This window comes from Pseudomonas brassicacearum, assembly GCF_000585995.1.
GTDB lineage: Bacteria > Pseudomonadota > Gammaproteobacteria > Pseudomonadales > Pseudomonadaceae > Aquipseudomonas > Aquipseudomonas brassicacearum_A.
Map to the genome: position 1 here is coordinate 6,209,267 of NZ_CP007410.1, position 113,266 is coordinate 6,322,532.

108 protein-coding genes and 2 pseudogenes (2 of these 110 cut by a window edge) are annotated in these 113,266 nt (G+C 61.9%); 49 read left to right on the plus strand and 61 right to left on the minus strand.

Going from position 1 to position 113,266, the window contains the following annotated elements:
* On the plus strand, positions 1–1,048 hold the 3' portion of the coding sequence (locus CD58_RS26740; RefSeq protein WP_025215939.1) for an adenosylmethionine--8-amino-7-oxononanoate transaminase. It extends 359 nt beyond the left edge of the window; 1,048 of the gene's 1,407 nt are visible here — the last part of the coding sequence; its start codon lies off the left edge, out of view; the stop codon is at positions 1,046–1,048.
* A gap of 206 nt (positions 1,049–1,254) precedes the next feature.
* Positions 1,255–1,974 (plus strand): 16S rRNA (uracil(1498)-N(3))-methyltransferase, encoded by a 720-nt coding sequence (locus CD58_RS26745; RefSeq protein ID WP_025215940.1) that lies wholly within the window; start codon positions 1,255–1,257, stop codon positions 1,972–1,974.
* A gap of 137 nt (positions 1,975–2,111) precedes the next feature.
* On the opposite strand, the gene CD58_RS26750 is transcribed toward CD58_RS26745, so the two are convergent.
* Both CD58_RS26750 and CD58_RS26755 read right to left on the minus strand, forming a co-directional pair.
* Positions 2,112–3,014 (minus strand): transporter substrate-binding domain-containing protein, encoded by a 903-nt coding sequence (locus tag CD58_RS26750; protein WP_025215941.1) that lies wholly within the window; start codon positions 3,012–3,014, stop codon positions 2,112–2,114.
* A 23-nt stretch (positions 3,015–3,037) separates the two neighbouring features.
* A complete protein-coding gene (locus CD58_RS26755) occupies positions 3,038–4,279 on the minus strand; it encodes a D-amino acid dehydrogenase (RefSeq protein ID WP_025215942.1) in 1,242 nt (413 codons plus the stop codon).
* Positions 4,280–4,384: 105 nt separating this feature from the next.
* Between CD58_RS26755 and CD58_RS26760 the strand changes: the two genes are divergently transcribed.
* A complete protein-coding gene (locus CD58_RS26760) occupies positions 4,385–5,305 on the plus strand; it encodes a LysR family transcriptional regulator (protein WP_025215943.1) in 921 nt (306 codons plus the stop codon).
* On the opposite strand, the gene trhA is transcribed toward CD58_RS26760, so the two are convergent.
* Positions 5,302–5,919: a PAQR family membrane homeostasis protein TrhA gene (gene trhA / locus CD58_RS26765; RefSeq protein ID WP_025215944.1), complete on the minus strand. Its 618-nt coding sequence runs from the start codon at positions 5,917–5,919 to the stop codon at positions 5,302–5,304. The two genes, CD58_RS26760 and trhA, sit on opposite strands and share 4 nt — an antisense overlap.
* A gap of 296 nt (positions 5,920–6,215) precedes the next feature.
* On the opposite strand from trhA, the gene CD58_RS26770 reads away from it, so the two are divergent.
* Positions 6,216–7,130, plus strand: a complete 915-nt coding sequence (locus CD58_RS26770; RefSeq protein ID WP_025215945.1) for a LysR substrate-binding domain-containing protein — start codon at positions 6,216–6,218, stop codon at positions 7,128–7,130.
* A 139-nt stretch (positions 7,131–7,269) separates the two neighbouring features.
* Here CD58_RS26770 and madM read toward each other — a convergent pair whose 3' ends face one another.
* The 18 genes and pseudogenes from madM to CD58_RS26855 form a co-directional block, all read right to left on the minus strand.
* Complete coding sequence (madM, locus tag CD58_RS26775; RefSeq protein WP_025215946.1) at positions 7,270–8,034, minus strand: malonate transporter subunit MadM; 765 nt, start codon at positions 8,032–8,034, stop codon at positions 7,270–7,272.
* Positions 8,035–8,039: 5 nt separating this feature from the next.
* Positions 8,040–8,432, minus strand: coding sequence for a malonate transporter subunit MadL (gene madL, locus CD58_RS26780; RefSeq protein ID WP_025215947.1), 393 nt, complete (start codon positions 8,430–8,432; stop codon positions 8,040–8,042).
* 67 nt (positions 8,433–8,499) lie between these two features.
* Positions 8,500–9,420 (minus strand): malonate decarboxylase subunit epsilon, encoded by a 921-nt coding sequence (mdcH, locus tag CD58_RS26785; RefSeq protein WP_025215948.1) that lies wholly within the window; start codon positions 9,418–9,420, stop codon positions 8,500–8,502.
* On the minus strand, positions 9,417–10,040 hold the full coding sequence (locus CD58_RS26790; protein ID WP_025215949.1) for a malonate decarboxylase holo-ACP synthase: 624 nt from the start codon (positions 10,038–10,040) through the stop codon (positions 9,417–9,419). The genes mdcH and CD58_RS26790 overlap by 4 nt, the downstream gene beginning before the upstream one ends.
* Positions 10,034–10,837, minus strand: a complete 804-nt coding sequence (gene mdcE, locus CD58_RS26795) for a biotin-independent malonate decarboxylase subunit gamma (protein WP_025215950.1) — start codon at positions 10,835–10,837, stop codon at positions 10,034–10,036. Before mdcE ends, CD58_RS26790 begins: the two co-directional genes overlap by 7 nt.
* Entirely contained in the window at positions 10,834–11,685 is an 852-nt protein-coding gene (locus CD58_RS26800) for a biotin-independent malonate decarboxylase subunit beta (protein WP_025215951.1), read from the minus strand. The genes mdcE and CD58_RS26800 overlap by 4 nt, the downstream gene beginning before the upstream one ends.
* Positions 11,678–11,977 (minus strand): malonate decarboxylase subunit delta, encoded by a 300-nt coding sequence (locus CD58_RS26805; protein ID WP_003177514.1) that lies wholly within the window; start codon positions 11,975–11,977, stop codon positions 11,678–11,680. Before CD58_RS26805 ends, CD58_RS26800 begins: the two co-directional genes overlap by 8 nt.
* Positions 11,977–12,852, minus strand: coding sequence for a triphosphoribosyl-dephospho-CoA synthase (locus tag CD58_RS26810; protein ID WP_025215952.1), 876 nt, complete (start codon positions 12,850–12,852; stop codon positions 11,977–11,979). Before CD58_RS26810 ends, CD58_RS26805 begins: the two co-directional genes overlap by 1 nt.
* Positions 12,853–14,523 carry a malonate decarboxylase subunit alpha gene (mdcA, locus tag CD58_RS26815; RefSeq protein ID WP_025215953.1) on the minus strand — a complete coding sequence of 557 codons (1,671 nt, stop codon included), beginning with the start codon at positions 14,521–14,523 and terminating at the stop codon, positions 12,853–12,855.
* 250 nt (positions 14,524–14,773) lie between these two features.
* Positions 14,774–15,198, minus strand: a pseudogene (locus tag CD58_RS26820) (hypothetical protein).
* Positions 15,161–15,790 carry a nucleotidyltransferase domain-containing protein gene (locus CD58_RS26825; protein WP_025215954.1) on the minus strand — a complete coding sequence of 210 codons (630 nt, stop codon included), beginning with the start codon at positions 15,788–15,790 and terminating at the stop codon, positions 15,161–15,163. Before CD58_RS26825 ends, CD58_RS26820 begins: the two are co-directional and overlap by 38 nt.
* Before the next feature lie 270 nt (positions 15,791–16,060).
* Positions 16,061–16,239, minus strand: a pseudogene (locus CD58_RS31570) (DUF6124 family protein); the annotation flags it as partial.
* 637 nt (positions 16,240–16,876) lie between these two features.
* Positions 16,877–17,347 (minus strand): chemotaxis protein CheW, encoded by a 471-nt coding sequence (locus CD58_RS26830; RefSeq protein WP_025215955.1) that lies wholly within the window; start codon positions 17,345–17,347, stop codon positions 16,877–16,879.
* Positions 17,340–23,270 (minus strand): Hpt domain-containing protein, encoded by a 5,931-nt coding sequence (locus CD58_RS26835; RefSeq protein WP_025215956.1) that lies wholly within the window; start codon positions 23,268–23,270, stop codon positions 17,340–17,342. Before CD58_RS26835 ends, CD58_RS26830 begins: the two co-directional genes overlap by 8 nt.
* Before the next feature lie 190 nt (positions 23,271–23,460).
* The gene (locus CD58_RS26840; protein ID WP_025215957.1) at positions 23,461–25,521 is read right to left on the minus strand and encodes a methyl-accepting chemotaxis protein; all 2,061 of its coding nucleotides are present in this window, start codon (positions 25,519–25,521) and stop codon (positions 23,461–23,463) included.
* Positions 25,522–25,730: 209 nt separating this feature from the next.
* Positions 25,731–26,270, minus strand: coding sequence for a chemotaxis protein CheW (locus CD58_RS26845; RefSeq protein WP_025215958.1), 540 nt, complete (start codon positions 26,268–26,270; stop codon positions 25,731–25,733).
* A gap of 10 nt (positions 26,271–26,280) precedes the next feature.
* Complete coding sequence (pilH, locus tag CD58_RS26850; RefSeq protein WP_025215959.1) at positions 26,281–26,646, minus strand: twitching motility response regulator PilH; 366 nt, start codon at positions 26,644–26,646, stop codon at positions 26,281–26,283.
* Between the two features lie 49 nt (positions 26,647–26,695).
* A complete protein-coding gene (locus tag CD58_RS26855) occupies positions 26,696–27,124 on the minus strand; it encodes a response regulator (protein ID WP_003206467.1) in 429 nt (142 codons plus the stop codon).
* Between the two features lie 224 nt (positions 27,125–27,348).
* On the opposite strand from CD58_RS26855, the gene gshB reads away from it, so the two are divergent.
* The 7 genes from gshB to CD58_RS26890 all read left to right on the plus strand — a co-directional run bounded on the left by gshB (position 27,349) and on the right by CD58_RS26890 (position 33,441).
* Entirely contained in the window at positions 27,349–28,320 is a 972-nt protein-coding gene (gene gshB / locus CD58_RS26860) for a glutathione synthase (RefSeq protein ID WP_025215960.1), read from the plus strand.
* A gap of 105 nt (positions 28,321–28,425) precedes the next feature.
* Entirely contained in the window at positions 28,426–29,322 is an 897-nt protein-coding gene (locus tag CD58_RS26865; RefSeq protein WP_025215961.1) for an energy transducer TonB, read from the plus strand.
* A gap of 225 nt (positions 29,323–29,547) precedes the next feature.
* Complete coding sequence (locus CD58_RS26870) at positions 29,548–30,117, plus strand: YqgE/AlgH family protein (protein WP_025215962.1); 570 nt, start codon at positions 29,548–29,550, stop codon at positions 30,115–30,117.
* Entirely contained in the window at positions 30,117–30,554 is a 438-nt protein-coding gene (gene ruvX, locus CD58_RS26875; RefSeq protein ID WP_024618831.1) for a Holliday junction resolvase RuvX, read from the plus strand. The genes CD58_RS26870 and ruvX overlap by 1 nt, the downstream gene beginning before the upstream one ends.
* Before the next feature lie 83 nt (positions 30,555–30,637).
* Positions 30,638–31,144 (plus strand): bifunctional pyr operon transcriptional regulator/uracil phosphoribosyltransferase PyrR, encoded by a 507-nt coding sequence (gene pyrR, locus CD58_RS26880; protein ID WP_025215963.1) that lies wholly within the window; start codon positions 30,638–30,640, stop codon positions 31,142–31,144.
* A gap of 24 nt (positions 31,145–31,168) precedes the next feature.
* The gene (locus CD58_RS26885; RefSeq protein ID WP_003177495.1) at positions 31,169–32,173 is read left to right on the plus strand and encodes an aspartate carbamoyltransferase catalytic subunit; all 1,005 of its coding nucleotides are present in this window, start codon (positions 31,169–31,171) and stop codon (positions 32,171–32,173) included.
* The gene (locus CD58_RS26890) at positions 32,170–33,441 is read left to right on the plus strand and encodes a dihydroorotase (protein WP_025215964.1); all 1,272 of its coding nucleotides are present in this window, start codon (positions 32,170–32,172) and stop codon (positions 33,439–33,441) included. Before CD58_RS26885 ends, CD58_RS26890 begins: the two co-directional genes overlap by 4 nt.
* A 132-nt stretch (positions 33,442–33,573) precedes the next feature.
* On the opposite strand, the gene CD58_RS26895 is transcribed toward CD58_RS26890, so the two are convergent.
* The gene (locus CD58_RS26895) at positions 33,574–34,002 is read right to left on the minus strand and encodes an NINE protein (protein ID WP_025215965.1); all 429 of its coding nucleotides are present in this window, start codon (positions 34,000–34,002) and stop codon (positions 33,574–33,576) included.
* Positions 34,003–34,251: 249 nt separating this feature from the next.
* Between CD58_RS26895 and CD58_RS26900 the strand changes: the two genes are divergently transcribed.
* A complete protein-coding gene (locus CD58_RS26900; RefSeq protein ID WP_025215966.1) occupies positions 34,252–34,863 on the plus strand; it encodes a C40 family peptidase in 612 nt (203 codons plus the stop codon).
* Positions 34,864–35,025: 162 nt separating this feature from the next.
* Here the strand turns inward: CD58_RS26900 and CD58_RS26905 are convergent, their stop codons facing one another.
* Positions 35,026–36,060, minus strand: coding sequence for a type IV pilus twitching motility protein PilT (locus CD58_RS26905; RefSeq protein WP_025215967.1), 1,035 nt, complete (start codon positions 36,058–36,060; stop codon positions 35,026–35,028).
* 53 nt (positions 36,061–36,113) lie between these two features.
* Here CD58_RS26905 and CD58_RS26910 point away from each other — a divergent pair, with 53 nt between their 5' ends.
* From CD58_RS26910 to CD58_RS26950, 9 genes are all read left to right on the plus strand, one after another.
* The gene (locus CD58_RS26910) at positions 36,114–36,800 is read left to right on the plus strand and encodes a YggS family pyridoxal phosphate-dependent enzyme (protein WP_025215968.1); all 687 of its coding nucleotides are present in this window, start codon (positions 36,114–36,116) and stop codon (positions 36,798–36,800) included.
* Between the two features lie 36 nt (positions 36,801–36,836).
* Positions 36,837–37,655 (plus strand): pyrroline-5-carboxylate reductase, encoded by an 819-nt coding sequence (proC, locus tag CD58_RS26915; RefSeq protein WP_025215969.1) that lies wholly within the window; start codon positions 36,837–36,839, stop codon positions 37,653–37,655.
* A gap of 10 nt (positions 37,656–37,665) precedes the next feature.
* Complete coding sequence (locus tag CD58_RS26920; protein WP_025215970.1) at positions 37,666–38,256, plus strand: YggT family protein; 591 nt, start codon at positions 37,666–37,668, stop codon at positions 38,254–38,256.
* 271 nt (positions 38,257–38,527) lie between these two features.
* The gene (gene metX / locus CD58_RS26925; RefSeq protein ID WP_025215971.1) at positions 38,528–39,667 is read left to right on the plus strand and encodes a homoserine O-succinyltransferase MetX; all 1,140 of its coding nucleotides are present in this window, start codon (positions 38,528–38,530) and stop codon (positions 39,665–39,667) included.
* A gap of 7 nt (positions 39,668–39,674) precedes the next feature.
* The gene (gene metW / locus CD58_RS26930) at positions 39,675–40,295 is read left to right on the plus strand and encodes a methionine biosynthesis protein MetW (protein ID WP_025215972.1); all 621 of its coding nucleotides are present in this window, start codon (positions 39,675–39,677) and stop codon (positions 40,293–40,295) included.
* A 26-nt stretch (positions 40,296–40,321) separates the two neighbouring features.
* A complete protein-coding gene (locus CD58_RS26935) occupies positions 40,322–40,756 on the plus strand; it encodes a DUF4426 domain-containing protein (RefSeq protein WP_025215973.1) in 435 nt (144 codons plus the stop codon).
* Complete coding sequence (rdgB, locus tag CD58_RS26940) at positions 40,753–41,349, plus strand: RdgB/HAM1 family non-canonical purine NTP pyrophosphatase (RefSeq protein WP_025215974.1); 597 nt, start codon at positions 40,753–40,755, stop codon at positions 41,347–41,349. Before CD58_RS26935 ends, rdgB begins: the two co-directional genes overlap by 4 nt.
* Before the next feature lie 62 nt (positions 41,350–41,411).
* Positions 41,412–42,545: a radical SAM family heme chaperone HemW gene (hemW, locus tag CD58_RS26945; RefSeq protein WP_235195336.1), complete on the plus strand. Its 1,134-nt coding sequence runs from the start codon at positions 41,412–41,414 to the stop codon at positions 42,543–42,545.
* Between the two features lie 21 nt (positions 42,546–42,566).
* The gene (locus CD58_RS26950; RefSeq protein WP_025215976.1) at positions 42,567–42,890 is read left to right on the plus strand and encodes a DUF3392 domain-containing protein; all 324 of its coding nucleotides are present in this window, start codon (positions 42,567–42,569) and stop codon (positions 42,888–42,890) included.
* 131 nt (positions 42,891–43,021) lie between these two features.
* Here CD58_RS26950 and trmB read toward each other — a convergent pair whose 3' ends face one another.
* The 4 genes from trmB to CD58_RS26970 form a co-directional block, all read right to left on the minus strand.
* Positions 43,022–43,747: a tRNA (guanosine(46)-N7)-methyltransferase TrmB gene (trmB, locus tag CD58_RS26955; RefSeq protein WP_025215977.1), complete on the minus strand. Its 726-nt coding sequence runs from the start codon at positions 43,745–43,747 to the stop codon at positions 43,022–43,024.
* Positions 43,748–43,756: 9 nt separating this feature from the next.
* Entirely contained in the window at positions 43,757–44,551 is a 795-nt protein-coding gene (locus CD58_RS26960) for a thiazole synthase (RefSeq protein WP_003177480.1), read from the minus strand.
* 56 nt (positions 44,552–44,607) lie between these two features.
* Complete coding sequence (gene thiS, locus CD58_RS26965; protein WP_162178158.1) at positions 44,608–44,808, minus strand: sulfur carrier protein ThiS; 201 nt, start codon at positions 44,806–44,808, stop codon at positions 44,608–44,610.
* Positions 44,809–44,899: 91 nt separating this feature from the next.
* Complete coding sequence (locus CD58_RS26970; RefSeq protein WP_025215979.1) at positions 44,900–45,280, minus strand: DUF423 domain-containing protein; 381 nt, start codon at positions 45,278–45,280, stop codon at positions 44,900–44,902.
* Between the two features lie 73 nt (positions 45,281–45,353).
* Between CD58_RS26970 and mtgA the strand changes: the two genes are divergently transcribed.
* Complete coding sequence (mtgA, locus tag CD58_RS26975) at positions 45,354–46,076, plus strand: monofunctional biosynthetic peptidoglycan transglycosylase (protein ID WP_025215980.1); 723 nt, start codon at positions 45,354–45,356, stop codon at positions 46,074–46,076.
* Between the two features lie 182 nt (positions 46,077–46,258).
* Here mtgA and rpoH read toward each other — a convergent pair whose 3' ends face one another.
* The 4 genes from rpoH to ftsY all read right to left on the minus strand — a co-directional run bounded on the left by rpoH (position 46,259) and on the right by ftsY (position 50,349).
* Entirely contained in the window at positions 46,259–47,113 is an 855-nt protein-coding gene (gene rpoH, locus CD58_RS26980) for an RNA polymerase sigma factor RpoH (RefSeq protein WP_003177476.1), read from the minus strand.
* A 112-nt stretch (positions 47,114–47,225) separates the two neighbouring features.
* The gene (gene ftsX, locus CD58_RS26985; protein WP_025215981.1) at positions 47,226–48,248 is read right to left on the minus strand and encodes a permease-like cell division protein FtsX; all 1,023 of its coding nucleotides are present in this window, start codon (positions 48,246–48,248) and stop codon (positions 47,226–47,228) included.
* Positions 48,245–48,916 carry a cell division ATP-binding protein FtsE gene (ftsE, locus tag CD58_RS26990; protein WP_025215982.1) on the minus strand — a complete coding sequence of 224 codons (672 nt, stop codon included), beginning with the start codon at positions 48,914–48,916 and terminating at the stop codon, positions 48,245–48,247. The genes ftsX and ftsE overlap by 4 nt, the downstream gene beginning before the upstream one ends.
* A complete protein-coding gene (ftsY, locus tag CD58_RS26995) occupies positions 48,913–50,349 on the minus strand; it encodes a signal recognition particle-docking protein FtsY (protein ID WP_025215983.1) in 1,437 nt (478 codons plus the stop codon). The genes ftsE and ftsY overlap by 4 nt, the downstream gene beginning before the upstream one ends.
* Before the next feature lie 343 nt (positions 50,350–50,692).
* On the opposite strand from ftsY, the gene CD58_RS27000 reads away from it, so the two are divergent.
* The 4 genes from CD58_RS27000 to CD58_RS27015 are packed head-to-tail and all read left to right on the plus strand — an operon-like array spanning position 50,693 to position 55,175.
* Complete coding sequence (locus tag CD58_RS27000) at positions 50,693–52,048, plus strand: M16 family metallopeptidase (protein ID WP_025215984.1); 1,356 nt, start codon at positions 50,693–50,695, stop codon at positions 52,046–52,048.
* Positions 52,041–53,531 carry a M16 family metallopeptidase gene (locus CD58_RS27005; protein WP_025215985.1) on the plus strand — a complete coding sequence of 497 codons (1,491 nt, stop codon included), beginning with the start codon at positions 52,041–52,043 and terminating at the stop codon, positions 53,529–53,531. The genes CD58_RS27000 and CD58_RS27005 overlap by 8 nt, the downstream gene beginning before the upstream one ends.
* Positions 53,531–54,142 (plus strand): 16S rRNA (guanine(966)-N(2))-methyltransferase RsmD, encoded by a 612-nt coding sequence (gene rsmD / locus CD58_RS27010; protein WP_025215986.1) that lies wholly within the window; start codon positions 53,531–53,533, stop codon positions 54,140–54,142. The genes CD58_RS27005 and rsmD overlap by 1 nt, the downstream gene beginning before the upstream one ends.
* A 34-nt stretch (positions 54,143–54,176) precedes the next feature.
* Positions 54,177–55,175: a hydrolase gene (locus CD58_RS27015; RefSeq protein ID WP_025215987.1), complete on the plus strand. Its 999-nt coding sequence runs from the start codon at positions 54,177–54,179 to the stop codon at positions 55,173–55,175.
* Between the two features lie 130 nt (positions 55,176–55,305).
* On the opposite strand, the gene CD58_RS27020 is transcribed toward CD58_RS27015, so the two are convergent.
* Positions 55,306–56,160, minus strand: coding sequence for a sulfurtransferase (locus CD58_RS27020; RefSeq protein WP_025215988.1), 855 nt, complete (start codon positions 56,158–56,160; stop codon positions 55,306–55,308).
* Positions 56,161–56,195: 35 nt separating this feature from the next.
* Positions 56,196–56,867, minus strand: coding sequence for a TetR/AcrR family transcriptional regulator (locus tag CD58_RS27025; protein WP_025215989.1), 672 nt, complete (start codon positions 56,865–56,867; stop codon positions 56,196–56,198).
* A 148-nt stretch (positions 56,868–57,015) separates the two neighbouring features.
* Between CD58_RS27025 and CD58_RS27030 the strand changes: the two genes are divergently transcribed.
* From CD58_RS27030 to CD58_RS27050, 5 genes are all read left to right on the plus strand, one after another.
* Positions 57,016–58,446, plus strand: coding sequence for a coniferyl aldehyde dehydrogenase (locus tag CD58_RS27030; RefSeq protein WP_025215990.1), 1,431 nt, complete (start codon positions 57,016–57,018; stop codon positions 58,444–58,446).
* Between the two features lie 27 nt (positions 58,447–58,473).
* Complete coding sequence (locus CD58_RS27035) at positions 58,474–59,019, plus strand: hypothetical protein (protein ID WP_025215991.1); 546 nt, start codon at positions 58,474–58,476, stop codon at positions 59,017–59,019.
* 143 nt (positions 59,020–59,162) lie between these two features.
* Entirely contained in the window at positions 59,163–60,758 is a 1,596-nt protein-coding gene (locus CD58_RS27040) for a GMC family oxidoreductase (protein ID WP_025215992.1), read from the plus strand.
* A 115-nt stretch (positions 60,759–60,873) separates the two neighbouring features.
* Positions 60,874–61,353 (plus strand): pantetheine-phosphate adenylyltransferase, encoded by a 480-nt coding sequence (gene coaD, locus CD58_RS27045; protein ID WP_025215993.1) that lies wholly within the window; start codon positions 60,874–60,876, stop codon positions 61,351–61,353.
* A gap of 136 nt (positions 61,354–61,489) precedes the next feature.
* A complete protein-coding gene (locus tag CD58_RS27050; protein ID WP_003206534.1) occupies positions 61,490–61,741 on the plus strand; it encodes a YfhL family 4Fe-4S dicluster ferredoxin in 252 nt (83 codons plus the stop codon).
* A 161-nt stretch (positions 61,742–61,902) separates the two neighbouring features.
* On the opposite strand, the gene CD58_RS27055 is transcribed toward CD58_RS27050, so the two are convergent.
* Genes CD58_RS27055 through CD58_RS27065 form a run of 3 tightly spaced genes read right to left on the minus strand, consistent with a single transcriptional unit; the run spans position 61,903 to position 63,943 of the window.
* Positions 61,903–62,223 (minus strand): hypothetical protein, encoded by a 321-nt coding sequence (locus tag CD58_RS27055; RefSeq protein WP_025215994.1) that lies wholly within the window; start codon positions 62,221–62,223, stop codon positions 61,903–61,905.
* A 47-nt stretch (positions 62,224–62,270) separates the two neighbouring features.
* Entirely contained in the window at positions 62,271–63,083 is an 813-nt protein-coding gene (gene mutM, locus CD58_RS27060; RefSeq protein ID WP_025215995.1) for a bifunctional DNA-formamidopyrimidine glycosylase/DNA-(apurinic or apyrimidinic site) lyase, read from the minus strand.
* A 44-nt stretch (positions 63,084–63,127) separates the two neighbouring features.
* Complete coding sequence (locus CD58_RS27065; protein ID WP_162178178.1) at positions 63,128–63,943, minus strand: HDOD domain-containing protein; 816 nt, start codon at positions 63,941–63,943, stop codon at positions 63,128–63,130.
* 191 nt (positions 63,944–64,134) lie between these two features.
* Here CD58_RS27065 and CD58_RS27070 point away from each other — a divergent pair, with 191 nt between their 5' ends.
* The 5 genes from CD58_RS27070 to ilvD all read left to right on the plus strand — a co-directional run bounded on the left by CD58_RS27070 (position 64,135) and on the right by ilvD (position 71,099).
* Positions 64,135–65,331, plus strand: a complete 1,197-nt coding sequence (locus tag CD58_RS27070; protein ID WP_025215997.1) for a class I SAM-dependent rRNA methyltransferase — start codon at positions 64,135–64,137, stop codon at positions 65,329–65,331.
* Positions 65,332–65,771: 440 nt separating this feature from the next.
* On the plus strand, positions 65,772–66,851 hold the full coding sequence (locus tag CD58_RS27075; RefSeq protein WP_025215998.1) for a SagB/ThcOx family dehydrogenase: 1,080 nt from the start codon (positions 65,772–65,774) through the stop codon (positions 66,849–66,851).
* Positions 66,848–67,801 (plus strand): diiron oxygenase, encoded by a 954-nt coding sequence (locus CD58_RS27080; protein ID WP_025215999.1) that lies wholly within the window; start codon positions 66,848–66,850, stop codon positions 67,799–67,801. The genes CD58_RS27075 and CD58_RS27080 overlap by 4 nt, the downstream gene beginning before the upstream one ends.
* Positions 67,794–68,999, plus strand: a complete 1,206-nt coding sequence (locus CD58_RS27085; RefSeq protein ID WP_025216000.1) for an MFS transporter — start codon at positions 67,794–67,796, stop codon at positions 68,997–68,999. Before CD58_RS27080 ends, CD58_RS27085 begins: the two co-directional genes overlap by 8 nt.
* 258 nt (positions 69,000–69,257) lie before the next feature.
* Complete coding sequence (gene ilvD / locus CD58_RS27090; RefSeq protein WP_025216001.1) at positions 69,258–71,099, plus strand: dihydroxy-acid dehydratase; 1,842 nt, start codon at positions 69,258–69,260, stop codon at positions 71,097–71,099.
* A gap of 244 nt (positions 71,100–71,343) precedes the next feature.
* Here ilvD and CD58_RS27095 read toward each other — a convergent pair whose 3' ends face one another.
* The gene (locus CD58_RS27095; RefSeq protein ID WP_025216002.1) at positions 71,344–72,399 is read right to left on the minus strand and encodes a phosphorylcholine phosphatase; all 1,056 of its coding nucleotides are present in this window, start codon (positions 72,397–72,399) and stop codon (positions 71,344–71,346) included.
* Between the two features lie 244 nt (positions 72,400–72,643).
* Between CD58_RS27095 and CD58_RS27100 the strand changes: the two genes are divergently transcribed.
* Entirely contained in the window at positions 72,644–74,035 is a 1,392-nt protein-coding gene (locus CD58_RS27100; RefSeq protein WP_025216003.1) for an L-cystine transporter, read from the plus strand.
* A 112-nt stretch (positions 74,036–74,147) separates the two neighbouring features.
* Here the strand turns inward: CD58_RS27100 and CD58_RS27105 are convergent, their stop codons facing one another.
* Positions 74,148–74,660 (minus strand): dihydrofolate reductase, encoded by a 513-nt coding sequence (locus CD58_RS27105; protein WP_025216004.1) that lies wholly within the window; start codon positions 74,658–74,660, stop codon positions 74,148–74,150.
* Between the two features lie 96 nt (positions 74,661–74,756).
* On the opposite strand from CD58_RS27105, the gene CD58_RS27110 reads away from it, so the two are divergent.
* Both CD58_RS27110 and CD58_RS27115 read left to right on the plus strand, forming a co-directional pair.
* A complete protein-coding gene (locus CD58_RS27110) occupies positions 74,757–76,124 on the plus strand; it encodes a DUF2868 domain-containing protein (RefSeq protein WP_025216005.1) in 1,368 nt (455 codons plus the stop codon).
* Positions 76,117–77,490 (plus strand): GTPase/DUF3482 domain-containing protein, encoded by a 1,374-nt coding sequence (locus CD58_RS27115; RefSeq protein ID WP_025216006.1) that lies wholly within the window; start codon positions 76,117–76,119, stop codon positions 77,488–77,490. Before CD58_RS27110 ends, CD58_RS27115 begins: the two co-directional genes overlap by 8 nt.
* 195 nt (positions 77,491–77,685) lie before the next feature.
* On the opposite strand, the gene CD58_RS27120 is transcribed toward CD58_RS27115, so the two are convergent.
* Both CD58_RS27120 and CD58_RS27125 read right to left on the minus strand, forming a co-directional pair.
* Positions 77,686–78,177: a DUF523 domain-containing protein gene (locus CD58_RS27120; protein ID WP_025216007.1), complete on the minus strand. Its 492-nt coding sequence runs from the start codon at positions 78,175–78,177 to the stop codon at positions 77,686–77,688.
* 2 nt (positions 78,178–78,179) lie between these two features.
* Complete coding sequence (locus CD58_RS27125) at positions 78,180–78,812, minus strand: 2OG-Fe(II) oxygenase (protein ID WP_025216008.1); 633 nt, start codon at positions 78,810–78,812, stop codon at positions 78,180–78,182.
* Positions 78,813–78,953: 141 nt separating this feature from the next.
* On the opposite strand from CD58_RS27125, the gene CD58_RS27130 reads away from it, so the two are divergent.
* Positions 78,954–79,697, plus strand: a complete 744-nt coding sequence (locus CD58_RS27130) for a DUF2059 domain-containing protein (protein WP_025216009.1) — start codon at positions 78,954–78,956, stop codon at positions 79,695–79,697.
* 128 nt (positions 79,698–79,825) lie between these two features.
* Here CD58_RS27130 and CD58_RS27135 read toward each other — a convergent pair whose 3' ends face one another.
* Positions 79,826–80,773 (minus strand): alpha/beta hydrolase, encoded by a 948-nt coding sequence (locus tag CD58_RS27135; RefSeq protein ID WP_025216010.1) that lies wholly within the window; start codon positions 80,771–80,773, stop codon positions 79,826–79,828.
* 108 nt (positions 80,774–80,881) lie between these two features.
* Here CD58_RS27135 and CD58_RS27140 point away from each other — a divergent pair, with 108 nt between their 5' ends.
* From CD58_RS27140 to CD58_RS27150, 3 genes are all read left to right on the plus strand, one after another.
* Positions 80,882–81,469, plus strand: a complete 588-nt coding sequence (locus CD58_RS27140; protein ID WP_025216011.1) for a DUF6436 domain-containing protein — start codon at positions 80,882–80,884, stop codon at positions 81,467–81,469.
* 101 nt (positions 81,470–81,570) lie between these two features.
* A complete protein-coding gene (locus CD58_RS27145; RefSeq protein ID WP_025216012.1) occupies positions 81,571–83,979 on the plus strand; it encodes a penicillin acylase family protein in 2,409 nt (802 codons plus the stop codon).
* Between the two features lie 102 nt (positions 83,980–84,081).
* The gene (locus CD58_RS27150) at positions 84,082–84,423 is read left to right on the plus strand and encodes a carboxymuconolactone decarboxylase family protein (protein WP_003206631.1); all 342 of its coding nucleotides are present in this window, start codon (positions 84,082–84,084) and stop codon (positions 84,421–84,423) included.
* A gap of 11 nt (positions 84,424–84,434) precedes the next feature.
* Here CD58_RS27150 and CD58_RS27155 read toward each other — a convergent pair whose 3' ends face one another.
* Positions 84,435–85,400, minus strand: a complete 966-nt coding sequence (locus CD58_RS27155) for a GlxA family transcriptional regulator (RefSeq protein ID WP_025216013.1) — start codon at positions 85,398–85,400, stop codon at positions 84,435–84,437.
* A gap of 188 nt (positions 85,401–85,588) precedes the next feature.
* Between CD58_RS27155 and CD58_RS27160 the strand changes: the two genes are divergently transcribed.
* A complete protein-coding gene (locus tag CD58_RS27160) occupies positions 85,589–86,227 on the plus strand; it encodes an HD domain-containing protein (RefSeq protein WP_025216014.1) in 639 nt (212 codons plus the stop codon).
* A gap of 744 nt (positions 86,228–86,971) precedes the next feature.
* Here CD58_RS27160 and CD58_RS27165 read toward each other — a convergent pair.
* The 8 genes from CD58_RS27165 to CD58_RS27200 all read right to left on the minus strand — a co-directional run bounded on the left by CD58_RS27165 (position 86,972) and on the right by CD58_RS27200 (position 96,145).
* Entirely contained in the window at positions 86,972–87,859 is an 888-nt protein-coding gene (locus tag CD58_RS27165; RefSeq protein ID WP_025216015.1) for an ABC transporter permease subunit, read from the minus strand.
* Positions 87,856–88,776, minus strand: a complete 921-nt coding sequence (locus CD58_RS27170) for an ABC transporter permease subunit (protein WP_025216016.1) — start codon at positions 88,774–88,776, stop codon at positions 87,856–87,858. The genes CD58_RS27165 and CD58_RS27170 overlap by 4 nt, the downstream gene beginning before the upstream one ends.
* Positions 88,773–89,915 carry an ABC transporter ATP-binding protein gene (locus CD58_RS27175; RefSeq protein WP_025216017.1) on the minus strand — a complete coding sequence of 381 codons (1,143 nt, stop codon included), beginning with the start codon at positions 89,913–89,915 and terminating at the stop codon, positions 88,773–88,775. Before CD58_RS27175 ends, CD58_RS27170 begins: the two co-directional genes overlap by 4 nt.
* A 69-nt stretch (positions 89,916–89,984) precedes the next feature.
* Positions 89,985–91,082: a polyamine ABC transporter substrate-binding protein gene (locus CD58_RS27180; RefSeq protein WP_025216018.1), complete on the minus strand. Its 1,098-nt coding sequence runs from the start codon at positions 91,080–91,082 to the stop codon at positions 89,985–89,987.
* 184 nt (positions 91,083–91,266) lie between these two features.
* Entirely contained in the window at positions 91,267–92,364 is a 1,098-nt protein-coding gene (locus CD58_RS27185) for a polyamine ABC transporter substrate-binding protein (protein WP_025216019.1), read from the minus strand.
* Positions 92,365–92,545: 181 nt separating this feature from the next.
* Positions 92,546–93,910, minus strand: a complete 1,365-nt coding sequence (locus CD58_RS27190) for an aspartate aminotransferase family protein (RefSeq protein WP_025216020.1) — start codon at positions 93,908–93,910, stop codon at positions 92,546–92,548.
* Positions 93,911–93,969: 59 nt separating this feature from the next.
* The gene (locus tag CD58_RS27195) at positions 93,970–95,328 is read right to left on the minus strand and encodes a glutamine synthetase family protein (protein ID WP_025216021.1); all 1,359 of its coding nucleotides are present in this window, start codon (positions 95,326–95,328) and stop codon (positions 93,970–93,972) included.
* 40 nt (positions 95,329–95,368) lie between these two features.
* A complete protein-coding gene (locus tag CD58_RS27200; RefSeq protein ID WP_025216022.1) occupies positions 95,369–96,145 on the minus strand; it encodes a gamma-glutamyl-gamma-aminobutyrate hydrolase family protein in 777 nt (258 codons plus the stop codon).
* A gap of 278 nt (positions 96,146–96,423) precedes the next feature.
* Here CD58_RS27200 and CD58_RS27205 point away from each other — a divergent pair, with 278 nt between their 5' ends.
* Together CD58_RS27205 and CD58_RS27210 are read left to right on the plus strand one after the other, a co-directional pair.
* A complete protein-coding gene (locus CD58_RS27205) occupies positions 96,424–97,800 on the plus strand; it encodes a glutamine synthetase family protein (RefSeq protein WP_025216023.1) in 1,377 nt (458 codons plus the stop codon).
* Between the two features lie 284 nt (positions 97,801–98,084).
* A complete protein-coding gene (locus CD58_RS27210; protein WP_025216024.1) occupies positions 98,085–98,720 on the plus strand; it encodes a TetR/AcrR family transcriptional regulator in 636 nt (211 codons plus the stop codon).
* 114 nt (positions 98,721–98,834) lie between these two features.
* Here the strand turns inward: CD58_RS27210 and CD58_RS27215 are convergent, their stop codons facing one another.
* The 10 genes from CD58_RS27215 to argE all read right to left on the minus strand — a co-directional run bounded on the left by CD58_RS27215 (position 98,835) and on the right by argE (position 109,117).
* Positions 98,835–99,050: a TOBE domain-containing protein gene (locus CD58_RS27215; RefSeq protein ID WP_003177394.1), complete on the minus strand. Its 216-nt coding sequence runs from the start codon at positions 99,048–99,050 to the stop codon at positions 98,835–98,837.
* A gap of 25 nt (positions 99,051–99,075) precedes the next feature.
* Entirely contained in the window at positions 99,076–99,882 is an 807-nt protein-coding gene (gene ssuB, locus CD58_RS27220) for an aliphatic sulfonates ABC transporter ATP-binding protein (protein ID WP_025216025.1), read from the minus strand.
* Positions 99,879–100,661 (minus strand): aliphatic sulfonate ABC transporter permease SsuC, encoded by a 783-nt coding sequence (gene ssuC, locus CD58_RS27225; protein WP_025216026.1) that lies wholly within the window; start codon positions 100,659–100,661, stop codon positions 99,879–99,881. The genes ssuB and ssuC overlap by 4 nt, the downstream gene beginning before the upstream one ends.
* 7 nt (positions 100,662–100,668) lie before the next feature.
* The gene (ssuD, locus tag CD58_RS27230; RefSeq protein WP_025216027.1) at positions 100,669–101,817 is read right to left on the minus strand and encodes an FMNH2-dependent alkanesulfonate monooxygenase; all 1,149 of its coding nucleotides are present in this window, start codon (positions 101,815–101,817) and stop codon (positions 100,669–100,671) included.
* Positions 101,818–101,842: 25 nt separating this feature from the next.
* Positions 101,843–102,808, minus strand: a complete 966-nt coding sequence (locus tag CD58_RS27235) for a sulfonate ABC transporter substrate-binding protein (RefSeq protein WP_025216028.1) — start codon at positions 102,806–102,808, stop codon at positions 101,843–101,845.
* Positions 102,809–102,898: 90 nt separating this feature from the next.
* On the minus strand, positions 102,899–103,492 hold the full coding sequence (gene ssuE / locus CD58_RS27240) for an NADPH-dependent FMN reductase (RefSeq protein WP_025216029.1): 594 nt from the start codon (positions 103,490–103,492) through the stop codon (positions 102,899–102,901).
* A gap of 312 nt (positions 103,493–103,804) precedes the next feature.
* Positions 103,805–104,443, minus strand: coding sequence for a peroxiredoxin (locus tag CD58_RS27245; protein ID WP_025216030.1), 639 nt, complete (start codon positions 104,441–104,443; stop codon positions 103,805–103,807).
* A gap of 284 nt (positions 104,444–104,727) precedes the next feature.
* A complete protein-coding gene (locus CD58_RS27250) occupies positions 104,728–106,053 on the minus strand; it encodes an OprD family outer membrane porin (protein ID WP_025216031.1) in 1,326 nt (441 codons plus the stop codon).
* A 474-nt stretch (positions 106,054–106,527) separates the two neighbouring features.
* A complete protein-coding gene (argA, locus tag CD58_RS27255; protein WP_025216032.1) occupies positions 106,528–107,826 on the minus strand; it encodes an amino-acid N-acetyltransferase in 1,299 nt (432 codons plus the stop codon).
* A 133-nt stretch (positions 107,827–107,959) separates the two neighbouring features.
* A complete protein-coding gene (gene argE / locus CD58_RS27260; protein ID WP_025216033.1) occupies positions 107,960–109,117 on the minus strand; it encodes an acetylornithine deacetylase in 1,158 nt (385 codons plus the stop codon).
* Positions 109,118–109,275: 158 nt separating this feature from the next.
* Between argE and CD58_RS27265 the strand changes: the two genes are divergently transcribed.
* Positions 109,276–110,643, plus strand: coding sequence for an inorganic triphosphatase (locus tag CD58_RS27265; protein WP_025216034.1), 1,368 nt, complete (start codon positions 109,276–109,278; stop codon positions 110,641–110,643).
* Positions 110,644–110,784: 141 nt separating this feature from the next.
* Here the strand turns inward: CD58_RS27265 and CD58_RS27270 are convergent, their stop codons facing one another.
* Positions 110,785–111,255, minus strand: coding sequence for an Lrp/AsnC family transcriptional regulator (locus CD58_RS27270; protein WP_025216035.1), 471 nt, complete (start codon positions 111,253–111,255; stop codon positions 110,785–110,787).
* Positions 111,256–111,380: 125 nt separating this feature from the next.
* Between CD58_RS27270 and CD58_RS27275 the strand changes: the two genes are divergently transcribed.
* Together CD58_RS27275 and CD58_RS27280 are read left to right on the plus strand one after the other, a co-directional pair.
* On the plus strand, positions 111,381–111,719 hold the full coding sequence (locus CD58_RS27275) for a hypothetical protein (protein ID WP_025216036.1): 339 nt from the start codon (positions 111,381–111,383) through the stop codon (positions 111,717–111,719).
* A 145-nt stretch (positions 111,720–111,864) separates the two neighbouring features.
* A protein-coding gene (locus CD58_RS27280) for a GspE/PulE family protein (protein WP_025216037.1) crosses the window boundary here: on the plus strand, positions 111,865–113,266 show its 5' portion. It continues 383 nt past the right edge of the window; only the first 1,402 of its 1,785 coding nucleotides appear in the window; the start codon lies at positions 111,865–111,867; its stop codon lies beyond the right edge, outside the window.

Here is a 113,266-nt window from a genome sequence, read left to right on the forward strand (position 1 = left end):
CGAAGTGGCGATGAAGATGAGCTTTCATTACTGGATCAATCGCGGCCAGCCGGATAAAAAGCGCTTCGTCACCCTGAGCAACAGCTACCACGGCGAAACCATCGCGGCGATGTCGGTGGGCGATGTGCCGTTGTTCACCGAGACCTACAAGGCGTTGTTGCTGGACACGATCAAGGTGCCGAGCCCCGACTGCTACCACCGCCCCGAAGGCATGGGCTGGGAAGAACACTCGCGCACCATGTTCGTCGCCATGGAACAGACCCTCGCCGAGCACCACGCCACGGTGGCGGCGGTGATCGTCGAGCCGCTGATCCAGGGCGCCGGCGGCATGCGCATGTATCACCCGGTGTACCTGAAACTGCTGCGCGAGGCCTGCGACCGCTACGGTGTGCATTTGATCCACGACGAAATTGCCGTCGGCTTCGGTCGCACCGGGACCATGTTCGCCTGCGAACAGGCCGGTATCACGCCGGACTTCCTCTGCCTGTCCAAGGCCCTGACCGGCGGTTACCTGCCGCTGGCGGCCTGCGTGACCACCGATGAGGTCTACAGCGCCTTCTACGACGACTACCCGACCCTGCGCGCCTTCCTGCATTCCCACAGCTACACGGGCAATCCACTGGCCTGCGCCGCGGCCCTGGCGACGCTGGATATCTTCGAAGAAGACAACGTCATCGAAAACAACAAGGCCCTGGCCCAGCGCATGGCCAGCGCCACCGCGCACCTGGCTGGCCATCCCAACGTGGCCGAAGTGCGCCAGACCGGCATGGTGCTGGCCATCGAGATGGTCAAGGACAAGGCCGGCAAGACCGCCTATCCGTGGCAGGAGCGACGTGGCCTGACGGTGTTCCAGCATGCCCTGGAACGCGGTGCGTTGCTGCGTCCGCTGGGTAGCGTGGTGTATTTTCTGCCGCCGTATGTCATTACCCCGGAGCAGATCGACTTCCTGGCAGAAGTCGCCAGCGAAGGCATCGACATCGCCACGCGGGACAAGGTCAGCGTGGCGGTGCCGAAGGACTTTCACCCGGGGTTCCGTGATCCGGGCTGACATCGCGATGCACTGTTGGAACACCATTGTGGCGAGGGGATTTATCCCCGTTGGGCTGCGCAGCAGCCCTAAAACCGGATACCCCGGTGCTTCAGGCAAATCGCGTTGGATGTATTTGGGGCTGCTTCGCAGCCCAACGGGGATAAATCCCCTCGCCACTGGTGTGGGGGGCCTCATAGCACCGTTAACTTTTTCAGAGATCCGACATGAGACTGTCCCGCTTCTTCATCGACGCGCCCCTGAGCCTCGGCGACCATGAACTGCCCGAAGCCCAGGCCCACTACATCGGCCGGGTGCTGCGCATGGCCGAGGGCGATGCGGTGCAGGTATTCGACGGTTCTGGCCAGGAGTTTCGCGGCACGTTGGCCGAAGTCGGCAAAAAGCGCGTACGGGTGCAGTTGGACGAACAATTCGCCGGGCAGGTTGAATCGCCGTTGCGCATCCACCTCGGCCAGGGCCTGTCCCGGGGCGAGCGCATGGATTGGGCGATCCAGAAAGCCACGGAACTGGGGGTCAGCGAGATCACGCCGATTTTCAGCGAACGCTGCGAAGTGCGCCTCAAGGACGAACGCGCCGACAAGCGCCTGCTGCATTGGCGCCAGGTGGCGATCAGCGCATGCGAGCAGTGCGGGCGCTCAACCGTGCCGGTGATCCATCCGCCGCTGCTGCTGGCCGATTGGCTGAAGCAGACCGAGGCCGAGCTGAAACTGGTGCTGCACCCGGTGGCCGAGCCGCTGGTCAGCCACGCCAAGCCGCAGGCACTGGCCTTCCTGATCGGCCCCGAGGGAGGGCTGTCGGACGCCGAAGTCGAACAGGCCAAGACCGCCGGCTACCACGCCGCCCGCCTCGGTCCCCGCGTGCTGCGCACCGAAACCGCACCGGTGGTGGCCCTGGCCGTGGCGCAGCAGTTGTGGGGGGATTTCTGAGCCGCCGCAGGCCCTTTTGGGAGCGAGCTTGCTCGCGATAGCGGCTTAACATTCAGTATGGATGCAAGCTGATCCACCGCAATCGCGAGCAAGCTCGCTCCCACAGTGGATCGCCGGCGTCACGGCTTCGGTGTCGCTTACTGCACCGGATCACTGGTCGGCTTGGCAATGATCGCCTTCAACTCACTGGTCATCGGGAATTCCAGGTTCAGGCCCTTGGGCGGGATCGGCTTCTGGAACCAACGGTCGTAGATGTCGTTGATCTCCCCCGACTGGTACAAATCGGCCAGGGTCGCGTTGACCAGCGCCAGGAATTGCGGGTCGTCCCGGCGCACCATGCAGCTGTAGATTTCCCGCGATTGCTCTTGCCCCACCACCACCCATTTGTGCGGGTCGCGCGCCTTGGCCCGTTCGCCGTAGAGCAGCGCATCGTCCATGTAGAACGCCACCGCCCGGCCTGTCTCGAGCATCTGGAAGGCTTCGCCGTGGTCCTTGGCGCTGATGACGAACATGTCGAGCTTGTTGTCCTGGTTGTAGCTTTTCAGGAAACGTTCGTTGGTGGTCCCGGCGGTGGTCACCACGTTCTTGCCGCGCAGATCGGCGAAACTATTGATGCCGCTGTCCCTGGCCGTCAGGAGCTGGCCTTTCACATAGATGAAGCCGTAGGAAAACGCCACTTGCTTCTGCCGTTCGGCGGTCACGCCCGTGGAGCCGCATTCCAGGTCCACGGTGCCGTTTTGCACCAACGGGATGCGGGTCTGGGAGGTGACCAGGTTGTACTTGACCGCCAACTGCGGCAGCGCCAGTTGTTTCTGGATGCGTGCGACGATCTTGCTCGCCAGGTCCACCGAGTAACCCATCGGCTTGCCGCTGTTGTCTGCGATATAGGAAAACGGCACCGAGGCATCGCGATAACCCAAGGTAATGCTGTGGGTGCTGGCGATTTTCTCCAGCGTGCCGCTCTGGGGCGCCTCATTGGCGTGGGCCTGGAGGGTCAACAGCAGACTCAGGGTGCAGCCGATCAACGTGATTCTTTGCATTGTTATTCTCCGTTGCGGGTGGGTCAGGCGGCGCGGGGCGTCAAGCCCTGCAAATCGATGGAAGGCCGGCGCTGGCGGATCAGCTCGCTGAGCACTCGCGCGCTGCCACAGGCCAGGGTAAAACCCAAGGCCCCGTGGCCAAGGTTGAGCCACAGGTTACGGTAGCCGGTGGCGCCGATCAGTGGCACGCCGCTGGGGGTGGCCGGGCGCATGCCGGCCCATTCGATGGCGTGCGCGTAATCCCCGCCCAGCGGGAAGGTTTCCAGGGCCTGGCGCTTGATCAGGGCCAGGCGCTTGGGGTCTGGCGTCGGGTCGAAACCGACGATGTCCACCATCGCCGCGACGCGCAGTTGTTCGCCGATGCGGGCGTAGACAACCTTACGGTCGTAGTCGGTGATGCTCAGCTCCGGTGCCCGATGCTGCGGGCCAATGGGCACGCTCAAGCTGTAGCCTTTGAGCGGATACAACGGCACGCGCACACCGGGCAACGCGAGCGCGGCACTGCGGTGGCCAGCGGCGATCACCAGGTGCTCCACCGGCATCCGTTGCCCATCCAGCTCGATGGCTTGCACTGTCGCATCGGCATGTTCGATGCCGGTCACCGGGTGGCCCAACAGGAATTCGCAGCGCCCCGAAGCCCGCAACCGGGCCGCCAATTGCTGGCAGAAGGCATGGCAATCAGCGACCTCTTCATCCGGCGTGTAGATCCCGCCCACGTAGGGCACGCCGGCCAGGGCCGGTTCCAGGTTCGCGCACTCGGCGGGGCCCAGCACGTGCTGATGGTCAACGTCCGCCAACCCCTGCCGCGCACGCTGGAAATGCCCTGCGTTGCGAAACGTCACCAGTTTGCCGTTGCGCCGCCAGTTGAAACCGTCGAGGCGGTCCTCTTCACGCCAATCTTGCAAAGTGGCCTGGCTCAACAGCGCCAAGCGCAGCAGGTGGCCGCCGTTGCGCCGGTTGACCGAGCTCCGGCACGCACCAATGAACGCGGCCATCCAGCGCCACTGCGCCGGGTCCAGGCGCGGTCGCAACTTGAGTGGCGAATCACCGCGCAGCATCCAGCCCAGTGCCTGCCAGGGCACCCCGGCGTCGGCCAGCGGGGCAACGTAACGATAGGACAACTGGCCACCGTTGGCGAAACTGGTCTCGCTGCCCAACCCTTCCCGGGCCTCCACCAGGGTCACTTCGGTGCCGTCGCGCACCAGCGCATAAGCCGTCGCCAGCCCGACCACACCGCCACCAATGATGCAAACCCGCTGAGCCATGTCTATCTCACGTCTGTTTTCGATGGCCTGAGGTTAGGGCCAGGTGACAGGCCTCGAACAATGAATAAAGATGGACCTCCTATAAACAAAGGTTATGGGCTCGCCATGCGCCTTCGCCACATTGAGATTTTCCAGGCCATCCGCCAGACCGGCTCCATCAGCGGCGCCGCCCAACTGCTGCATGTTTCGCAGCCAGCGGTGACCAAAGTGCTGCAGCATGCCGAGCAACAACTGGGTTTTGCGTTGTTTCTGCGGGTGCGCGGCAAGTTGCAGGCCACGCCTGAAGCGTTGGAGCTGGAGCGCGAAGTCGACAAGGTCAGCGAGAGCCTGCAAGGCGTGCGACGCCTCGCCCAGAGCCTGCGTCGCGAGCCGGGCCACAGCCTGCGGATCGGCGCGACACCGGCCCTGGCCCTGTCGCTGCTGCCGGCGGCAATTCACCAATGGACTCGACGCTACCCGGACAGCGCCTGCGAGTTGTCCAGCGCCCACAGCCGCGAGCTGGTGCAGAACCTGTTGATGCGCGAAATCGATGTCGCCCTGACCCTGCAACCGCCCGAACACCCCGGGCTCAAGGCCCAGGCCCTGGCCAGCGGCGTGCTGGTGGCCCTGGCGCCGAGCGGTTATTGGAAGGACGCGGCAGTGGGTCAGCCGATGCCCTTGCAGGAACTGGCCGGGGCGCCGTTGATCGGCCTGTCCAGTGCCGACCCGCTGTCGGCCAAGCTGGACGGTTATCTCAAGTCTGTGGAACCGCCGCCGCGCATCAGCATCGCCGTACAGACGTATTCATTGGCCAGGGCGATGGTCGAGTCGGGTGCCGGGCTGGCGGTGATCGACCCGTTCACGGCCCTGGGCGCTTCGAACAGCCGCACGGCGATCCGGCCGTTGTCACCACCGCTGCCCATTTCCCTGTATGCCGTGACCCGGGCCAACGAAGCCCCGGCGCACACCCTCGGCGCACTGCTGGAGATTTTCACCAGCCAGGCCCAGGCGCAACTGGATCGCCTGTTCGCCACGGCCGGTGCCTAGAGTACGTAGAACAGAATCGCCACGAAGTGCAGCAGGCTGCCGGCGATCACGAACAGGTGCCAGATGCCATGGGCGTGGCGCAGACGGTGATCCAGCGCAAAAAAGATAATGCCCACGGTGTACAACACGCCGCCCGAGGCCAGCCAGGCAAACCCGGTGCTGCCCAGGGCCGCCAACAACGGTTTGACCGCCACCAGCACGATCCAGCCCATCACGGCGTAGATCACAATCGACAGGATCCGCGCTTCGGAACGGGGCTTGATCTCTTGCAAGATCCCGATCACCGCCAGCCCCCAGACAATCCCGAACAGACTCCAGCCCCACGGTCCGCGCAAGGTCACCAGGCAGAACGGCGTATAACTGCCGGCGATCAGCAGGTAGATCGAAAAGTGATCGACCTTCTGCATGATTTCCTTTTTGCGCCCGCGCACGCTGTGGTAGACCGTCGAAGCGCTGTAGAGCACCAGCAAGGTGAACCCGTAGATGGCCACGCTGACGATCTTCCACGGATCACCGGCCATCCCGGCAATCACCAGCAGCCACACCGCCCCGATAAAAGCCGCGACCGCCCCGACCAGGTGCGTCCAGGCGTTGAGTCGTTCCCCGTGATACATCCACTCTCCCCTCACATTCCAAAACAGACGCCAAGGCTCAGGCTTGGCGCTGCAAAGTGCAATGGTTTGCTTGCAGCCTGCCAATACTCAAGTGCAGTGAGGTTCAGTGGCGAGGGAGCTTGCTCCCGCTGGGCTGCGAAGCGGCCCCAGAAAGAGCGGGCGCTGCGCACCCGAGCGGGAGCAAGCTCCCTCGCCACAGGTTAGTGTTCCGCCACTGGATATTCATCACAGCTAAATCCCCTCGCTACAAAGACCGATTGGGGCACAATCAAGCCAAACGAATAAGAGCCCGCCCCATGCTGATCGACGAAGAATTGACCCTGAAGAAACTCGAGGTGTTCCTGGCCTTCATGCGCACCGGCAATCTGACGCGGGCGGCGGCCGAGTTGCAGACCAGCAACGTCAGCGTGCACCGGGCCATTCACTCGTTGGAGAGCGCCTTGCGTTGTCCGCTGTTCAAGCACGAAGGCCGCAACCTCACGCCGCTGGAAAGCGCCTACGTGCTCGAAGAGCGGGCGCAGAAGCTGATCCAGGACGTGGTCGAAAGTGTGCGCCTGACCCGTGAAGCCGCCGGCTTCTCCGCCGAGCGCTTCAAGCTCGGTTCCCTGTATTCGTTGACGGTCAAGACCGTGCCACAGCTGATCATGGGCCTGAAGATCCGTCGCAGCGAACTCAACATCGACCTGATCCTGGGCTCGAACATCGACCTGCTGTACAAGCTCAAGAACATGGAGGTGGACGCGATCCTGATCTCCCTGGACGACAGCGTGAACGATGCGGACTGCGAGCATATCGAGCTGTTTTCCGACGACATCTTCCTCGCCACGCCAGCTGATTCTCCCTTTGCCCAACGCAGCGAAGTCGATCTGGCCGAGGTACGCGACGAGACGTTCATCACCTTGACCCAGGGCTTCGCCACGCATCAGGACGGGATTCGGGTGTTCAAGCAGGCGGGGTTCGAGCCGAAGGTGGCGATGCAGGTCAACGACATCTTTACCCTGCTGAGCATGGTCAGTTCCGGGGTGGGCTATGCGTTATTGCCAGGCAGGATTGCGGCGGTTTACGAGAATCGGGTCAAGTTGATTCCCTTGCAGACGCGGTATCGGTTGCAGCAGCACATTGGCGTGGTGTTTTTGAAGGCCAAGGAGCGTGATCCGAATCTGCTGGCGCTGTTGGCCGAGTGCCGGATGTATGCCAATCGCCAGGTTTGAAATCGCGTCGCCCCCATCGCGAGCAAGCTCGCTCCCACATCGATTTGTGTCGTCCCCAACATCTGAGTACGACACAAAACCTGTGTGGGAGCGAGCTTGCTCGCGATGAGGCCAGCCCTGTCAGCAAAAAGACTAAGCCCTATCCGATCAACCCCCGCATGATCAGGAATAACAACGAAGGCCCCAGCAGACACCCAAGCGCCGTATAGAACGCCGCCGTCAGGCAGCCATAGGGCACCAGCTTCGGATCAGTGGCCGCCAAACCACCGGCCACACCACTGGAGGTGCCCATCAAGCCGCCAAAAATTACCGCACTGCGTGGATTATTAAGGCCAATCAGCGGTGCCACGAACGGCGTCGCCACCATCACCAGGATTGCCTTGATCAAGCCCGCGGCAATGGACAGCGCCATGACCTCGGAACTGGCGCCAATCGCTGCGCCAGTGACGGGCCCAACGATGTAGGTCACCGCCCCGGCGCCGATGGTGGTCAGGCTCACTGCATCGGTGTAACCGAAGGCCATCGCCACGCCCACGCCAGCGATGAACGAAGTCCCCACCCCGACAAACAGCGCCAGTACCCCGACGAAACCGGCACGCTTGAGTTCCTCGACACTCACGCCGAACGCAGTGGCGACAATGGCAAAGTCCCGCAGCATGGCACCACCGAGCAAACCGATCCCGGACAGCAACGGAATGTCCACCACGCCCTTCTGTCCGCCGGTCATCGCACCGCCGATATACGACAGCACCAGCCCCAGCAGAATGGCGATGGCCGAGCCATGCAGGCGGCCTTTGGTGAACGTGTTGCTGATCCAGTAGGACACCCACATGGTGATGCCGACAATGGCGAAGCCGCTGATCAGGCCGTAGCCGGTGATGACTTTCATCATGGATTCGTACATGGCAATCACCCGACCGTCTTCACGGAAACGTTGGCTTCAGGCCCTTTGTTGCCGATGCGCACCAGCACCGGCACCAACGCAAAGGCAATCACCACCGCCAGGGTGCCGGCCAGGATCGCCATCGGCCCGCCCTTGAGCGCACCGTAGACGTTTTGCTGCGCCGCCATCGCCACCACGATGGGAATGTAGACCGCGCTCCAGAATTCCACGCCGGCCTCGGACTTACCCTTGAACAGGCCGCGCTTGCTCAGGTAACTGCCCAGGCCAATCAGCAGCAGCATTGCAATGCCGACGCCGCCGACATTGGCCGGTACGCCGATCAATTTGCCCAGCAGCTCGCCGATGAAAATACCCGTCAGGGTACAAAAGGCCAGAAACGCCACACCGTAAATAATCATTGTTGTAGTCCTCAAAGTGCATCGTCGAAGTTGTTGTTTTTGTGCTTCGCCAGCTTGAGTCGGTGGTCTAGGGTTGGCGGCTTCCCTCCTCACGCAGCAGCGCCTGCAGGGTATCGAGCCGGGCGCCGTCGAAAGCCATGACCGTGCCCTGTTCGAATACCCGGCGCGCCAGCCCGGTCAGCACCGCACCGGGCGGCAGTTCGATCTGTAGCCGCACGCCTCGTTCGTAGGCGCTTTGCACCGTGCCGCGCCAATCGACGACACGGCACATGTTGAACGCCAGGTCGTCGCGCAAGGCCTCGCTGTTAATCACAGGCCGGGCGCGGCTGCCGCTGAGATAACCCAAGGCAGGTACTTTCAACGACACATCGGCAAACGCTTGGGCCAATGCTTGCGCCGGTATCTCCAGCAACGGGCAATGGGACGGAACGCTCACCGCCAACCGGCAGGCCTTGGCGGCGCCTTGGCTGCGTGCCTGCTCGGCAACGAGCCTCATGGCCTCGTCACTGCCAGCGATGACCACCTGGTTATCGGCATTGATATTGGCCAGGTAGACCGGTGTCCTGTCGCTGTGCACCTGCGCCAGCAAGGCTTCCACTGCCGCCAGATCCAGGCCGATGATCGCGGTCATGCCATAGCCTTGCGGATACGCCTGCTGCATCAATTCGCCGCGCAGACTGACCAGCCGCAATGCATCCTCGAACCCCAGCGCACCGGCCATCACCGCGGCGGGATACGCCCCGATGGACAGGCCCGCCACGTAGTCTGGCGCGGGCGCCTGTTCCAGTAAGCGACGGGACGCCGCCACACCGGCGATCAACAGGCACAGCTGCACGGCGCGGGTCGATTGCAATGCCTCGGCACTGTCCAGTTGCAGCACGTCTTCACCGAGCACATCACTCGTTTCACCCAATATCTGTGGCGACAACCCATGGAGCATGCCGGCTCGTTGCGCACCTTGACCGGGGAACACCCACAGGCTGCTCATGCGACCTGCTCCCGCGACGGCTGCCAGGGATCACTCACCAGCCGTGCCTGAACGTCATCCTTGAGCAAGACCCGGCGCGCCGATCCCGCCCACTCGCGCAAGGCGATGGCGCCGAAAGGGGTCTGCAATTGCATGTCCACGGCGCATACCGAGCGATCCAGCTGCGCCAGCAGATCCCTGGCCTGGAGACGATCCAACGGCTGCGGCATGCGCAGGATCAGGTCCAGGTCGCTGCGCTCGTGCAGCGCCTCGATGCCGCTGGCGAGTTCGAACCCGGCGCTGCCACTGACGCCCCAGGTCCAGCCGCTGACGTCGAGTAACGGACGCAGTCGGGACAGTGCATGCAGGGCCGGCATGTCGCGACGGGATTCGACGTGACACAGGTCCTCGGGGCGCACCCGGCGCTTGATCGCCGCCACCGGCATCGAGGTGGCGTAGCGCTGCTCCCGGGATTGTCCGCGCACGCCCACCGCGACGTACCCCGCAACGGTCATCGCCCTTCGCACCACCACCGGTTGCCCAAGGCTCAAGGCTTCAACAGCCCAGACCGGCGCATCCGCAGGCAACCGCTCCGGGGTCAGCCCCCAGAGCAGGTCGTGGGCCATGAGGTTGTTCACCACTGCGCTCTCAACAACTGGCGAACCGTACTGGAGGCCGCCCGATGGGGCGCGCCCAGACGGCTGCTCAGGTCTGGAGGCGCACCGACAACATCATTGATCGCCTGTTGCAGGCAATCGCTCACCCGCGCCAGATCAGCCGCCGTCGGTTGTTCGATCTGCTCGACCGACAAGGTTTCCCACAACAACCCCAGGCTGGCAAAGCTGTCGATGTCATAGGCCATCGGCGGCACGCTGGCGGCCAGGGCTTCAAGCTCCTCGACGCTGCGCAGGGTCACCCGCGCCGCCGAGGCCTTGCCCATGGCGTGGACCATCACCCCCGGATCACGCAGTGCAATCAGTCGGTTGGCCTGGTAGCCGTGGGCGAGGAACGCCCCGGACATTGCCTTGCCCACCAACAACCCGATCACTGGATGCCCGGCCAACCGCGCACGGGCATAGCTGTCCGCCGCACCGGCCAAGGCCTGATGAATACCGAGGGCTTCTTCGCGCCGGCCATAGGCTTGGCTCGGCACATCGACAATGGCGATCAACGCACGCTTGTGGGAGGCATCACGGTCGGCGTCGATGGCATCGTCCACGGCTTTGGCCAGGCCCCAACCCTCGAGCAAACCGACTTCGCCATTGCGCGCACGGGGAAAACGACTGTCGGGATCCGCTACCACCGCCAGCAGGCGCACGTGCTGCCCGCCCAGCGCGACGTCAGCGACTTTCAACGAAGCAGGCAATCCTTCCAACGGTTTGACTTTGCCACTCAAGGCCTCGAACCAGCGCAAGCCTCTCAATGAATACGAGCTCATGGGCGTTCTCCCTGATACAACTGGCGAACCGTGGCCGGTTCGATTTGCACGCCGGTGTCCAACCGCGCCAGGCGTTGCAGGAACAGTTCAGCCTGGCCGCTACGGTGTTCGGCGGGAACGCCCAGGTGCAACAATTGGCTGACCTGTTGGCGGATCCGCGCCACATCATCGGCGACGTAACGGTCCACCAGCCCGGTAGCGAAACGCTGTTCGCCGCCGGTCAGGCTCCAGATGAACGGCCGGTCGCGGGAGTCGTACTCGTCGATGCCGGCCTCCTGCTCGATCACTTGCGGGCCGTTCAGACCGAGTCGGGCTTCCTGGGTCACCAGCAAATAACTGCACAGCCCAGCGGCGATGGACATGCCGCCGAAGCAGCCGACGCTGCCGGCCACCACGCCGACCACCGGCTGGTATTGGCGCAGGTCGACAATCGCCGAATGAATCTCGGCAATCGCCGCCAGCCCGAGGTTGGCTTCCTGCAAACGCACGCCACCGGTTTCCAGCAGCAGCACGGCCCGGGTTGGAATGCCTTTGCGGTTGTCCTCGGCAGCCAACTCCAGCGCGCCGGCAATCTTCGCCCCGCCGACTTCACCGAGACTGCCGCCCTGGAACGCGCCTTCGATGGCGGCGATCACCACCGGCAGGCCATCGATACTGCCTTTGGCAATCACCACACCGTCGTCGCTTTGCGGCACCACGCCCTGGCGCAGCAGCCAGGGCGACATGATCCGCTGGAAGGGATCGAGCAGTTCGCGAAACGTACCGTCATCGAGCAAGGCCTTGGCCCGTTGCCGGGCGCCGAGTTCGACGAAGCTGTGCTTGTTGAGCAACGCTGCACTGTCAGTCATGGCCGATCTCCTCGAAGCCTTGTTCCAGGCGCAGACGCACCACGCCGGGAGTGGCACCGAAATCGTGGATGTCGATCGCCAGGGCCGGCGGCGTCTGGCCGTCAAACATCCGCGCAAACAGATGCTCCCAGCGTTGTTGGCTACCATTGACCGAGGTCTGCACCTGGATGGTCAGCTTGCCCGCCAGGCCAGGTTCGATCAGCACTTCCAGGTCGCCCGAGCCGACGCAGCCCACCAGCGCCCGGCCCCGTGGCGGCTGCCCGGCGGGGAATTCAAAGGATAAGGTTTCCATCAGCACGCTCCAGGGAAGAGGCCAGCGCCGCGTTCGATACGATCAAGGAACAGGCAGGCGGCGAGCAGGTCGGCGGCGCCGCCCGGCGAGGCGTTCAAGGCAATCAGTTGTTGGTCCAGCGCGTGCAACTGGCGACGTCCGCCCAGGCTGGCACTGCCGCCGGCATCGAGCACCGCTTTGGCGCCCTGTTGCATGGCCTGCAAACCCGGTTCGCCGGCGCGGTAGAGCACGCAGGTGTCGGCCAGGGTGGTCATGATCGCCAGCAAGGCATCAAGCCGAGCGTTCTGCTCACCTACCCCTGCCGCGCGGCTGCGCTTGAGTTGCGGCAGGCCGAGGCCGGTCACCGCCGGGAATGCCAGTTGCGCCTCTTCCCGGGCACCGCGCACGCCGTAGCGTTGGGCGACCTGGGCGCCATGACTCAAGGGGTTGGGTGCGTAGCGGTCGTTGAGCAGGGCCAGGCGTGCGGCGCGTAAAGTGACCTCGCTTGCAACGCTGGATTCAGGTTCCAGTGCCGCAGCGGCCACGAGCAAGCCCAAGGCCCAGATCGCGCCACGGTGGGTGTTCACGCCGCCCGTGGTGACGAGCATCGCGGCTTCGCCCTCACGGCCGATCCGTCCGAGGGCTTCGCGCAATGGCAGGCCGATCTCGCCGCAATCGAGGGCAGCTTCGGCCATTTCCTTGAAAGCGGGCCACAGCGACAACGCCGAGGCGTGCATCAGGCCCAGGTGCAAATCGGTATGAGCGCCGTTGCCGCGACGGTCCACCAGAGCGGGTTTGGGCGACAGGTCGGCTTCATCGATCAGTGCGTCCACCGCTATATCAGCCAGGCATTCAGCCAAGGAGAGTTTTTTCGGTTGCAGGTTGGAAGCGTGCATTTACCAGCTCCTGAACTTGGCGGGCGGGTTGTAGAGGCCACCGGACCACTCCACCAGGTCGGCCACGCTCTTGGCCGCAAGCAGCTCGCGGGTGGCGTCGGTCCGGCGGATACCGAGGTCTTCGGGCAAGGCGATCAACCCTTCGCGGCGCATGCGCGCGGTGTCTTTCGGGTTGTGACGCAAACCGATGGCGGTGACCCCGGCCACGGCCGCGATCATCGCCTGGCGTTCTTCCAGGGAACGGGCCTTGTACAGGTAGGCGATGCCTTCTTCGGTGAGCAAATGGGTAACGTCGTCGCCGTAGATCATGATCGGCGCCAAGGGCATGCCGGCTTTTTTCGCCACGTCCACCGCGTCGAGGGTGTCGACGAAGGTCGGTTTGCCACCCTCCTGGAACGTCTCGACCATCTGCACCACCAGCTTCTTGCCACGCTCGAGCAGCGGCGCCTCGCCGTCGCCGTGGCGCATGTCGAGCCAGGCCGGCGTGCCGTGGCGGCGACCACGGGGATCGTGGCCCATGTTCGGCGCACCGCCGAAACCGGCCAATCGCCCACGGGTCACCGTAGAGGAATGGCCGTCGCCGTCCACTTGCAGGGTGGCGCCGATGAACAGGTCCACCGCGTACTGCCCCGCCAGTTGGCAGACCATGCGGTTGGAACGCAGAGAGCCATCGCGGCCGGTGAAGAACACATCCGGTCGCGCGGCGATGTAGTTTTCCATGCCCAGTTCGGTGCCGAAGCAATGCACGCTTTCGACCCAGCCGCTTTCAATGGCCGGGATCAGCGTCGGGTGGGGATTGAGGGTCCAGTTGCGGCAGATCTTGCCCTTCAAACCGAGGGATTCGCCGTAGGTCGGCAGGATCAGTTCGATGGCGGCGGTGTTGAAACCGATGCCGTGGTTGAGGGACTGGACGTTGTGCTTTTCGTAGATCCCGCGGATCGCCATCATCGCCATCAGCACATGCACAGGCTTGATATGACGCGGGTCGCGGGTGAACAGCGGCTCGATGTAGAACGGCTTGTCGGCCACCACCACGAAATCGACCCAGGACGCCGGGATATCGACTCGCGGCAGGTCGCTGACGTCGTCCACCAACTGGTTGACCTGGACAATGACAATCCCGTCGCTGAAGGCCGCCGGCTCGATCAGCGCCGGCGTGTCTTCGGTGCTGGGGCCGGTGTAGATATTGCCGGCACGGTCAGCCATGAAGCCGGCGGAAAGAACCACGTTAGGAATCAGGTCCACCACTAGCCGGGCATAGAGTTCGATGTAGGTGTGGATCGCGCCAACTTCCAGCAGGCCGTCTTCCAGCAATTGGCTGATGCGCAGGCTCTGGGTGCCGGCGAAGGAAAAATCCAGCTTGCGGGCAATGCCGCGCTCGAACAGGTCCAGATGCTCGGACCGGCCGACACTGGGCATGATCATGTGCAAATCGTGCAACTTCGAAGGGTCGACTTTCGCCAGCGAGCGCGAGAGAAAATCCGCCTGCTTCTGGTTATTGCCCTCCAGCACCACGCGGTCGCCGGGCAGAATCAACGCTTCCAGTGCTGCAACGATCTTGTCGGTGGGCAACACCACACCGTCGGCAAGCCCCTTCACCAGCCCGAGACGCCGCTGCTTTTCGCCGCGCCGCCGCGTCCAGCGCGAGTCGGGGGATATTGTTGTTGTCATGACCACTCCACGGGTTCGCTGTCGTGGGGGTTACCTTAGGAGGGTCGTGGCAGGTGCATCAATCAAGCTGAGCGGTGGATCGTTACGGTTGGAGTAATGGTGGGGAAAATGGACCCAGCCCCAATGTGGGAGCGAGCTTGCTCGCGATGGCGGTGTGTCAGGCAATATCAGTGCTGTCTGTTCTGCCGCTATCGCGAGCAAGCTCGCTCCCACAGGGGATGGATTGGAAGTTTGCGGCGACCACCATGGGTCAACTCATACTCATCAATTGCCGGACCCGTTCGAGCAGTTCTACCGCACTCTCAATCAGTTGAGTAAGAAGCGCATCATCTTCATCCATGTAGCCTTCGTACTCGGCAAGGTTGCGCCGCTCATGGCATAGGGCGAATAGCCGGACCTGCACTTTGGTGACATCCGCCGTATGAACCAGACATTGAAAGACCAGATAACGTTTGTCCGAACGATAGCCGCTCATTCGTAGCGCCGTAAGGGCGGCGGCATGGGCGGCGTTGTACGCCAGTCGAATCGACTGGCAAACGAAAGAGACACTGTTTGCGCATCTGTCAGGCGGTCCATTGCAGAGCGCATCAAGCCCTCGCATTCCTGGCGATCCGGCGGTTCTGCTTTGAGGCTGCCGCTACGTAACAGATTTTCCAGGCTTTCTTGCTTGCCCATCCTTGGACTCCAAAGGGTCTTCACCCAGCAAGTTGATCTTGTCCTGCCGCGCTACCCGCACCACGAAGCTGTTACCCGCCGCAAATTTTGCAGCCCAGTCCTGGGGCGTGTAGAGCGTAGGGTTAAGAGGACGGCCCAGTTGCTCCTCCAGGGGCATAAGCCGCTCCATCACTTCACTGTAGTGCAGGCCTTCGCCGATCAGCATGAGATCTATGTCACTGGATGCGTTCGCCTGACCTTTGGCGATGGAGCCGTAGACGAACGCCCAACTCAACTGCCTGGAAAACGGCTCCAAGGCTTGGCGCAACGGCTCGGCTATCCCCATGGTTTTTTGAACGATGCCCAACAGTTCCGCGTAGATCGGGCAATGCACATTGGCTTGGTAATGGGTTTGATTGCCCTGACGAGTCATCAGCAAAATCCCTGAGTTTTGCAAACGCTCCAGCTCCCGCATGAGACTGCCCTTGCCGACTTGAGCCCAGCGAGCAATTTCATTGGCATAGAAGCTTTGATCCGGTTTACCGAACAACAGGCCCAGGACCCGTTGCTGAGTGGCCGTGAACAACGCATCGCTTAGAGAGAGGTGATTCATGGTAAAGGCTATAAGTCCCAAAAAGGGAACGATAGGTCCCTTTTTGGGACTTATCAAGTTGGGATTGGCACTAAACGTAGCGCCCGGACTTTTTTTGGGAGCGACAGGGGGTATGTGGTTGGGTTCGAGTTCTGTAGCAAGGGGATTTATCCCCGCTGGGCTGCGCAGCAGCCGTAACCTGAGCAGTCTGACATTCCGAGAACTCAGGCTTGGGGGCCGCTGCGCGGCCCAACGGGGATAAATCCCCTCGCCACAAGAACGCGTTCAACTTTAGCGCAGGTCGACAATGTCCAGCGCCCGATTGGCCAGCAACTCGCTGAGTTCGATCATCTGCTGGATGCCAGGGCAAAATGCCGGGGCGAACCCTCAAGGTCGAAAGCCAGCTCGTTGAGCATGACATTGGCGCAGGCGAGGGTTTCGCTGAGGTTGGCCAGGAGGCATTCGCTGTCGCTCCCACACAGGTTTTTGGTCGTTTATAAGATCAGTGTCCACCGCCAATCTTGTGGGAGCGAGCTCGCTCGCGATGGCGGTGGCTCTGCTTGCATCAATGCAGAATGTGCCGCCGCCTTCGCGGGCAAGCCCGCTCCCACATTGGAATTGAGTACACCCGGGCGAAACAGGTCGGCTATAAGGCCGCCTCGCGAGCAAGCTTTGCTCCCACAGATCCAGCCCAAACAGGTCTGATTGGTAAACACCGCCCGCAAGAGCCAGGTCGGCTATTAGGCCGCCTCGCGCCGGACGTTGATCTCGGCGCCCCGTTAACCACGCTGGCCGAATGCAGGTATTGCGTAGTGGGCATCCCGGCATGGATGCCGGGATAGCCGCGCTGGGCCATGGATGGCCCTTCGCGGCGGGCCCACGGAGCAATGCCGGAGTGAGGGCATGCCGAGCCCTAGCGAGGCACCGAGTGGTGGGGCATAAAGCGTTTTGCTTACTTTTCGCCGGGCCGCGCAGGCTTCTCAAAAGTGAGCCGCCGTCAGGGCGGAACCCTAAGTGGCCGTTACCGCAGAAATGGATATGCACCCGGTCAACGGCTATCAGGCCGCCTCGCGAGCAAGCTCACCCTACATTGGAACTTCGTATGTCTCAGGATTTGTGCCGCTGAACCAACCCCGCGGCCACCACCAACTCCTCCAACGCCAACAAATCCGGCACTTTCGCCACATGTTCCCCCACCTGCACCGCCGCCTGTTCCAACCCACACAGCGGCACGTCGACGTAGCTCAGTTGGGTGTCGAGCTTGTAGGAGCGCGGGATGCCCTGCACCAACAGCGCAATGAACCTCAGCTCCGGCCGTCCGCCCAGGGCGTTGAGGACGACGATGCGCACTCGCTCGCCGATCACGGTTTTCTGACCGCAGGCCGATTCGAAGCTCAGCAGCGGGATTTGCCGTTCGCGCCAGCTCACCCAGCCGAGAAACCACGGTGGGGTGTCCATGTCGAAGGCGCTGCTCTGATAGTCGATCAGTTCGGCCACGGCCACGTTGGGCAGCACCAGGTGCCGGTCAGCCAGGGGCAGCAGCAACCCGGTGAGGTGGTGGGTGCGATGTTCATGCATGGGTCTTGCTCCAGTGGGCGATGCTGTCGAGCAGCACCGATTCCTGGTACGGCTTGCCCAGGTAATCATTGACGCCGATGGCCATGGCCCGGTCGCGGTGTTTCTGGCCGGTGCGGGAAGTGATCATGATGATCGGCAGGTGCGCCAGGCGCGGGTCGTTGCGCACTTGCGTGGCCACTTCGAAGCCGTCCATGCGCGGCATTTCGATGTCCAGCAGCATCAGGTCCGGGGCGTGTTCGGCCAGCAGCGCCATGGCATCCACGCCGTCCTTGGCGGTGAGGACGTGCATGCCATGGCGCTCCAACAGGCGGCTGGTGACTTTGCGCACTGTCACCGAATCGTCCACCACCAGCACCAGCAACGGCCGCTGGTGTTCACCCTCGCCTTCGGTCGTCGGGCGGCGCGGCGCGTGGCTGGGCATGGCGCGGATCGGCGCCAGCAGGTCGAGGATCAATACCACCCGGCCGTCCCCCAGGATGGTCGCCCCGGACAGGCCTTGCACCGCCGAGAACTGCGGGCCGAGGCTCTTGACCACGATTTCCCGGGTCCCGGCGGTGGCGTCCACCTGCACCGCGATATGCCGCTCGTTGCACTGCATCAGCAGCACCGGCAAGGGTTGGCTCTGGCCCAGCAGTTTCGGGCGGGCGCCGGTTTTCAGCAGCTCACCCAGGTAGCACAGTTCATAACGCTGCCCGGCGTAGGTATAGGTCGGCGGATCGATCTGGTAATAGCCGTCCAGCTCGGCCGGCAATACCCGGACGATGCTTTCGATGGTGTTCAGCGGAATCGCGTACTGGTCGTCGTGACACTGCACCATCAGTGCCCGGTTGACCGCCACGGTAAACGGCAGGCGGATGCGGAAATGCACACCCTTCCCCGGCGTGGAGTCGATGACCATGCTGCCGCCCAGTTGCCGCACTTCTTCATGGACCACGTCCATGCCGACACCACGCCCGGAGATCTGGGTGATTTTTTCGGCTGTGGAAAAACCCGGCTGCAGGATGAACTGCAGCACGTCGCGGTCATTCATGTCGCTGTCCGGTGCCAGCAAGCCACGCTTGATCGCCTTGCGCCGCACTGCGTCCAGCGGGACCCCGGCACCGTCGTCGCGGATGTCGAAAATGATGTCGCCACCTTCCCGGGACAGGTCGAGGCTGATGCGTCCCCGGGCCGGCTTGCCAGCGGCGATGCGCACGTCGGCCGGTTCCAGGCCGTGGTCGACGGCGTTGCGCAGCATGTGTTCCAGCGGCGCGGCCATGCGTTCGAGCACGTTGCGGTCCATCTCGCCTTCGGCATTGTCGACCACGAACTCCACGTCCTTGCCCAGTTCCTGCGCCACTTGCCGCACGATGCGCTTGAGGCGCGGCAACATGCGCTCGAACGGCACCATGCGCGTACGCATCAGGCCTTCCTGCAGTTCAGTATTGATGCGTCCCTGCTGTTGCAGCAGGTTCTCTGCATCGTGATTGCTGCGGTCGAGGGTTTCCTTGAGGTCGAGCAGGTCCGAGGCGGATTCGAACAGTGCCCGGGACAACTGCTGCAACTGGGAATGGCGATCCATTTCCAGCGGGTCGAATTCTTCATAGCCCAGGCGCTCGGCCTCCACCTGCTGGCGACTGAGAATCCGCCCCTGGGTTTCGGTATCCAGGCGGCGCAACTGGTCTCGCATCCGTTCGATGGTGGTTTCCATCTCGCCCAACGCCACCCGCGCATCGTTGACCTGCTGTTCGATGCGTCCGCGGAAGATCGACGTTTCCCCGGCCAGGTTCACCAGGTCATCAAGCAATTCGGCGGAAACCTTGACCATGTCCGCACCGTCGCTCGGTGCGGCGGGCTCGGTTTTGCCGGGCGCGGGCGTCGGGGCCGCAGGTGGAGCAGGCGCCGGTTCCGGGGCAGCGACAGCTGGGGGTGTCTCGCGCGCCTGCGGATGATTCACCGCCTGGATCTGCGCGATCAGCCGGTCCGCCAACGGGCACGGCTGGCCAGCGCGCACGGCGTCGAGCATCTGGGCGATTCGGTCATGGCTGCTTTGCAACAAACTGAACAGCGCCGGGGTCGGCTGAAGCAGGCCCGCCGCCAACCCCTCATAAAGGTTTTCCAGCTCATGGGCCAGGTCGCCGATGGGCACGATTTCCACCATCCGCGCGCCACCCTTGAGGGTGTGCAAATCCCGCAACAGGGTTTCCACGGCCTGGCGGTTCGACGGTTCTTCCTGCCAACGCAGCAGCGCCGCACCAGAGCTGTCGAGGATGTCGAAACCTTCTTCGAGGAAGATCTCCAGCAGTTCGGGATCATGCCCGGCCGCATCGGCCTGGGCCGTCCCGTTCGCCTCCGTTGTGTTCGTCTTGTCCTGACGGAACCGGCGAATGGCGTCGATCAATGCAACGGGATCGCCCAACGGCTGGCCTTGCTGCAACTGCCCGAGCAACAGGTCGAGGCGTTCATGGCTGCTGTTGAGCAGTTGCGCCAGTTCCTCGCTATGGCTGTAGCGGCGGTCCACCAGCCCTTCATAAAGGTTTTCCAGCTCCTGGGCCAGATCGCTCACCGGCCGCACGGCCGCCATCTTCGCGCCGCCCTTGAGGGTGTGCAGGTCACGTTGCAACGAGGACAGCGGCGCGCCATTTTCCGGGTCGGCCAGCCAGCGTTGCAGGGCCTGGGCGGCGCTTTCGAGGATGTCCTGGGCTTCTTCGAGAAAGATCGAGGCAATGTCGTCATCCACCGAGGTCTCGGCGGGGACGCTGCGTTCGAGTTCAGCCGTCGCATTGCCCAGTTCGCGGATGCTCAAGGTGCGGCTGCCGTCGCTGCGGATCAGGCCGGTGGCCGATGGGTCGAGACTGGTCTCGAGCAGGTTGCGCAGGGCCTGCACCCGTTCGGGTTGCGCCTGCACATGTTGCCCGGCCGCCAGCTCATCGAGCATGTCGATCAGGGCTTCATGGGCGCGCTGTGCTTCCTGGAAAAACCTGTCGCTGACCGTCAGGCTGCTTTCTTCCACCGCGCCGTAGAGGTCAAGCAGGGCTTCGCAGAGTTCGTCCACCGGGTGCAGGTCAGCCAGGTGTGCGCCTTCACCGAGGGTGGTCAGCTCATCCAGCAGCGCACTCAGTTCCTGGCCTTCGCCCGGGTGCTGCTGCCAACGCTGCAACAGGCTCTCGGCGTCCAGCAGGATGTCCATGCCCTGGGCCAGGAAGTTGTTGATCAGTTGGGGGTCGCGCTTGGTCCGCAGCCCTTTGTTGGGTGCGCTGAGGGCCGCTTGCAGACGTTCGGCCAACAGGGCCTGGGCGCGCTGGATCAGCTCCTCGGCGCCGGGGATTGGCGCCAGCGGCGCGCTGTGCAACTGACGCAGGCCCAGGCGTAGCAAGCCTCCGGCCTCCAACAGCAGTTCGACCTCATCCAGGTCGAGGGCGATCAGGTGTGCCTTGTATTCCCGGGCCAGCTCGTCCAGCGCACCGGCCAGCTCAGCGATCGGCAGCACACCGGCCATGGATGCGCTGCCCTTGAGGGTGTGCAAGGCCCGCTGCAGTTCGTCGCTGGCCTGTAACGGCAGGTGGTCGGCGGCCTGGTCGAGAAAGCGATTGAGGCTGGTGAGGTGGCCCTGGGCTTCGTTGTCGAAGATCTTCAGCAGCAGCGGATCGAGAGCCGCCACGTCCTGTACATCTTCGTCTTCTTCCTCGCGCCCCCTGGCAAGCGCATGGGCGCGAACGGCCAGGCGGTCGACATCGTCACGCTGGCGCTGGCGATGGGCGGCGAATTCGTTCACCAGGTCGGGTAGCAACTGCACCGTTTCGTCGATCAACTGCCGGACCGACGCATCGGGTTCGACGCTGCGTTCCAGCACCCGGTTGAGCAGGTTTTCCACGGCCCAGGCCAGCTCACCCAGCACCAGTGCCCGGACCATCCGGCCGCTGCCCTTGAGGGTATGGAAGGCCCGGCGCAGTTCACTCAAGGCCCCCTGGTCGTCAGGGTGAGCCGTCCAGCGCGGCAGGTACTCGCGCAAGACATCCAGCACTTCGCCGGTTTCCTCGAGGAAGACCTCGCGCAACTCATCGTCCACCGGATGCTCATCCACCGGCGGCGGCAGCAGGCTGCCTGGGGTGTTCCTGGCGGGTGGATTGACCGCCGAGACCGGACTGGCCAGCACTTGGGCCAGGGACTGCACGGTCTGAGGGTCATCCAGCTCCTGCAAGTCCTGCATCAGTTGGGCTTCGTTGGGGCTCAGCACATCGTCAAGCAAGGGCACACGGGCTTCGTCGGGGAAATAACCGAGCGCGGCCAGGCTCCGCTCCACCACATCCAGCAAGGGTTCGCCGGGGGTTTCCGGGTCTTCGCTCAAACGCTCCAGGTAGTATTCGAGGCCGGTGATCACGTCGGCCAGGTGGTCAAGTTCTTCCCAACCCGGCTGGGCGTGCTCCAGTAACAGATGCTCGCGGATGAAACCGTTGCAGGCCTCCACCAGGCTGGCGGCACGGCTCAGGGGGATCATCGCCAGCGCGCCACGGACCTGGGTCAGCAGCGCCGGCAAGGCCTGCAGTTGCTCGCTGTTCCAGTCGGCGTCGATGTAGTCGACGATCATGTCCTTGGCCTGTTGCAGGCAGGTGTGGGCCTCTTTGATGACGATCTGGTGGATCTGGGTCAGGTCGGTGGTGGGCAGGTGGGTGTCTTCGCGGCTCTCGGGCTCGACGGTGCCAACCATGCCGGCCAGGGTCGCCTCGACGTAGAGCAAGGCCCCGGCGACGTCCATGAGGGTCGCGTCATCCGGCTCGCACTGCCCCTGGGCGAGGCTCAGCACCACCGCCAGTTGATCGATGATGACCTTGCGCGGCTGGCCGAAACCGAGCACCGCCAGGGTGTCGGCGATCTGCCGCAGGGGCGCCAGCAGGCTGTCCAGCTCCGAAGCGTGCTGACGGTCGCTGCGCACGAACAGGTCGAGGCGCTCCTTGACCCGCACCAGCTCTTCGCAGAGCGCGGCGAGTACCGAGCGCATGGCATCGCGGTCGGGCCCGGCCAGGCGCGCCCGCTCTTCGTCGACCATGGCGCTGTCAGGCAGCGCGTCGTCCAGTGAGTAGCGTTCTTTCATGATCTGCATCTGCCCGCTGGGTTGTTCGGCCTTGGCAATATAGAACAACAAGCTCTTGAGCAGGTGTGGCGGTGCCGGTTGATTGATGCCGGGCATGCCTTGGTCCAGCAGGCGCTTGAGCTCCTTGTCGGCTTCCTTGAACAGGCTGCGCAACGCCGGGCTGTTGGCGATGCGCCCCTCGCGCATGCCCTCGACCAACGCCGAAGCCACCTGCCACAGGGCATTGAGCGGTGCCCCGGCGCACAAGCCCTCCAGGCGCAGGAAGACTTTGGCCAGGTAACCGAGGTGGGTGGTGTCATCCTGCTCACGCAGCAGGCCGACCAGGGCCACTTGCAGGGTCTGGCGCAACTTGCGCAAGGTGCTTGGCAGGTCCGCCGGCTCTAGGCGTTTCAAGGCCTCGTCGCTGAGCGGCGCGATATCCGGCAGCTCGGGGCTGAACAGGCTGGTCTCCGACAACAGGCTCTCGCCTCGGGCGCTGCGCAAATCGTTGATCAGCGGCAGCACCACCAGCGGCAGGTCGCGACGGGCGCTTTGGATACGGTCCAGGTAAATCGGCAACTGCCCCAAGGCCTGGCTCAACAGGCTGATGGCTTCGTCGCGATGAGCGATGCGGTTGTCCTGCAGGGCAGCGCACAGCTGCTCCATCTCCTCGGCCAGCAACGCCGCGCCGTAGAACTCGACCATCTGCAAGCCGCCGTGGACCTGGTGAATGCAAGCCAGGCATTGCCCGAGGGCATCCGACGCCTGCGGATCGTCCACCAGGCGGTTGAGGGCCAGATGGGCCTGCTTCAGCGTTTCGGCAATCTCGCCCTTGACCCATTCCAGGGCCACATAGTCGTGCCGATCACCCATAACCACTCCAAATCAAAAGTCGTATGCCAAGGGTAAAAGTCAAACCCTGTGGCGAGGGAGCTTGCTCCCGCTTGAGCGCGCAGCGCTCACAAAATCCCTGGGGGCCGCTGCGCAGCCCAGCGGGAGCAAGCTCCCTCGCCACAAAAGCTTCCTCGCCACATAACCCTTCTCACTATGCATATCCGCCCAGTCACACTTTGTCTTCATCCGCCACAGGCCCGGCCGGCAAGGTAAAACCCGACACCGAGCGGCGCAGCTGGCTGGCCATTTTCGCCAGGTTGCCAATGCTTTCGGCGGTAGCGGTAGAGCCGGATGAGGTCTGTGTGGTGATCTGCTGGATCACGTTCATGGTCAACGAAATCTGCCCCGCCGAGGTGGTCTGTTGCTGGGCCGCGTTGGAAATGCTCTGGATCAGCGCCGCCAGGGTCTTGGACACGCCTTCGATTTCTTCCAGGGCGACGCCGGCATCCTGGGCCAGTCGAGCACCGCGCACCACTTCGGAGGTGGTCTGCTCCATGGAAATCACCGCTTCGTTGGTGTCCGCCTGGATCGCCCGCACCAGGGTCTCGATTTGCCGGGTCGCCGCCGAAGAGCGCTCCGCCAACCGCTGCACTTCATCGGCCACCACCGCGAACCCGCGCCCGGCATCACCGGCCATGGACGCCTGGATGGCGGCGTTGAGGGCCAGAATGTTGGTCTGGTCGGCGATGTCGTCGATCAGGCTGACAATGTCGCCAATTTCCTGGGACGACTCGCCCAGGCGCTTGATGCGCTTGGCGGTGTCCTGGATCTGCTCGCGAATGTTGTCCATGCCATGAATGGTGTTGTGCACCACCTCGTTGCCCTTGTTGGCAATTTCCACCGAACGCTCGGCCACCGCCGAAGACTCGGCGGCATTGGCCGAAACCTGGTCGATGGACTGGGCCATTTCATTGATTGAAGTCGAAGCTTCGCTGATCTGCTGGGCCTGGTGCTCGGAAGCCTGGGCCAGGTGCATCGCCGTGGCCTGGGTTTCCTGCACGGCGGCGGCGACCTGGCCGGCGGTGAGGTTGATGGTGGCGACCAGATCGCGCAGTTGATCCACCGAGTAATTGATGGAATCGGCGATGGTGCCGGTGAAGTCTTCGGTCACCGAGGCGGTGACGGTCAAGTCGCCGTCGGCCAGGTCTTCGATTTCGTCCAGCAAACGCATGATCGCGTTCTGGTTACGCTCGTTCTTTTCCGCCGTTTCCCGCAGTTGGCGGTTGGTTTCGCGAACCATCACCAGCCCGATCAGGATGATCGACATCAGCGCCAGCAGGCCCAGCACATAGCCGCCGATGCTGTTGACGGCGCGCCCACCGGCCAGGTTCTCGAAGGCCGTGGCCAGGTGCGAGGCCTCGTCGAGCAGGGTTTGCGACAGGTTGAAGATGTTGCCGGCCGATTCGCGGACCTTGAACAGCTCCGGGGAGGTTTCGAGGATTTCGTCCACCGAACCCGAGACAAACTCGAACAGCTCGCTGATTTCGGCCAGGCGTGCCCGGGCGTCGCGGTCCTGGACCTGGGAGATCTTCAAGGCCGGGTCACCTTGCAGCATGCCATTGAGCACCTGGCCGAAACGCGCGGCGTCGCGGCCAAAGGTGTCGGCGGCCTGGCTGGCGTTCTCGTCCCCGGCCAGCACGGTGTTCACCGCGCCGAGAATCCGCTCGGCCAGCAGCGACTGACGCTGGGCCATGGCCACCTGGGCGGCGGGCGCGCCGCGCTGCAGCAAAATCTCGACGACTTTTTCGTATTCGACCTGCAACTGCGGCACGGTTTCAGCCAGGGTTGCCGCCACCTGATGCAGCGATAACACGGTCTGCTCGCTGGAGAGGATGGCGTCGGTGTTCTGCAGCAGGCGCTCCCAGTCCAACTGCACGGCGCGCATCTGCGGACGCAGGGTGGCGGGGGCCGGCGGCAGGCCGGTCACCGGGTCGCCCTGCTTCAGGTAGCCCCAGCGCTGGGCAAAGTCATTGCGCGCATCGCTCAGCAACTTGAACGCCGCAGCCTTGCCGGCGGCCGCTTCGGTGGCGTTCTTGGCGATACGCTGGGACAACACCCGCAGTTCACCGGCGTGGCCAATGTACTGCTTGTCGTAGGTGGACTGGGTGTTGAGGTAAGCGAAGTTGGCGAACAGCAGCATGATGAAGACAATCAACGCGACGAACAGCACGATGATCTGCGAACGACTGCGCGACGCTTCCAGTGGCTTGCCTGTTTTTGCTTTGATCATCGGTCCTCGCCTGTGCTGCCCAATCCAACTCACTGCTTTATTCAGTGGGGCCACTGCATTGCTAACCTGTCAGACCGAGTCGCCGCCTTCGCGAGCAAGCCCGCTCCCACATTGGATTACTGTGAACTCCAACCTTGTGAGCACCACAGATACAATGTGGGAGCGGGCTTGCTCGCGAAGAGGCCAGCCCGTTCACTCGAGCTTTTTCGTCAAACAGCCACATCCATGAACCCCGGTGATCGCGTCAACGCAAACGGGCTGAACACCTGCCACTGTCGCTCGCCGCGAAACCGCCCCTTGACGAACGCCGACTCCGGGCCGCCAAGGGCGTCCACCGGTGTAGGCTCCAGGCTGTCCTGGGCGAAATGTTGCAACCCGAGGACCTCGTCCACCAGCAACCCGGTGAACACCTCGTCGTGATCCACCACCAGTACCCGGCGCTGTTTGCGCACGGTCGACAGCTCGTGACCGAAGAAACCGCTCAGGTCCATCAACGGCAACAATCGCCCACGCAGGTTAGCCACGCCACGCACCCATGGCTTGACCCCGGGCAAATGCGTGTAACGCGGCTCATGCAGCACTTCGCTGACTTCCCCCATGGGCGCCACGTACCAGTGTTCGCCCAGGCGAAAACCGATGCCGCTCCAACCGGCGCGATGGGTCGGCTGGGATGGCAGGTCGGCCCCCAGCAACCGGCAGCGCCGATCGATCTGCAGCAGCAGCTCGAAGGCGGTCAGGGATGGGCTCATGGCCGCGCCATCAACCCGCCAGCACTTTGTTCAGGGTCGCGATCAGGGTTTCTTCGTCCACCGGTTTGGTCAGGTAGTCCTTCGCGCCTTGGCGCGTGCCCCAGACCTTGTCGGTTTCCTGGTCCTTGGTGGTGATGATGATCACCGGGATGTGGCCGGTGTCCGGGTCCTTGGTCAACTGGCGCGTGGCCTGGAAACCGTTGAGGCCGGGCATGACGATGTCCATCAACACGGCATCGGGTCGTTCCTGGCGGGCCAGGGCCACACCGTCGGCGCCGTTTTCAGCCTTCAGGACCTCGTGGCCGTGCTTTTCCAGCATGCCGGTCAGTTTGTACATTTCGGTCGGCGAATCATCGACGATCAGGATACGTGCCATGGTGTTCCCCATTTTTTTTGTTGACCCCAGGCCCGTTGGCCGAGCGTCATTAATGTGCCTGGTGCGGCTGGACAGCGGCAAAGCCCGGGACATGGGCCTGTATCGCACCCAGCAGTTCTTCCTTGCTGAACGGCTTGGTCAAAAACTGATCGGAGCCGACGATGCGCCCCTTGGCCTTGTCGAACAGCCCGTCCCGGGACGACAGCATGATCACCGGTGTCGCCTTGAACGCGCTGTTGTTCTTGATCAGGGCGCAGGTCTGGTAACCGTCCAGGCGCGGCATCATGATGTCGACAAAGATAATGCCCGGATGATGATCGGCAATCTTGGCCAGGGCATCGAAGCCGTCGACGGCCGTGATCACCTCGCACCCCACGTTGCGCAGCAAGGTTTCGGCGGTGCGGCGGATGGTCTTCGAATCGTCGATGACCATGACCTTCAAGGCGCTGGGTTGCTGCTGCGTAAGATGCTCTGCCATTGCCACTGCGGACCGGTTTTTAACGCTTAAGAGTGAACGACAGCGCAAACCCTTGATGTTCAAGGCCCGCACGTCACATGGCAGCCTTTTTAGCACAGTCTCCATCGCCGATCTATCGGCCACTCGGCGCGGTGGTTTTTCCTTGACCGCCAATCTTCCGGGCGCCACTCTGACGCCACTTTTTCACGCCATTTGTGCCCATCAAATTTTCGAGGAACCAAGCCATGAGCGTACGCGTCGGCATTGTCATGGACCCTATCGCCAGCATTTCCTATAAAAAGGATAGCTCGCTGGCCATGCTGCTGGCCGCTCAAAAGCGCGGCTGGGAACTGTTCTATATGGAGCAGCGCGACCTCTACCAGGCCGAAGGCCAGGCGCGGGCGCGGATGAAGCCCCTGAAAGTCTTCGCCAACCCCGAGAAATGGTTTGAGCTGGGCGATGAAAGCGATGCACTGCTGAGTGACCTGGACGTGATCCTGATGCGCAAGGATCCGCCGTTCGACATGGAGTTCGTGTACTCCACCTACCTGCTGGAGCAGGCGGAAAACGCTGGGGTACTGGTGGTCAACAAGCCCCAGAGCCTGCGCGACTGCAACGAAAAACTGTTCGCCACGCTGTTCCCGCAGTGCACGCCGCCGACCATCGTCAGCCGTCGCCCGGACGTGTTGCGCGAATTCGCCGACCATCACGGCGATGTGATCCTCAAGCCCCTGGACGGCATGGGCGGCTCCTCGATTTTCCGTCACACCGCTGGTCACCCGAACCTGTCCGTGATCCTGGAAACCCTGACCTTGCACGGCAAGCAGCAGATCATGATCCAGGGTTACCTGCCGGCCATCATCGATGGCGACAAGCGCATCCTGATGATCGACGGTGAACCGGTGGATTATTGCCTGGCGCGCATCCCGGCCGCCGGCGAAACCCGTGGCAACCTGGCGGCCGGCGGTCGTGGCGAAGCCCGTCCGTTGACCGAGAAGGACCGCTGGATCGCGGCCCAGGTCGGCCCGACCCTGCGCGAGAAAGGCCTGCTGTTCGTGGGCCTGGACGTGATCGGCGAGCACCTGACGGAAATCAACGTCACCAGCCCGACCTGCATCCGCGAGATCGACAACGCGTTTGGCACCGACATCGGCGGGATGCTGATGGAGGCGATAGAGAAGCAGCTGCAAGCGATAAGCTTCAAGCGGCAAGTTTGATACGGGCGACGTACAGCTTGTCGCTTGCAGCTTGAAGCTTGCAGCTAAAAACCAACATTGCGTTATCATGCCGGGCCTGAAAAACGCGATGTTGGTTTTGCTGCCATGACACTCCCGTCCGATCTGCCCCAAGAGCTCGCCCATCGTGGCGTGCGCCCGGCCGATCGCCTCGGTTTTACCCTGTTCCTGGCGGCGTTGATCCACCTGGCCTTGCTGCTGGGCGTCGGGTTTGCCACGGTCGAGCCGAAACAGATCAGCCAGACCCTGGAAATCACCCTGGCCACCTTCAAGAGCGAGACCAAGCCCAAGAAGGCCGATTTCCTGGCCCAGGACAACCAGCAAGGCAGTGGCACCCTGGAAAAGAAGGCGATTCCCAAGACCACCGAAATCGCACCGTTCCAGGACAATACGGTACAGAAAGTCACCCCGCCGCCGGCCGCCAAGCCCGAAGTGCAGGAAACGGCGCCCAAGGCAGCCGTGACCACCGTGGCGCCAAAACCGAAGAAAGCGCCGGTCAAGGAAGAGGTCAAGCCCGACCCCAAGCCCAAGGCCCCGGCGCCCACTTTCGACAGTTCCCAGCTGTCCAGCGACATCGCCAGCCTGGAAGCCGAACTGGCCCAGGAGCAACAGCTGTATGCCAAACGCCCGCGCATCCACCGTCTGAGCGCCGCCTCGACCATGCGCGACAAGGGCGCCTGGTACAAGGACGAGTGGCGCAAGAAGGTCGAGCGCATCGGCAACCTCAACTACCCCGACGAAGCCCGGCGCAAACAGATCTACGGCAACCTGCGGCTAATGGTCTCGATCAACCGCGACGGCTCGTTGTATGAAGTGCTGGTGCTGGAGTCCTCCGGCCAGCCACTGCTGGACCAGGCCGCCCAGCGGATCGTGCGCCTGGCTGCGCCGTTCGCGCCGTTTACCGGGGATTTGTCGGACATCGACCGGCTGGAAATCATCCGCACCTGGAAGTTTGCCCGTGGCGATAGGCTTTCGAGCAATTGATCACGGGTTTGTGCCGGACATAACCTCGGCGCCCGCCGCAGATCCCTTGTGGGAGCGGGCTTGCCCGCGAAGACGGCGGTCCTGCCGCAAGAGATTTATCGGTTGCACGGGCCCCTTCGCGAGCAAGCCCGCTCCCACACTTGATCGGTGTCGCCAGCCAGATCGGGGCATTTCCTGCACATCCCCAGCTTGTCAGTTCGCCCCTCGGCCGCCACACTAGCGCCTATGAAAAACGTCAGCCCCACCTACCTCAAGCATCACTTCCTGATCGCCATGCCGCACATGGCTGATCCGCACTTTGCCCATACCTTGACCTACATCGTCGAGCACACGGCCAATGGCGCCATGGGGCTGGTGATCAATCGCCCGCAGGAACTGAACCTGGCGGACATTCTTGAGCAGTTGCGTCCCGACATCGAACCGCCAATCCTGTGCCAGCGCGTGCCGATTTTCATCGGTGGCCCGGTGCAGACCGATCGCGGCTTCGTGCTCCATCCGTCGGGGCCGACCTACCAGGCCACCGTGGACCTGAATGGCGTGTCGCTGTCCACGTCCCAGGACGTGCTGTTCGCCATCGCCGACGGTGTAGGCCCGGAAAAAAGCCTGATCGCCCTCGGCTATGCCGGTTGGGAAGCCGGGCAACTGGAAGCTGAGCTGGCCGACAATGCCTGGCTGACCTGCCCGTTCGACGCTGACATCCTGTTCAACACCAGCAGCGAACTGCGCCTGGAAGCGGCGGCCAGTCGGCTGGGGGTCAACCTCAGCCTGCTCACCAGCCAGGCGGGACACGCCTGATGGCCCTGCGCTTGCTGCTGGGTTTCGACTACGGCACCAAACAGATCGGCGTCGCGGTGGGCCAGGTCATCACCGGCCAGGCCCGCGAGCTGTGTACATTGAAGGCGCAGAACGGCATTCCCGACTGGAATCAGGTCGAAGCGCTGATCAAGGAATGGAAACCCGACGCCGTGGTGGTCGGCCTGCCGCTGAACATGGACGGCACGCCCAGCGACATGTGCCTGCGCGCCGAAAAGTTCGCCCGCCGGCTCAATGGCCGCTACAACCTGCCCTTCTATACCCATGACGAGCGCCTGACCACCTTCGAGGCCAAGGGCGAGCGCCTGGTGCGCGGCGGGCAGAAAGGCAGTTACCGCGACAACCCGGTGGACGCCATCGCCGCCGCCCTGCTGTTGCAAGGCTGGCTCGATGCCAACGCCGCCTTGTTTGAAACCTGATTTTTGAAAGCGCCGCCAAGGCGCTTTCTTTTAGCGATAAGCCGCGCCACTCACCACCGGCCCGGGAACCTGAAGGAGCCAGCATGAGCCTGCCCAATCCTGCCGAACTGATCAGCCAGATGGCGATTCGTCTCACGGCACACCTGGAACAACGCGGCATCAGCGAACCGCGCTACATCGGTATTCGCACCGGCGGCGTCTGGGTCGCCCAGGCCTTGCTCGAACAACTGGGCAATCCATCGCCGCTGGGCACATTGGACGTGTCTTTCTACCGCGACGACTTCAGCCAGAACGGCCTGCACCCGCAAGTACGCCCCTCGGCCCTGCCATTCGAGATCGAGGGCCAGCACCTGGTCTTGATCGACGACGTGCTGATGAGCGGCCGGACCATCCGCGCCGCCATGAACGAACTGTTCGACTACGGCCGACCGGCCAGCGTGACGCTGGTGTGCCTGCTGGACCTGGACGCCGCCGAGCTGCCGATCCGCCCGAACGTGGTCGGCGCGACGCTGACGCTGGCCACCCATGAGCGAGTCAAGCTCTCCGGCCCGTCGCCGCTGCAACTCGAACTGCAAGACCTTGCCCTTTAACTGCCCTTGTAAGAGTCCATCGCGATGACGCCTCTCGAAACCAAGCGCCCGCTGCAGCTCAACGATCAGGGCCAGCTGCGGCACTTCCTGTCCCTCGACGGCCTGCGCCGCGAGCTGCTGACGGAAATCCTCGACACCGCCGACTCGTTCCTCGAGGTCGGCGCCCGGGCGGTGAAGAAAGTCCCGTTGCTGCGCGGCAAGACCGTGTGCAACGTGTTCTTCGAAAACTCCACCCGCACCCGCACCACCTTCGAACTGGCGGCCCAGCGGCTGTCGGCGGACGTGATCACTCTCAACGTGTCCACGTCCTCGGCGAGCAAGGGTGAAACCCTGCTCGACACTCTGCGCAACCTCGAAGCCATGGCCGCCGACATGTTTGTCGTGCGCCACGGTGATTCCGGCGCCGCGCACTTCATTGCCGAACATGTGTGCCCGCAGGTGGCGATCATCAACGGCGGCGACGGCCGTCACGCCCACCCGACCCAGGGCATGCTGGACATGCTGACCATCCGTCGGCACAAGGGCAGCTTCGAGAACCTGTCGGTGGCCATCGTCGGCGACATCCTGCACTCGCGCGTGGCCCGTTCGAACATGCTGGCCCTCAAGACCCTTGGTTGCCCGGACATCCGCGTGATCGCACCGAAGACCCTGCTGCCCATCGGCGTCGAGCAATACGGCGTGAAGGTTTACACCGACATGACCGAAGGCCTCAAGGATGTGGACGTGGTGATCATGCTGCGCCTGCAACGCGAGCGCATGACCGGCGGCCTGCTGCCCAGCGAAGGCGAGTTCTACCGCCTGTTCGGCCTGACCACCGCTCGCCTGGCCGGGGCCAAGCCGGACGCTATCGTCATGCACCCGGGGCCGATCAACCGCGGCGTGGAGATCGAATCGGCAGTGGCCGATGGCCCGCACTCGGTGATCCTCAACCAGGTGACCTACGGCATCGCCATCCGCATGGCCGTGCTGTCCATGGCCATGAGCGGGCAAACGGCCCAGCGCCAATTCGACCAGGAGAACGCCCAGTGAAGCTCAGCATTCTCGGCGCACGCGTGATCGATCCAGCCAGTGGCCTGGATCAAGTGACTGATATCCATATCGATGCCTGCAAGATCGTCGCCCTGGGCGCCGCGCCCACTGGTTTCGTGGCGGCTGAAATCCTCGACGCCCATGGCCTGGTGGCCGCCCCTGGCCTGGTGGACCTGAACGTCGCCCTGCGCGAACCCGGCTACAGCCGTAAAGGCAGCATCGTCAGCGAAACCCGGGCCGCCGCCGCTGGTGGCGTGACCAGCCTGTGCTGTCCGCCACAGACCAAACCGGTACTGGACACCTCGGCCGTGGCCGAACTGATCCTCGACCGCGCCCGCGAAGCCGGCAACACCAAGGTCTTCCCGATCGGTGCGTTGAGCAAGGGCCTCGACGGCGAGCAACTGGCCGAGCTCATCGCGTTGCGCGACGCCGGTTGCGTGGCGTTCGGCAACGGCCTGAACAGTTTCCGCAACACTCGCACCCTGTGCCGCGCCCTGGAATACGCGGCGACTTTCGGCTTGACGGTGATCTTCAACTCGCAGGATCACGACCTGGCCGAAGGCGGCCTGGCCCACGAAGGTCCGACCGCGAGTTTCCTCGGCCTGCCGGGCATTCCAGAGACCGCCGAGACCGTGGCCCTGGCCCGGGACCTGCTGTTGGTGGAGCAAAGCGGCGTACGCGCGCACTTCAGCCAACTGACCAGCGCTCGCGGCGCGGCGCTGATCGCCCAGGCGCAGGCCCGCGGCCTGCCGGTCACCGCCGATGTGGCGCTGTACCAGCTGATCCTGACCGATGAAGCGCTGATCGACTTCAACAGCGTTTATCACGTCCAGCCGCCGCTGCGCACCCGCGCCGACCGCGATGGCTTGCGCGAGGCGGTGAAATCCGGGGTGATCTCGGCCATTTCCAGCCATCACCAACCCCATGAGCGCGATGCCAAGCTGGCACCGTTCGGCGCCACCGAGCCGGGCATCAGCAGCGTCGAACTGCTGCTGCCGCTGGCCCTGACCCTGGTGGAAGACGGTTTGCTGGACCTGCCGACCCTGCTGGCACGCCTGAGCGCCGGCCCGGCCCAGGCACTGCAATTGCCGGCTGGGAAGCTGGCGGTGGGCGCAGCGGCGGACCTGGTGCTGTTCGACCCCACCGCCTCCACCGTGGCGGGGGAAACCTGGCGCTCCAAAGGCGACAACTGCCCGTTCCTGGGCCACAGCTTGCCGGGTGTGGTGCGTTATACCTTGATGGATGGGCGGATAACCCACCAGGCCTGACACCGAGTCGCCCTTTATCGCGAGCAAGCTCGCTCCCACATTGGGTTTGAGGTGTTCACAAATAATGTGCTCACTGAAAATCCCTGTGGGAGCGAGCTTGCTCGCGATAAAGGGCGACTCGGTCTAGCCGACTTAGTGAAAAGCCCCCCGCTTCTGCGCATTGCGAATCGAGACCTGGTCGTTCAACGTCCAGAAGTCATACAGCACCCCCAGGAAGAACACCCCGCCGGTCAGCAGGTAAATGATCCCGCTGAGCCATTTGCCCTGATACATGCGGTGTACGCCCAACACGCCGAGAAACGTCAGCAGGATCCACGCCACGGTGTATTCGATAGGCCCAGGGGTAAACCGCAGGTCCGCTTCGCGATCCATGGCCGGGATCAGGAACAGGTCGATCAGCCAGCCGATGCCCAACAGGCCAAAGGTGAAGAACCAGATCGTGCCGGTGACCGGTTTGCCGTAATAGAAGCGGTGGGCGCCAGTGAAGCCGAAAATCCACAGCAGATAGCCAATGACTTTGCTGTGGGTATCCCGGATAGCGTCCTGTTGATAGCTGTTCATGAATGGCCTCTTTGCCTCGATAGATAAATTTTTTCGGATTTTTTGTGACTTTTTTGTGTCTCGCCGACAAGCGGTCCGGAGTAACCCTGAACCAAGCAAACCCCCGTGGTGTCGGGGTTCTGTCGGACAATCGGGTCAATTTGCCGCAATTACACGGGGTTGGTAGCGACTTTCGAATCGACAAACGGCCTCAGGAACGCGAAAAAAGCTGTTATAAAGTTGCGCGCTAACCTTTAAGAGCCCTGCCTAATGCGTCCATTTTTCAAGACATGGCTGACCCTTTGCCTATTATTGCCACTGGCCGCCCACGCCACCAATCGTGAGCAACGTCTTCCCAACGTCAACGGCTACACCCCGAAATCCCATGTTTCTGCTTCCTTGAGCAAGAACAAGCAAAGCGCCCAGCGCGTGAGCAATGCCAACAGCAAACTGGTTCCGCCCATGGCGACCAAAACGAGCAGCAACGTATTGAGCCGCGCCGTGAATGTACTCGGCACTCCTTATCGTTGGGGCGGCAGCAGCCCAAGTAAAGGCTTCGATTGCAGCGGTTTGGTGAAATATGCCTTCAACGACGCCACGTTCGACCTGCCACGCACCTCCAATGCGATGGCCAGCGGTCATGGCGAGAAGGTCGATCGCAAGGATCTCAAGCCCGGCGACCTGATTTTCTTCAAGCTCAAGAGCCGCCGGGTCAATCACGTGGCCATTTACCTGGGCAACGACCGCTTCATCCATGCTCCACGCCGTGGCAAGTCGGTGAGCATCGACACCTTGAACAAGCCGTACTGGGATACCCATTACGTGGTGGCCAAGCGGGTCTTGCCGAAAGAACCGGGTGGGTTGCGGGTGGTTCAGCGCTGATCAAGCATTTGTGTCACAGCTGATGTCCCCATCGCGAGCAAGCTCGCTCCCACACTTGATTTTCAGTGTTCACAGAGATTGTGTCCGCCGCAAATCAAATGTGGGAGCGAGCTTGCTCGCGATGGTGCCTGCAGAAGCGCTGCAAATCCCCTGGCCGATCCCCTAGAAATTATCCGGCGTACGCGCCTTCTCCCGCGCATGCTCGCGGCTGATCACGCCTTTGCTCACCAAATCCTTCAAACACATGTCCAGCGTCTGCATCCCCAGCGAACCGCCGGTCTGGATCGACGAGTACATCTGCGCAATCTTGTCTTCGCGGATCAGGTTTCGAATGGCCGAGGTGCCCAGCATGATCTCGTGCGCGGCAATCCGGCCTCCACCGATCTTCTTGATCAACGTCTGGGAAATCACCGCCTGCAGTGACTCCGACAGCATCGAGCGAACCATGGACTTCTCGTCGCCCGGGAACACGTCGACCACCCGGTCGATGGTCTTGGCCGCCGACGTGGTGTGCAGGGTGCCGAACACCAGGTGTCCGGTTTCGGCGGCGGTCAGGGCCAGGCGGATGGTCTCCAGGTCACGCATCTCCCCCACCAGGATCACGTCCGGATCTTCCCGCAGCGCCGAGCGCAGGGCCGTGGAGAAGCTTTGGGTGTCGCGATGCACTTCGCGCTGGTTGATCAGGCATTTGCGCGGTTCGTGAACGAATTCGATGGGATCCTCGATGGTGAGGATGTGATGGTGCTTGTGGCTGTTGAGGTAATCGATCATCGCTGCCAGGGTGGTGGATTTGCCCGAGCCGGTCGGTCCGGTCACCAACACCAGCCCGCGCGGCGATTCGGTCACTTTGCGAAACACGTCGCCCATCCCCAGGTCTTCCATGGTCAGCACTTTCGACGGAATGGTGCGGAACACCGCCCCCGCGCCGCGATTCTGATTAAAGGCGTTGACCCGAAACCGGGCGACGCCTGGCACGTCGAAGGAAAAATCGGTTTCCAGAAACTTTTCGTAATCTACGCGTTGCCGGTCGTTCATGATGTCGTAGATCAGCTCATGAACCTGCTTGTGGTCCAGCGCTGGCAGGTTGATGCGTCGCACATCGCCATCGACGCGGATCATCGGCGGCAACCCAGCGGACAGGTGCAGGTCCGACGCGCCCTGTTTGGCGCTGAACGCCAGTAACTCAGTGATATCCATAGCGCTCCTCAATTCCAGTAGAATGCCGCGAACCTCACCGCTGGCGCTTCCTTATGTCCACGATAGCAGACAACATTGCCCAGGTTAGTTCGCGTATCCGCGCTGCGGAGCAAGCCGCCCACCGCACCGAACACAGCGTTCAACTGCTTGCCGTGAGCAAGACCAAGCCCGCCCAGGCCCTGCGCGAAGCCCATGCCGCCGGCCTGCGGGACTTCGGCGAGAACTATCTGCAAGAAGCACTGGGCAAACAGGCCGAACTGACCGACCTGCCCTTGATCTGGCACTTCATCGGCCCCATTCAATCGAACAAGACGCGCGCTATTGCCGAACACTTCGACTGGGTGCATTCCGTGGATCGTTTGAAAGTTGCACAACGCCTGTCCGAGCAGCGTCCCGCCGAGCTGCCGCCGCTGAACATCTGCATCCAGGTCAATGTCAGCGGTGAAGCCAGCAAGTCCGGTTGCACCCCCACCGACCTGCCCGCGCTGGCAAACGCCATCAGTGCCTTGCCACGCCTGAAGCTGCGTGGGTTGATGGCGATTCCGGAGCCGACCGATGATCGCGGCGCCCAGGACGCGGCCTTCGCCGCCGTGCAACGTTTGCAAGCCAGCCTGGATCTGCCACTGGACACCCTGTCCATGGGCATGAGCCATGACCTCGAGTCGGCCATCGCCCAGGGCGCAACTTGGGTGCGCGTCGGTACCGCGCTGTTTGGTGCCCGCGACTACGGTCAATCCTGAAGCATGACCCACTCATTTCTTTAATAAGGACCTGTCATGAGCAACACGCGTATTGCCTTCATCGGCGCCGGCAACATGGCGGCCAGCCTGATCGGTGGCCTGCGGGCCAAGGGCCTGGAGGCCTCGCAGATCCGCGCCAGCGATCCGGGTGAAGAAACCCGCACCCGCGTGAGCGCCGAGCATGGCATCAAAACCTTCGCCGACAACGCCCAGGCCATCGATGGCGTGGACGTCATCGTCCTGGCGGTCAAGCCGCAAGCCATGAAAACCGTGTGCGAAGCCCTGCGCCCCAGTCTCAAGCCCCATCAGCTGGTGGTGTCGATTGCCGCGGGTATCACCTGCGCCAGCATGAACAACTGGCTGGGTGCCCAACCGATCGTGCGCTGCATGCCCAACACCCCGGCGCTGTTGCGTCAGGGTGTCAGCGGGTTGTTCGCCACTGCACAAGTGACCACCGAACAACGCCATCAGGCCGAAGAACTGCTGTCGGCCGTCGGCCTGGCGCTGTGGCTGGACACCGAACAGCAACTGGACGCCGTCACCGCCGTCTCCGGCTCGGGCCCGGCGTACTTCTTCCTGCTGATCGAAGCCATGACCGCCGCCGGCGAGAAACTCGGCCTGCCGCGAGAAATCGCCGCCCAACTGACCTTGCAAACCGCCTTGGGCGCCGCGCACATGGCCGTCTCCAGCGATGTCGACGCGGCCGAGCTGCGTCGCCGTGTCACCTCTCCGGCCGGCACCACCGAAGCCGCCATCAAATCGTTCCAGGCCGGGGGCTTCGAAGCCCTGGTGGAAAAAGCACTCGGCGCCGCCGCGCACCGCTCGGCCGAAATGGCCGAACAACTGGGCCAATAAGGAGCCATTCATGATCGGATTGAACACTGCAGCGGTCTATGTACTGCAAACCCTCGGCAGCCTGTACCTGCTGATCGTGCTGCTGCGCTTCGTGCTGCAACTGGTACGCGCCAACTTCTACAACCCACTGTGCCAGTTCATCGTCAAGGCTACCCAGCCGCTGCTCAAGCCCCTGCGCCGGATCATCCCGAGCCTGTTCGGCCTGGACATGTCCTCGCTGGTGCTGGCGATCCTGGTGCAACTGGCGCTGATGGCCCTGACCCTGCTGCTGACCTACGGCACCACCGGTAACCCGCTGCAACTGCTGATCTGGTCGCTCATTGGCGTGACCGCGCTGTTCCTGAAGATTTTCTTCTTCGCCCTGATCATCAGCGTGATCCTCTCGTGGGTCGCCCCGAGCAGCCATAACCCAGGCGCCGAGCTGGTGAACCAAATCTGCGAACCGGCCCTGGCGCCGTTCCGTCGTATCGTGCCGAACCTCGGCGGCCTGGACATCTCGCCGATCCTGGCGTTCATGGTGCTCAAGCTGATCGACATGCTGGTGATCAACAACCTGGCGGCGATGACCATGATGCCGGAAATCCTGCGCCTGCTGATCTGACGCCCCCAGCCCTGCTCTCTGTGGCAAAAGAACTGTCTGTGGCGAGGGGATTTATCCCCGCTGGGCCGCGAAGCGGCCCCAAAGCAGACAACTCGGTCAGTCTGATACTCCGCATACTCAGGTTTCAGGGCTGCTTCGCAGCCCAGCGGGGATAAATCCCCTCGCCACAAATAAATCCCCTCGCAACCGTTGTATCCCCGGTTGCGCCTTTGCTTGCCGCTTGCCACAGCGGTCTTTAGACTTACGCCTCATTTCAACGCGAGCAGGGTCGATGCCAGCTGCCTTTCCCCCCGATTCCGTTGGTCTGGTGACGCCGCAAATGGCGCATTTCAGCGAGCCCCTGGCCCTGGCCTGCGGCCGTTCGTTGCCAGCCTATGACCTGATCTACGAAACCTACGGCACCCTCAATGCCACGGCGAGCAATGCCGTGCTGATTTGCCACGCCTTGTCGGGACATCACCATGCCGCCGGCTACCACAGCACCGACGACCGCAAGCCGGGTTGGTGGGACAGTTGTATCGGCCCGGGCAAGCCTATCGATACCAGCAAATTCTTCGTGGTCAGCCTGAACAACCTCGGGGGCTGCAACGGCTCCACCGGTCCCAGCAGCCTCAACCCGGACACCGGCAAGCCCTTCGGCGCCGACTTCCCGGTGCTCACCGTCGAAGACTGGGTCCACAGCCAGGCACGCCTGGCCGATCGCCTCGGCATCGCCCAGTGGGCGGCGGTCATCGGTGGCAGCCTGGGGGGCATGCAGGCCCTGCAATGGACCATCACCTACCCGGACCGCGTGCGCCACTGCCTGGCAATCGCCTCGGCCCCGAAGCTGTCGGCGCAGAACATCGCCTTCAACGAAGTGGCGCGCCAGGCGATCCTCACCGACCCCGAATTCCACGGTGGCTCGTTCCAGGAACACGGCGTGATCCCCAAGCGTGGCTTGATGCTGGCGCGGATGGTCGGGCACATCACCTACCTGTCCGATGATTCCATGGGCGAAAAATTCGGCCGTGGCCTCAAGAGCGAAAAGCTCAACTACGACTTCCACAGCGTCGAGTTCCAGGTGGAAAGCTACCTGCGCTATCAGGGCGAGGAGTTCTCCGGGCGCTTCGACGCCAACACCTACCTGTTGATGACCAAGGCACTGGACTACTTCGATCCAGCGGCGAATTTCGACGATGACCTGGCGAAAACCTTCGCCGGCGCCACGGCAAAGTTCTGCGTGATGTCGTTCACCACCGACTGGCGCTTCTCCCCGGCGCGCTCGCGGGAGCTGGTGGATGCGCTGATGGCCGCGCGCAAGGACGTCTGCTACCTGGAAATCGACGCGCCCCAGGGCCACGACGCCTTCTTGATCCCGATCCCGCGCTACCTGCAGGCGTTCGGCAACTACATGAACCGTATAACGCTGTGAGGACGCCATGAGAGCCGATCTGGACATCATCCAGGAATGGATCCCCGCCGGCAGCCGCGTGCTCGACCTGGGCTGCGGCAACGGCGAACTGCTGACCTGGCTGCGGGACAACAAGCAAGTGACCGGCTACGGCCTGGAAAACGACCCGGACAACATTGCCGAGTGCGTGGCCAAGGGCATCAACGTGATCGAGCAGGACCTGGACAAGGGTCTGGGCAACTTCGCCAGCAACAGTTTCGACATCGTGGTCATGACCCAGGCGCTGCAAGCGGTGCACTATCCGGACAAGATCCTCGACGAAATGCTGCGGGTCGGGCGCCAGTGCATCATCACCTTCCCCAACTTCGGGCATTGGCGTTGCCGCTGGTACCTGGCGAGCAAGGGCCGCATGCCAGTGTCGGATTTCCTGCCCTACACCTGGTACAACACGCCAAACATCCACTTCTGCACCTTCGAGGATTTCGAAGCGCTGTGCCGTGAACGTGAAGCCAAGGTCCTCGATCGCCTGGCCGTGGACCAGCAGCACCGCCACGGGTGGGCCAGCAAGCTATGGCCTAATCTATTAGGTGAAATAGGCATCTATCGGGTCAGCAGCCCAGGCCTTGCCGATCATCAGGTCGCGGTGTAAGCCCCGGCCGTACCCAGGAGCACGACATGAAACGTCTAGCGTTGTTTCTCATCACCGCTTGCCTGAGCGTTGGCGCCATGGCCGCCGATGTCATCAAGGGCGAGCGCAAGGAAGTGTTCGGTGACGTCACCGTGCACTACAACACGTTCAACTCCACCTTCCTGACGCCGGATATCGCCAAGGCTGCCGAGCTGATTCGCAGCAAGAACCAAGGCGTGATCAACGTTTCGGTACTCAGGGATGGCAAGCCATTGATGGCCCAGGTCAGCGGCTCGGTCAAGGACCTGACCAGCAAGACCATCCCCCTGACGTTCCGCCAGATCACCGAGCAGGGCGCGATTTACTACATCGCCCAATACCCGGTCGACCAACAGGAAACCCGCACCTTTGAAATCAAGGTGCAGACCGGCGACAAGATCAACACCCTCAACTTCAACCAGGAACTGTTCCCGGGCCAATGATGAACCTCACCCAACTCGTACTGGCCAGCCACAACGCCGGCAAGCTCAAGGAACTCCAGGCCATGCTTGGTGGATCGGTGCAATTGCGCTCGATTGGCGAGTTCAGCCAGGTGGAACCTGAAGAAACCGGCCTGTCGTTCGTCGAGAACGCTATCCTCAAGGCCCGCAATGCCGCACGCATCTCGGGCCTGCCGGCGTTGGCCGACGATTCCGGGTTGGCGGTGGACTTTCTCGGCGGCGCGCCGGGCATCTACTCGGCCCGTTACGCCGACGGCCAAGGTGACGCGGCGAACAATGCCAAGCTGCTGGAAGCGCTCAAGGACGTGCCGGAAGCCGAGCGTGGCGCGCAGTTCGTTTGCGTGCTGGCCCTGGTCCGGCATGCCGATGATCCGTTGCCGATCCTGTGCGAAGGCTTGTGGCACGGGCGCATTCTCACCGAGGCCAGTGGCGAGCACGGTTTCGGCTACGACCCGCTGTTCTGGGTGCCGGAGCGCAACTGCTCCAGCGCTGAACTGGGCCCGGTGGAAAAAAACCAACTGAGCCACCGCGCCCGCGCCATGGTCTTGCTGCGTCAACGCCTGGGCCTGCAATGACCGACGACGTCCCCGCACCCCTGATCCATGGTGGTGCACAAACCCCTCGGGCGCCGCTGCCGATGCTGCCGCCCCTGGCGTTGTACATCCACATCCCGTGGTGTGTACGCAAATGCCCTTATTGCGATTTCAACTCCCACACCGCCAGCCCGCAGCTGCCGGAAGAGGAATACGTCGACGCTTTGCTGGCCGATCTCGACCAGGACCTGCACGGGGTTCATGGCCGCGAATTGAGCTCGATCTTCTTCGGCGGCGGTACACCAAGCCTGTTCAGTGCCCAAGCTTTGGGCCGCCTGCTCAAGGGGGTCGAGGCGCGGATACCCTTCGCCCATGACATTGAAATCACCCTGGAAGCCAACCCCGGCACTTTCGAGCAAGAGAAGTTCGTCGCGTACCGGGCGCTGGGCATCAATCGCCTGTCCATCGGCATCCAGAGCTTCCAGCAGGCCAAGCTCGAGGCCCTGGGGCGGATCCACAACGGCGACGAGGCGGTACGCGCCGCCGGCATGGCCCGTCAGGCCGGGTTCGATAACTTCAACCTGGACCTGATGCATGGCCTGCCCGACCAGTCCCTCGACGATGCCCTGGGCGACCTGCGCCAGGCCATCGCCTTGAAGCCGACCCACCTGTCCTGGTACCAACTGACGCTGGAGCCGAACACGGTGTTCTGGAACCAGCCGCCGACCTTGCCAGAAGACGACACGCTGTGGGACATCCAGGAAGCCGGGCAAGCGCTGCTGGCCGAGCACGGCTACGCCCAATACGAAGTCTCGGCCTACGCCCAACCCGGCCGGGCGGCGCGGCATAACCTCAATTATTGGAGTTTCGGCGACTTCATCGGCATCGGCGCCGGCGCCCACGGCAAGCTCAGCCATCCGGACGGGCGCATCGTGCGCACCTGGAAGACCCGCCTGCCCAAGGACTACCTCAACCCGGCCAAACGCTTCCTCGCCGGCGAGAAAATCCTGACCAACGAAGAGTTGCCCTTCGAGTTCCTGATGAATGCCCTGCGCCTGACCGAAGGCGTTGATGCGCGGTTGTACCCGGAGCGCACCGGCCTGTCCCTGCAAAGCCTGGCCGAAGGCCGACGCGAGGCCGAACAAAGCGGGTTGTTGCAGGTCGAACCGACACGTCTGGCGGCCACCGAGCGTGGACAGCTGTTTCTCAATGACTTGCTACAGACATTTTTGAGCTAATCACCCAAACAAGGAAATCGAATGGATCTGGTACTCGACCTGCTCGCCACCGTGTCCCGCTGGAGCCGCAGCAACCTGTCGGAAATCTCCCTGGCCTTGGTGGGCTGCCTGCTGGTGCTGTTTGGTGCCGACATCAAGGGCTGGGTCGAGCAACGCCTGGGCAGCATCGCCGGCGCCTTGCGCGTCCCGTTGATCGCCCTGCTGTGCATGATCGGCAGCGGTGTGGCACTGATCTACGCCACACCGTGGGTCATCAGGGGGCTGAGCCAGTTCAACAACTACAGCCTGGCACCGGTGCTGTTGGTGGTGCTGGTGTTGATTGGCGTGGTGGCGGATCGTCGCTGATCCAGAGCACGCCAGAAAACAAATGTGGGAGCGGGCTTGCTCGCGATGGCGGTATAACAGTCAACATTGATGTTGGATGTCATGCCCTCATCGCGAGCAAGCTCGCTCCCACAGTTTTTACCGACTGATGTTTACGCCAACTTCTCGAACTTCAAATCCCAAACCCCATGCCCCAGCCGTTCGCCACGGCGTTCGAACTTGGTGATCGGCCGTTCGGTCGGGCGTGGCACGCACTTGCCGTCTTCGGCCAGGTTGCGATAACCGGGCGCCACGTTCATCACTTCCAGCATGTATTCGGCATAGGGTTCCCAGTCGGTGGCCATGTGCAGCACACCGCCGACCTTCAACTTGCTGCGCACCAGTTCAGCGAACGACGCCTGGACGATACGGCGCTTGTGGTGACGGCTTTTGTGCCACGGGTCCGGGAAGAACAGCATCAGCCGATCAAGGCTGTTGTCAGCCACGCAGCGGTTGAGCACTTCGATAGCGTCGCAATCGTAGACCCGCAGGTTGGTCAGCCCTTGGGTCAGCACGCCGTTGAGCAGCGCACCGACGCCAGGACGGTGCACTTCCACACCGATGAAATCCTGTTCCGGCGCTGCGGCGGCCATTTCCAGCAGCGAGTGGCCCATGCCGAAGCCGATTTCCAGCGAGCGCGGGGCCGAACGGCCGAACACTTGGTCAAAGTCCACCGGCGCATCGGCCAGGGGCAGGACAAACAGCGGTGAGCCCTGGTCCAGACCACGTTGCTGGCCTTCGGTCATGCGCCCGGCGCGCATCACGAAACTCTTGATGCGGCGGTGTTGGCGCTCTTCGCCCTCTTCCGGCAGGACAGGCGTGTCGTTCGATTCAGTCATCAATGGCTCTTACTTGATCAGACCATCCAGCGGCGAGGAGGCGCTGGCGTAGAGTTTTTTCGGCATGCGGCCGGCAAGGTACGCCAGGCGCCCGGCGACAATCGCGTGTTTCATCGCTTCGGCCATCAGGATCGGTTGCTGGGCGTGGGCGATGGCGGAGTTCATCAACACCGCTTCGCACCCCAGTTCCATGGCGATGGTCGCGTCGGAGGCGGTACCGACACCGGCATCCACCAGCACCGGGATCTTGGCTTCTTCCAGGATGATCTGCAGGTTGTACGGGTTGCAGATCCCCAGGCCCGTGCCGATCAAGCCGGCCAGCGGCATGACCGCGATGCAGCCGATTTCCGCCAACTGACGGGCGATGATCGGGTCATCGCTGGTGTACACCATCACGTCGAAACCTTCCTTGACCAGGGTTTCAGCGGCCTTGAGGGTTTCGATCACGTTGGGGAACAGGGTTTTCTGGTCCGCCAGCACTTCCAGCTTCACCAGGTTGTGGCCGTCGAGCAGTTCACGGGCCAGGCGGCAGGTGCGCACAGCCTCGATGGCGTCGAAGCAGCCGGCAGTGTTCGGCAGGATGGTGTAGCGATCCGGCGGCAGGATATCCAGCAGGTTCGGTTCCCCCGGGTTCTGGCCGATGTTGGTCCGGCGCACGGCGACGGTCACGATTTCGGCGCCCGAGGCCTCAATGGCCAGGCGGGTTTCTTCCATGTCGCGGTATTTGCCGGTGCCTACCAGCAAGCGCGACTGGTAGGTACGACCGGCCAGGACGAAGGGCTTGTCGCTACGAACGATGCTCATGGGAAATCCTCTGTTGGGGTGAGGTTCTTGCGAAATGCTGTGAAGCCGCTGGGTATTTAGCCGCCGCCGATGGCGTGGACCACTTCGACATTATCACCATCGTTCAGCGTGGTTTCGGCGTGCTGGCTGCGCGGGACGATATCCAGATTGAGTTCCACCGCCACACGGCGTCCGGTGAGTTCCAGACGGGTCAGCAGGGCCGCAACGGTTTCACCGTCGGGCAGGTCAAGGGGGTCGCCGTTCAACTGAATGCGCATGCCGGAAGCCGCCATCATTTTTAGGGGCTGGCATTCTAGCCCGATCAGTCAGGGTGACCCAAGTCCCTTGGTCAGCTATAAGCGGCGAGCTTCAAGCGGCAAGCTGCAAGCGCCACGCCGCGAGGCCCAGGCAGAGCCAGCCGATCAGGAACGCCACGCCGCCAAACGGTGTGATGATGCCCAGCTTGCTGATGCCCGTAAGGGTCAGCAGGTACAGGCTGCCGGAGAACAGCAGGATGCCGATGACAAACGAAATCCCGGCCCAGGTGACGATGCGACCGGGAATGTGCGTGGCCAGCAGCGCAACGCCGAATAACGCCAGGGCGTGCACCAGTTGATAGGTGACGCCGGTGTGGAAAATCGCCAGGTAATCGGCGCTCAAGCGATTTTTCAGGCCGTGGGCGGCAAACGCCCCCAGTGCCACGCCCGTAAAGCCGAAAAAAGCAGCCAGCATCAGAAAGCTACGCAGCATGAGAACTCCAATCAGACTCGGTGGACAGGGTCTGTATAATGGCCCGCTCGACGGGTTCGGCCAAGCCATCTCTATGCTGCGTTCATTGTTTCGACGATTCGTTAAAGCCCTGCTCTGGTTCGCCGTCGGCAGCGTTGTACTGGTGCTGCTGTTTCGCGTGGTGCCGCCGCCGTTCACGGCGCTGATGATCGAGCGCAAGGTCGAATCCTGGTTCGGCGGCGAACCGATCGACCTGCAACGCACCTGGCAGCCTTGGGACAAGATCTCCGACAGCCTCAAGGTCGCGGTGATCGCTGGCGAAGACCAGAAATTCCCCGAGCACTGGGGCTTCGACATCGGCGCGATCCAGGCCGCGTTTGCCCACAATGGGCGCGGCGGTTCGATTCGCGGCGCCAGTACCCTCAGCCAGCAAGTGTCCAAGAACCTGTTCCTGTGGTCGGGCCGCAGCTGGTTGCGCAAAGGGCTGGAGGCCTGGTTCACCGCCCTGATCGAAGTGCTCTGGCCCAAGCAGCGGATCCTCGAGGTGTACCTCAACAGCGTCGAGTGGGATGACGGTGTGTTCGGGGCTGAAGCCGCGGCACGCCATCACTTTCGCGTCAGCGCCGACGCCTTGTCCCGGCAGCAGGCAAGTGTGCTGGCGGCGGTATTGCCCAACCCACGGGTATGGAATGCCAGTCGGCCGAGCCCTTACGTGCTACGGCGGGCGAGTTGGATTCGCCAGCAGATGAGCCAGTTGGGGGGTGACAGCTACCTGCTGGAGCTCGATCGTTCGCGGCGAGCGCCCTGGGCGCAGTAGCCCAGGCACTTAGGACCCCTTGTGGGAGCGGGCTTGCTCGCGAAAGCGGTGCGTCAGACACATTGATATGGACTGACACACCGCATTCGCGAGCAAGCCCGCTCCCACAGAGGTTTTGCCCACACAAACAAAAACGCCCCGATCATCACTGATCGGGGCGTTTTTATTGCTGTTGCCGCAGGTCAAGCCGCAATCGACACCTTGAGCTTGTTCATCGCGCTCTTCTCAAGCTGGCGAATCCGCTCGGCCGACACGTTGTACTTCTGCGCCAGGTCATGCAGCGTGGCTTTTTCCTCAGCCAGCCAACGCTGGTAGAGGATGTCGCGGCTGCGTTCGTCCAGCACTTCCAGGGCTTCGTGCAGGTTGGTGTTGGAGTTGTCGCTCCAGTCGGCGTCTTCCAGTTGACGCGCCGGGTCGTACCGGTGGTCTTCCAGGTAGTTGGCCGGCGATTGGAAAGCGCTGTCGTCGTCCGCTTCCGCGGCCGGGTCGAAGGCCATGTCATGGCCGGTCAGGCGACTTTCCATCTCGCGCACTTCCCGAGGCTCTACGCCCAGGCTTTCAGCCACGCGATGAACTTCTTCGTTGTTCAGCCAGGCCAGGCGTTTCTTCTGGCTGCGCAGGTTGAAGAACAGCTTGCGCTGGGCCTTGGTGGTCGCGACTTTCACGATGCGCCAGTTGCGCAGGATGAACTCGTGGATTTCCGCCTTGATCCAGTGCACGGCAAACGACACCAGGCGTACACCCATTTCCGGGTTGAAACGCTTGACCGCCTTCATCAGGCCCACGTTGCCTTCCTGGATCAGGTCGGCCTGGGCCAGCCCGTAGCCGGAATAGCTGCGGGCGATATGTACGACAAAACGCAGGTGGGCGAGCACCATCTGCCGAGCCGCCTCAAGATCCTGCTCATAATAGAGACTCTCGGCCAGTTCACGCTCCTGCTCGGGCGTCAGCAATGGAATGCTGTTCACCGTGTGCACATAGGCCTCCAGGTTCGCACCCGGGACCAGAGCATAAGCAGGTTGCAAAGAAGTGGTCATACGAAAAAACCTCCGACTCACATAACTCGTGCAGTTCAGCACTGCGAAAATTGACCGGGAACCGCAGGACAAGTTCCCACAAAAAACGAAAGGTCAATACGCGCAAAAAACCCTATTTTGGCGCAAGCTCACGCAAGTGGCGTGCTACCGCAATCCAGGCACCGATATAACCCAACAGCACCGCACCAAGCAAGAGCGACAGACCGTCGGCGGCTGGCACGCCGGCCAGCGCAAAATCACTGCCGTACAAACCGGCCAGTCCCACGACCGCGTCGTTCAGCCAATCCAGGCCAAACGCCAACACACCCCAAGACAGAACCCCGGCACCGAAGCCATACAGCGCCCCCATATAAAGGAAGGGCCTGCGTACATAACTGTCCGTGCCGCCAACGAGTTTAATCACTTCTATCTCGGTGCGGCGGTTTTCAATATGAAGACGAATGGTATTGCCTATCACCAAAAGTAATGCAGACACCAGAAGCACCGTCAGGCCGAAGACAAACCGGTCACCGAGCTTGAGTATCGCTGCCAGACGCTCGACCCAGACTAGATCAAGTTGTGCCTGTTGTACCTTCGGCAATTCGGAAAGTCTTTGTCTTAATGCTTCAAGGGTCGGCTTGTCGACTTCATTCGGCGTCACCAGCACCACGCCTGGCAGCGGGTTTTCCGGCAGTTCCTTGAGGGCTTCGCCCAGGCCGGACTGCTGCTGGAACTCTTCCAGCGCCTGTTCGCGGCTGATGTATTCGGCATCGGCCACACCTGGCATGGCTTTGATCTGCTCGCTCAACGCCTGGCCTTCGCCCGGGGTCGCCTCCAATTGCAGGTACAGGGAAATCTGCGCCGCACGCTGCCAGGAGCCACCCAGACGCTCCACATTACTTAGCAATAATGACAGGCCCATGGGCAAACTCAGGGCCACCGCCATCACCATGCAGGTAAAGAAACTGCCGATGGGTTGTTTGCCCAGGCGCCGCAGGCTGTCCAACAGGCTGGCGCGATGGCTTTCGATCCAGGCGCGCAACAGCGTGGCGAAGTCCGGACCATCGTCATCGTCGCGCTTTTTCTTTTGCGGCTGTGGGTCGGAGGCTTTCGGGGCCACCCGTTCGGCCACTTTCGGGCTGCGAGTCGCACTCATACGCCGGCCTCCCCGTCACCAATCAATCGACCGCGCTGCAACGTGAGCATGCGGTGACGCATGCGCGCGATCAGCGCCAGGTCGTGACTGGCGATCAACACGCTGGTACCCAGGCGGTTGATGTCTTCGAACACGCCCATGATTTCCGCCGCCAGGCGCGGGTCGAGGTTACCGGTGGGTTCGTCCGCCAGCAGCAAGGCCGGGCGGTGGACGATGGCGCGGGCGATGCCGACGCGCTGTTGCTGGCCGGTGGACAGGTCGCCGGGGTACAGGTCGGTCTTGTCCGACAGGGCCACACGCTCCAGGGCCGAATCCACACGCTTGACGATCTCGGCCTTGGACAGGCCAAGGATCTGCAACGGCAACGCCACGTTGTTGAACACGGTGCGATCGAACAGCAACTGGTGATTCTGGAACACCACGCCGATCTGCCGCCGCAGGTAAGGGATCTGGGCATTGCTGATGGTGCTCAGGTCCTGGCCGGCCAGCAGCAGTTTGCCGGTGGAGGGCCGCTCCATCGCCAGCAGCAGGCGCAGCAAGGTACTTTTACCGGCGCCGGAATGGCCGGTGACAAACAGAAACTCGCCCCGACGGACCCGAAAGCTCAGCTCATGCAAGCCGACGTGACCGTTCGGATAGCGTTTACCGACCTGTTCGAAACGAATCATGAGTGCTCCCGCTCGGCAAACAGTGCCTGGACAAAGGGCTCGGCTTCAAAGGTGCGCAAATCGTCGATGCCTTCACCCACGCCGATGTAGCGAATGGGCAGGCCGAATTGCTTGGCCAGGGCGAAAATCACCCCGCCCTTGGCAGTGCCATCGAGCTTGGTCAGGGCCAGCCCGGTCAGTTCGACGGTCTGGTTGAACTGCTTGGCCTGGTTGATGGCGTTCTGGCCGGTACCGGCGTCCAGCACCAACAGCACTTCGTGGGGTGCGTCGGCATCGAGCTTGCCGATCACCCGACGAACCTTCTTCAGCTCTTCCATCAGGTTGTCTTTGGTGTGCAGGCGACCGGCCGTGTCAGCGATCAGCACGTCGATGCCACGGGCCTTGGCGGCCTGCACGGCGTCGAAGATCACCGACGCGGAGTCGGCGCCAGTGTGCTGGGCGATCACCGGAATCTTGTTGCGTTCGCCCCACACTTGCAGTTGTTCGACGGCAGCGGCGCGGAAGGTATCACCGGCGGCCAGCATGACTTTCTTGCCGTCAAGCTGCAGCTTCTTCGCCAGCTTGCCGATGGTGGTGGTCTTGCCAGCGCCGTTGACGCCCACCACCAGGATCACGAACGGCTTGTTCTGCGAGGTGATCACCAGTGGCTGTTCCACCGGCTTGAGCAGGCTTGTCAACTCGCCTTGCAGGGACTTGTACAGCGCGTCAGCATCGGTCAGCTGCTTGCGCGCGACCTTCTGGGTCAGGCTCCGGATGATCACCGAGGTGGCCTCGACGCCGACATCGGCGGTCAGCAGGCGGGTTTCGATGTCTTCGAGCAATTCGTCATCGATGACTTTCTTGCCCAGGAACAGGCTGGCCATGCCTTCGCCAATGCTGGCGCTGGTCTTGGACAGGCCTTGCTTGAGGCGGGCGAAGAAACCGACCTTGCTTTCCTCGGTGGTACGTACGGGCTCGGCGGGAGCAATCGTCTCCAGCAGCGCAGGTACTGGCTCGAGTGCCGTTTGCGCAATCACAGGCGCAACGGCAGCGACCGGCGGCTCAATGACCGGTTCGACGACTGGCGCCTCGACAACGTGTGTCGGAGCCGGAATGGGTGGCGTGACATGGGGTACCTGTGCGTCCTCGACCAGCGCGACCGGCTCTTCCGCCACCGGCAAGGTCAGCCAGGGCGTGTGCTCGGCGGGCGGGGTCAGCGGCTGCTCGACCGCTGGCTCGGCAGCGACTTCAGGCTCGACCGGTTGCAGCACCGGCTCGACCAGCGGCAGGACGATGGGCGGCGGTTCTTCGGCCACGGCCTCGGCGTCAGGCTCAGGCAGCACTTGTGGCTGTTCAACGACGGTTTCCTGCGGCTTCTTGCGCAGCCATCCGAACAGGCCTTTTTTCTCGCCAGCCGCAGCTGGGGTCTTCTTGTCGTCGTTGGAACCAAACATGGAGGACGGCTATCTCACGGTAGCGAAGCGCCACGAGGGCGCTTCGGTGATAAATATTCGATGCTGAACAGACTGCGTTTCATCCAGCTTGTTCACGCGCAACAGATTGTCGAAATGTCCCAAGGACACCTCATCGTCGATGTTTTCGAAGGACTGGCACGGCATCATCGGCGAAAACGCAGGGATCAACCAACAAACCCAGGGTTTCTCCGGGGAACCCAAACAGCCCGGGCCGATAAAAGGCCCGATAGGCGTGGCCGCCAGTAAAACGGACCGTTATCCTAGCACCCTCTCGCCCGCCGACGCTAAGACCTAGCGGGCAGCCCAACAGGTTTAAACACGAATGAATGCTCTTGCCCGCCGTGCTGCAGGCCTGCTGCTCAGCACAGTCTGCCTGCCCTTTTCAGTCCTGGCTGCCGATCCACAACCCACCCACGAATTTACCCTCGACAACGGCCTGAAGGTCGTGGTGCGCGAAGACCATCGTGCGCCAGTGGTGGTGTCCCAGGTCTGGTACAAGGTTGGTTCCAGTTATGAAACCCCCGGCCAGACCGGTTTGTCACACGCCCTGGAACACATGATGTTCAAGGGCAGCGAGAAAGTCGGCCCTGGCGAAGCGTCGCTGATCCTGCGGGACCTGGGCGCCGAAGAAAACGCCTTCACCAGCGATGACTTCACCGCTTATTACCAGGTGCTGGCCCGGGATCGCCTGGGCGTGGCCTTCGAACTGGAAGCCGACCGCATGGCCAGCCTGCGCCTGCCGCCGGAGGAATTCAGCCGCGAGATCGAGGTCATCAAGGAAGAGCGCCGCATGCGCACCGACGATAAGCCGATGTCCAAGGCCTTCGAGCGCTTCAAGGCCATGGCGTACCCCGCCAGCGGTTATCACACGCCAACCATCGGCTGGATGGCCGACCTGGACCGGATGACCGTCGAGGAACTGCGCCACTGGTACGAATCCTGGTACACCCCGAACAACGCAACCCTGGTGGTGGTCGGCGACGTGACGCCGGACGAGGTCAAGACCCTGGCCCAGCGTTACTTCGGCCCGATTGCCCGGCGCGACGTGCCGGTGGCGAAAATCCCCCTGGAGCTGGCCGAACCCGGCGAGCGCCAGATCACCCTGCATGTGCAGACCCAACTGCCAAGCCTGATGCTGGCCTTTAATGTGCCGAGCATCGCGACCGCCACGGACAAAACGTCGGTCAACGCCCTGCGGCTGATCTCGGCCCTGCTGGACGGTGGCTACAGCGGCCGGATCCCGACCCAGCTGGAGCGCGGCGAAGAGCTGGTGTCCGGCGGATCGTCGAGCTACGACGCCTACACCCGTGGCGATACACTGTTCACTTTGTCGGCAACGCCCAACACGCAGAAAAACAAAACCCTCGCCCAGGCCGAAGCCGGTCTGTGGCGGCTGCTCGATCAGTTGAAAACCACCGCCCCGACTGCTGAAGAACTGGAACGCGTGCGCGCCCAGGTCATTGCCGGCCTGGTGTACGAGCGCGATTCAATCACCAGCCAGGCCACCGCCATCGGCCAGTTGGAAACCGTCGGTTTGTCCTGGAAGCTGATGGACACCGAGCTCGCCGAACTGCAAAGCGTGACCCCGCAAGATATCCAGAAGGCAGCCCAGCTGTATTTCACCCGCTCGCGCCTGAGCGTTGCGCACGTCCTGCCCGAGGAGAAAGCTCATGAGTGAGCGCAAATCATCGCGCCTGGTGCTGATCGGCCTGGTGTCTATCGCCCTGATCGGCGCCCTGGCCTTCTATCTGTCCCCCACCACTGGCGTCACCGCGAGCCAGGCCCTGGATAACGCCAAGTCTGGCAACAAGCTGCAATCACTGGCGGAACTGGACGGTAAAGCTCCCAGCCACCGCCAGCTCGACGTGCAGACCTGGACAACCACTGATGGCGCCAAGGTGTTGTTCGTCGAAGCCCGGGAGCTGCCGATGTTCGACCTGCGCCTGACCTTTGCCGCTGGCAGCAGCCAGGACGGCGACGCTCCCGGCCTCGCCCTGCTGACCAATGCCATGCTCAACGAAGGTGTGGCCGGCAAAGACGTCGGCGCCATCGCCCAGGGTTTCGAAAGCCTCGGCGCGGACTTCGGCAACGGCGCCTACCGAGACATGGCCGTGGCATCGCTGCGCAGCCTCAGCGCGGTGGACAAGCGTGAGCCAGCACTGAAGTTGTTCGCCGAAGTTGTCGGTAAACCGACCTTCCCCGCCGACTCCTTCGCCCGCATCAAGAACCAGATGCTCGCCGGTTTCGAATACCAGAAACAAAATCCCGGCAAATTGGCGGGCCTGGAACTGATGAAACGCCTGTACGGCGATCACCCTTATGCCCACTCCAGTGACGGCACCGCAGAAAGCATTCCACCGATCACACTGGCTCAGGCCCAGGCTTTCCATGCCAAGGCCTATACCGCCAGCAACACGGTGATTGCCCTGGTGGGCGACTTGTCCCGCGCCGAGGCCGAAGCGATGGCCAACCAGGTGTCCGCCGCGCTGCCCAAGGGCCCGGCCCTGGCGAACACTCCACCGCCGGTGGAACCTAAGGCGAGCGTGACGCATATCGAGTTTCCGTCCAAGCAGACCAACCTGATGCTCGCGCAACTGGGCATCGACCGGGACGATCCGGACTATGCAGCAGTGTCCCTGGGCAACCAGATTCTCGGCGGCAGTGGTTTCGGCACGCGCCTTATGACCGAGGTGCGGGAAAAGCGCGGCCTGACCTATGGCGTGTATTCCGGCTTCACGCCGATGCAAGGCCGCGGCCCGTTCATGATCAACCTGCAAACCCGAGCCGAGATGAGCGAAGGCACGTTGAAATTGGTGCAGGAGGTGTTTGCCGACTACCTCAAGAACGGCCCCACCCAGAAAGAACTCGATGACGCCAAGCGCGAGCTGGCCGGCAGTTTCCCACTGTCCACCGCCAGCAACGCCGATATTGTCGGCCAACTCGGCGCGATGGGCTTCTATGACTTGCCGCTGAGCTACCTGGAAGACTTCATGCGCCAGTCCCAGGCACTGACGGTCGAACAGGTCAGGGTCGCGCTGAACAAACACCTGAGCACCGACAAAATGATCATCGTCACTGCCGGCCCGACCGTGCCACAAAAGCCACTACCGGCCCCTACTGAAAAACCTGCCGAGCAACCGCTCGGGGTTCCGGAGCACTAATGGCCCGCCCATCGAATTCCAGCAAAAAACCCGTTCACAACGGAGTGAATCAATTGCGCATCATCGGCGGCGAATGGCGCAGCCGCCGCCTGAGCTTCCCGGACGCCCCCGGCCTTCGACCGACCCCGGACCGGGTCCGCGAAACCCTGTTCAACTGGCTCGCGCCTTACGTAGCAGGCGCCCGGGTGCTCGACCCGTTCGCTGGCAGCGGTGCGCTGTTTCTCGAAGCGCTGTCCCGCGGCGCGGCGATGGGCCAGGCATTGGACGCCAGCAGCCTGGCGGTCTCCAGCCTGAAAGAACACCTGGGGACCCTGCGCTGCACCGTCGGCCAGGTGCAGACCGCCGACGCGCTGCGCTACCTGGATGGACAACCGGCGACCCCCTTCGACCTGGTGTTCCTGGACCCACCGTTCAACCAGAATCTGCTGCCTGCAGTCTGTGCCTTGCTCGAGGAACGGCATTGGCTGGCCGAGGATGCCTGGGTCTACACTGAAAGCGAGACCGCCCCGTCCACCCTGGGCTTGCCGGGCAATTGGCGCCTGCATCGCGAGCAGAGGTCTGGACGGGTGTATTACGCGTTGTGGCAACGTATGGCAGAGACCGTTAGTTGAACGGCTGGCCAGTGCATCGAGAATAATAATAATGATGTCCGCTGCATCTGAACGTTTCGTCCCCGCCCTGGGCCTTGGCAATCCGCACTTGCAAACCTTGTGGGGTCCACTATGGCGCAAGACCACCCACGTCGATCGCGAACGCGAGCGCCTCTGGCTCGATGACGGCGACTTCCTCGACCTCGACTGGCATGGGCCCCACAGCGCCAATGCGCCACTGGTGCTGGTGCTGCACGGGCTGACGGGCTCTTCCAACTCGCCTTACGTCGCCGGCCTGCAACAAGCCCTCGGCGGCCAGGGTTGGGCCAGTGTCGCGCTGAATTGGCGCGGCTGTTCGGGCGAGCCAAACCTGTTGCCCCGCAGCTATCACTCCGGCGTCAGCGAAGACCTGGCCGCCACGATCACCCATCTTCGCGCCCGACGGCCCTTGGCGCCGCTGTTTGCGGTGGGTTATTCACTGGGCGGCAATGTGCTGCTCAAGCACCTGGGGGAAACCGGCGGCGACAGCCAGCTGCAGGGCGCGGTGGCGGTCTCGGTACCGTTCCGCCTCGACCAGTGCGCTGATCGCATCGGCCAGGGATTTTCCAAGTTCTACCAGGCGCATTTCATGCGTCAACTGGTGGCCTACGTGCGCAACAAGCAACACCAGTTCCAGCACGACGGACGCCACGAAGGGCTGGCGACCCTGACGGCGCTAGGCCCACTGGAAAACATGCGCACCTTCTGGGACTTCGACGGCCGGATTACGGCGCCGTTGCACGGGTTCTCGGATGCGGCGGATTATTATCGCCGCGCCTCCAGTCGTTATTTCATGGGTGGGATCAAGACACCGACCCTGGTCATCCAGGCTGCCGATGATCCTTTTGTGTTCCCCCACAGCTTGCCCGAACCCGGCGAGCTGTCCGCCTCGACCCAACTCGAGCTGCACGCCCAGGGCGGGCATGTGGGTTTTGTCGACGGGACCTTGCGGCGCCCGGGGTATTACCTGGAGCGGCGGATACCTACATGGTTGGCCCATCTGCGCCGGGAATGAGCCTTGCTTGGTTTTTTGTGGCGAGGGAGCTTGCTCCCGCTGGGCTGCGAAGCAGCCCCTCCTCAGGTGAGTGCTGCGCACTCAAGCGGGAGCAAGCTCCCTCGCCACAAAAGCTCCCTTGCCAATCACATCATTCGCCCTTCGCCACGCCCCGCTGCGGATCGGTGATCCACTCACTCCATGAGCCCGCGTACAACCTTCCCAACGGATAGCCGGCCAGGCATAAGGCAAACAGGTTATGGCACGCCGTCACGCCAGAGCCGCAATAGGCCACCAGCTCAGTCGGCGAACGCCCCCGCAGTTTTTCGGCGAAACGTTGCTTGAGCTGATCCGCCGACAAGAAACGCCCGTCTGCGCCCAGGTTGTCGGTGAACGCTGCGCATTGGGCACCAGGAATATGTCCAGCCACGGGATCGATCGGTTCAACCTCGCCCTTGAAGCGCGGCAACGCCCGGGCATCCAGCAGAGTCATGTCCGGCTGGCCGAGCCGCTGTTGCAGCGCTTGTGCATTGAGTACCAAGGCCGCGTCCGGCGAACCACTGAAGGTGCCGCGACGGCCCAGCGGCGGATCGAGACTAAGCGGCAGGCCGGCGGCATGCCAGGCCTTGAGCCCGCCGTCGAGGATGAACACGCCATCGCGTTTCCCCAGCCAGGCCAGCAACCACCAGGCTCGGGCGGCATAGGCCCCGGGGCCGTCGTCATACAGCACGATGTCGCTGTCGTTGCTGATGCCCCAGGCTTGCAGGCGCTCTATCAATGCCTCGGGCTCCGGAAGCGGATGGCGTCCGGTCACGCCCTTGGTCACCGGCCCGCTCAAATCTCGTTCGAGGTCGGCGAACGACGCCCCGGCGATATGGCCCTCGGCGTAGCTGCGCTGACCGTAATCGGGGTCTTCCAGGGCAAAACGACAATCGAGGATCACCAGTCCGGGCCGTGACCTTTGCTGCTCGAGGGCTTGAGGGCTGATGAGTTGCGCGATGGGCATGCTGAGCTCCTGTGGTTAAGTCGAGGGTCCGATGCCTACAGCCCTTCTTCCAAGGTCCGGGCCAGGGGGACGTAATACTCTTTGAACAATGCATCCACCGCTTCGCGGGCCTGATCGGTCACGAAGCCGGCCTCCAGCACCAGCACCTGGTAGACGCCACGCTTGATGGCCTGTTCGCTCAGATGGCTGGAGTTTTCTCGCGTCGTGCACAGAAATCGCACCCAGGACGTGAGGATGATCCAGGCGTTGAGGGTCAGGGATTCGATCTGCACCCGGTCCATCTTCAGGATACCGGCCGCCACGAAGCCCTCGTAGATCGCCGTACCGTGGATCAGGCAGCGCTGGGAAAACCGACGATAGCGGGCCGCGAGGTCTGGGTCGCTGTCGAGCAGATGCTCCAGGTCCCGGTGCAAGAACCGGTAGCGCCACATCGCCGACAGCAGTTCCTGCAGGTAGAAACGCTTGTCGTCCACTGTGGATGCGCGACCCTGGGGCGGACGCAGGAAACTGTCCACCAGGTTTTCGTATTCGCTGAACAGCACGGCGATGATCGCCTGCTTGTTGGGAAAGTGGTAGTAGAGGTTGCCTGGGGACATGTCCATGTGGGCGGCAATGTGATTGGTGCTGACACTGCGCTCGCCCTGCTGATTGAACAGTTCGAGGCTGTTTTGCACGATGCGCTCGCTGGTTTTCATTCGTGGGACCATGGTTTGGGCTTTAATTCGACGAAGGCATTGAATGGCATCTTACGACCTATCGGTGATAGGAAAAACCCAAAGCCGTTGCGGATGCCATTGACTTTCTAGAGTACAAGCTCTAGAAAACATCCATTCTAATAATATCCGGTGCCCGACAATGCCTGCCGACGTTGCTTACCTGCACGAGTCTCAACAGCAACTGGGCGCACTGCGGTCGCTCTTCGACGCCCAGCGCCAAGCCTACGCCGCCCATCCGATGCCACCGGCAGAACAACGCCGGCAATGGCTCAAGGCATTGCAGGAGCTGTTGAGCAACGAGCGACAAGCGTTGATCGACGCCATCAGCCAGGATTTCAGTCACCGCAGCGCCGACGAAACACTGTTGGCCGAGTTGATGCCGAGCCTGCACGGCATCCATTACGCCAGCCGGCACCTCAAGGGCTGGATGAAACCCGCCCGACGCAAGGTGGGCATGGCGTTCCAGCCGGCATCGGCCAAAGTGATGTATCAGCCGCTGGGCGTGGTCGGGGTCATCGTGCCCTGGAACTACCCATTGTTTTTGGCCATTGGCCCGTTGGTGGGGGCGTTGTCGGCAGGTAACCGGGTGATGCTCAAGCTCAGCGAATCGACCCCTGCGACCGGCTTGCTGCTCAAGCAATTGCTGGCCCGGATCTTTCCCCAGGACCTGGTAGGCGTGGTACTCGGTGAGGCCGAGGTCGGCATGGCGTTTTCCAAACTCCCGTTCGATCACCTGTTGTTCACCGGTGCCACCAGCATTGGCAAGCACGTGATGCGTGCCGCCGCCGAAAACCTGACCCCGGTCACCCTCGAACTCGGTGGAAAATCCCCAGCCATCGTCTCTGTCGATGTGCCGCTCAAGGACGCCGCCGAGCGCATTGCCTTCGGCAAAACCATGAATGCCGGACAAACCTGTGTCGCACCGGACTACGTGCTGGTCCCGCAGAACCGTGTCGGTGAATTCGTTGAAGCGTATCGCCAGGCGGTTCGCGGGTTTTATCCGACCTTGGCTGATAACCCGGACTACACCGCAATCATCAACGAACGACAGCTGGCGCGGCTCAACGGCTACATCAGCGACGCCACCGCCAAGGGGGCGCTGCTGATTGAACTGTTCGACCAAGGCCAGGGGCGGCGCATGGCCCACAGCCTGTTGCTCAACGTCAGCGATGACATGACCGTCATGCAGGACGAAATCTTCGGCCCGCTGCTGCCCATCGTGCCTTATGAGAGCCTGGACCAGGCATTTGCCTACATCAGTCAGCGACCTCGTCCGCTGGCGCTGTACTACTTTGGCTACAACAAGGCCGAACAGAACCGTGTACTCAACGAAACCCATTCCGGCGGCGTCTGCCTGAACGACACGTTGTTGCACGTGGCCCAGGACGACTTACCGTTCGGCGGCATTGGTGCCTCGGGAATGGGGCACTACCACGGGCACGAAGGTTTCCTGACGTTCAGCAAAGCCAAAGGCGTGCTGACCAAACAGCGCTTCAATGCCGCAAGGCTGATTTATCCGCCTTACGGCAAACCTCTGCAGAAACTGATCCAGAAGCTGTTTGTCCGCTAACGCGCGTCTGTCCGGGTAATCACAATAATGAACCCAAGCCTCACCGCTACACCCGCCCTGTCACGGCGCGGCCTGCTGAAATTCAGCTTCGGCGCCAGCGTGTTCCTGGCCACCGTCGGGTTGGGAGCCAGCCTGAGCGGTTGCTCGCCGAGCCAGCCGGCCAGCGGTCTGGCGGCCCTGCGTGACGGCGATCTGCCGTTCTTGCGTGCCGTCATCCCGGTGCTGCTGGACGGCGCCGTGGCCATTGAACAGATTCCCGCCGCCACTGAAGCCACCCTGCAAAGCCTCGACAGCGGCCTGGCTCATCTGTCCCCGACCATGCTCAAGCTCACGCGCCAACTGTTCGACGTGCTCACGCTGGGTGTGACTCGCGGGCCGCTGACCGGGATCTGGGGCTCGTGGGAAAACGCCAGCGCCGATGACATCCGCCAGTTCCTCGATCGATGGGAAAACAGCTCGCTGAATTTGCTGCGACAAGGCCACAGCTCGTTGCTGCAAATGGTGATGATGGCGTGGTACAGCCGGGCCGAGGCCTGGGCGCATTGCGGGTATCCGGGACCGCCCAAGATTTGAAAACCAAGTGAAATCCTGTGGGAGCGAGCTTGCTCGCGATGGCGGTGTGTCAGTCAATGCAGTTGCGGCTGATGCGACGCCATCGCGAGCAAGCTCGCTCCCACAGGGGCCTCGCAAACTCTAAATAATAAGAGACCCCTAACATGCCCGTACCCGATCCCTTCCGCGAAGGCCTGGCCCGTGGCTGGACCACCTACAACGGCGCGCAACTGACCCAGGACCTGACGCTGGAAGCGGACGTGGCGATTATCGGCAGCGGCGCGGGTGGTGGCACCACGGCCGAAATCCTCAGTGCTGCCGGCTACAACGTGCTGTTGATCGAGGAAGGACCACTCAAGACCAGCCATGACTTCAAGTTGCTCGAGGACCAGGCCTACACCAGCCTCTACCAGGAAGGCCTCGGGCGCATGAGCAAGGACGGCGCCATCACCATTCTCCAGGGCCGGGCGGTCGGTGGCACGACGCTGATCAATTGGACCTCCAGCTTCCGTACGCCCGACCAGACCCTCGACCACTGGGCGGCCGAGCACAACGTCAAGGGCCACAGCCCCGCTGAAATGGCGCCTTGGTTTGAACAGATGGAACAACGCCTGGGGGTGGCGCCCTGGCTGATTCCACCCAATGCCAACAACGACGTGATCCGCAAAGGCTGTGAAAAACTGGGCTACAGCTGGCACGTGATCCCGCGCAATGTGCGCGGCTGCTGGAACCTGGGCTATTGCGGCATGGGCTGCCCGACCAACGCCAAGCAGTCGATGCTGGTCACCACCATCCCGGCCACCCTGGACAAGGGTGGGGCGCTGCTTTACCTGGCGCGGGCCGAGCGCCTGACCCTCAAGAACGATACGATTACCGGGCTTGAGTGCCTGGCCATGGATGAGCGCTGCGTAGCGCCGACCGGGCGTCGCATCACGGTCAAGGCGCGACACTACGTACTGGCCGGTGGTGGCATCAACAGCCCGGCCCTGCTGCTGCGCTCCGACGCGCCGGACCCGTATGAACGCCTGGGCAAGCGGACTTTCCTGCATCTGGTGAACATGTCCGCCGGGCAATTCGACGAGGTCATCAACCCGTTCTACGGCGCGCCGCAGTCGATTTATTCGGATCACTTTCAATGGCAGGACGGTACCGCTGGCCAGATGTCCTACAAGCTGGAGGTCCCGCCCTTGCATCCGGCCCTCGCCGCCACGCTATTAGGCGGGTTTGGCAGCGAGAACGCCCTGCACATGGCGCAACTGCCCCACACCCACGCCATGCTGGCGTTGTTGCGCGACGGTTTTCATCCGGACAGCCCCGGCGGCCGCGTCGAGTTGCGCAGCGACGGCACGCCCGTGCTCGACTACGCGGTATCGCCCTACGCCTGGAACGGTTTGCGCCGGGCATTCCACAGCATGGCCGAGATTCAGTTCGCCGGCGGCGCCCGGGCGGTCATGCCAATGCACAGCGATGCCCGCTACGTGAAGACCTTGGCCGAAGCGCGCTCGCTGATCGACGGCCTGGACCTCGCCTTGTACCGCACGCGCCTGGGCAGCGCCCACGTGATGGGTGGCTGTGCCATGGGAGAAGATCCGAAAACCGCCGTCACCGACAGCCTCGGCCGTCATCATCAACTGAACAATCTTTCGATCCATGACGGCTCGTTATTCCCCACCAGCATCGGCGCCAATCCACAATTATCGGTGTACGGGCTAACCGCTCAACTGGCGACTTCCCTGGCCGAACGCCTGAAAAAATCATGAATATGTGGATTATTCGCAGCGTCTATAGTGCTTTCTTACCCAACAGCCGACTTGGCCGACCGAGAAGGCTGCGATACCATCCGACTCCCCAACGGACACCCGCCAGGACGACGCGATGAACCGAGTGTTGTACCCAGGTACCTTCGACCCTATTACCAAGGGCCATGGCGATCTGGTCGAACGCGCCGCGCGCCTGTTCGACCATGTGATCATTGCCGTCGCCGCCAGCCCGAAGAAAAACCCGCTGTTCCCGCTGGAACAACGTGTGGATCTGGCTCGCGAGGTCACCAAACACCTGCCCAATGTGGAGGTGGTCGGCTTCTCGACGCTGTTGGCGCACTTCGCCAAGGAAAAGAACGCCAATGTGTTCCTGCGCGGCCTGCGGGCGGTCTCGGACTTCGAGTACGAGTTCCAGCTGGCCAACATGAACCGCCAGTTGGCACCGGACGTCGAGAGCCTTTTCCTGACGCCATCGGAGCGCTATTCCTTTATTTCTTCGACCCTGGTGCGGGAAATCGCGGCCCTGGGCGGTGATATCACCAAGTTCGTCCACCCGGCCGTGGCCGATGCGCTGACCCTGCGCTTCAAGAAATAACCCGCTGGCTGCGATCCGCTTCGCAGCCCGACACAACGCAGTCCATCGCGCCCGCGTGCACTGCGCTCGCCAATGCGGCACAATTGCGCCCATACGTTTTCAGATGCCCGGGCCCAATGCCCCGGCTGGAGCCTGCATGTCCCTGATCATCACCGACGACTGCATCAATTGCGACGTCTGCGAACCCGAGTGCCCGAACGAAGCCATTTCCCAAGGCGAAGAGATCTACGTCATCGACCCGAACCTGTGCACCCAATGCGTCGGCCACTACGACGAACCCCAGTGCCAGCAGGTCTGCCCGGTGGATTGCATCCCGCTCGACGAAGCTCATCCGGAAACGGAAGAGCAGTTGATGGCGAAATATCGCAAGATTACTGGCAAGGCTTGAGCCAGAAGACTCTGTAGCGCTTGTGCGGGCCTCTTCGCGAGCGAGCCCGCTCCCAAAGAGATCGGCTATGTCCACAGCATTTGTGTCTTAAGCAAATCCCTGGTGGGAGCGGGCTTGCTCGCGAAGGGGCCATCAGCAGCACCAAGATCCAACTGCCAACCTCACTCCTGCTGCTCAAACCCCTCCCCAATACACCCCAGGCACCGCACAAACGTGGCCTTCGCCGGGTCCACCACCAATGCCTTCCCCGCATCGCCAACCCCGCCGCCCAGCGCGGTAAAGGGCAACGACACCACAAACGCCCCGGCGCCGATCACCGTGGCGGCCAGTAACAGCGGGCGGGCGATCAGCAGATCGCCGATCATGGCGAAGGCGGGCGGATTCTGGATGGTGTAGCGCGGGTCGCCGCTGCCTTCGTTCGCCAAGGCAGGCAAACCGACACTCAGCAGCAGCGCAAGAACAACAGGTCGAAGCAGATTCATGGGGCGATCCTTCGGCTAAGCAGTAATGACTACTGACTATAGACGGATCAGCTCTGACAGCGCGGACACCAGACACTGGCGCGCTGGCCCAGGCGGATTTCCCGCAGCCCCGTGCCACAAACCTTACACAGCTCACCGCCCCGACCGTAGACGAACAATTCCTGCTGGAAGTAGCCGGGCTGGCCATCGCCACCGATGAAATCACGCAGCGTGGTACCGCCGCGCTCGATGGCGTGGGCGAGGATGCGTTTGATCTCGATCGCCAGCTTCAGGTAACGCGCCCGGGAAATACCTCCGGCCGCCCGACGCGGGTCGATGCCGGCGGCGAACAGCGCCTCGGTCGCATAAATGTTGCCCACGCCCACCACCACCGCGTTGTCCATGATGAAAGGCTTGACCGCCATGGAGCGGCCACGCGAGAGCTGGAACAGACGTTCGCCGTCGAACAGATCGGTCAACGGTTCCGGCCCGAGGCGGATCAGCAGTTCATGGTTGAGCGGGTCGAGGCTCCAGAGCATCGCCCCAAAGCGCCGCGGGTCGGTGTAGCGCAAGGCCAGGCCGGATTCCAGCTCGATGTCCACGTGCTCGTGCTTGGCGGCGGGCATGCCGACTTCCACCAACCGCAGGTTGCCGGACATGCCCAAATGGCTGATCAAGGTGCCAACTTCGGCATTGATCAGCAGGTACTTGGCCCGTCGCTCCACCAGCACAATGCGTTGCCCCGAAAGCCGCACATCGAGGTCTTCCGGAATCGGCCAGCGCAGGCGGCGGTCACGTACCACCACGCGACTGACCCGCTGGCCTTCAAGGTGGGGCGCGATTCCGCGGCGGGTGGTTTCGACTTCCGGCAGTTCTGGCATAGGGCTCTCGAGTCAGGCGAAGGCTCGGCGCTTATTTTCAGCGCTTAGCGAGTAGCAAGGTCGCGGATTTCCTGTTTCTGGGTCTGGAAGTCGTATTCCGACAAACCGATGTAATCGAGCACCAGCGCCCCGACGCAATCCCACTCATGGTCTTCGGCCTGATTGCCCAGCACCCGGTGGGACGCACAGATGTTCTCGGACATCTTCAGGATCGCCAGCAGGTTTTTCAGCTGGCTGTTGTTGCGTGAAGAGTCGTCGCTGAAAACCGCCAGGGCATTGTGGTGGTTGGCGATGGCCTGGCTGACGTGATCCGGCAGGCGCCAGGATTTTGAGGTGTAGTAACCGACCACCGCATGATTGGTGTTGAACACACGGTTCTCGGTGTCCACCACCCGGCACTCGGCGCTGGCATTGGCGTAGGCCTCCTCCAGCACGCTCATGTAGTTGGGGAACTGCTTGAGCATCAACGGCACGCCGCAATCGTGGAACAACCCCAATGCGTAGGCTTCGTCGCCATTCTCCAGGCCAACACGCTTGGCCAGGGTCAGGCAGGTCATCGCCACGTCCTGGGCGGTATCCCAGAAGCGGTTCAGGGTGACGATGGCGTCATCGTGCAGCTCGCCCTTGATCGACTGCGCATTGATCAGGTTGATGATCGAGCGGCTGCCCAGCAGGTTCACCGCACGCTGGATCGAAGTGATCTTGTTGCGCAGGCCGTAATACGGCGAGTTGACGATCTTGAGCAAGGCCCCCGAGAGGCCTGGGTCCTGGGAGATCAACTTGGCGATGGTCTCCAGGTCCGGGTCGGGCATGTACTGCTCCATCTGCAGATCCACCATGATCTGCGGCTGGGGCGGCACACTGATGCCTTGCAGGGACTGTTGGATCTGTTCGGCGGAAAGTTCTTTGGACATGAGTACACACTCTGGGTCAGGCGGGGATTCTAACCCTTAAAGATGGATCCGATACACCGCTGGGCCACCGATCGTCCTTCAACCACGCCAATCGCCGCAACACGGTATACTCCCGCTCTTTTTTCCGGAGCGACGTCATGTCCCTGCCTAGCCTGCGCCTCAAAGCCAACGCCGACCGTCGCCTGCGCGCCGGCCACCTGTGGGTCTACAGTAACGAAATCGACGTAGCCGCCACCCCGCTGCACGGTTTCAAGGCCGGCGACCAGGCCATCCTCGAGGCCGCCGGTGGCAAGCCGCTGGGCATCGTTGCGATGAGCCCCAACAACCTGATCTGCGCCCGCCTGCTGTCCCGTGACGTGAAGCTGCCGCTGGATAAATCCTTGCTGGTGCATCGCCTCAACGTGGCCTTGTCGTTGCGCGAACGGCTGTTCGACAAGCCGTTCTATCGCCTGGTCTACGGTGATTCCGACTTGCTGCCGGGCCTGGTGGTCGACCGTTTCGGCGACATTCTGGTGGTGCAGATCGCTTCCGCCACCATGGAAGCCCATAAAGAAGACGTGATCGCCGCCCTCACCCAAGTGCTCAAGCCCAGCGGTATTCTGTTCAAGAACGACTCCGCCGCCCGTGACGCCGAAGGCCTGAACCGCTACGTCGAAACCGTGTTCGGCCTCGTGCCGGAATGGGTCGCATTGGAAGAGAACGGCGTGAAATTCGAAGCGCCGGTCATGGAAGGTCAGAAAACCGGCTGGTTCTACGATCACCGCATGAACCGCGCACGCCTGGCGCCGTACGCCAAGGGCAAGCGCGTCCTGGACCTGTTCAGCTACATCGGCGGCTGGGGCGTGCAAGCGGCGGCGTTCGGTGCCAGTGAAGTATTCTGTGTCGACGCCTCGGCCTTCGCCCTCGACGGTGTCGAGCGCAATGCGGCGCTCAATGGCTTCGCCGAGAAACTGACCTGCATCGAAGGCGACGTGTTCGAAGCCCTGAAGGAACTCAAGGCCAGCGAAGAGCGTTTCGACGTGATCGTGGCCGACCCGCCGGCCTTCATCAAACGCAAGAAAGACCTGAAAAACGGTGAAGGCGCCTATCGCCGTCTCAATGAACAGGCCATGCGCCTGCTCAGCAAGGACGGCATCCTGGTCAGCGCTTCGTGCTCGATGCACCTGCCCGAAGACGACCTGCAAAACATCCTCCTGACCAGTGCCCGCCACCTGGACCGCAACATTCAGTTGCTCGAACGCGGCGGCCAAGGGCCGGACCATCCGGTGCACCCGGCCATTGCCGAAACCCGCTACATCAAGAGCATTACCTGCCGGTTGTTGCCCAACAGCTGAGTCTCGGGACGGGGCCGCAGCCATGGCTGCCGGGCCCCGCGCCGTATTATCCGCTCGATGCCTGATTCGCAGCCTTGGCTGCGAATTTTTTTGCGCGTATGAAAAGTTACCGAGCACCAAAGTAAATACCCGCACCTATACATCTTGTATGAACTCTCCCACATAATTACTGGAGCTTTCCTACTCAACAGCCACTTGCCAAGCACTCATCACAAACTATGATTGGACTGTCACTGCGCAAGTGACAACTATTAAAAAACACAACACTCATCTCAAACAAAGGAGCTGTACGATGAAAGCAATCAATCTGGAAGCTAATAAAATCGCAAACCTGGCAGGCCTGATTGTTCCAAAAAGCCGCTAAGTAAGTAAAAGATGGAGCCGGGGAGTGCCGGCGCCCCGCTCCATCGAGACTCTTCGTCCCAGCGGAATCAATTTTCATGCATATAAACCCGTGCCTTTTCATGCTTGCGCGACCGCCGCACCAAATTGTATGGAACTATGAGCGCCACACTCAATTCGAACTCGAACTTAATCATTCGATACGATTGGCGCAACTTATCAGCGACCCTTCACAATTCGACACCTGCAACCCCATAGATATTGAGTTCGTCAACGCCGACATACTGATTGCCGAGCCCAGGAATTCGATTAACTGGAGATGGGATGAACTGTCGAAAATATTTCATATCGGCACAAAGAACATTCCCTGCGAAAGTGTTCCCCAAGATGTGAATGAATGGGCGACGCTGTATCTGCAACATTGCAATGAAGTACTTGCGTCACCGACGCCCGCCGCCAGGACGAAGCCCTGCCCGATCGACCGGATTGCCCTTGCTTCGTGTCCGCTGGTGGATCTACAGCACGTTTCGCTGGCGCAGACGCTGGTCAATCGGAGCACATCTCGCTCATTCAGCGAACACGCCATTTCAATCGAGCAGGTCAGCACCCTCCTGTACCTGACCCTGGGTTACCTGAACGAACGCTCGTGCGTTCAGGCCAGCCCACCCGATACGCTGAACGCACGCCGCAGCAGCCCCTCGGGCGGCGGCCTGAATGCCTGCGAGGGCTATCTTTACGTGCGCAACGTCACAGGGCTGGCACCGGGGGTGTACACCTATCACCCGGACGAGCACGCCTTGAGCCTGATCCGACCCTTACCGGATGTCCCCCTGGGCCAATTGTTATGCGGTCAGCACTTCATTAATCCTCTGCCATTCGGGCTGTTCATCACTTCACGCTTCGACAAACTGTGGTGGAAGTACGAGCACTCCCGCGCCTACCGGATGGCATTTGTCGAAACGGGTCACGTGTCCCAGGTCTTCCTGATGGTTGCGACTGCACTGGGCCTCAATACCTGGTTGACCGGGGCGCTGGCCGACCGTCAGGTGGAACATCTGCTTGGCCTTGAGGGAGCCCCGGAGCAACCGTTGTTTTTTGTCGGCTGCGGGCATGGCGACGGACAGGTGCATTGCAACGAGCTGATGGCCCTGGTCAATGGCCAGGACACTGTCTCATGACCGGTTCTAGCTCTACCCAGGTGCCTCGTTACACCCTGGGCGACTGGAATAACAAGGCCACGGTACGGGTGGGGAAAAACGACTACCGGTTGCCCGATGACCTGGAGCAGCAACTGTCGATTCGGGACTGGTTCCCCCCCGCCTTCATTCCCTATATCGAACATCCGCTGATCGACAGGGCAGGACGTTCCATTGCCCAGCGCCTGGCGGCCAATCACCTGGTGTATTTCCTCGACTACACCACCTTGCTCGAACACCGGGTCGTCAATCGTGCCGTGGAAACCCTTGTTCATGGCGAACTCACCGTGTCGATCCCCGGGCAGATGAAAACCGCTGCCCTGCAGCTCTATACCGACGAGGGCTACCACGCACTGTTTTCCAATGAAGTGGCCGAACAGATCGTCGCCCTGTATGACATCCGCGATCGTCCGCCCCCCAGGCGTATCGACCGGCTATTGGCTGTCATCGACGTCACGAGCCCCACGGATCGGCCCCTGGCGTGGTTCCTGCTGGGGTTCGTCTCCGAAACGATCATCGCCAAAGAGCTGCTGGCCATCACCCGCGAAGGGTTGGTTTCCACGGTGTACAGGATGCTCAGGAGTCATCTCGAGGACGAGGCACGCCACAGTCGCTACTTCAGTGAGGTGTTCCAGTACCTGTGGTCCGCCCTGACCCCGACACAACGCGACCTGGCTGCAAGCATGCTGCTGGAGATCATCGGCCTTTATTTCGAACCTGACGCGCCCTGGCTGCTGGGCAGCCTCGCCAGCGTCGGCTTCAACGAGCCGTCATCCCAGCAGATCATCGCCGACCTCCTGCAACCAGGTGCCCATGCCCGACGGGTGCGCTCAGGGGCGACCTCGACCTTCGCGGCCATGAAAAAGGCGGGCTTTTTCGACAACGAACACAACCGGCAGCTTTTCTTTCAGGCGGGGTTTATCGATGGCTGACACCCAGGACCTTCCAGGCACCCGCAAACCCGCCACCGTCGGGCTGTTGCTGACCCTGACCTTGCTCGGCGTGTTCCCAATCGATGTGGTGCTGCCCTCGTTCCCAGCGTTGTCCGAGCACTTTCAGAGGCCGTCGTCTGACATCGCCCTGTCTGTCAGCCTGTTCGCAGTGGGCATCGCTCTTTCGCAGCTGCTGATCGGTCCACTCTCCGATGCCATGGGGCGAAAGAACCTGCTGCTGATCGGGATCAGCGTCTCAGCCGTTGGGGCAACAGGTTGCGTGCTCGCCGATGGTTACTGGTCCTTTTTGTTTTTCCGTGTCGTCCAGGCCTTGGGGTGCGGTTGTTTCGTACTGTCCCAGGCGTTGATCCAGGACCTGTTCACAGGCAGGGAGCAGCAGCGATTGCGTATTTTCCTGGTCACCTGCGGTGGCATTTTCATTTCCGTATCGCCCCTGGCCGGCACCGGGCTACAAAGCTGGATGGGCTGGCGTGGCAGTTTCCTGGTGTTCGTGGCCCTGGCGGTCGGCGTGTTTGTCGGCGCCAGCCTGTTACTCAAACCGTCCCCGGCGGGCCGCCCACGCAAGCGCCTGGACTTCATTGCGTCTTATCGAAAGGTCTGCGGTGACTTCAGCTTCATGGCCTATTGGTTGACGTCGGCACTGGCCTTTTCCTGCCATTTCTCGTTTATCGTCATTTCGCCGCTGGTGCTCATCGATCAGTTGCAGCTCTCGCCCGAGGCCTTTTCGTGGGCATTGTTGGGCTACGGACTGGCCTATATCGGCGGCGGAGCGGTAGCGACCGTGCTGAGCACTCGAATCGACCCTCAGACGCAAATCATCACAGGCCTGGGCCTGATCCTGGTAGCGGGCGTCTTGATGCTCGGGCTCTCCAGCCAACTGGGCTTGTCGGTCACTACCCTGCTGCTGCCCATGATCGTATGCACCGCCGGAACAACCATTGCCCGGGCAGCGGCCCATACCCTGGCAATGAATAGATTCCCGGGGCAAGCCGGTACGTCCGCCTCGGCCGGCAGCGTGCTGATCTTCATCGTCGGCGGGCTGACCAGTGCCGCGATCAGCCTTACCCCGCTGGATATGCAGATCACACTGGCGCTGAGCCTGATGTTGCTCAGCCTCCTCGGGCTGCTGCTCAATACCCTGGTCCGGCATCGTCACAGGGGGCTGTTGGCAGGCTGAGCGCTGCCAGTCGTCATCCCAAGCACGACATTGGCGTCCGATCAGCGCTTTGCGTCATTTCATCCTGGCGCCAGCGGTGTAGAATCGCGACATTCATCGCCATTCATCCCCGGCGGGTTTATGAGCTCATGCTGAGGCGCGCAGTGATCCTGCAAAGTCATCGGCCACTTCCGGACACTCGGCCAATCCCCGGTGTTCCAGAACGTCAACAGAAGCTCACTTCCCCTTTGATATCTGATTAGCCGCCCGGAGTGCTCCATGCCTGATTACCGCTCGAAAACTTCCACCCATGGCCGCAACATGGCCGGCGCCCGCGCATTGTGGCGCGCCACGGGGATGAAGGATGACGACTTCAAGAAGCCGATCATCGCCATTGCCAACTCCTTCACCCAGTTTGTACCCGGCCACGTGCACCTCAAGGACCTGGGTCAACTGGTTGCCCGGGAAATCGAACGCGCTGGCGGCGTTGCCAAAGAGTTCAACACCATCGCCGTGGACGACGGCATCGCCATGGGCCATGACGGCATGCTCTATTCGCTGCCGAGCCGCGAGATCATCGCCGACTCCGTCGAATACATGGTCAATGCCCACTGTGCCGACGCCATCGTGTGCATTTCCAACTGCGACAAGATCACCCCTGGCATGCTCATGGCCGCCCTGCGCCTGAACATCCCGGTGATCTTCGTTTCCGGCGGTCCAATGGAAGCGGGCAAGACCAAGCTTGCCAGCCACGGTCTCGACCTGGTGGATGCCATGGTGATTGCCGCCGACTCCAGCGCTTCTGACGAGAAAGTCGCCGAGTACGAGCGTAGCGCCTGCCCGACCTGCGGTTCGTGCTCCGGCATGTTCACCGCCAACTCGATGAACTGCCTCACCGAAGCCTTGGGCCTGGCCCTGCCAGGCAACGGTTCCACCCTGGCCACCCACAGCGACCGCGAACAGCTGTTCCTGCAGGCCGGCCGGACCATCGTCGAACTGTGCAAACGCTACTATGGCGAGAACGACGAGTCGGTGTTGCCGCGCAACATTGCCAACTTCAAGGCATTCGAAAACGCCATGACCCTGGACATCGCCATGGGCGGTTCCACCAACACCATCCTGCATTTGCTGGCCGCCGCCCAGGAAGCCGAAATCGATTTCGACCTGCGCGACATCGACCGCCTGTCCCGTCACGTGCCGCAACTGTGCAAGGTCGCGCCGAACATCCAGAAGTACCACATGGAAGATGTGCACCGCGCTGGCGGGATCTTCAGCATCCTCGGCTCCCTGGCCCGTGGTGGCTTGCTGCACACCGACCTGCCGACCGTGCACAGCAAGACCATGGCCGAGGGCATCGCCAAGTGGGACATCACCCAGACCACTGACGAAGCCGTGCATCACTTCTTCAAGGCCGGCCCGGCGGGCATTCCGACGCAAACCGCATTCAGCCAGTCGACCCGTTGGGAAACCCTGGACGACGATCGTGAAAACGGCTGTATCCGCAGTGTCGAGCACGCGTACTCTCAAGAAGGCGGCCTGGCCGTGCTCTACGGCAACATCGCCCTGGACGGCTGCGTGGTGAAAACCGCCGGCGTCGATGAGTCGATCCATGTGTTCGAAGGCAACGCCAAGATTTTCGAAAGCCAGGACAGCGCGGTGCGCGGGATCCTCGCCGACGAAGTGAAGGCCGGCGATATCGTGATCATCCGCTATGAAGGCCCGAAAGGCGGTCCGGGCATGCAGGAAATGCTCTACCCCACCTCCTACCTGAAGTCCAAGGGCCTGGGCAAAGCCTGCGCCTTGCTGACCGATGGTCGTTTCTCCGGCGGTACTTCGGGCCTGTCCATTGGCCACGCTTCGCCGGAGGCTGCTGCTGGCGGTGCCATCGGCCTGGTGCGGGACGGCGACAAGGTGCTGATCGACATTCCGAACCGCTCGATCAACCTGTTGGTCAGCGACGAAGAATTGGCCGGACGTCGCGCCGAACAGGATAAGAAAGGCTGGAAGCCAGTGGAAGTGCGTCCGCGCAAAGTCACCACGGCGCTCAAGGCCTACGCCCTGCTCGCCACCAGCGCCGACAAGGGCGCTGTGCGGAACAAGGCGATGCTGGACGGCCTGTAAGCGTCGTTAGTCGCAATAAAAAATGCCCCGCCAAGTGCGGGGCATTTTTTGGGCTCCAGTTTGGACTCTGGAGCCACATGATTCCCTGTGGCGAGGGAGCTTGCTCCCGCTGGGTCGCGAAGCGGCCCCAAATTTTCCCTATCATCCCCATGTCGTGAGCTTACGACGTTGGGGCCGCTTCGCAGCCCAGCGGGAGCAAGCTCCCTCGCCACCAAAGGCAATACCTTGCCTCTTTGATGCCGTGTTACTGGATATCCTCCGGCTTGACGATCACCCAGTTCTTGTCCGCCGTCACCGGCAGTCCTTCCTTGGCCTGGGCCGCGGCGTGCCTGGCCATCATGCCGTTGATCTGGGTCATGTACTTGTCCTTGCGGTTGACCCACAGGTGGATACCGCCCTTGGCCACGTCCACATCGTGAAACAGCATGTAGCCGTCACTGCTCGGCGTGTCGCCGCCCACCAGCACCGGTTTTTTCCATTCGTCGATGTACGTCAGGATAGCCGCGTGCTTACCGGCCATCCAGGTCGCCGGAGTCCACAGGTAAGGCGTGTATTCCAGGTCAAGATTGGCCTTCTCGTCATATTTACCTGCGGTGATCTGCTTGCGGGCAGTGGTCAGCTCGCCAGTCTTGCGATCCTTGAGCAACGTGGTCACGCCGATCACGTTCTGCGGCTTGAGGTTGTAGCCATACTTCGGATCGGAGGCGACCATGCGCACCAGCTCTTCCGACGCCGCGGTCATGACATAGACCTCGATGCCATTTTCCATCAGCTTGTTGTACAGCTCAGCCTGGCCGGTGAAGACTTTTGGCGGGTTGACGTTGTAGTTCACCACCTTGTCGCCGTCGTAATAGGTGGTTGGCACCGGCTTGCCGGAAGCCATCAGCTCATCGACGTAGCCCTTGAGTTCCTTGAGGGTAAAACCGGAGAACACCTGGGCGACCCACGGGTAGCAGACCATGTCGTCCACTTCACACAGACGGTAGTAATAACTGAACAAGCTTTCCTTGTGATCGGCCGTGTCCTTGAACGGCATCAGCTTCAAGGAAGGATCCAGGGTTTCACGGGTGATGAGGCCCTTGTTCTCCATGAACGGCAACAGCGACTCTTCAAGGTCGTAGCGGTAACTGGTGTTGTCCATGTCGAACACCGCGTAGTTACCCTTGTTGGCGTTGGCCGCGATCATCGCGTCCAGTGCCTTGGCCTGTTCGGCGGGCCAGTGCTTGAGATCAGTGGCAAATGCCTGACCGACGAGGCCCAGGCCCAAGGCAACAGCGAGAAGGTGAGGTGCGAGCTTCATCGGCATTTCTCCCAGGTTCAAAGAACCCGACGCTAACAAATGCTTGTGACAGTCCTCGCCTGTGGGCGACCGCTTACATCGTGATCACGCCAGCGGCGTATCCATAAACGCCATTGCCTTATTCCATAAACGACAATCTACATGCTTTTTTAGTATTAATTCATTAGTTATCAGGCTGTTAGGCTCCCCGGCTCGCAGTCGCGGCTTCAGGCGACTGGCACAAGTCTTATCGGAGCTTTTTTTGATGAATCTGCCGCTGATCCTCAATCTGCTGGTATTCCTCGCCTTGCTGTTTGGCCTGGCGAAAACCCGTCACGGTACCTGGAGCCTGGCCAAGAAAGTCCTGCTGGCACTGGTGCTGGGCGTGGTGTTCGGGATTACCCTGCACACGATTTATGGCGCTGGCCACCCGGTGCTCAAAGCCTCGATCGGTTGGTTCGACCTGGTGGGCAACGGTTACGTGCAGCTACTGCAAATGATCGTCATCCCGCTGGTCTTCGCCTCGATTCTCAGCGCCGTAGCCCGCCTGCACAACGCCTCGTCCTTGGGCAAGATCAGCTTCCTGACCATCGGCACGCTGCTATTCACCACCGCCATTGCCGCCCTGATCGGTATCGGCCTGACCAACCTGTTCGGCCTCACCGCCGAAGGCCTGGTGGCCGGCACCCAGGAATTGGCGCGCCTGCAGGTGATCCAGAGCGACTACGCCGGCAAGGTCGCCGACCTGAACATCCCGCAACTGCTGCTCTCGTTCATTCCACAGAATCCCTTTGCCGACCTGGCGCGGGCCAAGCCGACCTCGATCATCAGCGTGGTGATCTTCGCCGCGTTCCTCGGTGTCGCGGCGTTGCAGTTGCTCAAGGATGATGTAGAGAAAGGCCAGAAAGTGATCAACGCCATCGACACCCTGCAAAGCTGGGTGACGCGCCTGGTACGCCTGGTGATGAAACTGACCCCGTACGGCGTACTGGCACTGATGACCAAAGTGGTGGCCGGCTCCAACCTGCAGGACATCATCAAGCTCGGTAGTTTCGTCGTGGTGTCGTACCTCGGGCTGGGCTTGATGTTCGTGGTCCACGGCCTGTTGGTTTCCGCCGCCGGGATCAACCCGTTGCGCTTCTTCCGCAAGATCTGGCCGGTGCTGACCTTCGCCTTCACCAGCCGCTCCAGCGCGGCAACGATCCCGCTGAGTATCGAAGCCCAGACCAGCCGCCTGGGCATTGCGCGTTCCATTGCCAGCTTCAGCGCCTCGTTCGGCGCCACCATCGGCCAGAATGGCTGCGCCGGGCTCTATCCGGCCATGTTGGCAGTCATGGTTGCGCCGACGGTGGGCATCAACCCGTTGGATCCGGTATGGATCGCGACACTCGTGGCGATTGTGACCCTGAGCTCGGCGGGTGTGGCCGGGGTCGGTGGTGGCGCGACGTTTGCCGCGTTGATCGTACTTCCGGCAATGGGCTTGCCGGTCTCGCTGGTGGCGTTGCTGATTTCCGTCGAACCGCTGATCGACATGGGCCGCACGGCGTTGAACGTCAGCGGTTCGATCACCGCCGGGGCGATTACCAGTCAGGTGATGCAACAGACCGACAAGGCGTTGCTGGGTGCCGAGGAGCATGGGGAGCTGGTACAGGCTTGATGGGTGGCACCTGATCGATCGCTATCGCGAGCAATCTCCCACACTGGATCTTCAGTGAACACAGTATTTGTGATCACTGGCAATCAATGTGTGGAGCTTGCTCGCGATGTTTTTAAAGCTTTTCCCACACCTCAAAGCTGTAGGCCGGCTTGTCCCCTTCCGCCGGGTTCGGTTGGTTCGAAACCAACTTCCACTGGCTTGAATCAAACTCCGGAAACCACGCATCCCCCTTCGGGCTCAGCGCTACGCGAGTCAGGTACAGCCGATCCGCCTGCGCCAGCGCCTGGGCGTACAGTTGCGCACCGCCGATCAACATCAGCTCGTCGACACCCTGCGCCAACGCCCAGGCCTCGGCCCGTTCCACCGCTGCCTCGAGCGTAGAAAAGACCTCCGCACCTTCCAGCACCAGATCCAGCTGACGGCTGACCACGATGTTCAGGCGCCCTGGCAATGGCCGGCCGAGGGAATCCCAGGTCTTGCGACCCATGATGATCGGCTTGCCCAAGGTGGTGGCCTTGAAGTATTTGAAATCCCCCGGCAGGTGCCAGGGCATGCTGTTGTCGACGCCGATCACACGGTTTTCACCGAGGGCTGCGATCAGGCTTAGGGGCAGAGTTTTTTTCATGGCGGCGAGGATACCAGAGGCTTGGCGCCTGGCAACGTACCCCGACGGGCGCTACAGCGGTTATGCTCACCCCTCATTCGAGCGACGGGAGCGCCCGTGACTGAACTGCAGAACCTCTGGTTGACCGAGACGGTCCGCCTGCGTGAAGAACACGCCGGCCCGCTCGAAGACCAGGAAGCCAATCGCCTGGCCCGTGCGGCAGGCGGCGATTTATCCACCCGCATCCGCCACCGCGCCCGCTGGCTGGCCGAGCGCGATGGTCTCACCGACGCCCTGCGCCATTGGCTGCAAGGGGCGCGCCTGGCGCTGATCGTGCTGGCGGTGCTCGCCATCATCAGCGGCGCCGGCCTCGGGTTCGCCGCGCTCGGCGATGGGCAAACACCGGTCAATGTGTTCTGGGCCCTGGGCAGTCTTTTGGGGCTGAACCTGATCCTGCTCGTCGGTTGGGTCCTGGGACTGATATTCGCTGGCGAGCAAGGTGCCGCGCTGGGGCGCCTGTGGCTGTGGCTCAGCGAAAAACTCGCCCGCGATGCCAAGGCCGCCCAGCTGGCGCCGGTCCTGCTGCTGTTGCTGCAACGGCACAAGCTCAATCGCTGGGCCCTCGGTGCGCTGGTCAATGGTTTGTGGCTGCTGGCGATGTTCAGCGCGCTGGTCATCGTACTGATGCTGATGGCGACCCGGCGCTATGGCTTTGTCTGGGAAACGACAATCCTCGGTGGCGAGACCTTCGTCGCCATGACCCGAGGCCTCGGCGCGCTGCCTGCCCTGTTGGGCTTCAGCGTGCCGACCGTGGAGATGATCCGCGCCAGCGGCGACGGCGCCTTGGACATCGAGAGCGCCCGCCAGGCCTGGGCCGCCTGGCTGGTGGGCGTGGTGCTGGTCTATGGCGTGCTGCCGCGCCTGGGCCTGGCGCTGCTGTGCCTGTGGCGCTGGCGGCGCGGCCGGGCCCTGTTGCGCCTGGACCTGAACCTGCCGGGCTACGCCCAATTGCGCGAACGCCTGATGCCCAGCAGTGAGCGCCTGGGCGTCAACGACGCCGCGCCCGCGCAGTTGCACCAGATCGAAAATGCGGTCAGTGCGCAGGAAAGCGACGGAGCCTTGCTGGTGGCAATCGAACTGGACGAGCGGCCCTGGCCACCGAAACTGCCAGACACCGTGAAAGACGCCGGCATTCTCGACAGTCGCGAATCCCGCCACCGGCTCCTCGAACAACTGTCGCGATTTCCCCCGGCGCGACTGGCGATTGCCTGCGACCCGCGCCGCTCACCGGATCGCGGCAGCCTGGCGTTGATTGCCGAGCTGGCCCGCAGCGCCAGCGCCACCCGCGTCTGGTTGTTGCAAGCCCCACCGGGTGAAGCGTTGGACGCCGAGCGCCTGGGCGACTGGCACAACGCCCTGCAACAGTTGCAATTGCCCTTCGCCGATTGCGCGCCCTTGAACTGGCTGGAGACCGGCCATGACTGAATCCATGAAGCCACTGAAACTGGCCGTGGTCGGCCATACCAACGTCGGCAAGACCTCCCTGCTACGAACCCTGACCCGGGACGTCGGCTTCGGCGAGGTGTCCCACCGTCCGAGCACCACCCGGCACGTCGAGGGTGCACGCTTGTCGGTGGACGGCGAAGCGCTGCTGGAACTGTACGACACGCCGGGCCTGGAAGACGCCATCGCCCTGCTCGATTACCTCGAGCGCCTGGAGCGTCCCGGCGAACGCCTGGATGGCCCGGCGCGCCTGGCCCGGTTCCTCGAGGGCAGCGAGGCGCGGCAACGTTTCGAGCAGGAAGCCAAAGTGCTGCGGCAACTGCTCGCCAGCGACGCCGGGCTCTATGTGATCGATGCCCGGGAACCGGTCCTGGCCAAATACCGTGATGAGCTGGAAGTCCTCGCCAGTTGTGGCAAACCGCTGCTGCCGGTATTGAACTTCGTCAGCAGCGCCCATCATCGCGAGCCCGACTGGCGTGAAGCCCTGGCTCGACTGGGACTGCACGCCCTGGTGCGCTTTGACAGCGTCGCTCCACCCGAAGACGGCGAACGACGCCTGTATGAAAGCCTCGCGCTGTTGCTGGAAAGCGCCCGCGGGCAACTGGAACGACTGGTCGCCGATCAACAGGCCCAGCGCCTTGCCCGTCAGCGGAGCGCGGCGCGATTGATCGCCGAATTGCTGATCGACTGCGCCGCCTGCCGGCGCAGCGTGGCCAGCGATGCCGAACTGGAGCGCCAGGCCATCAGCGAGCTACGCGGCGCGGTGCGTCAACGCGAACAGCGCTGCGTCGAGGCCCTGCTCAAGCTCTACGCTTTCCGCCCCCAAGACGCTGCTGCCAGCGATCTGCCGTTGCTGGACGGGCGCTGGGGCGATGACCTGTTCAACCCCGAAACCCTCAAGCAACTGGGCGTACGCGTGGGCGGCGGGATCGCGGCGGGCGCAGCGGCCGGAGCCGGGGTGGACTTGCTGGTGGGCGGCCTGACCCTCGGTGCCGCCGCCCTGGCCGGGGCCATTGTCGGCGGCACCCTGCAAACCGCGCGCAGCTATGGCAGCCGGCTGATGGGCAAGCTCAAGGGCCAGCGGGAGCTGACGGTGGACGACAGCGTATTGCGCCTGCTGGCCCTGCGCCAACGACAACTGCTGCAAGCCCTCAATGAGCGCGGCCACGCGGCGATGGACAGCATCCGCATCGCCACGCCCCAGGACAAGACCTGGCGCGAAGGCAAGTTGCCCGAAGCCTTGAGCAAGGCCCGGACGTATCCGCAGTGGTCGTCGCTGAACCCTCAGGCACGGTTGAGCCAGGCGGAGCGGCAGGAGCGGATCGAGCAGTTGGCCGAGGAGCTCTAGACACCTCCTGCCTGAACCGAGGATAGGGTGGACACAGTTTGTGGCGAGGGGATTTATCCCCGCTGGGCTGCGCAGCAGCCCCAAAACCTGACACCTCGCTTTCTCAAGTCAATAGCGTTCAACCATTTTGGGGGCGCTTCGCACCCCAACGGGGATAAATCCCCTCACCACAAGAGCCGCGGCGCCCGCTTAGGGTCAATCGCCGATCAATGCCTTGAGCGCCAAAGCCGCTTCAGGCAATTCCAGTTCACTGAACACCTTCACGCCATGGCGCTTGAGCAAGGCTGCCGTCACGCCTTCGCCAGTGACTTTCACGCCACTGAACGTCCCGTCATAGGTCAGCAGATTACCGCACGACGGGCTATTGGCCTTGAGCACGGCGATCCGGATGCCGTGTTCGCGCACCAACGCCAGCGCTTGATCGGCACCTGACAAAAACTGCGCACTGACATCTTCACCGTCGGTAGTGATCACTGCTGCGTGGCCATCGAGTACTTGCCCACCCTGCCCGCCGGGAATCTCCGCCGCCGCCCGGGGCGTGGGCAGGCCACCGGCGACTTCCGGGCACAGCGCCACGACCCGGCCTTCGTCGAGCCAATGCCGGAGCTGATCGAACGGCCCGCTGGCACCACCGTCGTAGCGCACACGGTGGCCGAGCAGGCAGCGACTGACCAGGATCTTTTCCATACTCAGAACAACTCGTTGCCACGGCGCCGGAACCACCCCGTCAAGGACAGGCGATCCCGCGTGGCGGGCAGGACTTCATGGGGAATTTCCCCCGACAGGAACACCACCAGGCAGCCACCGGTGGGCACCACGTCATGTTCCGCGCCGTCGTCCAGGTACATGCGCAACTGGCCGCCATGTTCCGGCAACCAGGCGTCGTTGAGGTAAAGCACCGCCGACACCATCCGCCGGTCGTCATCGCGGAAGCGGTCGACATGCTTGAGGTAGAACGCACCGGGCGGGTACAGGGCGAAGTGGCTTTCGAAATCCTCCAGGCCCAGGAAAAGCCCGCGATTCATCGCCTCGCGCAGGCAGTCCATAAGCCCCAGGTAACGGTCGCAGGCTGGCGCCTGGCCGGGCTCGATCCATTGGATGCGATCACCCCGAATGCCTTCGCGAATCTCCGAGAACGGCCCGCGCCCGACCGCCGCCGGGGCCAATTCGCCTTCAGCGGCACGCTGGCGGCACTCGGTCGCCAGGGCGCGGGTCAACGCATCCGGCAGGAAGATGTTCTGCTGCGACCAGCCGCGCTCGGCCAGGTCGTCCACGATACGTAACAGCAGCGGGTGATCAGAAGATATTTGCATGGCGCGCATAGTATTCCTGTGCCTGCAAAACCGACAGCGAGGCACAGCAGGTTTTTTGCTGCCAGATAGCACCGCCGTACGAACTTGATACGAATTCTCGACAAGACCCCACACCCCACGGAGAATAGTCGGCTGCTGACAGGAGTCCCTATGCGCCGTTTGCTTTTCTCACTGTTGATGTTCTGCGTATTACCTGCCTGGGCAGACAGCTACGACCAGTTGTATAAGGTCGCCGGCTGGCCGGAACAGCGGGCGCATTTCAATGACGCCTTGAGCGCCACGCAACAGCGTTACCAGAACAGCCTGCCGCCAGCGGTGTTCCAGGCGTTGGTGAACAACAGCAATCAACGTTTCGCCCCCCAGGCCATGGACCAGCGGGCCGAGGCGCAAATGCGCAAGAACCTGCGTGACCCTCAGCCGTCCCTGGCGTTCTTCCAATCACCGTTGGGCCGCAAGGTCGTGACGGCCGAACTGCTGGCGACCCGTCGCGATCAATTGGCGAAAAACGCCAAGGGCCTGCCGAAGATGCAAGCCAGCGATAACCGCTTGTTGATCATCGGCCACCTGGCCCAGGCCCTGCCCGCCCGCGAAGCCGGCGCCGAGGTCAGCCTGGCGATCGCCGGCGTGGCGGCCGACAGCCTGAGTTCGATGATCCCCGGCCTGCTGGGTGGCGGCCAGGCCCAGGGCATGCTGAACGGCCAGCGCCAGCGGCTGATGGAGCAGATCGGCGCGGACCTGAACAACACGTTGCTGTACGTCTACCGCGACCTGTCGGATACCGAGCTGGAAGAATTCGCCACCTTCGCCGAATCGGCCGAGGGTCAGGCTTATTACCAGGCGGCTTTGGCGGCGATTCGGGCGGGGTTGGCGGTGGGGCAGACGCTCGGGCAGTAGAACTTCAGCGTCCAAGGCATCGCTATCGCGAGCAAGCTCGCTCCCACAGGGGGTTGAGTGAACTCAGGTTTCGCGAGCGTCAAAGGTCCAGTGTGGGAGCGAGCTTGCTCGCGATAGCGATCACAAAGTCACCGCCGAACCCGGCTCATCCGCTTGGTCAGAAACCCAAACATCTCCTGCCGCATTGCCAAGGCCTCGTTCGCCAGATGATGCCGGCCCTCGGGCAGCATCAACACCTGCGGCCGGTCGAACTTACTGCGCAGCACTTGCAGGTTGTGCACCCAATCCACCGTCATATCCGCCTGCCCTTGCACGATCAACGGCTGGCGCGGACTGCTCGGGGCGGCTTCGATGCGTTTGATCCATTGTCCCAACGCCCCCACCCACGCGGTGGGCAGGCGGAGCGGTTGCAGCGGGTCGGCTTGCAGGAATGGCAGGAACTGCGGGTCGGTGGAGTTCTCGCTGAAGCGCCGGGCGATGCCGGTCACAAAAGGTTTGAGCAGGTAGTAACTCAGGCGCGACCAACCCCAGGCCCGCGGCCGCACCAGCGGCGACAACAGGATCACCTGGCCCTGGGCCGGGCTAGTGGCGCCATGGTTGAGCACGTGATCCACCACGATAGCCCCGCCGGTGCTTTGCCCACACAGATGCCAGGGTTGCGGCAGGCCCAATGCTCCAGCCTCGGCCAACAGGCCCTGCAACGTGGCCTGGTACTCGGCGAAATCGCCAATGCTGGCCCGCTCGCCGCTGGACAGGCCATGGCCCGGCAGGTCACAGGCAATCACCGCGAATTTCTGCGCCAGGGCCCACTCGATCAAGTGTCGATACAGGCCCATGTGATCGTAGTAACCGTGGAACACAAACAACGTCGCCACGGCTTTTTCCGGCCACCAGACCTGGGCAACCACCTCATACCCGTCGATCTCGAAACGCCCCAGTCCCTTGCGCAACGGGTATTGGGGGAAATCCAGCCCATAGAAGCGCTGATAGGCCTGTGCTTGCTCCGAGAGCGGCTGCCACTCGGCCAGGGATTGCAGGCTGGCACGCAGGTGATCGGGGTCGAAAGTGGCAGGCATCAAGATTCCCAGGCAGAAGCGCATCGCGCGAAACAGACTTTATAAGCCTGCGATATTCATCTGTCGCGGCAGGCATGGCAAGCTAGCCGGCCTCAGAGGATCGACTTCATGCGCCCGTCCCACCGCACGACCTTGCTTGCCAGCCTGCTTGTCCTCGCGTGCGCCGCCGTGTTGTGGTTCGCCTACGACTGGTTCCAGGGGCGTTTTCTGCGCACATTCAGCCAACACACGGCGGTATTTTCCGGCGACCCACTGCGCCTGCCCGCTGACCTGGCCGGCCCTGGCGCGATCCGCCTGGTGCATTTCTGGGATCCGGCCTGCCCGTGCAACGTCGGCAACCAGCAACACCTGGCCGAGCTGGTCGATAAATACGGACCACAAGGCGTCGAGTTCTATGCGGTACAAAAGACCGGTAGCCAAGGCCGGTTACCGACCACGTTAAGCAGCCTCAAAGCCCTCCCGGCGCTCCCCGGTTCAAGCCAGATTCCCGCCAGCCCCGCCGTGGCGATTTGGGACCGCAGCGGCAAATTGGCGTATTTCGGCCCCTACAGCGAAGGCCTGACCTGCAATTCGAGCAACAGCTTCATCGAGCCGATTCTCGAAGCGTTGAGCGTTGGCCGGGCGGTGGATGCGACTCATACGCTGGCGGTGGGGTGTTATTGTCCGTGGGGCGAGGACACATCTGCCAAAGAATAAGCAATCCCTCCGAGGGGCGATGCGCAGTAAAGCAGTGGCATGCTAAACAGGGAGTCAACAGCGAGACCATGGGACCGCTGTCATCAGAATAAGGAATCACCATGAAACGCACCCTCATCGCCTTCCTGTCATTGGTCGTCACCGCCATCATCGTCGCGGGCGGCTACCTCTACAGCAAGCAGCCCACCCGCCAGGGCACGGTACAGCTGCAAGGGCTGCATGGCTCGGTGACCGTGCGCTACGACGAACGCGGTGTGCCGCATATCCGCGCCGAGAACGAAACCGACCTGTACCGCGCCCTCGGCTATGTCCATGCCCAGGACCGGCTGTTCCAGATGGAGATCATGCGTCGTCTCGCCCGTGGCGAACTGGCCGAGGTGCTGGGGCCGAAGCTGCTCGACACCGACAAACTGATGCGCAGCCTGCGCATCCGCGAGCGCGCCGCGACCTATGTGACGGAGCAAGACCCACAATCCCCGGCCTGGATCGCGATGCAGGCCTACCTGGACGGCATCAACGCCTACCAGGACAGCCACACCCGGCCGGTGGAGTTCGATGTGCTGGGCATTCCCAAGCGCCCTTTCACCGCCGAAGACACCGTGAGCATTACCGGCTACATGGCCTACAGCTTCGCCGCGGCCTTTCGTACCGAACCCCTGCTGACCTACGTGCGTGATCAACTGGGCGCCAACTACCTGGACATCTTCGACCTCGACTGGCAGCCGCAAGGCGTGCTGGCCGATGGTCGCAAGCGCAACCAGCCACTGGCCGCCGCCGACTGGAAAGACCTCAACGCCCTCGCCCGCCTGAGCGAACAGGCCCTGGCGGAAAACGGCCTGCCGCAGTTCGAGGGGAGCAACGCCTGGGCGGTCTCCGGCAACCGCACCCACAGCGGCAAGCCGTTGCTGGCGGGCGACCCGCATATCCGTTTTTCCACGCCATCGGTGTGGTACGAGGCGCACCTGTCCGCGCCGGGTTTCGAGCTCTACGGGCACTACCAGGCGCTGCTGCCCTTCGCAACGCTGGGCATGAACAAGGATTTCGGCTGGAGCATCACCATGTTCCAGAACGACGACCTGGACCTGATTGCAGAAAAGACCAACCCGGACAATCCCGAGCAGGTCTGGTATCGCGGCCAATGGGTGGACATGACCCGCAGCGAACAGCAGATCGCGGTCAAGGGCCAGGCGCCGGTGACGCTGGTGCTGCGCCAGTCGCCCCACGGCCCGATCGTCAACGATGCCCTCGGTGCGAACGCCGGCAAGACGCCGATCGCCATGTGGTGGGGGTTCCTGGAAAGCCGCAACCCGATCCTCGAGGCCTTCTACCAGCTCAACCGCGCCGACACCCTGGCCAAGGCCCGTGGCGCCTCGGCCAAGATCCACGCGCCGGGGCTGAATGTCGTATGGGCCAATGCCAAGGGCGATATCGGCTGGTGGGCCGCCGCGCAACTGCCCAAGCGGCCAACCGGCGTGAAACCGGGGTTCATCCTCGATGGCAGCAGCCCGGAAGCGGAAAAGGAAGGTTTCTACCCGTTCAGCGACAATCCCCAGGAAGAAAACCCGGGGCGGGGCTACATCGTCTCAGCCAACTTCCAGCCGGTGCCGGCCAGCGGCATCGAGATCCCGGGCTACTACAACCCCGCCGACCGCGGCCAGCAACTCAATCTCCAGCTCAGCGACAAGCAAGCGAAATGGGATCTCCAAACCACCCAGAAGCTGCAACTGGGCACGACCACCGCCTACGGCCCGCGCCTGCTCGCGCCTTTGTTGCCGGTGTTGCGCGAAGTGGTCAGCGATCCGCAGGAACGCAAATGGGTGGAGCAACTGGGCCAATGGCAGGGCGATTACCCGCTGGATTCCATCAGTGCCACGCTGTTCAATCAATTCCTGTTCAACCTGGCCGACGCCGCCCTGCACGATGAACTGGGCAATGGGTTCTTCGAGACCGCGCTGTCGACCCGGGTGATCGACGCGGCCCTGCCACGCCTGGCGGCCTCGAAGGATTCACCGTGGTGGGATGACCGCACGACGCTGGGCGTGGAAACCCGTGCCGACACGGTGAACATCGCCTGGAAGAAAAGCCTGGCGCACCTGCGGGCCACCCTGGGCGACGATGCCACGCAATGGCAATGGGGCAAGGCCCACACCCTGACCCATGGTCATCCGCTGGGCCAGCAAAAGCCGCTGGACCGGATCTTCAACGTCGGTCCGTTTGCGGCCCCCGGCACCCATGAAGTGCCCAACAACCTCTCGGCCAAAATCGGTCCGGCTCCTTGGCCGGTGACTTATGGTCCTTCCACCCGACGCATCATCGACTTCGCCGATCCGGCCCACAGCGTCACCATCAATCCGGTCGGCCAGAGCGGCGTGCCGTTCGACAAGCATTACGAGGATCAGGCCGAGGCGTATATCGAGGGGGTCTATCACCAGGCGCACCTGGCCGAGGAAGAAGTGGTGGCCAATACCCGCGCGACCCTGAAACTGTTACCGGCGAGGAGCTCGCCCTGATTCTGGCGGGGGTAATTTTTCATCACCAACAGGCTCAATCGTCATTGATGGTCAAGACTACAAGGGTTCAACCCCCCGTCCCCCCTCACAGGAGTCAATGCAATGTTCAATAACTGGTCCGAACTGCTGCCCACCATCAAAAGTGCCTTTGGCGCCCTGGGCAAGAGCAACCCGAAAATGGTCAAGGCCTACATGGCCCTGGATGAAGCCGCGGCTGAAAACGACGTGTTAGATGCCAAGACCCGTGAACTGATCTCCATCGCCGTGGCCATCACCACTCGTTGCGACGGCTGCATCGGCGTGCACACCGACGCGGCCATCAAGGCTGGCGCCACCCGTGAAGAAATTGCCGCCACCCTGGCCACGGCGGTGTCGCTGAATGCCGGCGCGGCGTACATCTACTCCCTGCGAGCCTTGGAGGCCCACGACGCGCTGAAGAAATGAGCGGCTGACACCTACACCAGCGCGCCGAAATTCAGCCTGAATTGCTGCGGCGTCACGCCCAGCCTGCGGCTGAATACGCTGCGCATGTGCTGGGCATCGCGAAAGCCGCACTGCCAAGCTACAGTCTTGAGCGGGGCGCGGGTGCTTTCCAGCATCACCCGCGCCGCGTCCACCCGGGCTTGCTCGACGAACTCTGCCGGCGTGATCTTCGCTTCCCGGGTGAACACCCGGGAGAAATTACGCTGGCTCATGTTCGCCGCATTGGCCAGGTCGGCGATGGTCAGGTCACCGTTCAGGTGCGCCAGTACATGCGCCTGGACCTGGGCCACGGTGGACGTCGGCTCAGCGTGGGGCACAAGAAAAGGGCTGAACTGCGATTGCCCGCCCGAGCGCTGGGTAAACACCACCAGCCGCTTGGCGACACTCAGCGCCACGTCCGGCCCATGGTCTTGGGCCAGCAGGAACAAGGACAGGTCGATCCCTGCGCTCACCCCGGCGGAGGTGTAGAGCTCACGATCCTGCACGTACAAACGATCCGCTTCAACCCGGGTCGAGGGGCACAGCTGCGCCAGCGCCGCGGCGTCGCCCCAATGGGTGGTGACGGTCCGCCCCGCCAGCAATCCGGCCCGAGCCAGCATGAAAGCGCCATTGCAGATCGAACCAAAGCGCCGCGCTCGCCCGCAGGCGTCCCGCAGCCAGGCATCGAATACCACGCCAATGTGCATGAACGGCAACTGCGGCCCGCCTGCCACCAACAGCAGGTCGTAAGCCTGCGAAGCCTCGCTGAAATGCCGATGGGCATTCAGGGACAAACCGTTGGAACAGAGCATCGCGCCCTGTTCGACCCCGATCACCTCAAGCCGATAGTGATCCTCGGCGGCCAGGAAACGATTGGCTTCGCTGAACACATCCATGGGCCCGGAAACGTCCAGCGACTGGACACCTGGGAATGCCACGACGGCGACGACTTTCTGCATGGTTCACGCGTGCCTTCGAGTTGAATGACTCCGCCACCCTAGCCAATCCGTGCCTCGCAAGCCACCCTGGCACGAAACCCAGGCTTATTGGCAAGGATCGCAGCCATGGGAAGATTGTTGCGCGACCTCCCGGCGAACACACTGAAACCCTCGGCGCCGCACTGGCCCATCGTCAAGAGGAGAGCAGCATGAACAGCATTGCCGGCATCAAAATCCCCGACAGCGCCCTCGCCCGCGCCACCACCGACTACATCCGCGATATCGAGTCCGACCTGCTGTACCACCACTCTCGCCGGGTGTTTCTGTTCGGCGCCTTGAGTGGCCAGCGTCGGCAGTTGGCCTACGACCCGGAGTTGCTGTATGTCGGCGCGATGTTCCACGACCTGGGCCTGGTGGAGGGTTACCGCAGCGACGACGAACGTTTTGAAGTGGACGGCGCAAACGCCGCCGCGGCATTTCTCAAACCCTACGGGTTGAGCGATGACGATATCGAGCAGGTGTGGCTGTCCATCGCCCTGCACACCACGCCAGGCGTGCCCAAACACCTGCGCCCCACCGTCGCCCTGGTGACCGCTGGCGTGGAGATGGACGTGCTGGGCATGGATTACGCCGCGTTCCCGGCCGCGCAGCGCGACGCCGTGGTGCATGCTCATCCGCGCGGGGAAGGGTTCAAGGAATGCATCATCTGCGCCTTCGCCGACGGCTTGCGGCATCGCCCGCAGACGACCTTCGGCAATGTGAAGACGGATGTGCTGGTGGATCAGGCGCCGGGGTTCAAGCCGATGAACTTTGTCGAAGTCATCCGTACATCGCCTTGGAATTCGTAAGCCGCCCACTTCTGCATTGACTGCCACACCGCTTTCGCGGGCAAGCCCGCTCCCACATTGGATTTGCGGCTGTCTACAGTTTTGTGAGTAACCCAAAAGCCTGTGGGAGCGAGCTTGCTCGCGAAGGCGGAGTGACATTCAACATTTTCGTCGACTTCACACCGCTATCGCGAGCAAGCCCGCTCCCACATTGGATTTGCGGCTGTTTACAGCTTTGTGAGTAACCCAAAAACCTGTGGGAGCGAGCTTGCTCGCGATGACGGACTGACATTCAACATTTTCGTCGACTGTCTCACCGCTATCGCGGGCAAGCCCGCTCCCACATTGGATTTGCGGCTGTCTACAGTTTTGTAAGTAACCCAAAGACCTGTGGGAGCGAGCTTGCTCGCGATGACGGACTGACATTCAACATTTTCGTCGACTTCACACCGCTATCGCGAGCAAGCCCGCTCCCACATTGGATTTGCGGCTGTCTACAGTTTTGTGAGTAACCCAAAAACCTGTGGGAGCGAGCTTGCTCGCGATGACGGACTGACATTCAACATTTTCGTCGACTCCACACCGCTTTCGCGGGCAAGCCCGCTCCCACATTGGATTTGCGGCTGTCTACAGTTTTGTAAGTAACCCAAAAACCTGTGGGAGCGAGCTTGCTCGCGAAGGCGGAGTGACATTCAACATTTTCGTCGACTGTCTCACCGCTATCGCGAGCAAGCTCGCTCCCACAGGTAGGGCTGCGTCGGGTTGTTAGACCGGCGCTGCTTGCGTCCGGCGTATCTCCGGTTGTTTCCAGGAGTCCGCGGCGCTTTCTTCGATGGCTTGCTGGATCGCCCGCTTGCGGTTTTCTTCGGCGCGGCGGCTGAAGTACCAGACCAGGAAGGTCACCAGCGACACGGCCAGCAGGATCAGGCTCGCCACGGCGTTGATCTCCGGCTTCACGCCCAGGCGCACCGCCGAGAACACTTCCATCGGCAATGTCGTCGAGCCGGGGCCGGAGACGAAGCTCGCCAGCACCAGGTCGTCCAGGGACAACGCGAACGACATCATGCCCCCCGCCGCCAGCGATGGCGCGATCATCGGGATGGTGATCAGGAAGAACACCTTCCACGGCCGCGCCCCGAGGTCCATGGCCGCCTCTTCGATGGACAGGTCCAGCTCACGCAAGCGCGCCGAGACCACCACCGCCACATAAGCCGCACAGAACGTGGTGTGGGCGATCCAGATCGTGACGATGCCACGCTCCTGGGGCCAGCCGATCATCTGCGCCATGGCCACGAACAGCAGCAACAGCGACAGGCCGGTGATCACTTCCGGCATCACCAACGGCGCGGTGACCAGGCCACCAAACAACGTACGCCCCTTGAAGTGGGTGATGCGGGTCAGCACGAAGGCCGCCAGCGTACCCAAGGCTACCGCAGCGATCGCCGTGTAGCAGGCGATCTCCAGCGAGCGCACCACCGACCCCATCAGCTGAGTGTTGTCCAGCAGGCCGATATACCACTTGAGCGACCAGCCGCCCCACACCGTCACCAGTTTCGAGGCGTTGAACGAATAGATCACCAGGATCAGCATCGGCGCGTAGATAAACAGCAAACCCAGCACCAGCATCAGGCTTGAAAAACTGAAGCGCTTCATTCCTTGCCCTCCATTTCTTTGGCCTGACTGCGGTTGAACAGGATGATGGGCACAATCAGGATCGCCAGCATCACCACCGCCAGGGCGGATGCCACCGGCCAGTCACGGTTGTTGAAGAATTCCTGCCACAGCACTTTACCGATCATCAGGGTTTCCGGGCCGCCCAGCAGTTCCGGGATCACGAACTCGCCCACCACGGGGATGAACACCAGCATGCAGCCGGCGACGATGCCGTTCTTGGACAGCGGCACGGTGATTTTCCAGAAACTGTTGAACGTACTCGAACCCAGGTCGGATGCGGCTTCCAGCAGGCTGGCGTCATGCTTCACCAGGTTGGCGTACAGCGGCAGGATCATGAACGGCAGATAGGAGTAAACGACCCCGATGTACACCGCCAGGTTAGTGTTGAGGATTTGCAGCGGTTCGCTGATCCAGCCCATGCTCAGCAAAAAGCCGTTGAGCAGGCCGTTGTTGCTGAGGATGCCCATCCACGCGTAGACGCGGATCAGGATCGCGGTCCAGGTCGGCATCATGATCAGCAGCACCAGCACCGTCTGCATCTCTTTGCGGGCGTTGGCGATGCCGTAGGCCATCGGATAGCCGATTAACAGGCACAGCACCGTGCTGATCAGGGCCATCTTCAGCGAGCCAAGGTAGGCGGCAATGTACAGCTCGTCGTCGCTCAGCATCACGTAGTTGGCGAGGTTGAGCAGTACTTGCAGCTTCTGGTCGACGTAGCTGTAGATCTCGGTGTACGGCGGAATGGCCACATCGGCTTCAGCGAAACTGATCTTCAGGACGATGAAGAACGGCAGCATGAAGAACAGGAACAGCCAGATGAAGGGCACCCCGATGACCAATTGACGGCCACCGGGCGTTATTCGGTCGAGTCGGCGTTTGAATTTGCGCATGTTCATGAGCGAAGTACCACGCCGCTGTCGTCTTCCCACCAGACGAACACCTGATCGCCCCAGGTCGGGCGCTGGCCACGGCGTTCGGCGTTGGCGACGAAGGACTGCACCACCTTGCCGCTTGGCAGCTCGACGTAGAACACCGAGTGACCGCCCAGGTAGGCGATGTCATGGACCTTGCCGCTGGACCAGTTGTGGTCGCAGGTCGGTTGTTCGGCGGTGACCAGCAGTTTTTCCGGGCGAATGGCGTAGGTCACGGACTTGTCCTGCACCGAAGTGCTGATGCCGTGGCCCACGTAGATGTTACGGTCCAGGTCCTTGCAGGTCAGTACCGCGTGGCCTTCGGCGTCTTCCACCACCTCGGTCTCGAAGATGTTGACGTTGCCGATGAACTCGCAGACCAGCCGGCTGGTCGGGGTTTCGTAGATGTCGATCGGGCTGCCGATCTGGGCGATCCAACCCAGGTGCATGATCGCGATACGCTCGGCCATGGTCATGGCCTCTTCCTGGTCGTGGGTCACCATGACGCAGGTCACACCAACCCGCTCGATGATCTCGACCAGCTCAAGCTGCATTTGCGAGCGCAGCTTCTTGTCCAGGGCCCCCATCGGTTCGTCGAGCAGCAACAGCTTTGGCCGCTTGGCCAGGGAACGGGCCAGGGCCACGCGCTGGCGCTGGCCGCCAGAGAGCTGGTGCGGCTTGCGCTTGGCGTACTGGCTCATCTGCACCAGCTTGAGCATTTCGGCCACACGGGCGTCGACCTCGGCTTTCGGGATCTTGTCCTGTTGCAGGCCGAAGGCGATGTTCTGCGCCACGGTCATGTGGGGGAACAAGGCGTAGGACTGGAACATCATGTTGATCGGCCGCTCATACGGCGGCATGTCGGTGATGTCCACACCGTCGAGGAAAATCCGCCCTTCCGTGGGCCGTTCGAAACCGGCCAGCATGCGCAACAAGGTGGATTTGCCCGATCCCGAACCGCCGAGCAAGGCAAATATTTCGCCTTTCTTGATTTCCAGGGACACATCGTCCACGGCAATCGTCTCGTCGAATTTTTTTGTAACCCGGTCGATTTTGACCAACACCTGTTTGGGTGTCTGGTCGCCCTCGAGGGCTTTCTTATAGGCGCCGGAGGCAACTGCCATTTACGAAACTCCCACAGAATTTACAGTTCGCCTACACGGACGAACCTGGAATAGTTAGAGCGCTTAACGCTATTTACCCGACTTGATCTTGGTCCAGCTGCGGGTCATGAGTCGTTGGATCTTGGGCGGCAACTCGGAGTTGACGTAAAGCTTGTCGACGACCGCTTGCGGTGGGTAAACCGCTTCGTCGGTGCGTACTTTCTGGTCCATCAGTTCGCCAGCCTTGGGGTTCGGGTTGGCATAACCGACGACGTCGCTGACCTGGGCGATCACCTCAGGCTTGAGTACATAGTTGATGAACGCGTGAGCTTGCTTGACGTTGGTGGCGTCGCGCGGGATCGCCAGCATGTCGAACCAGAGATTGCCGCCTTCCTTGGGGATCACATAGGCGATGTCGACGCCTTTGCCGGCCTCGCTTGCACGTGCACGGGCCTGGAAGATGTCGCCAGAGAAACCGGCGGCCACGCAGATCTCGCCGTTGGCCAGATCCGAGATGTATTTGGAGGAATTGAAATAGGTCACGTAAGGCCGGATCTTGAGGAGCTGGGCCTCGGCCTTCTTATAGTCTTCAGGGTTTTCGCTGTTGGGGTTCAGCCCCAGGTAATTGAGCATCGCCGGGATCATCTCGTCGCCCGAGTCGAGGAACGACACACCGCAGCTGGAGAGTTTCTTGATGTTTTCCGGCTCGAACAGCATGGCCCACGAATCGATTTTCTCGACGCCCAGGACCGCCTTGACCTTCTCGACGTTGTAGCCGATGCCGTTGGTACCCCACAGGTAAGGCACGGCGTACTGATTGCCCGGATCGTTCTTTTCCAAGCGTTTGAGCAGCAAAGGGTCCAGGTTGGCGTAGTTGGGCAACTGCGACTTGTCGAGCTTCTGGAATGCCCCGGCCTTGATCTGCTTGCCCAGGAAGTGGTTGGACGGCACGACCACGTCGTAACCGGTACGCCCGGCCAGTAGCTTGCCTTCGAGGGTTTCGTTGGAATCGAATACGTCGTACACCGGCTTGATGCCACTGGCTTTTTCAAAGTCCGCCAGGGTGGTCTCGCCGATGTAGTCCGACCAGTTATAAATATGCACGGTGGAGGCCGCCTGGACACTGACGGCGAGCGTCAGGCCGGCGCCCACCAGCAAGGCGTTGCGTAACAAAGAAAAGACTGGCACGTGGAGGTCCTCTTAAATAGTTGGGCCCAAGTTGCCCCCGTTACCTGACCGCGATGGGCCCTGCAACAAAACCGGCGCGCAACTTACCCTCGATAAACCGATCCAGCAAAACTTTTAATTATTTAATTACGCCTGTTGCCGCCGCCGCGATGACAGCGGCAACAGGAAGGTGCTTCAAGCCGGCTTATTTACCGGATTTGATCTTGGTCCAGCTGCGGGTCATGATTCGCTGGGTCGCCGCTGGCAGGTCGGCAATCGCGTAGAGCTTGGCTTGCACGTCCGCTGGCGGGTAGATGCCCGGGTCGCTGGTGATTTCCTTGTTGACCAGCGGCGTAGACGCCGCGTTACCGTTCGGGAAACTCACGGTGTCGGTGATCTCAGCCATGATTTCCGGCTTTTGCAGGAAGGTCATGAACTTGTAGGCGCCCTCGACGTTTTCGGCATCTTTAGGGATGGCGACCATGTCGAAGAAGCTGCCGGCACCTTCCTTCGGAATGTTGTAGCTGACTTTCACCTTGCCACCGGCTTCGGCAGCACGGGACTTGGCCTGGTAGATATCGCCCGAGTAGCCGACCGCTACGCAGATGTTGCCGTTGGCCAGGTCGGAGATGTACTTGGAGGAGTGGAAGTAGCCGATCGAAGGACGGATCTTGAGGAACAGCGCCTCGGCTTCAGCCAGTTGCTTCTTGTCCTGGCTGTCGGTCGGGTAGCCCAGGTAATGCAGCGCCACCGGGATCATCTCGGTCGGCGAATCGAGGAAGCTGATGCCGCAGGATTTCAGCTTGGCGGCGTTCTCCGGCTTGAACAGCAAATCCCACGAGTTGGTTGGCGCGTCGGCACCCAGGGCAGCCTTGACCTTCTCAGCGTTGAAGCCGATGCCGATCGAACCCCACATGTATGGGAAGGCGTGTTCGTTGCCCGGGTCGCTCACCGAAACAGCCTTGAGCAGGTCGGTGTTGAGGTTCTTCCAGTTAGGCAACTTGGACTTGTCGAGCTTTTGGTAGACCCCGGCCTTGATCTGCTTGGCCAGGAAATTGTTCGACGGCACCACGATGTCATAGCCGGACTTGCCGGCCAGCAACTTGGCTTCCAGGGTTTCGTTGCTGTCAAACACGTCGTAGACGACTTTGATCCCCGACTCTTTCTCGAACTTGGCAACGGTGTCCGGCGCAATGTAGTCGGACCAGTTATAGACGTGCAGCACTTTATCGTCCGCCTGAGCGGCACCCGCCATCACGCCCATCAGGGACATGGCCAGGAGAGTCTTGCCAGCTATCTTCATACCTAATGCCTTCATGGATTGATGCTCCGGTTATTCTTTTTAGCCACGTTCAGCAGCCGGCTCGCGGGCAACTTGAACAAGCGGTAGTCTGGCAAGTTACAGGGCAGGCTTTCAACACAAGCCCAGCCTTTTGTTCACACTGGGCGAGGCCCTTGCAGGTACCTCGCTCAGAGCCTAGCACTTAGCCTTGCAACGCACCGAGGGTCAGGTCCAGGCACTGCCGCGCCTTGGTCACCAGTTCATCGATCTCGGCCTTGCTGATCACCAGCGGCGGCGCAATGATCATGGTGTCGCCCACCGCGCGCATGATCAGCCCGTTATCGAAGCAGAACTGCCGGCAGATCATGCCCACGCCCTTGCCTTCGTAGCGCTTGCGCGTGGCCTTGTCCTGGACCAGCTCGATCGCCCCCAACAAACCGATACCGCGCACTTCACCCACCAGCGGATGATCGTTCAGTTCCCGCAAACGCTTCTGCAAATAGGGTGCCGTTTCAGCATGAACGCGCTCGATGATCTTTTCGTCACGCAGGATGCGGATGTTTTCCAAGGCCACCGCAGCAGCCACCGGGTGGCCGGAGTAGGTAAAGCCGTGGTTGAAGTCACCGCCTTCGTTGAGCACTGCGACCACGTCATCGCGCACAATCAGCCCGCCCATGGGGATGTAGCCGGAGGTCAGTCCCTTGGCGATGGTCATCATGTGCGGTTTCAACCCGTAGTAGTCGGTACCGAACCACTCACCGGTGCGGCCGAAGCCACAGATCACTTCGTCGGCCACGAACAGGATGTCGTACTTGGCGAGGATTTCCTTCATGCGCGGCCAGTAGCTGTCCGGCGGCACGATCACCCCGCCCGCGCCTTGGATCGGCTCGGCGATGAAGGCACCGACGTTGTCCACGCCGATCTCCAGGATTTTCTCTTCCAACTGGTTCGCCGCCCACACACCGAACTCTTCAGGGCTCATGTCGCCGCCTTCGCCGAACCAGTAAGGCTGGGCGATGTGGACAATACCCGGGATCGGCAGGTCGCCCTGCTCGTGCATATAGGTCATGCCGCCCAGGCTCGCGCCCGCGACGGTCGAACCGTGATAACCGTTCTTGCGGCTGATGATGACTTTCTTGTTCGGCTGGCCCTTGATCGCCCAATAGTGGCGGACCATCCGCAGCATGGTGTCGTTGCCCTCGGAGCCGGAACCGGTGAAAAACACATGGTTCATGCCTTCAGGGGCGATATCGGCGATGGCTTTGGACAGCTCCAGTACCGGCGGGTGGGCCGTCTGGAAGAACAGGTTGTAATAAGGCAGCTCGCGCATCTGTTGGCTGGCCGCATCGGCCAGCTCATCGCGGCCGTAGCCGACCGCCACGCACCAGAGGCCGGCCATGCCGTCGAGGATCTTGTTGCCTTCACTGTCCCACAGGTAGACACCCTTGGCGTGGGTGATGATGCGCGGGCCTTTCTCTTTGAGCTGTTTGAAGTCGCTGAACGGCGCCAGGTGGTGATCATTGCTCAGGGCTTGCCATTCACGGGTTTGCGGGTTGTTGCGGGTCATGCGAATTCTCCTTTATATCGGTGGAGGCGACACTGCCCGGAGCAGCGTCGCCCGGCGCATCAGACGGCGAAGAGCAGGAATTCCCGCTCCCACGAACTGATGACGCGCTTGAAGTTTTCATGCTCGGCCCGCTTGACCGCGACGTAGCCTGTGATGAATTTCTTGCCCAGGTATTTCTCGATGGTGGCGCTGTTTTCCATGCGTTCCAGGGCGTCTTCGATGGTCAGCGGCAAACGCAGGTTGCGGCGTTCGTAGCCTCGGCCCACCACCGGCGCGCTCGGGTTGATGCCTTCGACCATGCCAATGAAGCCACACAGCAGGCTGGCGGCAATCGCCAGGTACGGGTTGGCGTCGGCGCCCGGCAGGCGGTTTTCCACCCGGCGGTTCTGCGGCCCGGCATCTGGAACCCGCAGGCCCACGGTGCGGTTCTCTTCGCCCCACTCCACGTTCACCGGCGCCGAGGTGTCGGGCAGGAAGCGGCGGAACGAGTTGACGTTGGGAGCGAACAGCGGCAACAGCTCGGGGATGAATTTCTGCAAACCGCCGATATGGTGCAGGAACAGCTCGCTCATGGAGCCGTCTTCATTAGAGAAGACGTTCTTGCCGGTGTCTTTGTCGATGATGCTCTGGTGCAGGTGCATGGCGCTGCCCGGCTCGCCGGTCATGGGCTTGGCCATGAAGGTGGCCGCCACATTGTGCTTGAGCGCCGCTTCACGCATGGTGCGCTTGAACACCAGGATCTGGTCGGCCAGGGACAAAGCGTCGCCGTGACGGAAGTTGATTTCCATCTGCGCCGTGCCGTCCTCGTGGATCAAGGTATCGAGGTCCAGTTCCTGCAATTCGCACCAGTCATAGACGTCTTCGAACAGCGGGTCGAATTCGTTGGCCGCTTCAATCGAGAAAGACTGGCGACCGGTTTCCGGGCGGCCGGAGCGGCCAATGGGCGGTTGCAGCGGGAAGTCGGGGTCGTCGCTGCGCTTGGTCAGGTAGAACTCCATTTCCGGCGCGACGATCGGCTGCCAGCCCTTGTCGGCGTAGAGCTTGAGTACTTTCTTGAGCACGTTGCGCGGCGACAGCTCGATGGGGTTGCCCTGTTTGTCGTAGGCGTCGTGGATAACCTGGGCGGTGGGCTCAATGGCCCAGGGCACAAGGAACACTGCGTTTTCGTCCGGGCGGCAGATCATGTCGATGTCGGCCGGATCGAGCAGTTCGTAGTAGATGTCGTCTTCGACGTAATCGCCCGTAACGGTCTGGAGCAGGACGCTCTCGGGCAGGCGCATACCTTTTTCTGCAATGAACTTGTTGGTCGGCGAGATCTTGCCCCGGGTAATGCCGGTCAGGTCGCCAATCATGCATTCGACTTCTGTGATCTTATGGTCTTTCAACCAATCGGTGAGCTGGTCGAGGTTGTTACTCATAAATGCCTCTAGGCGTGAGTTTCCTGGCTGCTATTAGTAGTCAGGCGTTGGTTGACGCATCGGCGTCGCGTTGTGTTGCCCTTGCTCGGCAGGCATCGCCAAATGCCTGGAAAATCGCAAGGTAGTACGGATTCGAGCTTACCTCCCATTCAGGGTGCCACTGCACACCTAAAGCAAAAGCCTTGCCTTGTATCACCGAGACCGCCTCGATCAGGCCGTCCGGCGCCAATGCTTCGGCCCGCAGGCCGGGCGCCAGGCGCTCGATGCCCTGGCCGTGGATCGAATTGACGTCAATCACCGGAGGCAAGCCCAGGCCCGCGAGGACGCCGCCCGGCTGGATATGCATGGGGTGAGCCGGGCCGTACTGAATGTCCACTGATTGTGTGTCGTCTTCACGATGGTCGATGAAGGTTCCGACTTCATGAACTTTTTGGTGAAGGCTGCCGCCAAAGGCTACGTTCATTTCCTGGAACCCCCGGCAGATGCCCAGCACCGGCACGCCCGCATCGACAGCGGCGCGGATCAGCGGCAGGGTGGTGGCGTCCCGCGCAGGATCATGGGCAGTGCCCGGCGCGCTGGCGGGGCCCTGGTAGTGAAAAGGTTCTACATTAGAAGGAGAGCCGGTAAAGAGAATGCCGTCCAAGGCGTCCAGAATATCGGACGGCGAGAACAGATCCGCCAGGGACGGGATCATCATTGGCAAGCCCTTGGCGGCTGTCGCGACAGCCCGGGAATATTTATCGCCACTGATGTGATAAGCATGCAGACCGATCTGCTTGGAGCAGGTGGTGACGCCGATTAACGGCAGGCGAGACATGAAGCACCCCGGTATTATTGCTGTTATGGGTTTTAATCGAGCTTAGCCTTGTTCATTTTTTTACACAACACCCCCGTAAAAAATACAACACGGCCCGCTCAAGCCTGCGGGCGCCAAGCCCGCCAAAGGGAAAAAAACGCCCTAAATTGCCTCAAAAAAGCCCTGTAGGTGCTTTTTTAGGGCAAAAAAGGCCCTGCTTGACTTCGGCATGCCGTTCGGGTTGACTGGCTTTCGAAGAGTTCAATGATTGATATTTTTAACAACAAAGGTGTTGCATCATGTCGGTACCCCCGCGTGCCGTTCAGCTTAACGAAGCGAACGCGTTCCTTAAGGAACATCCTGAGGTTCTGTACGTTGACCTTCTAATTGCGGATATGAATGGTGTGGTGCGCGGCAAGCGCATCGAACGCACCAGCCTCCACAAGGTTTACGAGAAAGGCATCAACCTGCCGGCCTCTTTATTTGCTCTGGATATCAATGGCTCGACGGTGGAAAGCACCGGCCTGGGCCTGGACATCGGCGACGCTGACCGAATCTGTTATCCAATCCCTGACACCCTGTGCAATGAACCCTGGCAGAAGCGCCCCACTGCGCAACTGTTGATGACCATGCACGAACTCGAAGGTGAACCTTTCTTCGCCGACCCCCGCGAAGTCCTGCGCCAAGTCGTGACCAAGTTCGATGAACTCGGCCTGACCATCTGCGCCGCATTTGAGCTTGAGTTCTACCTGATCGACCAGGAGAACGTGAATGGACGCCCACAACCGCCCCGCTCGCCGATCTCCGGCAAACGCCCACACTCGACCCAGGTCTACCTGATCGACGACCTCGACGAATACGTCGATTGCCTCCAGGACATTCTGGAAGGGGCCAAGGAGCAAGGCATTCCCGCCGATGCCATCGTCAAGGAAAGTGCCCCGGCGCAGTTCGAAGTGAACCTGCACCACGTGGCCGACCCGATCAAGGCCTGCGACTACGCGGTACTGCTCAAGCGCCTGATCAAGAACATCGCCTACGACCATGAAATGGACACGACCTTCATGGCCAAGCCGTATCCGGGCCAGGCGGGCAACGGTCTGCACGTTCATATTTCGATTCTGGACAAGGATGGCAAGAATATTTTTGCCAGCGAGGATCCCGAGCAGAACGCCGCACTGCGTCACGCGATCGGCGGTGTGCTCGAGACCCTACCGGCGCAGATGGCTTTCCTCTGCCCGAACGTCAACTCCTACCGGCGTTTCGGCGCACAGTTCTACGTACCGAACTCGCCGACCTGGGGCCTGGACAACCGCACCGTGGCCCTGCGCGTGCCCACCGGCTCAGCCGATGCCGTGCGCCTGGAACATCGCGTCGCGGGCGCCGACGCCAACCCGTACCTGCTGATGGCGGCAGTGCTGGCCGGCGTGCACCATGGCCTGGTCAACAAGATCGAACCCGGTGCGCCGGTGGAAGGCAACAGCTACGAGCAGAACGAGCAAAGCCTGCCGAACAACTTGCGCGATGCCTTGCGCGAATTGGACGACAGCGAGGTCATGGCCAAGTACATCGATCCGAAATACATCGATATCTTCGTGGCCTGCAAGGAGAGTGAGCTGGAGGAGTTCGAACACTCCATCTCCGACCTTGAGTACAACTGGTACCTGCATACCGTGTAACTGGTTGCAGTAAAGAAAAACGCCGCAGGCCTTCAGGGCTGCGGCGTTTTTTATGGCTACTCACCCATCATTGTGGCGAGGGAGCTTGCTCCCGCTGGGCTGCGCAGCAGCCCCAAAAAGCTTAAGCGGACAATTTGGAGCCCCGCAGTGGCTGACTTAAGGGCTGCTTCGCAGCCCAGCGGGAGCAAGCTCCCTCGCCACAGGGACTCCTTTGCTCCCAAGTGCCGCTATGGACCCTCCGCCCGCTCTGCGTACAATGCCCGCCAGCCCCGCAGGAGACAGCCATGACGCGCATCGCCACCCCTCGCAAACCCCGCGCACGCAGCCAAGCCCGGATCGACTCGATTCTCGATGCCGCTCGTACGCTGCTTGCCGCCGAAGGCGTGGCCAGCCTGTCGATCTACAGCGTCGCCGAGCGCGCCGGGATCCCGCCCTCCTCCGTATATCACTTCTTCGCCAGCGTTCCGGCCCTGCTCGAAGCCCTGACCGCCGACGTCCACGCCGCTTTTCGCGCTGGCCTGCAAGCACCGGTTGATCATGCAGCGCTGAACCACTGGCACGACCTGTCACGACTGGTGGAACAGCGCATGCTCGCCATCTACAACCAGGATGCCGCCGCTCGCCAGCTGATCCTGGCCCAGCACGGCCTGACCGAAGTCACTCAGGCCGACCGCCAACACGACCTCGAGCTGAGTGACTTGATGCACAAGGTGTTCGACCACCATTTCGCGCTGCCGCCCCTGCCCAACGACGTCGATGTGTTCGCCCTGGCCATGGAACTGGGTGACCGCGTCTACGCCCGCTCGATACAGCAGCACGGCCAGATCACCCCGCGCATGGCCGAAGAAGGCATGCGGGTGTTCGATGCCTACCTGGGATTGTACCTGCCGCCGTATTTGCCCAAGCGTGAAGTCGCCTGATTCATAAACCGCCTTATAGCGCGCTTTAACCTGAATAAAGCGCGTTTAAAAGCCGCTTAAAAACTAAAAACCCCGAAAGGCTCGTGCCGTCCGGGGCTGTGGGTGAACCATCGCTCACAACTTGGCGATAGACACCTCGGTGGATTTAACGAAGGCAATCACTTCGCTGCCGATGGCCAGCTCCAGCTCCTTCACCGAGCGGGTGGTGATGACCGAGGTGACGATGCCGGAGGCGGTTTGCACGTCGATTTCCGATAGCACGTCGCCTTCGACGATTTCCTTGATGGTGCCTTTGAACTGGTTGCGTACGTTGATGGCTTTGATAGTCATGGTGTTGATTCCTGTCTGGATGGAATTATTGCGCCCAACGCAATTGCGTAGGCAAGGGTGAAACGGGTTCGGGTTCCGGCGGTTGGCCGGGCAAGGACAGCACGCGGTTGAGGACTTCGGTTTCCAGGGTTGCCAGGCGATGGGAGCCGCGAACCCGTGGACGTGGCAGGTCGATGGGCAGGTCGAGGCCGATCTGACCGTCCTCGATCAGGATCACCCTATCGGCGATCGCCACGGCTTCACTCACGTCATGGGTTACCAGCAGCACGGTAAAACCGTATTGCTGCCACAGGCGCTCGATCAATTGCTGCATCTCGATGCGAGTCAGGGCGTCCAGCGCTCCCAAGGGCTCGTCGAGCAACAGCAGGCGCGGTTGATGGATCAAGGCACGAGCCAGGGCCACCCGTTGTTTCTGTCCGCCGGACAGCGCCGCCGGCCACTCATGGGCGCGGTCGGCCAGGCCCACCGCTTCCAGTGCCTGCAACGCTTGCGGCCGCCAGTTGCCTTTGAGGCCGAGACCGACGTTGTCGATGTTTTTTTTCCAGGGCAGCAAACGTGCTTCCTGGAACATCAGCCGCGTGTCTTCCCGTGCCTCGCTCAATGACGCCGAGCCCGCCAACAGCTGGCCGCCGGTTGGCTGGTCGAGGCCAGCCAACAAGCGCAGCAAAGTACTTTTGCCGCAGCCGCTGCGACCGACCACGGCCACGAACTGCCCGGCCGGGATATGCAGGTCGATCTCCCGCAGTACCTGGCGCGAGCCGAAGGTTTTCTGCAGCTTGCGCACCGCCAGCGGAATGCCTCGCAGCAGGCGCGGAGGTTGTTGGGCGGTCATGTGGCACCTCCCTTGTTCACTTGATACGCCGGATGCCAGCGCAGCCAAACCCGCTCAAGCCCACGGGCGGCAAGATCGGCCAATTTACCCAGTACGGCGTAGAGAAGAATCGCCAGCACCACCACATCGGTCTGCAAAAACTCCCGGGCATTCATTGCCAGGTAACCAATGCCGGAGCTGGCCGAGATGGTTTCCGCCACGATCAGCGTCAGCCACATGAAGCCCAGGGCAAAACGCACGCCCACCAGGATCGAAGGCAAGGCGCCCGGCAGGATCACCTGGCGAAACAGGCTGAAGCCGGACAAGCCGTAGCTGCGGGACATCTCCACCAACGCCGGGTCGACGTTGCGGATCCCGTGGTAGGTGTTGAGGTAGATCGGGAACAACGTGCCCAGGGCCACCAGGAAAATCTTCGCCGACTCGTCGATGCCAAACCACAGGATCACCAGCGGAATCAACGCCAGGTGCGGGACGTTCCGGACCATTTGCACCGAACTGTCCAGCAGGCGCTCACCCCATTTCGACAGGCCGGTGATAAAGCCCAAGGCCAGGCCGATGCCACCGCCGATCAGGAAACCGACCGCGGCCCGCCAACCGCTGATGGCCAGGTGCGTCCAGATCTCGCCGCTGCGCACCAGGCTCACCCCGGCTTCGATCACCGCCACGGGGGCCGGCAGGATCCGCGTGGATAACCAGCCCGCCGACACCGACAGTTGCCAGACCGCCAGCAACAGCAGCGGCACCGCCCACGGCGCCAGGTTGTGGATGATTTTCTTCATGGCCGCCTCAGCTCTGGGACGCGGCTTTGGGCAGGATGTCGTTGGCGACCATTTCACCGAAGGGGCTCACATAACCCTGGCTTTTCGGCAGTTCCGGGCGTTCCACGTCCAGGTGCGGAAACAGCAGTTCCGCCACGCGGTAGGACTCCTCCAGGTGTGGATAACCGGAAAAGATAAAGGTGTCGATCCCCAGTTCAGCGTATTCCTTGACCCGCGCCGCCACGGTCGGACCGTCGCCCACCAGCGCCGTACCGGCACCGCCGCGAACCAGGCCGACACCGGCCCAGAGGTTGGGGCTGACTTCCAGCTTGTCGCGGCTGCCGCCGTGCAGGGCGGCCATGCGCTGCTGGCCCACCGAATCGAAGCGCGCCAGGGAGGCCTGGGCACGGGCAATGGTCTCGTCATCCAGATGGGAGATCAGCCGGTTGGCCGCTTGCCAGGCCTCGGCGTTGGTTTCACGCACGATTACATGCAGGCGGATGCCGAAGCGCACGGTACGCCCGAGTTTCGCCGCCTTGGCCCGCACCTGGGCGATTTTTTCCGCGACGGCCGCGGGTGGTTCGCCCCAGGTCAATACCATTTCCACTTGCTCGGCCGCCAAGTCCTGGGCAGCTTCCGACGAGCCGCCGAAATACAGCGGCGGACGCGGTTGCTGGATCGGCGGATAGAGCAGTTTGGCGCCCTTCACACTGATGTGTTCGCCGTCGTAATCCACGGTTTCGCCTTCCAGCACCCGGCGCCAGATGCGGGTGAATTCCACCGATGCCTGATAGCGTTGCTCGTGGTCGAGAAACAGGCCATCGCCGGCCAGTTCGTCCGGGTCACCGCCGGTCACCAGGTTGAACAACGCCCGCCCGCCGGACAACCGATCGAGGGTCGCGGCCTGACGCGCCGCCACCGTCGGGGAAATGATCCCGGGGCGCAGGGCGACGAGAAACTTCAGGCGCTGGGTCACGGGAATCAACGAAGCGGCCACCAGCCAGGAATCCTCGCAAGAACGCCCGGTGGGGATCAGCACGCCACCAAAACCCAGTCGATCGGCCGCTTGGGCAATCTGTTGCAGGTAGCCGTGATCGACGGCGCGGGCGCCTTCGGCGGTGCCAAGGTAATGGCCGTCACCGTGGGTGGGCAAGAACCAGAAAATATTGAGGCTCATGGAGTGGTCTCCTGAAGGAATCGAATTACTGCGCGGTCGCAACGGCTGCCGGCGGCGTCCAGATCACGTCCTTGATGCTCAAGGGCTTGGGAATCAATTTGAGCTGGTAGAAGCTGTCGGCGATTTTCTGCTGCGCCGCCACCACTTCCGGCGTGAGGAACAACGCCCCGTAGCCTTGGCGCTTCACCGACGTCAGGGTGATGTCGGCAGGCAGGCCGAGCAGCGGCGATACCTGTTTGGTCACGTCTTCAGGGTTGGCCCTGGACCACTCGCCCACTGCACGCACTTCTTCCACCAGAGCCGTGATGACCTGGGGGTTCTTTTGCGCATAGGGTTTGGTCGCGAGGTAAAACTGATGGTTGTCGACGATGCCTTTGCCATCACGCAGGGTGCGCGCCTGCAACTGCTGCTCGGCGGCAGCCTGGTACGGATCCCAGATCACCCAGGCGTCGACGCTGCCACGCTCGAACGCGGCGCGGGCGTCGGCCGGCGGCAGGAAAACCGTCTGGATATCGGAGTACTTGAGGCCGGCATCCTCCAGCGCCCGCACCAGCAGGTAGTGGACGTTGGAGCCTTTGTTCAACACGACTTTCTTGCCCTTGAGGTCTTGCACCGACTGGATAGCAGACCCCTTGGGTACCAGGATGGCCTCGCTGGCGGGCGCTGGCGGTTCGTAGGCGACGTAGAGCAGATCGGCGCCCGCCGCCTGGGCGAACACCGGCGGGGTTTCACCGGTCACGCCGAAGTCGATGGAACCGACGTTCAGGCCTTCAAGCAGTTGCGGGCCACCGGGGAATTCGGTCCATTGCACGTCTACGCCTTGGGCGGCCAGGCGTTTCTCCAAAGAGCCCTTGGCCTTGAGCAGCACCAGGGTGCCGTATTTCTGATAACCGATCCGCAAGGTTTCGGCTTGAGCCTGGGTAACGACGCCGAAGGACACAGCCGCAGCAAACAGAGCGACCAGCCCGCGACGCAAAATGACAGTGCGCATGGCGCCTCTCCTTTTTGCTGTGGGGTTTTGGCTGCACCTGCTTGGCCGTTGGCGGCTGAGTAAGGTGAGTTGAATCAGGGGTTACCGGGTTCAAATGCTCCAGCGAGCACTCAACAAACGTTCGTTCAACACGCCAGGGTCCAATGGCCTTGGGCGACGAGCCATGGCGCTGAAAAACTGCTCCAGAGCTTCGTCGAGGCGTTGTTGCAGGGCCGGCGCCAATTGCGCTTGGGCGTTGCCTTCGCCGTAAGCGATCTGACTGTCCTCGGCAAAGATCCCATGGAGCATTTCCTGGGCCTTGAGCGCCGACAGCACCGGCTTGAGGGCGTAATCCACCGCCAGCATATGGGCGATGCTGCCGCCGGTGGCCATGGGCAGTACCACCTTATGGGCCAAGGCGCGTTCGGGCAGCAAGTCCAGCACGGTCTTCAGCGCACCGGAAAAAGACGCCTTGTAGACCGGTGTGGCGATTAGCAGGCCGTCGGCATTTTCAATCTGCTGGAGCAGGTCGACCACCTTCGGGCTGTCGAAGCGGGCATGGAGCAGATCCTCGGCCGGGAAATCGCGCACCTGATAGCTCACCACTTCCACACCTTGCTGCTGCAACCAGCGCTGCGAGCGCTCCAGTAGCACTCCGGAACGGGAGCGTTGGCTGGGACTGCCACCGAGTGAGACGACCAACATGCCAGGCATTCCTTAATGTCACGTGCGATTCGCGGCGGGCGATCTCGCTGTATGGAGCAAACCATAACAGGGGATTTATATATCTTTAAATCATATTTATTCATTTACTTATAATATATAGATATATACGATTGGCTTTTTCAAGGCAATAAAAAAGGCCGTCGGAACGGCCAAAACCCTTGGTGCACAGAAAGCCCAACCTGTGGGAGCGAGCTTGCTCGCGATAGCGGTGTATCCGTCGACATCGATGCCGGCAGATCCGACGCTATCGCGAGCAAGCTCGCTCCCACAGGTTCAGGTTCAGGTGTTGTGTCAGCGGTTGGGCTGCGGGGTGAGGCGCAGGTAGGGCTTCACAGCGCGATAGCCTTTGGGGAAGCGCTGTTTGAGTTCCTCTTCATCCTTGAGCGACGGCACGATCACCACTTCATCACCGTCCTGCCAGTTGGCCGGGGTGGCGACTTTGTAGTTGTCGGTCAATTGCAAGGAATCGATCACCCGCAGGATTTCGTTGAAATTGCGCCCAGTGCTGGCCGGATACGTGATGGTCAGGCGAACCTTCTTGTTCGGGTCAATCACGAACAACGAGCGCACGGTCAAGGTATCGCTGGCGTTAGGGTGGATCAGGTCGTACAGGTCAGAAACCTTGCGGTCGGCGTCGGCCAGGATCGGGAAATTGACGACGGTGCCCTGGGTTTCGTTGATGTCCTCGATCCATTTGTGGTGCGAATCCACCGGGTCCACCGACAGAGCAATGGCCTTGACCCCGCGCTTGGCGAACTCATCCTTGAGCTTGGCAGTGAACCCCAGTTCGGTGGTGCACACCGGCGTGAAGTCCGCCGGGTGGGAAAACAACACGCCCCAGCTGTCACCGAGCCATTCGTGGAAGCGGATCTTGCCCGCGCTGGAATCCTGTTCGAAGTCGGGGGCGATGTCGCCGAGTCTGAGGCTCATGGTGCGGCTCCTAGTGAGGTTGTTGTGAGCCCAACTCTGCACCGGTTTCGCCTGTTTTAAAAAGAATAAATACCCATTTATTTATATCCTTACGGAATATAAAAAACTGTTCACTGGCGCCATTTCGCATACCGGCCCAAGATCGTCAGCGAGGTTCGAGAAGGCCTCGAGTTGCTGAAAGAGGAGTAGTTTCGGCGAAGGCTACAGGGGTGGGCCTGACCCGAAAACGTAAAAGCCCCGCCCGGCGTGATGCCGGGCGGGGCTTTTTTTTACTTTTCTACGTCTTACATGAAGTTGTAAGTGTAGTTAAAGATCAGGCGGGTCTGATCCTGGCTGGCGATACCAGTGCCGCTACCACGGTAGGTGCCGTGACGCAGGGTAGTGCCAAAGCCTTTCAACGGACCTTGCTGCACGACGTAGTCCAAGCGCATGTCGCGTTCCCACTCGGACGAATCGCTTCCGCCAGTGGCAGACTTGATGTCATCGCCGTGCAGGTAGGCAATCGCAGCCTTCAGGCCTGGAGCACCCAGGGCGGTGAAGTCGTAGGAGTATTGGCCGAAGGTGGTGTTTTCACCGGCACGGACAAATGCGTTGATCATGCTGTCGGTGAACAGGTAGAAGCTCGAACCACCCGCCCCTTCGTTACGGCCGGCGTCATTGAGCAGGCTGCCCTGGTTGAGGTAGACAAAGCCACCGTCATCGCCAACTTGCTGGTGACCCAACAGGAAGGCGCTGCCGCCCAGGGTGTAAGTGAACATGGCGCTCCAGGTCTTGTTATCGACCTCGCCCGGGTTCTTGGCATAACCACCGTTGTTGTTGAAGCGATAGCCAGCATCGCCGTTACGACCATCCGAGCTGCTGTCGAAGTAGCGCAGATCAGTTTTGAACGACTGGCCTTCACTGATCGGGAAAACATGTACGGCACCCAGGAAGTGCTGTTTGTAATAGTCTTGCAGGTTGGCGTAGTAGTACTGCAGGGTCAGGTCTTTGGTGACTTTCCAATCAGCACCACCGTAACGGAACTGGTTGCTTTCCTCGGTACCGCCGTTCACTGCCAGGCCAGTGCTGTTACTCCCCGCACGGCCAACAGCGTGTTCCAGCTGACCGGCGTTGAAGGTCACGCCGTCGATTTCCTTCGAAGTGATGGTGCCACCTTCGAAGGTTTGCGGCAGCAGACGGCCATCACTGGCGACCAGGATCGGCAGGTTAGGTGCAAGGGCGCCGCCCAAGTGAGCCTCGGTCTTCGAGAAAAGCGCCTTTACGTTGCCAGACAGACGACTCCAGTTGTGTACAGCCGAACCGTCGGTGTCACTTGGAACAAAGGAGTTGTTGTCCGGGTGATGGCCTCTACCACCATCGAGGTGAATACCGACCAAGGCCTGGGCATCGATACCAAAACCAACAACGCCTTGGGTGAAACCGGACTTGTAGTCGAACTTCAGGCCAGTGGCCGTCTCACGCTGGTCGGAACCGCCTTCGCGGTTATCGTTATCAAAATACAGCGTACGGGAACTGACAGACGCCTTGCTGTCTTCGATAAAACCGGCGGCGCCTGCTTGCTGCGCCAAAACCCCAACGGCCACAGCCAGTGCCAAGGTGGACTTGTTCATGCTTCGCTCCTCTCGTTTTCTAATTCTTGTGTATCTATGGCTCCGGATCGAACGCCCGGAATCCGCGGATGCGCGATTAGCGCCAGACCGTGACTGACAAGTCAATCGTAACCATTTGTGACTACGACTATGGTCTAACCCCTGCTACATCGGCCCGCAGGATAATGGATTCTTTATAATTCCAAAAAGAATTGTTTCAATAGTTTTCAGCTCGTTTCGACATATGAGTGCCATCACAGCACCATCAGGCCGTGATATGACTTATCGGCGACGCAGGAAATTACTGAATGATGATTCGTCGGGGATTCACGAGCCCTGCGAATTCTTGGCGGCGAGATCTGTTTGCGCGCCTCCTGCGCCTTCGATTCCTGTTCAAGACAGCGCGCGCATGCCGCGATCTTGACGTGTTCCAGACTAGCCGCTCATTGTCTGAAATCAAGAAGATCGCGACAGCGCGAATTTGCCGCAGGCCGTCTACAAGGATTTTTCGAAGATTTTCGAATTGCGCTGATAGTTGTAGAGCGACGCTCGCGCTGCCGGCAACCGGTCGACGCTGCTGGGCTCGAAGCCCCGCTCACGGAACCAGTGGGCGGTACGGGTGGTGAGCACGAACAGGGTCTTGAGCCCCTTGGCGCGGGCCCGGGCTTCGATCCGCTCCAGCAGTTCGTCGCCGCGCCCACCGTGGCGGTATTCCGGATTCACCGCCAGGCAGGCCAGCTCCCCGGCGTCCGAATCGGCGATCTGGTACAGCGCCGCGCAGGCGATGATCATGCCTTCGCGCTCGACCACGCTGAATTGTTCGATCTCACGTTCCAGCACTTCGCGGGAGCGACGCACCAGAATTCCCTGCTCTTCCAGCGGGCTGATCAGGTCCAGCAAACCACCGACGTCTTCGATGGCCGCTTCGCGTACGACTTCGAATTGTTCCTGGGCCACCAGCGTACCGCTGCCATCGCGCGTGAACAGCTCGGCCAGCAACGCACCGTTTTCGACATAACTGACGATATGGCTGCGTGCTACACCGCCACGACAGGCCTGGGCCGCTGCATCCAGCAGCTCGGCCTGATAGTCGCTGCCCAGGCGCTGTATATGGGCCGGCACCTGTTGCGGGCGCAACTCGCGCACCAGCCTGCCGTCTTCGCCGATCAACCCCTGCTCGGTGCCGAAGAGCAGCAGTTTGTCGGCGGCCAGGTCGATGGCCGCCCGGGTGGCGACGTCTTCACAGGCGAGGTTGAAAATTTCCCCGGTGGGCGAATAACCCAACGGCGACAGCAGCACGATGGAGCGCTCATCCAGCAGCCGATTGATGCCTTTGCGATCGACCCGGCGGACTTCGCCGGTGTGGTGATAATCCACGCCTTCCAGCACGCCAATGGGCCGCGCGGTGACCAGGTTGCCACTGGCGACGCGCAGCCGCGAACCCTGCATCGGAGAGGACGCCATGTCCATGGACAGGCGGGCCTCGATGGCGATGCGCAACTGGCCGACAGCATCGATCACGCACTCGAGGGTCGCGGCATCGGTGATGCGCATGCCGTGGTGGTAATGCGGCGTCAGGCCCCGCGCGGCGAGGCGTGTTTCGATCTGCGGGCGCGAGCCATGGACCAGCACCAGACGCACGCCAAGGCTGTGCAAGAGCACCAGGTCATGGACGATGTTGCCGAAGTTAGGATGCTCCACCCCGTCGCCGGGCAGCATGACGATAAAGGTGCAGTCGCGGTGGGCGTTGATGTAGGGCGAAGCGTGACGAAGCCAATTGACATATTCGGGCATGAACCTGGACCTGTAATAAATAACAGCCGAAATAAAGACGACACAGAACGCACAGCAGGCTGGTGGTTATCGTCGGAACAGGCTTGGCGACACGCGCGCTCTCCTCATGAATACGGGCCCGGATGCGGGCAATTTAACCGGCCGTGGCCGGCGTCAGGCAGTAATGCCCGATCAACTGCCGCAGCAATTGCACGGTAGGTTGCAAACGTGACATTTCAAGGTACTCACCCGGTTGGTGGGCGCAGGCGATATCGCCAGGACCGAGTACCAGGGTTTCGCAGCCAAGGCGCTGAAGATAAGGCGCTTCGGTGCCGAACGCCACTGCTTCGGCACGATGCCCCGTGAGTCGCTCGGCCACGCGCACCAGCTCGCAGTCCTCGGCCTGCTCGAACGGCGGCACCTCGGGGAACAGCGGCGCATAGTCAATCTTGACCTTGTGCCGCTCGGCGATGGGGTTGAGCTTCTGCTGGATCGCCGCCCGCAGCACTTGCGGGTCCATGCCCGGCAAGGGGCGCAGGTCGAATTCCATGGAGCACTGGCCGCAGATCCGATTGGGATTGTCACCACCGTGGATGCAGCCGAAGTTCAGGGTCGGTTGTGGCACCGTGAACTGCGGGTTGCGGAACTCACGCTGCCATTGCAGACGCAGGCCGCGCAGTTCGCCCATGGCATCGTGCATGGCTTCGAGGGCGCTGTGGCCCAGGCTCGGATCAGAGGAATGGCCGCTGCGCCCGAGAATATCGATGCGCTCCATCATCACGCCTTTATGCAGGCGAATCGGCCTGAGGCCGGTCGGCTCGCCGATCACCGCCGCACGCCCCAATGGCCGTCCGGCATCGGCCAGGGCCCGGGCGCCGGCCATGGAGCTCTCTTCGTCGCAGGTGGCGAGGATCAGCAGCGGCTGCTTGAACGGCTGGTCCAGCAAGGGCTTGACCGCTTCGATGGCCAAGGCGAAAAAACCTTTCATGTCGCAGCTGCCCAGGCCCACCCAGCGGCCATCGACCTCGGTGAGTTTCAGCGGATCGGTCTGCCACAACGCACCGTCGAACGGCACCGTGTCGCTGTGCCCGGCCAACACCAGGCCACCGGGGCCGCTGCCGAAACTGGCCAGCAGGTTGAATTTTCCGGGGCTGACCTGCTGGATATCGCAGGAGAACCCAAGGTCGCCGAGCCAACCCGCCAGCAGCTCGATCACGGCACTGTTGGACTGGTCCAGCCCAGGCTGGGTACAGCTGACCGAAGGTGCGGCGATCAGGGCAGCGAACTGATCTTTCATGGACGGCAAAGGCATCGCTGACTCCGGGCTTACAAATTGACGTCCATCATAGAACCATCCGGCGCAAGGAATAAACCGTCGCGGCGCGTAGGATGAGCGAGTCCTGTACACTGCACGGCCTTGGCAGCCACACCTTCCCCCGGCTGCACACCCGATCCCTGGATTTTCCGGCCATGCAGAAAGAAACCGAAATCAAACTCCGCGTCAGCCGCGAGACCCTGGCAGCCCTGCGCGAGCACCCGCTGCTGAAAAAACGCAACAAAAGTGGCTGGGAACGCCATGAACTGATGAACCAGTATTTCGACACCCCAGAGCGTGACCTGGCCCGGGCCAAGGTCGCCCTGCGCCTGCGTCGTGACGGGGAAGAGGTGATCCAGACCCTCAAGACCCGCGGCCAGAGCATCGCCGGCCTGTCCGAGCGCAACGAGTACGACTGGCACCTGCCCAAAGCCAAGCTTGACCTGAAAAAACTCGACGGCGAATGCTGGCCCGAGGCGTTGGCCGACCTGGACAAGAAAACCCTCAAGGCCATCTTCACCACCGATTTCGTCCGCGAACGCGCCGAAATCGCCTGGGGTCGTGGCAAGAGCAAAGTCGTGATCGAAGCCGCGCTGGATCTGGGCTATGTCGTGGTCGGCAAGCAGAAGGAAGAAATCTGCGAGCTGGAGTTGGAGCTGCGTGAAGGCGAGCCCGCCGCCCTGCTGGAACTGGCCGCCGAGCTGGCCGTAACCCTGCCTTTAATGCCTTGCGACATCAGCAAGGCCGAACGCGGCTATCGCCTGCACGACGCGGGCAGTTATGCCTTGAGCCTGCCAGCCCCGCAATTGACCGCCGAAATGCCACTGGACGACGCCTTCGCCGCGCTGAGCTGGCATTTGCTGGGCAGCAGCCAGCGCCTGGCCGAGCAATATCGCTTCAACGGCCACTGGCGCCTGCTGCAGGACTGGGTGGAAAACCTCGCCGAACTGCGTGCCCTGCTCAGCAGCCTCGGCCAGGCCGCACCGCGCCAATCGACGCATGACTTGCGCATCGCCCTGGACGCGTTGCTGGAAGACTGGCGCCCGCTGGTCCAGGCTGGCCTGGACGACGAAGACGTCCGCAAGGCAGCGCCGGAGCAGTTCCTCGAGGAGCTGCAAGACCCGCGCTGGGGCCTGTTCTCCCTCAACACTTCACGCTGGCTGCTGGCCCGTAGCTGGGCCACTGACCGCAACACCCGTGGCAACCGCCAGGGGGCGGCGCAACTGGGCAGCTGGCTGCCGCGTCTGCTGGGCGAAGAATCCACGTCCCTGCAATTGCAGCGCTATCAGCAACAGCCGGAAGACCTGGCCGAGCAACTGCCGCGCATCGAACGCATCCAGGCCTGGCTGCACCATGCCCGCCATGTGCTGGAGATCCCGGAAATGGATCGCCTCTATGGCGAGCTGAACAAACTGACACAACTGGCGAACGAACCGATCACCGACGAAATCCTGGATGCGCGCAAGCAGCAGGCGATCGCGGTGTATCAGAATCGGGCTTGGAAGACTTTGCTGCGCCTGTAACCTGGCGGCGCCTCTCATATCGCCATCGCGAGCAAGCTCGCTCCCACAAGGTTCAGCGTTGTAATCACATCTTGTGACCGCTGAAGATCAACTGTGGGAGCGAGCTTGCTCGCGATGGGGCCAGCACATCCTCCACAGAACTCAGCGCACCACCGGCAAACTCGTCGTCGACTTGATCTCCGAAAGCGCCACGATCGAGTTCACTTCCTGAATCCCCGGCACCATCGACAGTTTTTCGAAAAAAAACCGCTCATAAGCCTCGATGTCCGCCGTGACGATGCGCAACAGAAAATCCACCGATCCCATCAACACGTAACACTCCAACACTTCAGGGAAACCGCGGATCGCCTCCGTGAACTCGGTGAAGTTCGACCGGCCGTGGGCGTTGAGTTTGATTTCGGCGAAGATCTGCGTATTGAGGCCGATTTTCTTGCGGTCCAGCAACGTCACCTGGCCGCGGATGATGCCCTCCTCCTTCATCCGCTGAATCCGTCGCCAGCACGGCGATTGGGACAACCCCACCTGTTCGGCGATCTGCGCGCTGGACAACGAAGCGTCCTCTTGCAGCAGCGCCAGTATCTTGCGGTCGTAGTGATCCAGTTCGCTCTGCATTGATAAACCTCAAATAACCTGATCAGAGAATCAAGCAATTCGTATGAATCTTTAAAACGCTTATATTAGATAAGAAATACCCCGCGACGCATGTAAATATTTCTCCCGACCGCAGGAGATCAAACATGCCCCCATTCGAAGCCGTCGCCACTGCCCCGAGCCGCGCCGACGTCTGGCACAGCGCCAATACTCATTGCCGTGCCCAGTACCATTTACTGGCCGAAGCCGAACCGGATCTGCTGTGCCGGGCGCTGAACCTGTTTGCCCTTCAGGGACTGACGCCGCAGCAAGTGCACGTCGAACGTCAGCACGATCTGCTGTCGATGGAGATCGTCGTGGACCGGCTGAGCTGGCACCGTGCCCAGGTCATCGCTGAAAAATTGCGTAACCTGGTCAGCGTGTGTTCAGTGGACCTGCAAGACCTTGATATTGCGCGGGTTGAGCCGATCCAGGCGGCGGGCTGAGCGCCACAAGGCAAGAATTCGAAACGCATTGGTCGGGTAGTGGCCCAACGATCCATGTGGTCAGGACTATTCTTTTGCAGACCAAGCCAAGACGCCGAAGCGTCTGTATCGCGGCTTTGCTGCAATTGTCCAATAGGAAACCCGCATGTCCACCAAACACGCCACTCAGGACCGCTGGCTGGACCTCAACGATCTGCTGCGCCAACTGGTCGCCCAGGGCTTCATCAGCCAGGACTGCGCCGAGACCGCGCTCAATGCCCGCCGACGCCACAGCGCCCATGCCCAGTTGCACCCACTGGAGTTCATCGCCAACCAGCATCTGGACGACCTCAGCCGCCCCGGCAAGCGCCTGGATCTGGAGAGCCTGACCCTGTGGCTGTCCCAACAGGCCGGGCAACCCTACATGCGTATCGACCCGCTGAAAATCAACGTGGCGGCCATCACGCCACTGATGTCCTATGCCTTTGCGCAGCGGCACAAGATTCTCGCGGTGGCAGTCGACCGCGACGCCGTCACTGTCGCCAGCGCCCAGCCCTATGTCAGCAGTTGGGAAGCGGACCTGACCCACGTGCTCAAGTTGCCCATCCAGCGGGTGGTCGCCAATCCGGTGGATATCCAGCGCCTGAGCGTGGAGTTCTATCGCCTGGCCAAATCGGTCAGCGGCGCCAATACGGTCGACCAGCAACCGAGCAACCTGAGCAATTTCGAACAGTTGCTCAATCTGGGCGCCAGCGACCAGGAGCCGGACGCCAACGACGCCCATATCGTCAATATTGTCGACTGGCTGTTCCAGTACGCCTTCCAGCAGCGCGCCAGCGATATCCACATCGAACCGCGTCGCGAACAGGGCACGGTGCGGTTTCGCATCGACGGGGTGCTGCACACCGTCTATCAGTTCCCACCGCAGGTGACGATGGCGATCATCAGCCGCCTCAAGAGCCTGGGGCGTATGAACGTGGCGGAAAAGCGCAAACCCCAGGACGGTCGGGTCAAGACCAAGACCCCGGATGGCGGCGAAGTGGAACTGCGCTTGTCGACCTTGCCAACGGCGTTTGGCGAAAAAATGGTCATGCGGATCTTCGACCCGGAAGTGCTGCTCAAGGACTTCGACCAGCTCGGTTTCTCCGCCGACGACTTGCGCCGCTGGCAGGACATGACTCGCCAGCCCAACGGCATCATCCTGGTGACCGGGCCGACCGGTTCCGGCAAAACCACCACCCTCTACACCACCCTCAAGAAACTGGCGACGTCGGAGGTGAACCTCTGCACCATTGAAGACCCGATTGAAATGGTCGAAGGCTCCTTCAACCAGATGCAAGTCCAGCACAACATCGACCTGACCTTCGCTGCCGGCGTACGCGCGCTGATGCGACAAGACCCGGACATCATCATGATCGGTGAGATCCGCGACCTGGAAACCGCTGAAATGGCGATCCAGGCAGCACTTACCGGGCACCTTGTGCTCTCGACCCTGCACACCAACGATGCGCCGAGCGCCATCAGCCGCCTGCTGGAACTCGGCGTGCCCCATTACCTGATCAAGGCCA

Bases quoted from the DNA above. Each gene is read 5' to 3' on its own strand.
- CD58_RS27100 (WP_025216003.1), top strand. From the start codon at position 72,644: ATGAATCTGCCGCTGATCCTCAATCTGCTGGTATTCCTCGCCTTGCTG.
- CD58_RS27250 (WP_025216031.1), bottom strand. From the start codon at position 106,053: ATGAACAAGTCCACCTTGGCACTGGCTGTGGCCGTTGGGGTTTTGGCG.
- CD58_RS26800 (WP_025215951.1), bottom strand. From the start codon at position 11,685: ATGACTGACAGTGCAGCGTTGCTCAACAAGCACAGCTTCGTCGAACTC.
- metX (WP_025215971.1), top strand. From the start codon at position 38,528: ATGCCAGCTGCCTTTCCCCCCGATTCCGTTGGTCTGGTGACGCCGCAA.
- CD58_RS26845 (WP_025215958.1), bottom strand. From the start codon at position 26,270: ATGAGCCCATCCCTGACCGCCTTCGAGCTGCTGCTGCAGATCGATCGG.
- CD58_RS27235 (WP_025216028.1), bottom strand. From the start codon at position 102,808: ATGCGCACTGTCATTTTGCGTCGCGGGCTGGTCGCTCTGTTTGCTGCG.
- madM (WP_025215946.1), bottom strand. From the start codon at position 8,034: ATGTACGAATCCATGATGAAAGTCATCACCGGCTACGGCCTGATCAGC.
- CD58_RS27105 (WP_025216004.1), bottom strand. From the start codon at position 74,660: ATGAAAAAAACTCTGCCCCTAAGCCTGATCGCAGCCCTCGGTGAAAAC.
- ftsX (WP_025215981.1), bottom strand. From the start codon at position 48,248: ATGAGTGCGACTCGCAGCCCGAAAGTGGCCGAACGGGTGGCCCCGAAA.
- rdgB (WP_025215974.1), top strand. From the start codon at position 40,753: ATGATGAACCTCACCCAACTCGTACTGGCCAGCCACAACGCCGGCAAG.
- CD58_RS27270 (WP_025216035.1), bottom strand. From the start codon at position 111,255: ATGCAGAGCGAACTGGATCACTACGACCGCAAGATACTGGCGCTGCTG.
- CD58_RS26770 (WP_025215945.1), top strand. From the start codon at position 6,216: ATGCTGATCGACGAAGAATTGACCCTGAAGAAACTCGAGGTGTTCCTG.
- CD58_RS27195 (WP_025216021.1), bottom strand. From the start codon at position 95,328: ATGAGTAACAACCTCGACCAGCTCACCGATTGGTTGAAAGACCATAAG.
- CD58_RS26870 (WP_025215962.1), top strand. From the start codon at position 29,548: ATGAAAAACGTCAGCCCCACCTACCTCAAGCATCACTTCCTGATCGCC.
- mdcH (WP_025215948.1), bottom strand. From the start codon at position 9,420: ATGAGCAGCCTGTGGGTGTTCCCCGGTCAAGGTGCGCAACGAGCCGGC.
- CD58_RS26825 (WP_025215954.1), bottom strand. From the start codon at position 15,790: ATGAATCACCTCTCTCTAAGCGATGCGTTGTTCACGGCCACTCAGCAA.
- CD58_RS26950 (WP_025215976.1), top strand. From the start codon at position 42,567: ATGGATCTGGTACTCGACCTGCTCGCCACCGTGTCCCGCTGGAGCCGC.
- CD58_RS27070 (WP_025215997.1), top strand. From the start codon at position 64,135: ATGTCCCTGCCTAGCCTGCGCCTCAAAGCCAACGCCGACCGTCGCCTG.
- CD58_RS27145 (WP_025216012.1), top strand. From the start codon at position 81,571: ATGAAACGCACCCTCATCGCCTTCCTGTCATTGGTCGTCACCGCCATC.
- mdcE (WP_025215950.1), bottom strand. From the start codon at position 10,837: ATGAGCTCGTATTCATTGAGAGGCTTGCGCTGGTTCGAGGCCTTGAGT.
- CD58_RS27275 (WP_025216036.1), top strand. From the start codon at position 111,381: ATGCCCCCATTCGAAGCCGTCGCCACTGCCCCGAGCCGCGCCGACGTC.
- proC (WP_025215969.1), top strand. From the start codon at position 36,837: ATGAGCAACACGCGTATTGCCTTCATCGGCGCCGGCAACATGGCGGCC.
- CD58_RS27165 (WP_025216015.1), bottom strand. From the start codon at position 87,859: ATGAAGCGCTTCAGTTTTTCAAGCCTGATGCTGGTGCTGGGTTTGCTG.
- CD58_RS26935 (WP_025215973.1), top strand. From the start codon at position 40,322: ATGAAACGTCTAGCGTTGTTTCTCATCACCGCTTGCCTGAGCGTTGGC.
- mtgA (WP_025215980.1), top strand. From the start codon at position 45,354: ATGCTGCGTTCATTGTTTCGACGATTCGTTAAAGCCCTGCTCTGGTTC.
- ruvX (WP_024618831.1), top strand. From the start codon at position 30,117: ATGGCCCTGCGCTTGCTGCTGGGTTTCGACTACGGCACCAAACAGATC.
- CD58_RS26755 (WP_025215942.1), bottom strand. From the start codon at position 4,279: ATGGCTCAGCGGGTTTGCATCATTGGTGGCGGTGTGGTCGGGCTGGCG.
- CD58_RS26905 (WP_025215967.1), bottom strand. From the start codon at position 36,060: ATGGATATCACTGAGTTACTGGCGTTCAGCGCCAAACAGGGCGCGTCG.
- CD58_RS27020 (WP_025215988.1), bottom strand. From the start codon at position 56,160: ATGCCCATCGCGCAACTCATCAGCCCTCAAGCCCTCGAGCAGCAAAGG.
- CD58_RS27150 (WP_003206631.1), top strand. From the start codon at position 84,082: ATGTTCAATAACTGGTCCGAACTGCTGCCCACCATCAAAAGTGCCTTT.
- CD58_RS26810 (WP_025215952.1), bottom strand. From the start codon at position 12,852: ATGCACGCTTCCAACCTGCAACCGAAAAAACTCTCCTTGGCTGAATGC.
- pyrR (WP_025215963.1), top strand. From the start codon at position 30,638: ATGAGCCTGCCCAATCCTGCCGAACTGATCAGCCAGATGGCGATTCGT.
- CD58_RS27205 (WP_025216023.1), top strand. From the start codon at position 96,424: ATGTCGGTACCCCCGCGTGCCGTTCAGCTTAACGAAGCGAACGCGTTC.
- CD58_RS27005 (WP_025215985.1), top strand. From the start codon at position 52,041: ATGAGTGAGCGCAAATCATCGCGCCTGGTGCTGATCGGCCTGGTGTCT.
- pilH (WP_025215959.1), bottom strand. From the start codon at position 26,646: ATGGCACGTATCCTGATCGTCGATGATTCGCCGACCGAAATGTACAAA.
- CD58_RS26760 (WP_025215943.1), top strand. From the start codon at position 4,385: ATGCGCCTTCGCCACATTGAGATTTTCCAGGCCATCCGCCAGACCGGC.
- CD58_RS27210 (WP_025216024.1), top strand. From the start codon at position 98,085: ATGACGCGCATCGCCACCCCTCGCAAACCCCGCGCACGCAGCCAAGCC.
- thiS (WP_162178158.1), bottom strand. From the start codon at position 44,808: ATGCGCATTCAGTTGAACGGCGACCCCCTTGACCTGCCCGACGGTGAA.
- ssuE (WP_025216029.1), bottom strand. From the start codon at position 103,492: ATGTTGGTCGTCTCACTCGGTGGCAGTCCCAGCCAACGCTCCCGTTCC.
- CD58_RS27075 (WP_025215998.1), top strand. From the start codon at position 65,772: ATGCATATAAACCCGTGCCTTTTCATGCTTGCGCGACCGCCGCACCAA.
- CD58_RS27080 (WP_025215999.1), top strand. From the start codon at position 66,848: ATGACCGGTTCTAGCTCTACCCAGGTGCCTCGTTACACCCTGGGCGAC.
- CD58_RS26745 (WP_025215940.1), top strand. From the start codon at position 1,255: ATGAGACTGTCCCGCTTCTTCATCGACGCGCCCCTGAGCCTCGGCGAC.
- trmB (WP_025215977.1), bottom strand. From the start codon at position 43,747: ATGACTGAATCGAACGACACGCCTGTCCTGCCGGAAGAGGGCGAAGAG.
- CD58_RS27155 (WP_025216013.1), bottom strand. From the start codon at position 85,400: ATGCAGAAAGTCGTCGCCGTCGTGGCATTCCCAGGTGTCCAGTCGCTG.
- ssuC (WP_025216026.1), bottom strand. From the start codon at position 100,661: ATGAAGAAAATCATCCACAACCTGGCGCCGTGGGCGGTGCCGCTGCTG.
- rpoH (WP_003177476.1), bottom strand. From the start codon at position 47,113: ATGACCACTTCTTTGCAACCTGCTTATGCTCTGGTCCCGGGTGCGAAC.
- CD58_RS27175 (WP_025216017.1), bottom strand. From the start codon at position 89,915: ATGGCAGTTGCCTCCGGCGCCTATAAGAAAGCCCTCGAGGGCGACCAG.
- CD58_RS26960 (WP_003177480.1), bottom strand. From the start codon at position 44,551: ATGAGCATCGTTCGTAGCGACAAGCCCTTCGTCCTGGCCGGTCGTACC.
- ftsE (WP_025215982.1), bottom strand. From the start codon at position 48,916: ATGATTCGTTTCGAACAGGTCGGTAAACGCTATCCGAACGGTCACGTC.
- CD58_RS27120 (WP_025216007.1), bottom strand. From the start codon at position 78,177: ATGGAAAAGATCCTGGTCAGTCGCTGCCTGCTCGGCCACCGTGTGCGC.
- trhA (WP_025215944.1), bottom strand. From the start codon at position 5,919: ATGTATCACGGGGAACGACTCAACGCCTGGACGCACCTGGTCGGGGCG.
- CD58_RS27085 (WP_025216000.1), top strand. From the start codon at position 67,794: ATGGCTGACACCCAGGACCTTCCAGGCACCCGCAAACCCGCCACCGTC.
- CD58_RS27160 (WP_025216014.1), top strand. From the start codon at position 85,589: ATGAACAGCATTGCCGGCATCAAAATCCCCGACAGCGCCCTCGCCCGC.
- CD58_RS26840 (WP_025215957.1), bottom strand. From the start codon at position 25,521: ATGATCAAAGCAAAAACAGGCAAGCCACTGGAAGCGTCGCGCAGTCGT.
- CD58_RS27215 (WP_003177394.1), bottom strand. From the start codon at position 99,050: ATGACTATCAAAGCCATCAACGTACGCAACCAGTTCAAAGGCACCATC.
- CD58_RS27135 (WP_025216010.1), bottom strand. From the start codon at position 80,773: ATGCCTGCCACTTTCGACCCCGATCACCTGCGTGCCAGCCTGCAATCC.
- CD58_RS26855 (WP_003206467.1), bottom strand. From the start codon at position 27,124: ATGGCAGAGCATCTTACGCAGCAGCAACCCAGCGCCTTGAAGGTCATG.
- CD58_RS27030 (WP_025215990.1), top strand. From the start codon at position 57,016: ATGCCTGCCGACGTTGCTTACCTGCACGAGTCTCAACAGCAACTGGGC.
- gshB (WP_025215960.1), top strand. From the start codon at position 27,349: ATGAGCGTACGCGTCGGCATTGTCATGGACCCTATCGCCAGCATTTCC.
- ftsY (WP_025215983.1), bottom strand. From the start codon at position 50,349: ATGTTTGGTTCCAACGACGACAAGAAGACCCCAGCTGCGGCTGGCGAG.
- CD58_RS26970 (WP_025215979.1), bottom strand. From the start codon at position 45,280: ATGCTGCGTAGCTTTCTGATGCTGGCTGCTTTTTTCGGCTTTACGGGC.
- CD58_RS26885 (WP_003177495.1), top strand. From the start codon at position 31,169: ATGACGCCTCTCGAAACCAAGCGCCCGCTGCAGCTCAACGATCAGGGC.
- CD58_RS27115 (WP_025216006.1), top strand. From the start codon at position 76,117: ATGACTGAATCCATGAAGCCACTGAAACTGGCCGTGGTCGGCCATACC.
- CD58_RS27130 (WP_025216009.1), top strand. From the start codon at position 78,954: ATGCGCCGTTTGCTTTTCTCACTGTTGATGTTCTGCGTATTACCTGCC.
- CD58_RS27185 (WP_025216019.1), bottom strand. From the start codon at position 92,364: ATGAAGATAGCTGGCAAGACTCTCCTGGCCATGTCCCTGATGGGCGTG.
- coaD (WP_025215993.1), top strand. From the start codon at position 60,874: ATGAACCGAGTGTTGTACCCAGGTACCTTCGACCCTATTACCAAGGGC.
- CD58_RS26920 (WP_025215970.1), top strand. From the start codon at position 37,666: ATGATCGGATTGAACACTGCAGCGGTCTATGTACTGCAAACCCTCGGC.
- CD58_RS26805 (WP_003177514.1), bottom strand. From the start codon at position 11,977: ATGGAAACCTTATCCTTTGAATTCCCCGCCGGGCAGCCGCCACGGGGC.
- ilvD (WP_025216001.1), top strand. From the start codon at position 69,258: ATGCCTGATTACCGCTCGAAAACTTCCACCCATGGCCGCAACATGGCC.
- argE (WP_025216033.1), bottom strand. From the start codon at position 109,117: ATGCCTTTGCCGTCCATGAAAGATCAGTTCGCTGCCCTGATCGCCGCA.
- CD58_RS27200 (WP_025216022.1), bottom strand. From the start codon at position 96,145: ATGTCTCGCCTGCCGTTAATCGGCGTCACCACCTGCTCCAAGCAGATC.
- CD58_RS27055 (WP_025215994.1), bottom strand. From the start codon at position 62,223: ATGAATCTGCTTCGACCTGTTGTTCTTGCGCTGCTGCTGAGTGTCGGT.
- CD58_RS26910 (WP_025215968.1), top strand. From the start codon at position 36,114: ATGTCCACGATAGCAGACAACATTGCCCAGGTTAGTTCGCGTATCCGC.
- argA (WP_025216032.1), bottom strand. From the start codon at position 107,826: ATGCCCGAATATGTCAATTGGCTTCGTCACGCTTCGCCCTACATCAAC.
- madL (WP_025215947.1), bottom strand. From the start codon at position 8,432: ATGATTATTTACGGTGTGGCGTTTCTGGCCTTTTGTACCCTGACGGGT.
- CD58_RS26895 (WP_025215965.1), bottom strand. From the start codon at position 34,002: ATGAACAGCTATCAACAGGACGCTATCCGGGATACCCACAGCAAAGTC.
- CD58_RS27015 (WP_025215987.1), top strand. From the start codon at position 54,177: ATGTCCGCTGCATCTGAACGTTTCGTCCCCGCCCTGGGCCTTGGCAAT.
- CD58_RS27140 (WP_025216011.1), top strand. From the start codon at position 80,882: ATGCGCCCGTCCCACCGCACGACCTTGCTTGCCAGCCTGCTTGTCCTC.
- hemW (WP_235195336.1), top strand. From the start codon at position 41,412: ATGCTGCCGCCCCTGGCGTTGTACATCCACATCCCGTGGTGTGTACGC.
- mdcA (WP_025215953.1), bottom strand. From the start codon at position 14,523: ATGACAACAACAATATCCCCCGACTCGCGCTGGACGCGGCGGCGCGGC.
- rsmD (WP_025215986.1), top strand. From the start codon at position 53,531: ATGGCCCGCCCATCGAATTCCAGCAAAAAACCCGTTCACAACGGAGTG.
- metW (WP_025215972.1), top strand. From the start codon at position 39,675: ATGAGAGCCGATCTGGACATCATCCAGGAATGGATCCCCGCCGGCAGC.
- CD58_RS27245 (WP_025216030.1), bottom strand. From the start codon at position 104,443: ATGAGCCTCAGACTCGGCGACATCGCCCCCGACTTCGAACAGGATTCC.
- CD58_RS27125 (WP_025216008.1), bottom strand. From the start codon at position 78,812: ATGCGCGCCATGCAAATATCTTCTGATCACCCGCTGCTGTTACGTATC.
- CD58_RS27190 (WP_025216020.1), bottom strand. From the start codon at position 93,910: ATGACCCGCAACAACCCGCAAACCCGTGAATGGCAAGCCCTGAGCAAT.
- CD58_RS27265 (WP_025216034.1), top strand. From the start codon at position 109,276: ATGCAGAAAGAAACCGAAATCAAACTCCGCGTCAGCCGCGAGACCCTG.
- CD58_RS27050 (WP_003206534.1), top strand. From the start codon at position 61,490: ATGTCCCTGATCATCACCGACGACTGCATCAATTGCGACGTCTGCGAA.
- ssuD (WP_025216027.1), bottom strand. From the start codon at position 101,817: ATGAGCCTCAATATTTTCTGGTTCTTGCCCACCCACGGTGACGGCCAT.
- mutM (WP_025215995.1), bottom strand. From the start codon at position 63,083: ATGCCAGAACTGCCGGAAGTCGAAACCACCCGCCGCGGAATCGCGCCC.
- CD58_RS27000 (WP_025215984.1), top strand. From the start codon at position 50,693: ATGAATGCTCTTGCCCGCCGTGCTGCAGGCCTGCTGCTCAGCACAGTC.
- CD58_RS27025 (WP_025215989.1), bottom strand. From the start codon at position 56,867: ATGGTCCCACGAATGAAAACCAGCGAGCGCATCGTGCAAAACAGCCTC.
- ssuB (WP_025216025.1), bottom strand. From the start codon at position 99,882: ATGACCGCCCAACAACCTCCGCGCCTGCTGCGAGGCATTCCGCTGGCG.
- CD58_RS27095 (WP_025216002.1), bottom strand. From the start codon at position 72,399: ATGAAGCTCGCACCTCACCTTCTCGCTGTTGCCTTGGGCCTGGGCCTC.
- CD58_RS26750 (WP_025215941.1), bottom strand. From the start codon at position 3,014: ATGCAAAGAATCACGTTGATCGGCTGCACCCTGAGTCTGCTGTTGACC.
- CD58_RS26900 (WP_025215966.1), top strand. From the start codon at position 34,252: ATGCGTCCATTTTTCAAGACATGGCTGACCCTTTGCCTATTATTGCCA.
- CD58_RS26835 (WP_025215956.1), bottom strand. From the start codon at position 23,270: ATGGGTGATCGGCACGACTATGTGGCCCTGGAATGGGTCAAGGGCGAG.
- CD58_RS26830 (WP_025215955.1), bottom strand. From the start codon at position 17,347: ATGCATGAACATCGCACCCACCACCTCACCGGGTTGCTGCTGCCCCTG.
- CD58_RS26865 (WP_025215961.1), top strand. From the start codon at position 28,426: ATGACACTCCCGTCCGATCTGCCCCAAGAGCTCGCCCATCGTGGCGTG.
- CD58_RS27040 (WP_025215992.1), top strand. From the start codon at position 59,163: ATGCCCGTACCCGATCCCTTCCGCGAAGGCCTGGCCCGTGGCTGGACC.
- CD58_RS27170 (WP_025216016.1), bottom strand. From the start codon at position 88,776: ATGAACATGCGCAAATTCAAACGCCGACTCGACCGAATAACGCCCGGT.
- CD58_RS27035 (WP_025215991.1), top strand. From the start codon at position 58,474: ATGAACCCAAGCCTCACCGCTACACCCGCCCTGTCACGGCGCGGCCTG.